Origin of the sequence: Pseudoalteromonas sp. SR41-4 (genome assembly GCF_014163985.1) — a bacterium.
In the GTDB taxonomy this organism is placed as follows: domain Bacteria; phylum Pseudomonadota; class Gammaproteobacteria; order Enterobacterales; family Alteromonadaceae; genus Pseudoalteromonas; species Pseudoalteromonas rhizosphaerae.
Window position 1 is genome coordinate 1 of record NZ_JACJEI010000022.1, and the last position, 81631, is coordinate 81631.

Below are 81631 nucleotides of genomic sequence, written 5' to 3' on the forward strand. Positions count from 1 at the left end.
GTACTAATTACCCGTGAGGCTTAACCATACAACGCCAAACGCGTTTTATGTGATAGTTGATAGCGCAAGAAGTTAATAGACTAAAGTAGATTTACTGAAAACTTTATTATCAGAATTCCAAATTTATAAGGTGACTCTTAGCGCGTAGCGTTAAAGTTGAGGCACCTTGCGCAAAGGAAATGTAAGCACTACGTGCTTTGTCATTACTCCTTCGCCCCCTATTTGCTTGGTAACAATAGCGTTTTGGACCCACCTGACCCCATGCCGAACTCAGTAGTGAAACGAAACAGCGCCGATGATAGTGTAGCATTTGCTATGTGAAAGTAGGACATTGCCAGGCTCCAAATTGAGAAAGCCGCTTCAGAAATGAAGCGGCTTTTTTACGTCTGTAGGAAAGTGAAATAGTAAGCGAGTTAGCGAGAGTAAAGCTAGCGAGCCGCACTGTGTCAACCTATACACCGTAGCGTGGGTTGAGTATCTGACACCCACGGATAAAAGAACGCGACGATTAAGCCAGAGCTTTTTCTTTCACATATTTAAATAAGCTTTAAAATAGTACAATGAGAACTTTTCGTACTCATCGCTAAATTCTAGCGCTAATTATTTTGGTTTATGTACTAAATCACAGTAAGGAATTAAATGTCTGATTGTAGTTTGAAACCTAAGATTATTGTCGATGACTTTATTGCATCGGTTTGTCATGAGCATGTGGAAATTTTATATAAAGACGATGATATTTTATTGATCAATAAACCCAGTGGCTTACTGAGTTTATCTGGTAAAAATCCGGCCAATTGGGATTCTGTGCATTATCGTTTAGTGAATGGGCAGCCAGGTCTGACTGCCGCATTTCCGACAGCTAAATTGCCGCATCGATTAGACTATGGTACTTCAGGTATTATGATTGTAGGCCTTAACCCTGAATCAACTAAGCTCCTTAATAAGCAGTTTCAATCAGGGACAATAAAAAAACACTATATAGCCATGTTGGATGGCTGGTTATTAAATGACGTAGGTCAAATAAACGCTGCAATAGTCAAAGATAAGTTACTCTTTCCATTAGTTAAAATTTGTAATGTGACGGGTAAGTCTGCCGTCAGTGACTATTTAGTATTACAGCGCTTAACATCACCGCCGCGTACTTTAGTGCAATTTACCCCTGTGACGGGGCGTACACATCAATTACGTATACACAGTCACAGCATTGGGCACCCAATTATTGGCTGTGATCTGTATAAAAACCAACATAGCCAACAACTGGCTGAGCGCTTACAATTACATGCCAGCGATCTGTTTTTTGTACACCCTCGAAGCTCCAAGCAAACGCCCCTACATTGCCCACAGCCATTTTGATTGTAAGAAAAAACAACTTAACTTCCGTGTTTATCTTGCTATGGCTTACTTTTTTGCTCTTTTGACTTGAAGTTAACAAACCGCGCCCCATATTAAGTGCATAACGCAGACACTTTGCAAATTGGAGATATATAAATGACTGCAGCACAAAAAGAAACATTAGGCTTTCAAACAGAAGTTAAACAACTATTAAACTTAATGATTCACTCACTTTATTCTAATAAAGAAATTTTCTTACGTGAGCTTGTGTCAAATGCCTCAGACGCAGCTGATAAATTACGCTTTTTAGCACTTTCAAATGGTGAACTATACCAAGGTGACGCAGACTTACGTGTACGTATCAGTGCCGATAAAGAAAAAAATACCGTAACTATTTCTGATAACGGTATTGGTATGACTCGTGATGAAGTGATCAGCTCGTTAGGGACTATTGCTAAATCAGGCACTGCTGAGTTTTTCAAAAACTTAACTGGCGACCAAAGCAAAGATTCGCAACTAATTGGTCAGTTCGGTGTTGGTTTTTACTCTGCATTTATAGTTGCAGACTTAGTGACTGTTCGTACTCGCAAAGCCGGTGAAGAAAAAGGCGTTGAATGGCAATCACAAGGTGAGGGCGAATACACGCTAGAAGAAATTGAAAAAGCAGGCCGTGGTACTGAAATTACTTTACATCTTCGTGAAGATGAAAAAGAGTTTGCTGATGAATGGCGCCTACGTAGTATTGTAACTAAGTACTCGGATCATATTTCAACACCAGTACAAATGTACAAAGCCGAAGTGCCTGAGTCAGAAGGTGAAGATGGCGAGAAAATTCCAGCCGTACCTGGTGAGTGGGAAAGCATTAACCGCGCCACAGCAATGTGGACGCGTGATAAATCAGAGCTATCTGATGAAGAATATAAAGAATTTTATAAGCATGTAAGCCATGATTGGGAAGATCCACTGAGCTGGGCTCACAACAAAGTTGAAGGTAAAACTGAATACACAAGCTTACTGTATATTCCTAAAAAAGCACCATTTGATTTATGGAATCGTGACCGTCAAAGTGGCTTAAAGCTATATGTACAACGTGTATTTGTAATGGATGATGCTGAGCAATTTATGCCTAGCTACTTACGCTTTGTAAAAGGTTTACTTGATTCAAACGATTTACCGTTAAACGTATCACGTGAAATTTTACAAGATAACAAAGTAACGCAAGCAATCCGCAAAGGTTGTACGTCACGTACCTTAAAACTGCTTGAGCGTATGGCGAAAAATAAAGCCGACGATTACCAAGTATTTTGGAATGAATTTGGTCAAGTGATCAAAGAAGGTCCAGCAGAAGATGCAGCGAATAAAGAAGCGATTGCTAAGTTACTGCGTTTCTCATCAACACATACTGATGAAGAAGCACAAAACGTTTCATTAGAGCAATACGTTGAGCGTATGAATGAAGGCCAAGACGCGATTTACTACGTTGTTGCGGATTCATTCACTGCGGCGAAAAGCTCTCCACATCTAGAGATCTTCCGTAAGAAAGGTATCGAAGTACTGTTGATGAGTGACCGTGTTGATGAGTGGATGATGAGCCACTTAACCGAGTTTGCTGAAAAACCATTTAAGTCAATTACCCGTGGTGACCTAGACTTAGGTAGCTTAGATGATGAAGAGACCAAAAAAGCGCAAGAAGAGTCTGAAAAAGAAGTTGCAGGCTTAGTTGAGCGCATCAAAACAGCACTTGGCGATAATGTTAAAGATGTACGCTTTACGCATCGTTTAACTGACTCACCAGCCTGTGTGGTCGCTGATGACAACGACATGAGCTCACAAATGCAAAAGCTAATGGAATCAGTAGGTCAAGCTGCTCCAGAAGCAAAACCAATTTTTGAGCTTAACCCTGAGCATCAACTTGTTAAGCATTTAAATGTTGAACAAGACGAAGACAAATTTGCACAGTGGTCACATGTACTGCTTGATCAAGCCTTGCTTGCAGAGCGCGGTACATTAAAAGATCCAGCAGGTTTTGTGACTCGCTTAAATAAATTAATGTTAGATTTGAGTAAGTAATTGCTCAAAAACTAACATTTTAATAAAAAGGGAACTTCGGTTCCCTTTTTTTATGATCTCAACGTAGTCAATTGGTATAAGTTGCTTGAGTATCTGCGGCGCTTATGGAAGAATTCAAGCTTTATAATAAATCATACTGATATGCTTTTTGTAAAATCAGTATCAAACGAGGACAATGATATGCGCATTATTCTTTTGGGCGCGCCGGGTGCAGGTAAAGGCACTCAAGCTCAGTTTTTGATGGATAAGTACGGTATTCCACAAATTTCAACTGGTGATATGTTACGTGCTGCAATTAAAGAAGGCACACCACTGGGTCTTGAAGCGAAAAAAGTAATGGATGCAGGTCAGTTAATTTCTGATGACATCATCATAGGTCTTGTTAAAGAGCGTATTACTAAAGCTGATTGTGAAAAAGGTTTTTTACTAGACGGTTTCCCACGTACCATCCCACAAGCTGATGCAATGAAAGAAAATGGCGTAGTTGTTGATCACGTTATTGAGTTTGATGTGGCTGATGAAATTATTGTTGACCGAATGGGTGGACGTCGCGTTCATCCTGGTTCCGGCCGTGTTTATCACGTAGTTTACAATCCGCCAAAAGTGGAAGGTAAAGACGACGTTACAGGTGAAGATCTGATCATCCGTGCTGATGACACAGAAGAAACAGTACGTAAACGTTTAGGTATTTACCATGAGCAAACAATGCCATTGGTTGATTATTACCAAGCGGAAGCGCAAGCGGGCAATACGCAATATCATAAACTAGATGGTACTCAAGCTGTTGAAGCTGTTAATCAGCAACTTGCTGAATTATTGGGTTGATAATTCAATCAATAAAAAACCGCCGATTGGCGGTTTTTTTATCATTGTAATGTACTCTAGCGCAATAAATTACAATGCGTTTAAAGCACTTATAACTGGGTCATACTTTGGCTCTGTTGATAAATCAGCTACTAACTGCTTGTAAACAACTTTATGACTTGCATCTAATACAAATACGGCTCGTGTAAGCAGACCCATATCTTTAATGATCAGACCATAGTTTTGACCAAAGTCACGCCATACTGAATCAGATAAAGCAGTAATTTTATCTATGTTCTCGGCTTTGCAAAAACGTTTTTGTGCAAACGGTAAATCAGCACTAATGGTGAGCATGGCTATATTTGGAAATTGCGATGCAACCTTTTCGTTAAAATGCTTGGTTTGAATGCTACAAACACCAGTATCCAGACTTGGAACAACGCTTATTAAAACGGCTTTACCTTGGTAATCGGCTAAAGTAATTGGCGTGAATGAGCCATCAACCACTTTAAAGTCTGGTGCTTTATCGCCTAGTTTTACACCTTGTCCTAATAAAGTTATTGGCTTAGATTGTGCTGATACTTTTCCCGCATCAAGCGTGTTTTCGGTCATATCGGCGGCAAAAGCCATTGAACAAAAGGCACTTAAAGCAAAAGTGAGTGATCGGAGCATAAGGTATTTCCTTTAGAGTTAACGCAATTAGGCTGAGTGTATTATAATCATCCATGGACACCAAGAGTTTAATGCAATTTAAAATTGTAATGTATGGTTACATTGATTAACATAAAGCAGTAATAAATGTTTACATTTTTACTAATAAAAATAAAAGCAATCAGAGAGAGACTATGTCAACATCGGTACTAATTTGTGATGATTCTAAGCTTGCGCGCCGTCAGTTAGCTCGTTCGTTGCCCGATGATTGGGATATTAAAGTTGAGTTTGCTGAAGATGGCGTGCATTGTATTAAGCAAATTAAAGCGTTAAACCCGGAAATCTTATTTCTCGATTTAAATATGCCGCAAATGGATGGCTACGAAGTACTGCAAGCGATTCAAGAGCAAAACTTGGATATATTAACCGTTGTTGTCTCTGGCGATATTCAGCCCAATGCGCATCAACGGGTAATCGAACTTGGCGCGATAGACTTTATCCAAAAACCATGTGATGCCCAAAAGCTTGCCGATATTATCGAACACCATGGAATTAAAGATAAAGCAATGCGTGAGCGGCTCTCACACCGCTTAGGTGAGCAAGTTGACCCAGATGTCAGAGACATATACCAAGAGCTGACTAACGTGGCAATGGGGCAGGCTGGAGACTTATTAGCACGGCTATTAAATGTATTTGTTGAATTGCCTATTCCTAATGTCAATATTCTCGAAGTTAATGAACTTGATATGGCACTGCGATCAATTGATGCCAATGCAACAACGTCAGGCGTGTGCCAAGGTTTTATTGGTGGTGGTGTATCCGGTGAGGCATTGTTACTTCTAAATGATTCTAGCTTTAAAGAAATTGCGTCCTTGATGAATTATGAAGGGGAGCTCACTAACAAAATTGAGCTGGAGTTATTAATGGATATTAGTAATATCCTGATTGGTGCAATCTTAACGGGATTATCTCGCCAATTAGATATGACTTTTAGCCAAGGACATCCGGTGGTGTTAGGCCAACATTGTGATGTATCTGATTTAGTTAAAGCAAACAAATCACGCTGGCAACGTACTCTGGCAATAGAAATTAGCTATGGTATTGAGAACCACAATATTAACTGTGACTTGATGCTATTATTTACCGAAGACTCACTAAAAACTTTGAAATACAAAGTTGCTTACCTATTAGAAGACTAACATTATGCCTGCTGCTGATTTTAATATGAATGAAATCCATTGGTTAATGGATATGTTTAATACCGTAGATGTTGGTTTAGTGGTGTTAGATAGGGACTATAAAGTGTGTATTTGGAATGGTTTTATGGAAAACCATTCAGGTATGTTACCCAGCGCTGTAAAAGATAAAGACTTGTTTGATTTATTTCCATCAATTGATGAAAAGTGGTTTCGTAGTAAGTCAGAATCAGTGTTTATTTTGAAAAACCGTTCATTCACTATTTGGGAACAGCAGCCATATATTTTCCGCTTTAAAAATTACCGTCCAATCACGGGTAAAGCAGACCATATGTTTCAAAACGCTACGTTTATTCCTCTATCAAATACGATGGGAGAAGTTGGCCATATTTGTATCATTCTTTATGATGTAACTGATATGGCAGTGAATAAAAAAGAACTTGAAGAAGTAAATCGTGAACTTGAACAAGTGAGTCAAACGGACGCACTAACAAAATTGACTAATCGAGGTCATTGGGAAGATACCCTACGAAAAGAATTTCTTAGGATCAAACGCAGTGGTGGCACAAGTACTTTATTGATGTTTGATATCGATCACTTTAAAAAAGTAAATGATGAACATGGGCACCGTTGTGGCGATGAAGCACTGCGTAACATTGCTGATTTACTGCGTAAAACATTACGTGAAACAGACATCGCAGGTCGTTATGGCGGCGAAGAATTTGCAGTAACGTTATTAGACACGGATCACAAAGGTGCTGAGATATTTGCTGAGCGTTTGCGTAGTTTAATTGAAAACTCATCCATTTACTTTGACGAAAAGCAAATTAAAGTGACTGTTAGTGTTGGTTTTGCCTGTTTTCAAGATGAATTCGAACGTTATGAAAAATGGATTGAAGCGGCTGATAAGGCACTTTACTTTTCAAAAGAAAATGGCAGAAATTGTATTACTGCATATAAAGATTTGAGTTAACCTTGATGAGTATAAATACCCTCGCGACACAATAGCAAAAGTTTAAATTAAGTTGCTTTGAATAGGCATAAAAAATGACGCAAAATGCGTCATTTTTTATGCTATCGCCAGCAGGTATCTAGCATTCAGGTGGCAAAATAAGCAAGTCTGTTTTTAGTAACCGCATAACTTTTTCAGCGGTATTGCCAATTAACTTACCTTTTATACCTATGTTGCCTACTGAGCCCATGATCACGAGACCGGCACTAAGCTTAGCTGCAATACTTGGGATCACTTGCTCGGCTAGGCCCGCTTTTATATGAAGGTTATTTTTTATATCGTGCTCAATAATTAAATTACGTTGAATGACAGGTAGTTTGTCAAAAGCATTCAGTACTTGTTCGTCTGAAAATACAATGCCTAAGTCTCTTAAAATTGGGGATACATGAACGGTATAACAAGTATAAAACTGACAGTCATAATGCTTAGAATAAGCTAAACCAGTTTCAATTATATCTTTGTTTAGTTTGTATTTAGTGGCTTTTTCGCTACCTAAATCAAGCGCAGCTAACACATTGGTGTTATTGCGCCAGGTATTATCCGCAGCTAAATAAAGTGGTAGTGGGGTAAAGCGGATCAACTGCCAGTCAAGTTCACTAAATTGACAATGCTCGTCAATATGCCGCGTTTTTATCACCATCTCATAATTTTCAAAGTCACTCTCATTGGCTAACCATTGCTCAGGTGCCTCATGCCAAATAATATTTAATGAATAATCTGATTCTGACAATTCGCTTTCAAGTAGTGGTACTAATTCTTTTTTGAGAGTAGCCAACCTTGTTTCTTGAATTACTTGCAATTGTTCAGCTGGCGGCGAGAACAAAATATTACCAGCACTTTCATAGGCAAAGGCGACGATATCAATATGTTTTTGCTTACCAATTGCTTTGTGTTTCGCGTGCAAAATAGAAGTACGTGCAAATTCTACTGAATCAATTAGTACGAGAAGCTTTTTATCCATTCTATTCACTCTGTTGTATGGCGTGAATCATCTGATGGACATTGCCCGAGTATATTCAATTCGCCAGAGGTTGACTCTTGTTCCAGTTTTACCTTAAAGCCCCATAGTCTGTAAAGGTGTTTTAATACCTCATGGTGAGACTTTGCCAGTGGAATATCCTGATGTGGCACGTAGCGCAAGGTTAAAGAGCGATCACCTCTAATATCAACATCATAGATCTGAATGTTGGGTTCGTGATTACTGAGGTTATATTGTGCTGAGAGCGCAGTCCGTACTGCGTGATAGCCGCTTTCATCGTGGATCGCACCAACTTGTAGATTCGGATCTTTTTCATGATCGATAATAGTGAATAATTTAAAGTCACGAATAAGTTTGGGTGATAAAAATTGGCTAATAAAACTTTCGTCTTTAAAGTTTTCCATTGCAAAGTGCAGCGTATCTAACCAGTTGCTCCCGGCATATTCTGGAAACCACTGTTTATCTTCTTCGGTAGGGTTTTCACAAATACGGCGGATATCCACCATCATATTAAAACCCAGCGCATAAGGGTTAATACCCGAATAATAATTACTATTGTAAGGGGGCTGATACACAACATTAGTATGACTTTGTAAAAACTCTAACATGAATGAGTCAGTGAGTTTCCCTTCATCATATAAGTGATTCAAAATAGTATAATGCCAAAACGTTGCCCAGCCTTCATTCATTACTTGGGTTTGCTTTTGAGGATAAAAATATTGTGAGATTTTACGCACAATACGAATTATTTCTCGTTGCCAAGATTCCAGTAATGGCGCATTTTTTTCTATAAAATACAAAATATTTTCTTGTGGCTCTGAAGGAAAATGACGCTCGTGTTTTTTAGTTTCCTGTTGATGTGAAGGTATTGTGCGCCAAAGTTCGTTCACTTGTGATTGTAAGTAATCTTCGCGCTCTTGTTGGCGTTTTTGTTCTTCAAATAAAGATATTTGCTGTGGGCGTTTATAACGATCAACACCGTAATTCATAAGTGCATGGCATGAATCGATTAGGTTTTCGACTTCATCAATGCCATGTTTTTCTTCGCAACGAGCAATATAATTTTTTGCAAATAATAGGTAGTCAATAATAGAGCTGGCATCAGTCCATGTTTTAAATAAATAATTACCTTTAAAAAACGAGTTGTGCCCGTAGCAAGCGTGCGCCATCACTAAAGCCTGCATTGGAAGGGTATTTTCTTCCATTAAATAAGCAATACAAGGATTCGAGTTTATGACAATTTCATAAGCCAATCCCATTTGTCCGCGTTTGTAGTTTTGCTCAGTTTGAATAAATTTTTTACCATAAGACCAGTGACTATAGCCAATAGGCATACCAACACTGGAATAGGCATCCATCATTTGTTCTGCGGTGATCACTTCAATCTGATTAGGATAAGTATCGAGGCGATAATGTTCAGCAACCCGCGCAATTTCGTCTTGGTATTGTTGTAGTAATTCAAATGTCCAATCTGGCCCATCACTCATTCGTTTATTGGTCATATAAATACCTCGCTGTACAGCCTAGGCTGCCCCTTGGTGTTGACGACTCTTCTTGAATAACTCACGGAAAATAGGGTAAATATCTTCAACATTGCGTATATGTTGAATAGCAAAGTTATTATGAGTTTGACAAATATTTTGATACTCACGCCATAGGCTCTGATGGGCGCGGGTAGTGATCTCAATATAAGCGTAATAGCGAATGGTACTGAGCAACTTGTTGCGTAAGATCTCTGAGCATTGGGGAGAGTCATCTGCCCAATTGTCGCCATCAGAGGCTTGTGCTGCATACACATTCCACTCGCCAGCGTTATAACGCTCGGTAATTATCTCATTCATTAACTTCAGTGCGCTGGAGACAATTGTGCCGCCAGTTTCTTGGGAATAGAAAAACTCCTGTTCGTCGACCTCTTTGGCTTGGGTATGATGGCGAATATACACCACTTCAATGTCTTTATAACTGCGGGTCAAAAATTGATAAAGCAAAATATAAAAACGTTTTGCCATATCTTTGGTTGCTTGATCCATCGAGCCCGACACATCCATAATACAAAACATCACCGCTTTACTAGTTGGATGAGGCTGTTTTTCATAGTTACGAAAGCGCAAATCGTAATTATCAATAAAGGGCACTGCACTGATGCGTTTTTGTAATGCGGCGATTTCTTGCTCCATTAATGCAATAGCAGCTATATCAGGTTCAGGCTCAGCCATTAATAGGCAAAGCTGTGCTTCAAGCTCTGCTAATTGACGCTTTTTACCCGCGCTCATCGCAACACGCCTTGCAAGTGAGCCCTGAAGTGAACGCACAATATCAATATTACTCGGCATACCATCACTACAAAAACCAGCACGATGAGTTTTCATTTGCACGAGTTTGTCTAACTGGTTTTGCTGTAAATTTGGCAGTTCTAAGTCTTCAAACAGTAAGTCTAGATACTCATCTTTAGAAATCGAGAAGACAAAGTCATCTTCTCCTTCACCAGAGTCACTCGCTTCACCTTCGCCGGCTCCACCACCTTGCCCACCTTGCGGGCGTTTAATTTTATCACCGGTTGAGAACTGATCGTTACCAGGATGAATTTGTTCTCTATCGCCCCCTTTACCTTGATGGAAAGTAGGTTCACTTATATCCCGTTGCGGGATCGAAATACTCTCACCGCTACTGGAGTCAGTGACACTGCGTTTATTTATTGCATCTGACACCGCTTCTTTGATCTGTTTTTTATAGCGCCTGATAAAGCGTTGACGATTTAACGTGCTCTTATTCTTACCGTTCAGGCGACGGTCTATAAAATGCGCCATAAAGACCCCCTAAAAATACACAGCTGCGTGTTATTGCGATTTACGCACGCGTAAATACCACTCTGATAACAAACGAACTTGCTTTTGGGTATATCCTTTTTCCACCATACGATTGACAAAATCTTCATGTTTTTTCTGATCTTCTGCGGATGTTTTCGCATTGAAGGAAATAACGGGTAATAGTTCTTCAGTATTGGAGAACATTTTTTTCTCAATCACAGTGCGCAGTTTTTCATAGCTGGTCCACAATGGATTTTTACCATTGTTGTGCGCCCGTGCACGCAATACAAAATTAACGATTTCGTTACGGAAATCTTTTGGATTTGAAATGCCTGCTGGTTTTTCAATTTTTTCAAGTTCGGCATTTAATGCTTCGCGGTTGAATAGCTGGCCGGTATCAGGGTCGCGATACTCTTGGTCTTGGATCCAAAAATCAGCATAAGTGACATAGCGGTCAAAAATGTTTTGCCCGTACTCAGAGTAAGACTCTAAATAAGCTGTTTGCAGTTCTTTACCAATAAACTCAACATACTTCGGGATTAAATAGCCTTTCAAGTGGCTTAAGTAGCGTTCTTCAACGTCGGCAGAGAATTGCTCTCGTTCAATTTGTTGCTCTAATACATAAAATAAATGCACTGGGTTTGCCGCTACCTCAAGTGTGTCAAAGTTAAACACGCGCGATAAAATTTTAAATGCAAACCGAGTTGATAGTCCGGTCATGCCTTCATCTACACCGGCATAATCTCGATACTCTTGATACGATTTAGCTTTAGGATCGGTGTCTTTCAAGCTTTCGCCGTCATATACCCGCATTTTTGAGTAGATACTAGAGTTTTCTGGATCTTTTAACCGTGATAGCGTGGTAAATTTTGCCAATGTTTCCAGTGTGCCTGGCGCGCAAGGAGCATTATATAATTCACTATGTTCCAATAGCTTGTCGTAGATTTTTACCTCTTCAGATGCACGTAAACAATACGGCACTTTGACGATGTAAACACGGTCTAAAAAGGCTTCATTGTTCTTGTTGTTTTTAAAGGTCTGCCATTCTGATTCGTTTGAATGAGCCAAAATCATGCCATTAAAGGGCAGTGCACTAATACCTTCGGTGCCATTATAATTTCCCTCTTGCGTGGCTGTTAAAAGCGGATGCAATACTTTGATTGGCGCTTTAAACATCTCAACAAATTCCATTAAACCTTGATTTGCAAGACATAATGAACCGGAATAAGCATAAGCATCAGCATCGTTTTGAGCAAAATGTTCTAGTTTGCGAATATCAACTTTACCGACTAAAGCGGAAATATCTTGGTTGTTTTCATCCCCAGGTTCAGTTTTTGCAATAGCAATTTGATTTAAAATAGAGGGGTAGCGTTTTACCACTTTAAACTGGCTAATATCACCATTAAATTCAGATAAGCGCTTAGTGGCCCATGGTGACATAATAGTTTTTAAGTAACGGGGCTTAATCCCGTATTCTTTTGCCATCAGCTCAGCATCTTCATTAGGATCAAAAAGCGCCAACGGGTGGTCATTGACCGGTGAGCCTTTAATTGAGTAAATAGGCACTTGTTGCATTAAATATTTTAGCTTTTCGGCAATCGATGATTTACCACCGCCAACAGGTCCAAGTAGATAAAGCACTTGTTTACATTCTTCAAGGCCTTGCGCGGCATGTTTTAGGTAAGAAACGATTTGTTCAATCGCATCCTCCATACCGTAAAAATCATTAAAGGCAGGGTAACGTGCTACTACTCTGTTTGAAAATAATCGACTTAACCGTGCATCCTTTGAAGTATCGATCATTTTTGGCTCACCAATGGCCGCTAATAATCGCTCTGGTGCGCTGGCATAAGCCGATTTATCAGTTTTACAAATCTCTAAGAACTCAGCGATACTATACTCTTCTTCTTGTGCCGCTTCGTATCGTGCTTGGTAATGCTCAAAAATACTCATGGAAACCTCCGAAAAACCTGCTTAAACTAGGTGCTTACAAATTAAAAAAGAAGCAAAGGTTATTTAAAGCTTAGTCACGAATTTGATTTTTTGTGCAATAAAATTAAAAATTTATGTTAGAAAACAAAAAAGACGCCGGAGCGTCTTTTAAATTGGGCTTGCTCAGAACGAGCAATCAATTATGCGAAGTTAGCGTTCGCGAATTCCCAGTTAACAAGCGACCAGAATGCTTTTAAGTAGTCTGGACGAACGTTACGGAAATCAATGTAGTAAGCATGTTCCCACAGGTCCACAGTCAGGATCGGTGTTACACCGTCTTGAGTTAGTGGCGTTGCTGCGTTAGAAGTATTAACGATGTCTAAAGAACCATCAGCTAATTTAACTAACCATGTCCAGCTTGAACCAAAGTTGTTCACTGCTTTATCATCAAAAGCTGCTTGGAATGCTTCAAAAGAACCCCATTTAGCATTGATAGCATCTGCAACAGCGCCTGTTGCTTCGCCACCGCCATTTGGAGATAGGCTGTTCCAGTAAAAAGTATGGTTCCAGATCTGTGCTGCATTGTTAAATACGCCACCTTCAGAAGAACATACGATTTCTTCAAGTGATTTACCTTCAAATTCAGTACCTGGGATTAAACCGTTAAGTTTAGTCACATAAGTGTTGTGGTGCTTGCCGTGGTGAAACTCTAATGTTTCTTGTGAAATATGTGGCTCAAGTGCATTAATTGCATATGGTAGTGACGGTAGTTCAAATGCCATTTTTTATCTCCATCTTCTTTTGGTTGATAGTTCAAATAGTAATAGTTAATGCCTGTTCAAACAGGGTAGTTACCTATACCAAATGAGATTATAGTGTTACTATAATTGTTGAGTATTTTACTCAAGTTTTAGCAAACAGCAATGCCAAACAGCAGTGCAAATGCAAGACTATTTCGATTGCGGCTTTATTTGCCCACTTTAAGATACATATATGAGGCTTAATGAAAATTTTTCAAGCCTTAATATGTTCAGCTATCGTCACTTTTGAGGTTGTAGATGGAAACCATTGATAAAATTAAACAGCAGATTTCTGAAAATCCAATTATCCTTTATATGAAAGGATCGCCTAAATTACCAAATTGTGGTTTTTCTTCACAAGCATCTCAAGCATTAATGTCATGCGGTGAACCGTTTGCCTATGTTGATATTTTACTAAATCCTGATATCCGAGCTGAATTACCAGCATATGCCAATTGGCCAACATTTCCACAACTGTGGGTTGATGGCGAATTAATTGGTGGTTGTGACATTATCATTGAAATGTTTCAACGTGGTGAATTACAACCACTGATCACCGAAACAGCAGCTAAATATAAAGAAGCTGACGCTGAGTAACGTTTATCAGCAAATCAACAAAAAGCCGCTTAATTGCGGCTTTTTTGTGATTGTTTGTTAGGACCGTGGGGCAGAATGACATGAACACTAAGCCCACCGTGCTTACGATTGTGTAAGCTAATTTGACCATGATGCGCTTCGACTATTTCACGGCACAATGCTAACCCCAAACCACTACCAGCGACTTTAGTTGAATAAAATGGGATTAATGCATTGGCCATCACTTGCTCACTCATACCTTTACCTTGGTCGTTTACACTGATATGTGTGCCTTTAATATTCTGTGTAACAGTGACACTTATATGTTCGCTTGCAGAGCCTGATTCGTGAGCATTTTTTATTAAGTTGATCAGTAGCTGCTCGACTTGAGTCGGATCAGCCAGTGTATGCACGTCATTACTTATATCGAGCATAAAACACCATTGATTTTGCAGTTGTGTGAGCAACACTTGCCAATTAATTGCGCTTGGCTGAGGAGTGGGCAGTTTGGCAAATTTGCCATAGCCTTGTACAAAGTCGTTTAAATGTTTGATGCGTTCAGAAATGGTAGCAAACACGCGGCTAAGTCTGGGTTCGTCTACTTTTTCACTGAGTAACTGGCCGCTGTGCAGCATTGACGACATGGGACCCAGAGAGTTATTAAGTTCGTGACTGATGATCCGAATGACCTTTTTCCACACCTCGACTTCTTGACGGCTAAGTTCGCGGGTGAGTTGTTTAAAGACATATAAGTAATGGTATTGATTGTTAAGTAATAACTTACCGGTTGATAAATGCCACGCTTGAGATTCTTGGTCTTCAGTATCTAGCGTAAATAAACCATCGCTACCGCGCGTTAAAGCATTGTTTAACTGTGGATGAGCATTTTCAAGCAGGTGTGCAAACTGACTTCCTTCAAGCGCTGTTTTGGCATTAAAAAGGTCTCGGGCACTGTAGTTACTATAAACAATAAAGCCTTTATCATTTTTTAAAATAACGGCTTGGGGAGAGCTTTGTAGCACTTTATCAAGCATCAGCTCGCGCTGATAGATCCATTGTTTCTCTTGGCGTAATTGCTTTGCAGTTTGATTATACAATTGACACAAGCGGCCTAATTCATCGTTGCCGTTATAAGCTAGTAAGGTTGCTAATTCACCGTCTTTAAAATTAAGCAAACCAGTTTCAAGTGAGTGTATGCCTTGCACCAGAGTGCGGCTGAGCCGAAAAGATAAATAACTTGCCAGCAGCGATGTGAGCAGCGTTGTTATTAATAGTGAAGGCCAGCTTAAATGGGTTAACCAGCAGATGAGCCAAACAGGAATAAGTGCAGAGATGTTACATATCAGCACTATTTTACGAGTGAGAGACAGTGCAGGTTTATTTTTTTCCATTAGTAATCAATCTCAAATTTCTGCAAACGGCGGTACAGTGCTTGACGACTTAAACCAAACTGTCTGGCAACTTTTGCGATCACTCCTTGGTGCTGACGCATAGCTTGTTCTAGTTCTACTCTACTGGGTTCTTGTTTAGCAAAGTTAGTGTGCAGCGGTTGCGATTGTAGAGCAAAATCATCGAGGGTAATGTCGCCATTAGGTTTGAGTACGGCTGCGCGTTTACAGGCATTTTCTAGCTCACGAACGTTGCCGGGCCAATTGTGCGCGAGTAATCCTTGCTCTGTTGTAAGCGATAATTCGCGCTCGCCTAAGAAGTGTTTAGCAAGCGCTAAAATGTCATCTGGTCTTTGCGCTAAACTGGGTAAATTTAGCTCAATCACGTTGAGGCGATAATATAAGTCTTCTCTAAATCGACCTGCATGAATGGCCGCTTTTAAATCTTCATTGGTAGCTGAAATAACCCGAACATTTACTTTTTGTGTTTTTGTTGAACCGAGTCGTTCAAACTCACCAGTTTGTAACACGCGCAGTAGTTTCATTTGCCCTGATAATGGCAGGTTACCAATTTCATCTAAAAACAGCGTACCACCATCAGCGGCCTCAAAGCGACCAATTCGCTGTTTGGTGATGCCAGTATAAGCACCCGCTTCAGCGCCAAATAATTCGGCTTCAATTAAATCATGGGGCAGGGCTCCGGCATTGATGGTCAAAAACGGGGCATGGTTTAAGTGAGAATTGGCTTGAATAATTTGTGCAATGCGTTCTTTACCACTGCCATTTGCACCTGTTATTAGCACAGAGACATCTGACTTAGCGACTTGTATTGCCATATTGAGAATTTTTTCCATGGCGGTACTTTGATACACTAAACCAACTAGGTTGGCATCGGCTAAACTTGATGTTCGCTCTTGCTGGTGGCGCGCATACATTACATTTTGTTGTTTTGCTTGGCCAAGTTCGATTAAGTTATTAACACAGGTGAGGAGCTTGCTATCGTCCCATGGTTTAGGTAAGTAATCAGCGGCGCCGGCTTTGACTAGCTCTATGGCGCTGGCCAGTTCAGTCCACGCGGTGATCAAAATAATCGGTAAGTGCGGGTTGAGAGCTCTTAGTTGATAAAACAACGCTTTACCTTCTTCGCCAGAGGTGGTGTCATTACTAAAATTCATATCTTGAATAACCAGCGCGATACGTTGGTATTGCACTATTTGTAAGGCTTCAAGCTGCGTTTTTGCAGTCACAACCTGATAGTCATGAATTTCTAACAGTAATGACAAGGCTTCTAATATGGCAGGGTTGTCATCGACAATAAGTATTTTTTCCATGTGAATTTAATCGCTGTTTTTGTTATCTTTATTTCAAAATGCTACACGGTATTAAACCAGTGTAGCATAGGTTGGGAGCTGCTTTATATTGTTCGCGTGGCGATACTCGGTGATATGTTGGCGGCACGTTTTGCAGGGCCAAACACGGCAAGTAAGCTCATAACAAACACCATAATGGCAGTGCCTGCGATATAGCTCGGTGGCAGTGCGGCAATTGAAAAGTGCTGCATTAATAATTGACCAAGTAACAGCGCCGCAATAATGCCAAGGAGCAACCCCACGCAGCAGATCATCGCATTTTCAACTAAAAAGTAGTTAATAATGGCTGATTTTCTGGCTCCTAATGCACGGCGAGTGCCTATTTGCTTGGTGCGTTTGCTGATATTAAATAAGGTTAAGCCAAAAATCCCCAATGCAGTTACCAGTACTAATATCGTGATGAGCACAATCAGCATACGCATCATCAATTTGTCTGCTGCAACATATTCGTCTTTAAGTTGATCTAAGCCATTGATATTGTTGATCACCCGTTTATTGTAATTATTCAGCATCGCGGTTTCGATTTGCTTCATCACAGCTGCACGTTGACCATGCTTGGTTCTGACTGCAAATTGTGCGTAAGTTTTGCCTTGAATATAAGGGATCAGCGCAACATTATTTGGGTGACTATCTTTAAGCCAAGGGCTCTTCATATGATCTGCCACACCGATAATCGTCAAAGGCAAATCGCCAAAATAAATTGTTTTGCCGAGGCCATCACCTTCAGGAAAAAGTTCATCGAGTAAAGCTTGCGTGACAACAGTAACATTGGTAGTTCTCTCAGTAGGTGAATTAGTGATTGTTACTTCATCCTCTGTAAAGTTGCGCCCTGCAATTAGTTTTACACCATAAGTGTCTAAACCATGCTCATCAATGAAAATATAAGAACTACGGATACTTTTACTTTCTTGAGGAGCCGGTTTCAAATTAAAGCTTGATGCACTGCCACTACCGGATAGGGGAATACTGCTGCTTTGTGCTGCATTTACAACCCCAGGTAGTGCTCTTAACATCGCTTCGTCTAATTCAAACTGTTGACTTAAATCGATATCTTTACCAAACGTCATCACATTAAACATAAACAAGTCTTGCTCTGGATAACCGGTTTCTTGATTTAAAAAAGCGACTCTATCTTGGATAATAAATGCCGCATTACTAACGATTGCGGTGGTTATGGCAATTTGAATTAAGAGTAATATTGCCCCGACTTTTGAGCGGCAAAGAGCATGAAATATAGGTTTGATCTCTAACATTAGTGTGCTCCTTATTGGCTTTTAAGATAAATAGCAGGGTTAGTACGGCAAACTAGCCATGCAGGATAAAGCCCGGCTACTATGCAGGTTGTAATAGCGATAACAGGTGCACTGAGTAACATAGTGATATCCATTGTGGCGATTGATGAATAGTAATCATAGCTTTGACGAACAGCCCACAAACCTAATTGCGCAAGTACGATACCGACTAGGCCGCCAAAACATCCAAGCATAGCCACTTCAACAAGGTGTTGTAAAAACACTTGTCGTTTACTGGCGCCTAGTGCTCGGCGCACACCTACCTCCGGTGCCCGACGCAAAAACTTAGCTAACAATAAACCAAGAATATTGGCTAAACACACTGCTAAAAACATAAAACTTAAGCCGACCAATATTTTATTGTCTTCACTAACGACATTGTTGTATTGCATCCATTGGTTAACATCACGTAGCTTATATTCGGGTTTTTCTCGGGCAAAGCGGCCACGCTTTTTTTGCTCTTGAATGTAAGAATTAAGATAATTTTCGTAGTTTGCTTTTTGCTCCGCGTTATCTAGTTGCGCCCAAAATTGGATCCAAACTATTTCCGATTGCATTCTATCGGCGTAGCTATTGATATTCTCATGTTTCCAACCGTTGCTGTTGCCCCAACTAGTTAGCTCTTTGGTTTTGACTAAGCTAAATGGTAAAAATAATTCTTCAGGTTCATTAAATGCACCATTATTTAAATCATAATACTTAAGGTTAAGTGACCAGTCAGCGATCACACCAACAACTTCGTAGCTGTAATCATCTAAGTAGATCAATTGGCCAATTGAGTTGTTTCCTGCAAACAGTTTATCGTTGAGTTCTTTTGAAATCACCACCACAGGGGCGGCAGATTGCTCTTGTTGTTCACTCCATTCACCGCCGTAAATAAACGATACATTAAACATATTAAAAAAATTAGGCGTAGTCATCCGTGCATTACTGGTAAACGGCTTTACTTTGTCTGAATCTAGATACACTGAGAATCCAGTACGCATCATCGCGACCTTTTTTTCAGGAACCGGCGCATTCTGTAAATTGACTGCATCTTGATAAGTCAGTTGCATAGGAAGGTTATCCTCGGTCCACCACGTATGGCCTTCATCCATGGTTTGTAATTGCACAGCATAAAGTTGACTACTTTTTTCGGGAATAGGATCCGCCGACATCATATGATAAACGCTTAAACTGGTCATGGTTACACCAATCCCAATAGCAATGGCTAGCACCATTAACATGCTTACCAGTGGTGTGCGCTTAAAACTACGCCAACTTAAATCGAGGTAATGTAATAGCATAAGTTACGCTCCAGCCACATTTTTTAGGTTTTGCGCGCCTTGATACAAGGTAAAGTCGGCAAGTTGACCATCAACCACTTGAATATTACGAGGTGCTCTGCGGGCAAGTTCTGGGTCATGAGTCACCATAATGATGGTCGCGCCGTCACGGTTAATTTGCTCCAGCAATTCCATCACTTGACGTGCCATTAAGCTGTCTAGGTTACCTGTTGGTTCATCGGCTAATAAAAAGCGCGGCTCACCGGCGAGGGCGCGGGCAATCGCTACCCGTTGCTGTTGACCACCTGATAACTGCTGCGGCAAATGTTTAGCGCGTGAAGCTAGACCTACTTGTTCTAAGCACTGTTCAATACGACGTTTACGCTCGCTTGCTTTAATACCTCGGTAGCGCAGTGGCACTTCAATGTTTTCATACAAATTTAAATCAGGGATCAGGTTGAAGCCTTGGAAAATAAAACCAATTTTTTGATTGCGACAATCCGCCCGTTGATTGTCGTTCAGTTTGCCAACATCAATACCATCGAGCAGATATTCACCACTGCTAAAAGGTTCTAACATGCCTGCGATATTTAAAAAGGTGGTTTTCCCGGAGCCACTAGGGCCAGTTACTGCAATAAACTCACCTTCATCTACGTGCAAATTAAAGTCGCGTAGTGCATGGGTTTGCACCATTTCTGTTTGATACAGTTTACTAATATTGTTCATTTTAAGCATGAGTTGATCCTTGTAATATGGTTGTTCTTATCTCAGTAATAATGTTGGCGCTTGTTTAAAGTTATCGTAACTGGAGATGATCAGCTGATCGCCTGAGCTAACACCTTGTAGCAATTCTATTGCGTTGATGCTGCTTGCCCCGGTTGTGATATTTACCAGTTGTGCGGTGTCGCCGATAACTTTGTAAACCTGCGTACCACCTTGCTGCATAAACGCACCGCGTTTGATTTGTAAAACGTCATCACGATTTTCTAATAAAATGCGCGCTGTTAATCGCTGGTTTTGGCGAATGCCTTTTAGCTCTTCGTCAAAGCGTACTCGAGTAGTTACTTCACGATTGTTAACTTCCGGCGAAATTGCCGACAACACACCAGTCACTTTTTTTGCCCCGAGTGTGAGCTCAACTTCCATTCCTAAACCGAGTTCGTTGGCGTAACTTTCAGGTACTTGCAGTTGTGCTTCAAAATTACTTAAATCAACCAGCGTCATTAACGGCTGACTTTGGGTAACGGCTTCTTTTTGTTGTACAAGCAGGTTACCAACAATACCGGTGACGCTGGCTTTAATAGTTAAGTTTCTGACTTGACGATTTAAATCATCAACGATCAGTTGTTGGCGAGCTAGATCGCGCTCTGCAGCTTTGAGTTCAAATGCGAGTGTATCTTTAGCAAGTTCAACTTCTTGTTGAGCGTGTTTGTAAGAAAGCTTGGCACGGGCAAGATCATCAACTGCTTTTTCTAAATCAATTTGGCTGATCAAGTTTTTTTCGATAGAAAGCTTAGCACGGCGATTTTCCCTGTCTGCTGCATTGAGCTCTACTTGGGCGAGATCAAGCGTTTTGGTTAAGCTTAACTTTTGTCGGCGTGCTTCTAAGTGCTTACGTTGTAATTCACCATCAAGGCGGGCTAACACCGATTGTTGCTGTTTTAGTTCATTATTGAGTTCTGGGCTATCGACTAAAGCAATAATGTCATCTTTATTTACTTTATCACCGGCTTTAACTTGTAAATCCACATATCCACGTTCTGGGCTATAAACCTTGGGAGCATTTGCAGCAACAATTTTACCGCTGGCGGCTACATCACGTACTAAACGACTAATATTAACGGTAGCAATCTGTAAAGAAGCCCGCTCAACAGAAATACTGCCTTGATTGTTACCCATAAATGCTTGTGCACATAAAGCAAGTACAGCAAGTGATAGCGCCAGTACTATTAATGGTTTTTTGTAACTACGTCTTTGCGTAATACTTACATCTTGTCCGCTGGTATCTTTTATCATGAGTGATCCTTAGCTATGTCTATTCTCGCAGTAAGTGATCATCAAGCTCACTACTAAGACAGTGATTGGTGAAACTAAAAATAAACTGAGAATAAACATAAGTTGTGTCCTGTAATTATCTTCTAATGTTTATTCGAAAATCATGCCACTATTTAATGTCATGGTTTTAATGAAATAATTATTTATTTTTAAATTATTTGGTGTCCGCGGACATAAATTGTGTCCGCTGCGGACACTTTACTATGGCGGCTAAGAAGCTGCCGCAGGCGTCAACAGGGTGAGCAAGCTAAAAACTTACTAACTAGCGTAAATTATGCAAAATGTGACTGTTGTGATGATAATTATGCATTAATTAGTGGCTTTAAATTTACCCATAAAAAGACACTGGAAAGAGTATTTACTCTAATGTGCACTGTGGTATCGACCTTGAACGACAGCAAAGAGATTCAATAAAAAAGAAAGCATTTATTTTCGCTACATAACTCAGTGAATATTTATTCATTTTTACTCTGGTTTACGTTAACGTAAACTGCAGGTTTGTAGAGCGGTTATTTTACAACTTGTTAAATATGACACCAGTGTCATAAAAAAATAACGGGTAAAATATCGCTAAATGTTAAAAATAGGCATGAAATAAAAAGATTGTGTTGTGGTGAGAAATATTCAAGAATGTGAATATGTATTCAAAGCGCTATTGACTCAATGTACAATTGGCGATAGTTTTGACTGTCTGCTAGCAAACCGTCGAGAAGGTCATTCATAGCTAGCTGTTGTAGCAAGGGGAGGGGTCTATGTTATACGACTCAAAATTAGAAAAAGATAATTGTGGCTTTGGCTTAATAGCCCAAGTTAATGGTCAGGCAAGTCATCGTTTAATTCGAACAGCGATCACTGGCTTAGACCGTATGGAACACCGTGGTGGTATTTCTGCCGATGGTAAAACAGGCGATGGCTGTGGCTTATTATTACAAAAGCCAGATAGCTTTTTTCGTGCTATTGCCGCTGAAAAAAATTGGCACTTGGGTAAAAATTATGCCGTTGGCATGATTTTCCTAAACTCAGATCCAGTACTTGCGCAAGCTGCAAAAGATATATTGAGTGAAGAACTCGAAAAAGAAACCCTCAATATTCAAGGTTGGCGAATTGTGCCAACAGATGAATCATGTTTAGGGCCAATTGCAATAAAGCAGTTACCTAAATTTGAACAGATTTTTGTTAATGCACCAGAAGGCTGGCGCCCAAAAGATTTAGAGCGTCGTTTATACGTTGCGCGCCGTCGTGCTGAAAAGCGTTTAAGCGAAGATGAAGGCTTTTACATTGCCAGCTTGTCAGGGTTAGTAACTATCTACAAAGGCTTAATGATGCCGGTGGATTTGCCTAACTTCTATTTAGATTTAGCCGATATCCGCATGACCAGCGCAATTTGTGTATTTCACCAACGTTTTTCAACTAATACACAACCGCGTTGGCCTTTGGCTCAGCCGTTCCGCTATTTAGCGCATAACGGTGAAATCAACACCATACAAGGTAACCGCCAGTGGGCTCGTGCTCGTTCATATAAGTTTGCATCGCCGCTTATTCCAGATTTGCAATCAGCAGCACCATTTGTCAATGAAACCGGCTCAGATTCATCAAGCCTAGATAATATGCTTGAGTTGTTTTTAGCTGGTGGCATGGATTTATTTCGTGCTATGCGAATGCTAGTACCACCTGCATGGCAGAAAAACCGTGCGATGGATGATGACTTACGTGCATTTTACGACTTTAACTCTATGCACATGGAACCATGGGATGGCCCAGCTGGTATTGTGATGTCTGATGGGCGTTTTGCTGCGTGTAACTTGGACCGTAATGGTCTGCGTCCTGCACGTTATGTGATCACTCAGGATGGCTTTATTACCCTAGCTTCTGAAGTGGGTATTTGGGATTACACTGCGGATGAAGTGGTTGAGAAAGGCCGCGTTGGCCCTGGTGAGCTGTTAGTTATTGATACTCAGTTAGGTAAAATTTGGCACTCAGACGAAATTGATCGCGACCTTAAATCTCGCCACCCATATAAAGCATGGCTTGAGGCCAATGTTAAGCGCTTAACGCCGTTTGAGCAGCTATCAGAGCAAGATGCGGGCAACCGTTCATTTGATGATGAAACATTACTGAAATATCAAAAAATGTTTGGTTACACCAATGAAGAACTTGATAGCGTTATTCGCGTAATGGGTGAAATTGGTCAAGAAGCAACCGGTTCTATGGGGGATGACACGCCATTTGCAGTGCTTTCTGAAGGTAACCGTTCATTGTTTGATTACTTCCGTCAAAAGTTTGCGCAAGTAACTAACCCGCCAATCGATCCACTGCGTGAAAACCATGTAATGTCGCTGGCGACCTGTATCGGTAGTGAGCAAAACGTGTTTAACGAGACCACCGGCCACGCTAAGCGTCTACAGTTTGATACTCCAATTCTAATGTATGCAGACATGCAACAATTATTGAGCGCTGATCAGGCTCATTACAGCTATTGCAAAATCGATATCACCTACAGCAAAGAAGAAGGCCTTGGTGATGCAGTAATCCGTATTTGTGACGAAGCGCAAGAAAAAGCAGCTGGTGGCTGTGTCATGTTGTTTTTGAGTGACCGTAATTTTGATGAGAATAAGTTACCAATTCCTGCCGCTATGGCTGTTGGAGCGGTACAAAAGCGTTTAGTTGATAACAATTTACGTTGTGAATCAAATATCATCATTGAAACAGGTAGTGTCCGTGACGCGCATCAATTTGCGGTATTAATTGGTTTTGGTGCAACGGCAATTTACCCGTACTTAGCATATGAATCACTGGTTGCGATGAGCGACTCTAAAGTGATCAACAAGAGCTATTGCCAAGTTACGCTTGCTTATCGTAATGCAATCAACAAAGGCTTGTACAAGATCATGTCAAAAATGGGCATTAGTACCGTGGCATCGTATCGTTGTTCAATGTTGTTTGAAGCAGTTGGTTTGTCGGATGCAATTGTTGATACCTGTTTTAATGGTGTGGCAAGTCGCATTAAAGGCGCGTGTTTTACTGATTTTGATGATGACCAACGCAAGTTACATACTTTGGCATTAAGTAAACGTAAATTACTCAGCCATGGCGGCTTATTAAAGTATGTGCATGACGGCGAGTATCACGCGTACAACCCAGATGTTATTCAAACGCTACAAAAAGCGGTGCGCTCAGGTGAATATTCTGATTACAGCGTATACGCAGATCTTGTTAATAAGCGCCCAATTGCCACATTACGTGACATGCTTGCACTGAAACTGCCAGCAGAAGGGATCAGTATTGATGAAGTAGAGCCTGCAACTGAGCTATATAAGCGTTTTGACTCGGCGGCAATGAGTATCGGTGCATTATCGCCAGAGGCGCATGAAGCGCTTGCAATTGCGATGAACCGCTTAGGTGGCTGTTCAAATTCAGGTGAAGGCGGCGAAGACAAACTACGCTATGGTACCGAGAAAAATTCACGTATCAAGCAAGTTGCGTCAGGTCGTTTTGGGGTAACACCACATTATTTACGCAGTGCTGACGTTATTCAAATTAAAGTAGCGCAAGGTGCAAAACCAGGTGAAGGCGGGCAATTGCCGGGCGAAAAAGTAACCCCGTATATTGCTAAGCTTCGTTACTCGGTACCGGGGGTGACCTTAATTTCGCCACCACCGCATCACGATATTTATTCGATTGAAGATTTAGCTCAGCTTATTTTCGATTTAAAACAAGTAAACCCTAAAGCGTTGATCTCAGTAAAACTAGTATCAGAGCCAGGTGTGGGCACAATCGCCACTGGTGTTGCTAAAGCATATGCTGATTTAATTACTATTTCAGGCTATGACGGCGGTACTGGCGCAAGCCCGCTAACGTCGGTTAAATATGCGGGTAGCCCGTGGGAGCTTGGTCTTGCTGAAACACAACAAGCGCTGGTTGAAAACGGTTTACGTCATCGTATTCGTTTGCAAACTGATGGTGGTTTAAAAACCGGCCTTGATATCATCAAAGCAGCTATTTTAGGTGCAGAGAGCTTTGGTTTTGGTACGGGTCCTATGGTTGCGCTTGGTTGTAAGTACCTGCGTATTTGCCACCTAAATAACTGTGCAACCGGTGTAGCAACGCAAGACGAAACATTGCGTCAAAAACATTTCCATGGCCTACCAGAAATGGCGATGAACTACTTTAAGTTTATTGCTCAAGAAGCCCGTGAAATTATGGCAAGCCTAGGGGTTGCCAAACTAACAGACTTAATCGGTCGTCTTGATTTACTCGAAGCGATTGAAGGTAAAACGGCAAAGCAGCAAAAAATTGACTTATCGTCAGTGATTGCACAGCCGAATAACCCAACTGGTGAAACCTTATACTGCAGCGCACCTAATACGTCACATTATTTAGGTAAGTTGAATGAAACCTTACTTGCTAAAGCTCAACAAGCAATTGATGAGAGCAGCGGTATTTCACTGGTCAGCCGTATTTGTAACACTGACCGTTCAGTGGGCGCGATGTTATCGGGTTATATAGCCGATAAGCATGGCAATCAAGGCATGGCAGCTGATCCTGTCTCGATTGAGTTACACGGAACCGCTGGTCAATCATTTGGTGTATGGAATGCTGGTGGCCTAGAAATGACCCTAGTCGGCGATGCTAACGATTACGTAGGCAAAGGCATGGCGGGCGGTAAGCTGGTTATTCGCCCACCACTGGGTTCGTCATTTGAAAGTCACAAAGCGACCATCGCAGGTAATACCTGTTTATATGGTGCAACGGGTGGCAAGCTGTTTGCTGCAGGTTGTGCTGGAGAGCGTTTTGCGGTTCGTAACTCAGGCGTACAAGCGGTTGTTGAAGGCGTAGGTGATAATGGCTGTGAGTACATGACCGGTGGCGTAGTTTGCGTGTTGGGCAATGTAGGCGTGAACTTTGGTGCAGGTATGACCGGTGGCTTTGCCTATATTTTGGATGAGCGTAATGACTTTGAAAAACGCATCAATCCAGAGCTAGTCGAAGTGGTGCTGTTAGATGAGCTAGCGTCACACCAAGAGCATTTGCGTGGTCTAATTGCTGAGCATTTAGAACTAACAGGCTCAAGCCGTGCAGAAACTATTTTAGCCAGTTTTGAAACGTATTTACCAAAATTCAAACTAGTTAAGCCAAAATCAAGTGATGTGAAAAGTTTACTCGGGCATCGCGCTCGTAGTAGTGCAGAACTTCGTGTTCAAGCACAGTAAGGGGGTAGTATGAGCGAGAATGTATATCAATTTATAGACGTGCAGCGGGTTGATCCCCGCAAAAAGCCAATTTCGTCACGTAAAAAATCATTTGTTGAAATTTACGAACCCTTTTCAGAGAAGCAAGTAAACTCACAAGCGGACCGCTGCCTAGATTGTGGTAACCCGTATTGTGAATGGAAATGCCCAGTGCATAACTATATCCCACAGTGGTTAAAGTTAATTCGTACTGGCCGTATTCTTGAAGCTGCGGAGCTATCACACCGCACAAATAGTTTACCAGAAGTGTGTGGCCGGGTGTGCCCGCAAGATCGTTTGTGTGAAGGTTCATGTACATTAGACGAAGAGTTTGGTGCAGTAACAATAGGTAATATTGAAAAATATATTACTGATACTGCATTTAAAATGGGCTGGAAGCCTGATATGTCGTACGTGGTATGGACCGATAAAAAAGTAGCTATCATAGGTGCCGGCCCTGCAGGCCTAGGTTGCGCTGATATTCTAGTGCGTAATGGTGTAAAACCAGTGGTATTTGACCGTCATCCAGAAATTGGTGGCTTGCTTACTTTTGGTATTCCATCGTTCAAACTTGAAAAACAAGTCATGCAAAAACGTCGTGAAATTTTCACCGAAATGGGGGTTGAGTTTAAACTTAATACTGAAGTCGGTGTTGATATCACAATGGATGAAATATTGGCCGAATACGACGCAGTATTTTTGGGAGTGGGGACTTATCAAAGCATGCGTGCTGGCCTTGAAAACGAAGATGCACCAGGTGTACATGATGCATTACCGTTCTTAATCGGTAATACCAACCGCGTAATGGGCTATGATGAGTCTAATCAAGCTTATCTTGATATGGCTAACCAAAAGGTTGTGGTACTTGGTGGTGGTGATACCGCGATGGACTGTGTACGTACTTCAATTCGTCAAGGTGCGGAAAAAGTAATCTGTGCTTATCGTCGTGATGAAGAAAACATGCCAGGTTCAAGACGTGAAGTGAAAAACGCCAAAGAAGAGGGCGTTGAATTTACTTTTAACGTGCAACCAACCGGTATCGTACTAAACGACAACGGCCATGTTGCAGGCGTACAAATGGTAAAAACCCAAATGGGTGAACCAGATGAAAAAGGCCGCAGCCGCGCAGAAGTAGTACCTGACTCAGAACATGTGATTGAAGCCGACCAAGTAATAATGGCATTTGGTTTCAAACCACACAAAATGGACTGGTTAGAAAAGTATGATGTAGAAATTAACCACTGGGGCGGTATCAACGCACCAGAAAAAGGTGAATTTACCCATCAAACAACCAACCCTAAAATCTTTGCCGGCGGCGATATAGTGCGCGGCTCAGATTTAGTAGTCACCGCAATCTTCGAAGGGCGTAACGCCGCCGAAGGGATCATGGACTACTTGAAAGTGTAAGACTTTTACGGGTCAAAGAGTAAAGAGCAAGCCGATTGGCTTGCTTTTTTTATGGCTTGGATAGTAGAGTTTTAAGCGCTAAGTCGTAAAATTTAAGCCATAAGCTTTAAGTTTGCGCGGTGTTAAATTAAGCAACGTAGGTAGGGGATAACTAAACCCAACGAAAAAATAGCCTATCAGTCTGCATCAAGGCTTTGCATTATCGGTTTTGTTAAATGTGCTATGAGCAGCCGTTGATAACCTTAGCCTATTTTTCATAATTCTAATTTAACAAGTGCTTCTTGCTCACCTTGATATAAATACACTGGGACGATTTCATGTTTCCCATTGTTTTCTCTAAGCTGAAAGTAATTTTCAGTACACTCATAAGAGTACGAGTTGTTTTCCCGGGGTATGATTTTTATTTTATTCTCACCTTCATATTGAGAGTAAAGTGTACCTTTTTCAAACGAGATTTTTAAAATTTTCGAATCGGAAGAACGATAACTTCCAACTAAAGATGCAGCTATAGCCTTTGCTTTTTGACTATTTACTGGCTTAGGGGATAAATTTAATTGTAGTGCTATCATGTCTAATAAAGCGGGACCAGGGTGTTTTGTGTCGATGTTGGTTAACGCTGTAGCGGTTAAATCTTCATTTGGGAAATAGACATGCCAAGCAAAAAATCCGGGAACCTGACCTTGGTGGCTAAAGCTATCTAATCCACTTATTTTGTATATATCTAAGCCATATCCATAATTCACATGCGCATTATTATTTAATAATGCCTTGGAGGTCATTAGTTTATAGCTTTCTTTTGAAATTATATGCCCTGACTTTAATGCATTCTGCCAAAGGTGCATATCAGCAAGTGTAGAAGCAATAGCGCCCGCAGAATAGATCCAACTACGATCAACATTCCATCGCCTTTCAGTTGAATCTTCCGGATTAATATACTTTTTAGGCTCATTACGACTAGTAGTGTAGCCGTTTATTTCCCCAGCAGATGTACCTTTAGTAGTAACAAAAGTATTATCCATTTTCAGAGGTTTAAAAAATGTGTTTGACATGAACTGGTCATATGGAGTACCAGAAGCAATTTCAATGACTTTTCCCAGAAAGACGTAACCCAAGTTTGAATAACTATATTTTTTACCAGGCTCTGAGTTAAGAGGTTGTTTACTTATACTTTGTATAACTTGATCAATAGAAGCATATTTATCATAAATTTTACTTACTGAAGGGTCCCCTAAGTAATCTGGTAGACCAGAAGTATGGCTTAAAATTCTATCAATCGTTAAATACCTAAATTCAGGGTTAATATCAGGAATAAATTTCGCTAATGTATCTTGTAACGATAGTTTTTTTTCTTCCGATAGTTTCAAGATTGCTGCAGCAGTAAATGTTTTCGTTACAGAACCTATTTGAAATATATCATCTACATTGAGAGGTCTCTCAGTGTCAATATTTGCCAAACCAACCGCACCACTATAAATATGTTTACCTGACTGTTCTAATCTAACAACCATGCCAGGGGCTTTTGAAGAGTTATGGCACTGCATTAATTCAGCAAAGTTGTGTTGTTGTGCAACAGCTTTTATTCCATACATTCCTACACAAAGACAAAAAAATATATTTTTTCCCATAAACTATGTTCCCTTAATCATATAACAAACCTGTAAATAAAAAATACACACCGATTACAGATGTAATCAATACTGTCGCATAGATAACAGTTGTTTGCAATTTAATAAAGCAAACTAATATTATTCAATAACTTATTTCATATTTTAATGAAGTAATATTTGTTCATAATGGCCAAGTGAATGTAATAGCTTTATCAGAGGTCATTTTTTATCTTAAAGTGGTAGCGTTCTTATTTTAGTATTTTCTATTAATAGTAAAATGGTAAGTTATTGCTAATTATAAGTATTATTAGAAGGGGAGTTTGTTTTTATATAAAAACTAGAAAAGTTTCTTATATATATTACTTAGATGATACGAGTTAAATAAACTAGCCACTCAATGTCTACTTTATTGGGGCCATATCAGCTCGCTGTTGACTATCAGCTGAGTGCTATAAGGAGTCACTCATACAAAAGAGACAGACCCGATCCTATTATCCTTAATATTAAATCTGCAACGAACTAAATTATTAAAAAATTTAGCTAATCCCTAGAATTTCTATATCTAATGTTTTTCTATTATTATTTGCTTACGACTTTTCGTATCTATTTTCACAAATCCACCAATAGGAAAGCAAATATGGGGTGTTGTATGTCCAAAGTTTAAATTGTAAAGCACTGGAATTGATGCTAACTCTTGTTTGGATTGTATAATTTTTTTAAGCAAGGTCTCTGATACTTCTGACTTTAATTGAAATTTTCCAATGACAATGCCTTTAACGCTATCGAAATTTTTTTGATGAATTAACGATTGCAGATCTCTGTCAAAATTTGAAGGAGATGTTAACTCGTCATCTTCAAGAAACAATACAGCATTCGTTAAGTCAGGCATAAACTCAGTTCCTTGAAGCAAATTTAAAGTACAAAGGTTGCCTCCAACTATTTTCCCCTCAGCTTCACCATGATTTAAGACTTCTATGCCATTATCTTTATAAAAGTTTCTTTTTTCCTGATCTAAATACCATGCATCATCACTCCATTGTTCGGAGTTTATAACTTCATAAGGATCACTTGAGAATAAACACTTTTTAATATAATTTATTGAGAAATCAATCCCCTTAAGCATCCCCAAAGTTGAATATGCAGGCCCAGAGTATGTTACTAGCCCTGTTTTGTGGAATAATGCATTTGATAAAGCTGTAGTATCAGAGTATCCACATATAATTTTTGGATTTCTTTTAACAATATTATAGTCAATATATTTTAGTAATTGATTTACATTATCGCCCCCAATGACAGTAAAGATAGCTTTTACTTTTTTATCTAAAAATGCTTCATGTAAGTCTTCAATTCTTTCTTCTATAGATGAAGACGAAAAATCATCTATAGACTCACAATTCTTTGAAAATGACAATTTGAGGCCAAGCTCTTCAAACCTAGTGTTTGCTATTTCTCGCGTCTTTTTATCAATAATTGACAAACTTCTAGAAGGCGCAATTATCCTAACCTCATCATTCACTTTTAGCTTATTGGGGATTATCAATTTGTTCTCCTACCGGATACTTGAAACAGCATGTACATCAAAATAGATCGAACTTCGCAAAAGTGCCAATAGTGGACCTTCAAGGCGTGAATCTGAAACTCTGTTGTGTGGCGAAGCTACGCTATCCGACAATATAATAAATTTACTAGAATCAATCCAACTTACCGCGTTAAACTAAATCCAAACCAAAAATACCAAGCGTGGGGAATCACTCTTAAATAGCTTGTTCTGCTTGTTCTGCTTGTTCTGCTTGTTCTAGCGCACTCACTATATCTAAAAACTCGTCTAGGTCATATGGTATTACCTCAGGATATTTTTCCCTAAGCTCTTTCTTGTTTGCACCTTTCAGACCTTGAAGTTGAACCAGTTTCGGCCCTAGTGTTGCTATACGGAATATAGCCATACTCAAGTTTCTCTCTGACTGTTTTTCAGTAATTGTGTCAGATGGCAACGTAAAAGCTCCATCTTGCCAGTCCGTATATAAACAAGAGTTTTTCCGGTCATTTTTAAAATCAATACCAGCAAAAAGTACTTCGAGTGGTAAACCTTGCCTTTTCCACTCCTGACCGAACAACGTTGTTGATATTGCAGAATCATTAACCAATTTTTGTTTATGATCTCTAAACCTACGATTGAGTTTTTTCCAATCAACCTTTACTCCGGCAGATACATCGACCAATACACGAAATAACATAACGCTCTTTCCAAACTCTTCTCGAGCGAAGTGGCTCAAAGCGAAGGATCGAGCATATCTGCTATGGTCATGTAAAATTTCTGCCTCATCACACAACTCTTGAGCGTTACGCAGACATTTAATTGCACCATCAAAAATAGTGTCAAATTTTAAATTATTTATCTTTGGTTGATTCAATTTTCTACCCAAAAAATAACGCCCACAGAAGCCTTTGATAACCTTGAGGGTGACTTATGATTGCTCTTATCTTGATCATTAGAACTCCTTCTCTGAATATGATTAGTGCACTTAGGTTGATAGGTGTCCAACAACGACCCCGACTCCTGTAGCCCATATACTTTCAATTACCGAGCTAGAAAAAATACGAGTACGAGCTTTTAATGTTTTAACCATAGGCACCTCCTTAATATTGTCTCGATCCGATGGAACCAATCTAATACTTACGTAACGCAACAAAAACAACAGTAGAGCTACAGAAGCAACAATCGCCACAGGGATTGTAAGTCCCCCACCTATTACCCCTATCGGCCTAAATGCACTAATCTAGATTTTACACATGACACCGTTGGAAACAGCTAAAAATAGCTGGCTAAAATTTTGTGAGGCACGAACAAAGCCAATTGTTTTTGTCCGCGTTTACAATTTTGTTATGGCACCTTGCACAATACATATAACTGTACCTCGCCGAAATACAAAGCTTCTATATCAAAGAATTTGATAAAAGGATCTTCACAACCAAAACTTCGATATAAGTAAACCATTTTACAAATTAGGCTAGCGGCTAGCTTTATAATCCTATCATTATGAGAGCAGCTAGCATTTTGCTCATAAGAATATCGGCTTTGCGTGAAGAGATTTTTATTTGCTGATAGTGTTTTAAGGTCTAATGAATTGAAGAGATAATGCTTAATTTTTTCAGGTAAAGCTTCACACAAAACCATTAAATCATGTGCATTTGCACCTTTAGGCAAAGCCTTTCTCTTTTCAAACTCATAAGTTTCATTTAGTTCACCTTCATTGCTTTTTACCGACGCATGAAAACTTTTAAGAATAATTTCAATACTTAAAGCACACATAACTGCTTGAATGCCCATTCTTTGATGAGTGGAAGAAGTACAAATTTTATAGTAATCATAAGCGTTTTCTAGCATATACGGTCTGAAATCTATTTGTTCAATTCCGTTAATATCAGGCGAAAACTTTAAATCATTCACTGCACTTCTCTTTTTGACATAACAACTTTACCAGAGGAAACTTTCTCCATTTTAGTGCGAAACGTCCTTATTTTGTGAACTTACATTAATAGCAAACAGTTTAAGTTATTGCCAGCTATAAATATTATGCTTTCTGTTATTTATATAAACATGTAAAAAAGAGGAAAGTTTTCTCTTATTTTTACTAAATTAATGACGACTCACCAAATGACTGTTATTCGCTCTAAGCCGTCATTCAGTTTTAATCATTCATCGTTTGGTTTCGTTGCTCTCAACCACAACCTAAGGTGATAAATTTAACGCCGAACTGTTTTGGCTTTTCCTAGCGCCTAGAACCTCCAGCCTAGTACCTTTCCTTTAATGCTTAATGACTCGCTTGTAAGCAATTAAGCCACTCATCGGGTTCAGCTAAAATAAACTCTAGATGATAATTTTCTTTGGTGGTTATTTTGATTCCAGCGGTGGTAATCGGGATTAAACCGCCGGCTTTAGCTGCGCATTTTTCGACATGGGAAATGTTATTAAGTTTGATGGCATAACAACCCAAGTTAAGTTGTTTATTGAGGGCTTCAAAATGCAGCAGGTTATCAGTAAGAGTAAGGCGGCCATCAGCTTTAGCAACACCCAGTTGTAATGTTGCATAACAACGTTTTAGCTGGGTGATTTTAGATTGTGTAGCGCTCATTATTCATTCCATCGATTTTTTTATTTTATTGAGTGTATGTTGCTAAATTAAATGTGTCAATTATGTAAAATAAATGTTTTTAATTGTTATTTTAAACAATGCTTTACAGAAAGTTTTTAGCGCGGTGGTGCATTTTTTGTTGTTTATTAACAAGTACAAAAGCAGCTACGACTAATACCATTTGAGTGGCTAGCGCGCACAACGTTAACATCAAATCCATACGGTTATCAGCGCGTTGCACTAAGCTTAATTCGATAAACCATGCTATGGCGAGCATTAAAACAAGTGAGCCATGTAAATAACGTTGCAGAGTTATTTTAAACTGAAGGTGCTTCCATTGACTAAATATAAGCAGCGCTAAGCTAATTAACGGGATCAAAAATAGGCTAATAAATGCAATGACTAAAAGTGGTTGCCATGTGCTATTCGTCAGTTGCGTGGTATTTATAAAGTAATCATTACAACCCGTTAAAAGTGTAAAACAAAAAAGTAGGCTAATTAATTTTATTGGCAATGTTGTTATCGTCATGATTTATATGTGTTCTATTGTTAGTTATTAAGCCTTGCTTTATATAAGTAAGGCTTAATGGATGGTTGTATTTAAAAATAGTTTAAACGTAGGTGTTGTTTTAGCTTAATTAAGCATGCGCCATAATTAACTCTTTTGCGTTAGCTTTGGCTGTTTTACTGATGTTATCACCACCAAGTAAACGGGCAATTTCATCAATACGGCCATGTTTACTGAGTGGCAACATTTGTGTAAAGGTTTCGCCATTGGCAATTTCTTTGGCCACAAAAAACTGCTGATGCCCCGAGCTGGCAACTTGCGGTAAATGGGTTACGCAGATAACTTGAGTTGATTTGCCTAATTGACGTAAAAGCTTGCCTACAGCTGCTGCAGTTGGTCCAGAAATACCTACATCCACTTCATCAAAAATAAGCGTTGGCGTAGTGACTTTTTGCGCAATAATAACTTGTATCGCTAAACTTATACGCGACAGCTCACCGCCAGAGGCGACTTTAGACAGTGGTTGTAATGGCTGCCCGGGGTTGGTTGATACTAAAAACGCTACATTATCAAAACCTAGGCTGTTTGGTGCTTTTTCAGGTTGTGGTGTAAGGGCGATTTCAAACACACCATTTTCCATTGATAAATGCGCCATGCTTGCACTGATCAATGTATTTAATGTCTGCGCGGCCTCATGACGGCTTTCGCTTAGGGTTTGCGCAGCTTGCTGATAAGCTGCTAATGCTTGGTTAATTTCACCTTCAAGTTGCGTTAAACGGGTAGAGTTATTACTAATCGACTCAAGCTCTTGTGTGATACTTTGGTGAAACTCAACTAAGTCCTCTGGTTTAATATGGTGTTTACGTGATAAATCCATCGCACCACTTAATCGTGTTTCAACGTCGATTAGTCGGCTCGGATCAAGTTCAGCTTGCTCGGCATAATTACGAATTTCACGACTCGCTTCCTCAACTTGCACAGCCGCTTCTTCGAGTAAAGCAGCCACACTAGCTAGGCTTTCATCAAACCCCGCAAGCTCAGCAAACTGCTGCGCGCTATGTTGTAATAGGGAACAGGCATTTTGCTCGTCATTTTCGTATAAGCTTTGTAACTCTCGTTGGCATGCTTCAATAATAGTTTGGCTGTGGCTGAGCTTATAATGCTCGGCTTCAATTTGCGAAAATTCATCTGGTTGTAAAGCAAACTCATCAAGCTCAGCTACTTGGTACTCTAATAACTGCTTTTGCGCTGCTTGTTGCAACTGGGCTTGTTCGAGCGCGGTAAATTCTTTTTGTAAGTTTTGGCAATTACGATAATGCTGGCGCACTGCTTCAACCAGAGGTTGATGACCTGCATAAGCGTCTAATAGCTGGAGTTGATGTTCGCTTTTAAGCAAATATTGGTGAGCATGTTGACCATGAATAGAGATCAAGTACTGACCGATTTCTTTTAGTTGGGCTGCAGTGACTGGGGTGCCATTAATATAACTTTTGCTGCGGCCATTTTTACACACCACGCGACGAAGTAAGCACTCTTGCTCATCATTCGATAGCAAATGCTGTTCTAAAAACTGCTTAGCCAAGGGGAGGTTGGTTAAATCGAAGGTAGCGCATATTTCAGCGCGCTCAGTGCCTGGGCGAACAGCTGAGGCTTCGGCACGTTCACCCAAACATAAAGATAAGGCATCAATAGCAATAGATTTACCGGCACCTGTTTCACCCGTAATGGCTGTCATACCGCTTTGCCACTCGGTGCTTAAATTGCTTACAATTGCAAAATTTTTAATCTCTAACCCAGTTAACATACTGTTCATCCATCCAGTCAATTAACTGTTAATTTATACAGTGTTTTGGGTTTTTGCAAATTAATTTTTAATGTCGCTATCTAGTTTATTACTTACTCACTGGTTGATTTCTCAAAATTAGTTTCAGGATCAACAGGTTTGACATAATCTTCAGGATTCGCAGATAAATCATCAGTGCGTAAAACTTTAATCATGGATGGTAAAAGTTCATGGTAAAACGTTTTATTGTAAGCAACGCCGGCTATGGGTAACTCAGCCACAAAAAAATCTAAGCGTTCAGCTAGTGCATCTCGTTCACCTGTTACATAAGTTTTTGCCAACTCACTACTAATCGTGCTGATCAATGACTCGTTTATGCGTTCAAGATACAATAAGTTTTCGTCAGTATGAGGTTGTACGACAAAGAAATTACTGGCAATAACTTGTATTCTTGGGATGTATTTAGGACGAATTATTTTTGCGTCGCAGTACTCATTTAATTTTATTTTTAACTGTTGAGTTACTTCTTTAACGCGATTATTGAATAGCTTTTTTTGCGCTTCAAGCGCTTTTCGGCGATTATTTTCAATCACCAAATAGCTGCCAAGCAGCGTTATCAATAATAATAAAGCAAAGAAAACAACATACGTCATTTCGGTTTGATTTCCCTTGAAAAGGTAATAAATGAATTTAGCTTATTTTGCTCTAAAGTCTGAATGAGCGCAATAAAATTAATATAAACGACTACCCCAGTTGAGCTTAGTGCGAAGTACATGATAGTAAGAGTAGTCTTTGGGGTGGATCAGGCGTAGTTTCTTATCTGCTTTTTTAATTATCACTTCATCGCCAGGCAATACAGCAAGCACCACATGACTATCGCAGCTGACTTGTAAGCTGTCGGTATTCTCTAAGCTGAGCTTTAAGCGTACTTCGTTATCGGCATCAACCACTAATGGTCGGCTTGATAATGTATGCGGAAACATCGGCACTAATGATATTGCATTTAGTTCTGGGGTCAAAATGGGCCCGCCACCCGACAGCGAATAGGCTGTTGAGCCCGTAGGGGTTGAGACAATTAAACCATCAGAGCGCTGAGAAAAAACAAAATCGTTATTAATGAAGGCTTCAAATTCAATCATGTGAGCGACTTTATCGGCATGTAAAACGGCTTCATTCACTGCTGAGTTAGCACTTTTTAATTCGCCATGGCGATAAACTGCAACTTCTAATAAAAAGCGTTTTTCTTCAAGATATTGACCACTTAATACTTGTTCTAAACTAGCTTCAAAGCCTTCTGGGTTTAAATCTGTTAGAAAACCTAAATTGCCTCTGTTTACGCCTATAACAGCAACATCAAATCGGGCTAATACCCTTGCTGCGCCAAGCATATTACCATCGCCTCCGACCACAATAGCGAGATCGGCACGTTCGCCAAGCTCAACCAGTTTGACTAACTTTTCCTTGGGGACATTGGTTAATTGATGACCGGTTCTCTGCTCTAATAACACGTCAAATCCTAACGCATTTAAAAAAGTGTATAAGCGCTGTAAAGTTGCAGCTGCACCACTGTGATTTGGTTTGCCAATTAAACCTATGGTTTTAAACGGTGATTCCATGATAAACGCATCAATAGTATTAATATCAGTAGAGTAACTCAAAAGTGACAAGTTTGAAAATAACCTTGAAATAAACTCACTACGCCCCGATATCCCCAGTATGCAGCAAGATGTAGATACTATGAATTTAAACCCTCGAGATCAGCAAATATTTTCCGCCGTGATGAGCCTGTACTGTAATGGTGAAGGTCAACCTGTCGCGTCAAGCCGTATTGCCAAGCAAAAAGGTATGGCTGTGTGTTCTGCAACAGTTAGAAATGCGATGTCGCGCCTAGAAAAAATAGGCCTGCTGTATTCACCGCATACTTCTGCTGGACGGGTACCTACTAATGCCGGATTTGATTATTGGCTAAGTGAATTTTTCCCTCTGTCGCAGATTGCGCAATATTGGCAGCCTGCACAAGCGCAATTAGTCGAGATGGCGCATGGTATAAGCCAGCGTTATCAGGTATGTTGCTGCGTTGGTCTGCCACAAGTAAGTTCTCAACATGTTTTTAGAGTTGAAGTATTAGATTTTGACAGCAATGATTGGCTTATTTTACTGTTAGATAGAGCAGGGCAAAGCCATAACATTTGTATTCATAAGCCGGATGATGCGTCTGACACCGTACGTTATCAATTCGCTACTTGGCTTAATACTGTATTCAGTCAGCAAACTTTAATGGAAGGCTTGTACCGTATGCAAGCAATGGCAAATACAGCACCACGAAATTGTCATGATTCGTTAAATCAATGGACCCGTGAGCTGAGCCATAAATTAGGCTCAGATAACAGTATCGTGGTCGGCGAAAATTATTTATATCGGCAAATTGATTGTGAACAAAGCTTAAATATTGGTGTCTCATTTTTGAACTTTGTAGAAGATAAGTTAGCTTTTAAAAATGGTGTGTCGGTTTTAAATACGTCACAATTGCCATTTACTGATTGTGACGAACTGATGGTGATCAGCGTGCCGTATTTTCAAAATCAAGAATATCAAAGTCGTTTTTGTGTAATTTGTCCTAAATCGGCGCAAATTGAAGCAATCATTCAAGAATTTAAATTAATCGAGTCATCTGGCTCTTGAATCTTTTGATTCAATCCCCATAATTACCGCAATTGAAAAGTATTGGAGCACTTAAATTATGTCTGAGCAGACAAAATCACCAGAGCAAGAAGTTGAATTAAACGAAGAATTAGAGCAAATGCAAGCAGACGTTGAAGCGGCTGTAGAAGCTGCTGACGCGCACGAAGGCGAAGAAGTTAGCCCTGAAGCTGAAATTGCTATGCTTTATGCTGAGCTTGAAGATGCGAAACAAACTATCGCAAACCAAAAAGATAGCGTAGTACGTGCCGCTGCAGACGTTGATAATATTCGTCGCCGTGCTGCACAAGATGTAGAAAAAGCGCATAAATTTGCACTTGAAAAGTTCGCTAACGAATTATTACCTGTTATTGATAATCTAGAACGTGCTATTGAGTTCTCAGACAAAGAAAACGAAACCTTAAAGCCATTGCTTGAAGGGATTGATATGACAGTTAAGAGCTTCAACGATGCGGTTGCAAAATTTGGTGTTGAAATTGTCAACCCACAAGGTGAGCAGTTTAATCCTGAATTCCACCAAGCAATGTCGATTCAACCAAGCAATGATGTAACACCTAACACTGTATTAGCAGTGATGCAAAAAGGGTATACATTAAATGGTCGTTTATTACGCCCTGCAATGGTGATGGTATCTAAAGCAGCTGAATAAATAAGTCGCTTAGTAAAAAAATGCCCGTTAACTACGGGCATTTTTTTTGTTTCTAGCTCGGTGCCAAAGCTGGGCTATTAGTGTTAATACTAATGCGCTGAACATTAAGCTTGAAAATGGTACCGCACTTTGTGCATGCATTAAGGCTAAAATTGGACCGACTAATGCACCGCTGCCAAAGCGCAATGTACCAATAACCGCCGTAGCGGTGCCAGAACGCTCTTCAAACTGCATTAAGATCAATGCATCAGCATTACTAGCGGTAACCCCTAAACTCATCATCAGAGGAGCAATAGCTGCAACAATAAAATACAGCGATAGGTGTAATATGCTAAATGTGAGTAGGGCACTGCCAGCTACAAAGCCGACCGCTAATCCATAATACAGCATTTTTCGTGAACCAATACGTGGTACTAGGCGGGTATTTAAAAAGTTACCAAACATTAGCGCCATGACATTGAAAGCAAATAAAACACCAAATAATTGTTCTGATACTTTAAAGTAATCAAGGTATACAAAGGGCACTGCGGTTAAAAAGCAAAAAAAGCCGAATGAGACAAACATTGAGCTGGCTATATCTGCTCGGGTATCTTTATTTTTAAATACGGTTTTATAGCTATCGAAAAATAGTGCAAAGCCTTTCATCGGGCTTTTGAAAATAGGGATATCGATTAAGTATATTTGTACCAAGGCTAAAATAACAAAGCTGTAACTAGCCAGTACTAAAAAGATTGTTTGCCAGTGAGATAAGCCCATGATCATTGATCCAACCGTTGGTGCGACTAAGGGCGCTACCATCATGATCATCGATACATACGACATTCCTTTAGCAGTATCTTGTTTATAAATATGACGAATTATCCCTGGCACCACAACGGTTGCTGCAGCACCTGTGAATGCTTGCACTCCCCGCAAAGCCCAAAATAGATGAATGTCATTACAAAAGGCCAATGCGACAGAGCTTAAGCCAAACAATGCTAAGCCGACCTTCGTTAACACGCGACGACCAATTTGATCTGCGATTGGGCCAAAAAATAGCATTCCCAGCGCATAGCCAGCTAAATATATGCTTAACGATATTTGTACATTAGGCATTGTGGTATTAAGGTCGTTAGCAATGACTAACATGGCCGGAAGATACATATCGATTGCCAGTGGCGTAATTGCAACAATACTGGCGAGTAAAGGTAATAGAATGCGTTTATTTAAAGAAACCGAGTCCTGCATGACTAACCCATTAAACAAAAAGAGGCTGCTATTGTAACAGCGACAATTAGTCTTGGGTACTTAGTTTGCATGCTAACTATCGCCTTTAACAGAAATATAACGCAACAGATGTTTTTACTGGCAGTCGATATATTCAATTGCAGGCTGGTTTGCTATTCTAAGAACAATTAAATTGTTAGTTAAGAGAATACAATGAAAAAATTAGTTTTGGCTGTGCTTGCCACCGCTGTATTAGCGGGTTGTAAAACATCACCAACAGGGCGCACGCAAATTGCGCTTTATTCTGATCAACAAATGAGTCAGATGGGTCAGCAAAGCTTTGCTGATATGAAAAAGAATCAAAAAATTAATAATAATCCTCAAGTAAATGCGTATGTAAAGTGTATTGCTGACGATGTGATTGCAGTATTACCGCAACAGTATGCAACTCAGGCGTGGGAAGTGGTGGTATTTGAAGACGATTCAGCTAACGCGTTTGCATTACCCGGTGGCTATATTGGTGTGCATACAGGGTTGTTAAAAGTGGCTGAAAATCAAGATCAGCTAGCAACCGTTATCGGGCACGAAGTAGGGCATGTAATTGCTGAGCACTCTAATGAACGCGTATCACAAAGTTCCTTGCTACAAACAGGTATGCAAGCGGGCAGTGCCGCACTTGAAATGGGCAATGTACAATATCGTAACGAAATTATGCAAGGTCTTGGTTTAGGTGCGCAGTACGGCGTTATTTTACCATTTAGTCGCTCTCATGAATCTGAGGCCGACCAAGTGGGTTTAGATTTAATGGCAAAAGCCGGATTTAATCCAAAAGAATCCGTAACACTTTGGCAGAATATGAGTAAAGCAGGCAGTGGTAATACACCTGAATTTATGTCTACTCACCCCGCACCCGCTAACCGCATTAAAGAGCTACAAGCAAAATTGCCACAAGCATTAAATGAGCAAAAAGCAGCAAAAGCGGCAGGTAAAAACCCGCAATGTAAGCTGTAATAAACTTTTTTGGTGATATAAAAAAAGCCTGTGAACTGATGTTCACAGGCTTTTATCATTCTAAACGCTAGTTATGCGTTTTCAACAGCAGTACGTGGATCTACGTATGGCATGTTGAAGGCTTCAGCAACTTCTTTGTAAGTTACTTGGCCTTTGATCACGTTAAGACCTTTAAGGAAGTTAGCGTCATCTAGTAATGCTTTCTTATAACCTTTGTTTGCAAGGTTAATAATGAAAGGCAATGTTGCATTGTTAAGTGCAAAAGTAGATGTACGTGGTACAGCACCTGGCATGTTAGCAACACAGTAGTGAACAACGTCATCAACGATGAAGGTCGGATCAGCGTGAGTTGTTGCTTTAGACGTTGCGATACAACCACCTTGGTCAATTGCAACATCAACAATTGCAGAGCCAGGCTTCATTGCTTTAATGTGTTCAGCAGTAACTAGTTTAGGTGCAGCAGCACCAGGGATAAGTACGCCACCAATTACTAGGTCAGCTTCAAGTACATGCTTTTCAAGTGCATCAGCTGTTGAGTAAATCGCTTTAACTTTATTACCAAACTGAGCGTCAAGTGCGCGTAGTACGTCAATGTTACGATCAAGTACGACAACTTCAGCACCAAGGCCAACAGCCATTTGTGCTGCGCTACGACCAACCATGCCGCCGCCAATAACAACAACTTTAGCTGGCTCAACACCCGGTACGCCGCCAAGTAGCATGCCACGACCATGGTTTGATTTTTCAAGCGCTTGTGCACCAGCTTGAATGGACATACGACCAGCAACTTCACTCATAGGCGCAAGTAGTGGCAAACCACCGCGTGAATCAGTTACTGTTTCGTATGCGATACAAATTGCTTTGCTTTTGATTAGGTCTTCAGTTTGTGGAAGATCTGGTGCAAGGTGTAAGTAAGTGAAAAGAATTTGGTCTTCACGTAGCATTGCACGTTCAACGGCTTGTGGCTCTTTTACTTTTATAATCATCTCTGCTGTTGCGAAAACCTCAGCAGCAGTTGCTAGAATTTCTGCACCTGCCAGTGTGTAATCTTCGTTAGTGAAGCCAATGCCCATACCTGCATCAGATTCAACAAAAACTTGGTGGCCGTGGTTTACTAACTCACGAACACTAGCAGGGACCATACCTACACGGTATTCATGGTTTTTTATTTCTTTAGGTACACCGATAATCATAATATTGCCTTAATAGAACGGGATAAAATTTTTCACTATTATATTCATGTACTGGCAGTGTGTCTCACCTTTTTTAATCGGTATTCTAGTGATATAATCTGAAAACACCGTTTAAACAGTACAAAAAACTAGTCGTTATTATGCATGAGTTATTAGACCGTATTGACCGTAAGATTTTAATAGAGCTACAGCACGATGGCCGAGTGTCTAATGTTGAATTAGCTCGACGTGTGGGGCTCAGTGCAACGCCCTGTTTAGAGCGTGTAAAAAAGCTCGAACGCGAAGGTTACATCGTCGGTTATAAAGCCGTGGTTGACCCTGCTAAACTTGGGCAAGGTTTGTCGGTGTACGTCGAAGTGACAATCACTAAAACATCACCTGATGTGTTTGATGAATTTAGTGCTGCAGTTAAAAAGCATGATGAAATTATCGAATGCCATTTAGTCTCGGGTAACTTTGACTTTTTACTAAAAACCCGCGTAAATGATATGTCTGAATATCGTGGTGTATTAGGGGATATTCTGCTCAAGCTACCGAACGTTAGTGAAAGCCGTACCTATGTTGTTATGGAAGAAGTAAAAGGCGAGCAAGGGGTGATTATTCGCCCATATATCGGCTGAACTATGCGCTATTTTTTAGTAACTACTTAAGTTGTATTATTGATACATGCGCGATTAATAAAAACCTGTTCATAATCAGGCCAGCATGGTTAAGATAAAGTGCAACAAAAAGTATTTCCTGCTAAGGTATTCCATTGCTAAGAATGAGTACAAAGAAGTACAAAGAAAAATGAGGAATAGCGAGTTATGCGCCTAAATGGTGTACAAAGACTATTAGAAACCGGTTTAATAATTAGCACCTTTGCCGCAATATTTATATTGTGTGCGCTGGTAAGCTTTGATCCTGCTGATCCGAGTTGGTCGCAAACAGGTTATGACAATGTAAGAAACATAACTGGAGCTGCAGGTGCGTGGATCGCCGATATTTTATTGCTGACATTTGGCTGGTTAGCTTATTTTGTGCCAGCTGCACTACAAATATTCGGCTACTTATTATTTAAGCAACCTCATAGAATATTTCAACTCGACTATACAACGTTATCGCTTAGAGTGATTGGTTTTGCATTATTTATCACTTCAGCAACGGCTATCAGTAGTATTAATTTTGATGATATTTATAATTTTTCATCCGGTGGGGTAGTCGGTGATGTGATAGCTTCAGCGATGATGCCTGCATTTAACTTTACCGGTACCTCGATTTTATTATTATGTTTCTTTTTTGCTGGATTAACATTATTAACAGGCGTGTCGTGGGTGCAATGTGTCGATTTTATTGGCGATTTGATCATGCGAGGTTATCGTTTTATTGCCCATCACTTAAAAGCATGGTTACAACGCGAACGCACTGCAAATACTGAAGTTGTAATTGAACAAGACCCTGTTAATGAGCAACAGACACGTAAAGAAACACCCGCCATTCGCTTTTCAGAACCAAAAGTGGATAGTGATAGTGCGGTGTCAAATCAAGACTCTCATCCTGCATTTGATGACTTGGATGATATTCTGGATCAAGAAATTAATTTTAGCGCCATTGATGATGAACCAATGGACACTGCGGCTGCCTTAAATGCGCTTGATCAAAGCCATGTTACTGAGCCTGAAAAACCAGTTACTACTGTGGTTTCGCCAGCAAGACCAATGCCAAAACCAAAGAGTACCTATCAGCCTCCACCTACCGCAAAAGAAAAGTTTGAGCAGCTACTCGAAGAAAAGCCGCCAAGTACGCCATTACCTACGCTTGATTTGTTAGATAGACCTGATAAAGCCAAAAACCCAATTTCACCAGAAGAGCTTGAAGCTGTATCGAGGTTAGTTGAAACTAAACTCCTTGATTTTAACGTTCAAGCTACGGTTGTTGCCGTATACCCTGGACCTGTTGTAACCCGTTTTGAGCTTGATTTAGCGCCGGGTATTAAAGTTTCTAAAATTACTGGTCTTGCTAAAGATTTAGCCCGCTCGCTATCAGCGGTTAGTGTCCGAGTGGTTGAAGTTATTCCGGGTAAAACCTATGTAGGGATTGAATTACCGAATAAACACCGTGAAATAGTGCGGTTATCAGAAGTAATCGACGCACCAAAATTTGAGCAAAATCCATCGCCACTGACTATGGTCTTAGGTAAAGATATAGCCGGTGAACCAATCTGTGCTGATTTGGGTAAAATGCCGCATTTACTGGTGGCAGGTACCACAGGTTCAGGTAAGTCAGTGGGCGTTAATGTAATGATATTAAGCTTACTGTACAAATCAGGCCCTGATGATGTGCGTATGATCATGATTGACCCGAAAATGTTGGAACTTTCTGTTTACGAAGGTATCCCACATTTACTGTGTGAAGTGGTCACCGATATGAAAGAAGCTGCCAATGCGCTGCGTTGGTGTGTAGGTGAGATGGAACGTCGTTATAAGTTAATGTCGGCGTTAGGTGTTCGTAACTTAAAAGGTTACAACCAAAAGGTATTGGATGCGAAAGAGGCGGGTTACCCGATTCTCGATCCATTATTTAAAGATACTGATGGTATGAAAGAAGGACCAGACGAGTTAGGTAAGTTACCGAGTATCGTGGTGGTGATTGACGAATTTGCTGACATGATGATGATTGTTGGTAAAAAAGTTGAAGAGCTAATTGCCCGTATTGCGCAAAAAGCCCGAGCGGCAGGTATTCATTTAATACTAGCAACACAGCGCCCATCGGTTGATGTAATTACTGGTTTAATTAAAGCGAATATCCCAACGCGAATGGCGTTTCAGGTATCAAGTAAAATTGACTCGCGTACCATCTTAGATCAACAAGGCGCAGAAAACCTGCTAGGTATGGGTGATATGCTCTATTTACCGCCGGGCACCAGCGTACCGATACGTGTACATGGCGCGTTTGTTGATGACCATGAAGTACATGCGGTGGTGAATGACTGGAAAGCACGTGCAAAACCAAATTATATAGACGAAATTTTAAATGGTGACGCCACTGAGGATATTTTATTGCCGGGCGAAGCCAGTGAAAACGCGGATGAAGAATCAGATCCGCTTTATGATGAAGCCGTGTCATTTGTTGTTGAAACAGGCAAAGTGTCAGTTTCAAGTGTGCAGCGAAAATTACGTGTTGGTTACAACCGTGCCGCACGTTTAGTTGAACAAATGGAAACATCGGGTATTGTAAGCGCACCAGGTCATAACGGTGCCCGAGATGTATTAGTGCCCAATGGTGGAGCAAATTAAATGAAACAAATTAAATATTTAGCCTTAGCAATTAGCTGTTTTTTATCAGCATCAGTATTTGCAAGTGACAGTGCAACGGATGACAGCCAAGCATTACAAGATAAACTGGCCGGTTTAAAGAGTTTTCAAGCGCAATTTGCGCAGCAAGTTAATGACGACCAAGGTCAATCAATTATGCAAGGTGAAGGTACTATCGCCTTACAACAGCCAATGATGATCCGTTGGCAACAAGCGAGCCCTGATGACACGTTATTTGTATCAAATGGCGATAAAACCTATTACTTCGACAGCTTTGCTGAGCAAGTAACGATTATGAATACTCACAGTTTGATTGATTCAACACCGTTTGTATTACTCACCTCCAAAGATCCGGCGCAATGGCAAAAGTACCAAGTACACGCCACGGATACTGGGTTCAGTGTTACACCTAATAAAGGCGTTGAAAGCCAAGTTGAACAGCTGGATATTGTGTTTGCAGCAGATAAAGTAGGCTTAGCGTCATTATTGGTTAAAGACAGCTCAGGGCAATCATCTACATTTACTTTTAGCGACACTAAAGTAAATCAAAGCCTTGCTACTTCAACCTTTGAGTTTAGTATTCCTGAAGGCGTTGAAATAGACGATCAAAGTCAAGGTGAGTAATTTAGGCTTTAATTTTGGCCCGGATGTGCGCCCACTTGCGGCGCGCATGCGACCAACCAGTTTAGATCAGTATATTGGCCAGCAACATCTATTAAGCCAAGATAAGCCTCTCTATCAAGCTATTTTAGCAGGGCGTTGCCACAGTCTTATTTTGTGGGGGCCGCCGGGCGTTGGTAAAACTACCTTAGCGCAAATTATTGCCAACCATGCCGATGCGGCGCTGATTCAAATGTCGGCGGTAACGGCAGGCATTAAAGATATTCGTGATGCGGTGAGTGAAGCGCGTACTAACCTTGAAGGTCGTGGCCAACGTACCTTACTGTTTGTTGACGAAGTACATCGTTTTAATAAATCTCAGCAAGATGCGTTTTTACCACATATAGAGGATGGTACCTTTATTTTTGTTGGTGCCACCACCGAGAATCCCTCGTTTGCACTAAACAATGCGATTTTATCGCGAGCACGAGTATATGTCCTTAAATCGCTGCAAGACACTGATTTGCATCTTGTTATTGAGCGAGCGCTTGCAAGCGATGATGAACTGAAAAATAAAACGGTGGTACTTGCACAAAATGCTAAACAAGCGTTGTGCCAAGCCAGTGATGGCGATGCTCGTAAAGTGCTTAATTTACTTGAGCAGGCGATTGATTTAACCGTAGAGCAAAACGGCCAATACCTAGTTGATGAGCACGTACTCAGTCAAGTATTGCCAACGCATTTAGCCAAGTATGACAAAGGGGGGGATGAATTTTACGATTTGATCTCAGCCTTTCATAAGTCAGTTCGAGGTAGCTCCCCAGATGGTGCTTTGTATTGGTATTGTCGTATTTTAGCCGGTGGCGGCGATCCGCTGTATGTTGCAAGGCGGTTACTCGCCATCGCCACTGAAGATATTGGTAATGCTGATCCGCGTGCCATGGAAGTGGCCCTCAATGCATGGGATATATTTCAGCGAGTTGGACCAAGTGAAGGCGAGCGTGCAATTGCACAAGCTACGATTTACCTAGCTAGCGCACCGAAGAGTAATGCGGTGTACGCGGCGTTTAATCAAGCCAAAGCGGATGCGCAGAACGAGCCAAGTTACCCGGTGCCAGAGCATTTACGTAATGCACCAACCAACTTAATGAAAGACTTAGGCTATGGTGCTGAATATCGCTATGCGCATAATGAAGAAGGCGCCTATGCTGCAGGAGAAAAGTACTTTCCAGAGCAGATAGCCGATAAGCAATATTACTTTCCAACTGATCGTGGCTTAGAACAAAAAATAAAGCAAAAGCTCGACTATTTAAAAGAGCGCGATCATCACAGTGACATAAAACGCTATGACAAGCCTTAAGATATATCTCATGATTGCCGCAGGAGGAGCCTCAGGCGCCTGTTTACGGTTTTTTATTAGTGAAACCATGCTAAAACTACTTGGTAGGGGATTCCCTTTTGGCACGTTGACGGTTAATATTCTTGGTTCATTGTTGATGGGCGTATTATACGGTTTGATAGAGCGCGAAATTATCACCGTTAGCCCCGCTAAAACCCTTATAGGGATTGGCTTTCTAGGTGCTTTGACCACCTTCTCGACATTTTCAATGGATTCGTTGTTGTTATTACAACAAGGTCACTTTTTTAAAATGGCCCTCAATATCACCTTAAATGTGGTGGTGTGTATTTTTATGGCTTGGCTGGGCCTTCAGCTGGTAATGCAAAAAGGTTAAAAACTAACATGTTAGATTCTAAATTATTACGTCAAGATCTCGAGCAAACAGCTGCGCGTCTAGCAGCACGTGGTTACGAGCTAGATACTGCGACTGTCAGCGCACTTGAAGAAAAACGCAAAACATTACAAGTAAAAACACAAGAATTACAAAGTGAGCGTAACAGCAGCTCCAAAGCGATTGGCCAAGCTAAAGCTAAAGGCGAAGATGCACAACCATTGTTAGATGCAGTAAGCAATTTAGGCGCGCAACTTGATAGTGTTAAAGCTGAGCAAGACGCTATTTTAGAAGAGCTTAAGCAAATTTCTTTAGCTATCCCAAATTTACCTGATGAATCAGTACCAGCGGGCGCTGATGAATCTGACAACGTTGAGATTTCAACCTGGGGCGAGCCTAAAAAGTATGATTTTGCAGTAAAAGATCATGTAGACTTAGGACAAGATTTAAACGGCCTTGATTTTGAAATGGGCGTTAAAATTACCGGTTCACGCTTTACTGTAATGCGCGGCGCAATGGCCCGCATGCACCGTGCACTAGTGCAATTTATGCTAGACACGCATACAGATAAAAACGGTTATACAGAAATGTACGTACCGTATTTAGTAAACCGCGACAGTTTATACGGTACAGGTCAATTACCTAAGTTTGCAGAAGACTTATTCCACACTAAAGGTCTTGTAAATGATGACGGTGAAGAGCAAGAAGGTTTTAGCTTAATTCCTACTGCAGAAGTACCACTGACAAACAGCGCGCGTGACGAAATTTACGACGAAAAAGATTTACCAATTCGTTTAACTGCCCACACTCCGTGTTTTAGAAGTGAAGCTGGCAGTTATGGCCGTGATACTCGTGGCCTTATTCGTCAGCACCAGTTCGATAAAGTTGAGCTAGTACAGCTGGTAAAACCGGAAGATTCAATGCAAGCATTGGAAGAGCTAACAGGTCACGCAGAGCAAATATTACAAGCACTAGAGCTACCATACCGTAAAGTAATTTTATGTATGGGTGACATGGGCTTTGGCTCAGCAAAAACCTACGATTTAGAAGTATGGTTACCAGCGCAAGATACCTACCGTGAAATCTCATCATGTTCAAACATGGTTGATTTCCAAGCGCGCCGTATGCAAGCACGTTTTCGTCGCAATGGTGAGAAAAAGCCAGAGTTATTGCATACACTAAACGGTTCGGGTTTAGCGGTTGGCCGTACTCTAGTAGCAATACTTGAAAACTACCAACAAGCGGATGGTTCAGTAGTCGTGCCTGAAGTACTTCGTTCATATATGAACGGCCTTGAAGTAATTAAATAAGCTTTAGAGCTGTAAGTTTTAAGCCGTAAGCTTTAAGAAGAGAAGCCGCTGTTTGTAATGAACAGCGGCTTTTTTGTTAATCAGGGTTCAGTTAGCAAGTTAGCGAGAGTAAAGTTAGCGAGCTGTGAGATTAACTCGGTGTGAAACTCACCGCGTAGGAATCGGCTTTAGCCATCATAGTTTAAACCCCATAAATTAGCTTTTCGAATAACATTATTAAATGCTGTTTTGGGGTTTTATAAACCGCTTACTTGGCACATGGTAAGTTGTTAAGTACATAAGGAAGTTTCATGAAATCACTAATAGGTTTAGTGATTTTTGTATTATCGATGTTTGTAGTTGGAAAGGAGCGAGATTAGATAGTTCGAGCTGAAATCGAGACGATGAGAGCTACGGAACGAGTATGGGTAAATAGTAAAGGTGATATTTACTGGGCTTCTTCGTTTTATATGAACGCTATGCCTTGTAATACAAAGCTTGAACAACAAGAGGTAAAAATATTATCAGAATTGGTTCAAAAATTACCTCGTCAACCATATGAACGAGGAGTAAATAGCAACTGCAAAGATAGGCTTAACTTTTTTATTATTGTAGCCACTGAGGTTGCAGATGACTCTTTTTGATGAAATAAGTAAAAAGTTTGCTTATTCAACAAGTTGTAGGAAGTTTGAAATAGATATAGCATGGGGGTAACTTATCACAAGTTACACCAGCAAACCTTAGATAAATTTATACAATGTAGGTTGGCTATGTGGAAATAGGCACACAACAAATCAATCAAGTGGATTAACAATGCCATTTATTTGATTGCGTTAGTGTTCATCATTCAGCACGGAAAACTTTAACTAGTGCGCAGAGTTAAATAAGGGTGTTATAGTTTACTTTTGATTAATCGAGTTTTTAACAAGGATTGTTTTATAATGTATAAGCACCTATTTATATTCACTTTTATTTTTTTAGTTTCAGCGTGCCAATCGGTTCAAAGGGGAGGTGCTGTTCCTTTAGGTTCAAATGAAAAAATTAAACTAGATGTATTAAATATCGATTGGAATGATTGGAGTTTAGCTATAGGGGATCGAAGAATTGAAGGTTCAGGTTTTGTTATTACTAATTGGGTTAATACGTCGGATGATGTAGGGCTGCGTTATGGGGTTCTTGGCGTTATAGCATCTGATTTGTCTAATGAAAAGCACATGAAAGGCAGTTTAGAGTTCGACTTAAAAGAGAACTTTGATTTAGCGAGCACTTTGTTGAATTCGCTAAATAGCATTCAAATTTTAAAAGAATCAGTAAAGTCTATTCACTTAAATGAAAATCTTCATAAACAAGTTATAACACTTGAGCCATGGTGCGTCATTTTTACCGACGAAAAAAGCACAAGGTTTTTACCTCAGCTCAAAGCCGTCCTTAAGTCTAAAACAGGTAAAGTAATTTGGGAAGGCAACTATGGGCCAATGAATCCAAGTAAGCCTTTTATTTTAGGCAACTCGATGACTCACGACGATATTAAAACATTACAGACTCAATTAGATGTTGCCTATAAGGAGATTGCAAACCAGTTACTTGCAAATATTCAAGGCAAAGGAAGTTATGTCAGTAAAGAAGAAAGTGAAAAGTTCACTAACGATTTATTAAATAGCATAACCATTGAAATAGACGAAAGCCAATTTAACTAACTCACCTTGATTGTATTTAATCAGAAATATGCATCGCAAAAACCAATAAAGTCAGGTCTTTCTTTTTGACTTTCGCTCAAACAGCAAAAAATAAGACCTGATAATCATATAAAAAGCTCGTCGAGTATTTAGATACAGTTGTGTTGAACGATCTAGTCAAGCTAATCACTTTGGCGTTATCAGCAGCAACTTTGCATCTTTTCCATCGGTTAACACCGCGATATTACCCTCGGTTGTAACAAATACATCCCGCAAACGCCCAGTTACCTCTGGTAAAACATGAGTCTGGGTAAGTTCACCATTCGCTAAATTAACGCTGTAGAGCTTTTTATCGACCAGCGTAGTGATTAGCACATGCTGTTGTAGTGAGGGAAAAGCTAAATGCTTTGAGCCATAATAAGCCATGCCAGAAGGGGCGATTGAGGGCGTCCAATCAACCGTTGGTTTAGCCATTCCAGGGTATTCTCTAAACGGTGAAATACGTGCTTGTGAGTAATCATCTCCGTTGGTGATCACCGGCCAGCCGTAATTGGTGCTTGGGGTTAAATAGTTTAGTTCGTCGCCGCCTGCGGGGCCGTGTTCGTGGCTAACAATTTGCTGTGTATCGTAATCATAAACCAAGCCTTGCAAGTTACGGTGCCCGAGTGAGTACACAGCATGAGCTGCAGGATTTTTGTGATTAATAAATGGGTTATCGTTTGGTATCGTGCCGTTTAAGTTTATGCGTAATGTTTTGCCAAGTTGACTGGTCATAACCTGTGCTTGCTCACGGTAGTCAAAGCCATCGCCACTTGAAAATAATAAGGTATTATCGGGTAGGACAAGGGCGCGGCCTGAGTAATGTTGTGGTGTGTCTTTATCAGTGGCAACTTTATAAATAATTTTTGGCGTTGAAAATTGCGCACCATCAAACGTAGCTTTGGCAATAACGAGCCTGTTTGCATCAAGCTCACCTTGAGCGTAAGTGAATATAATTTCTTTTGATTCACTGTAATTTGGCGAAAGCACTATATCGAGTAGGCCGCCTTGGCCTGCAACGTATAAGCCCTCGAAATCTAGTTTAACTCGGGTTTGTTGGTTGTTTTTAATGATAACAATATGACCATCACGTTCCGTGACTAACCAGGTATTGTTTGGGAGTTTAACCATGCTCCACGGTGAATTGAGTCCCGTTGCTAAGGTATCAGCAGTGTATTGCTGTTTTGGTAGCTCGGCACTGGCGTTACAAGAAAACGCTAAAAGCGAGAGTAGAGTAATACAACGTAGAGATTGTTTACCCTGCAAGCCTTTGCTACTGTAAGAAAAAAGTTTCATTTTAAGTTGAGATAACCATGTCGTTTTTAACACGTATACTCCCTTCATTTTTAGTTTCTTGGTTACTTACATTTACACTCGCTAGCTTGTTTCATAGTCAATACGTTGTCAATCAATTAGTTAATGTGGGTGTTGTGGTGGGCTTTAATGACCGTGTTAACTTAACCCTTGAAGATTGGCTCGGCATGCTACCGACCTATGGCGCTATTATTGCTATTGCACTTGCCATCGCGTTTTTGGTTACCTGGCTTATTGCTAAAAAAGTTAAAAAACAATGTGCGCAATTATTTGTAATTGCGGGTATTGTGGCGTTTGCTTCGGCTTTAATTGCTATCGAGTCAATTATGAATATCACTATTATAGCGGGCGCAAGAGGCTGGGGTTTTTATATGCAGCTGCTTGCAGGGGCTGTAGGGGGTTATGTTTTTGCTAAGTTGAGCAATGGTTGTCATAGTAAAAATGAATTCATCTAGTTTTACACAGAGATAATCATTAAGGTTTTTAATTATTCCTTAAGATTTAATGCACAGCGGATGCAAAGCTATAGAAATAACCAGAGGCCTCACCTTTGTAGCTTTTCAATTAATTGAGGCTTGAACTTGTTGGTTGGTATTGTCCTTGTTGCATAAAGTCTTCTAAAAACCATGCAGCAAACTCATGTCGGCCTTCTACATCGGCTTTGCTGTAAATATCGGACGCTTGTTGACGAACGGTTTTTTCTTTTGTGCTTCTTAGTGCGCTTATTTCTTTAAAGCTTAAGCCTTTAAGTAACAACATCGCGACTTCTTGCTCACTGCGGGTCAATGTCCACTGTGAAAATTGGGTTTGAATAACGCCGCTGTATTCATGGCGAGCATCCATCATTGCTTGTGATATATTCTTAAGTTCTTTTTTTGAATGCACTAATTCTTGTTTCAGCGCATTAATATTTGCTGTACGCGCACGAATGTCTCTAATTAAGTAAATAGCACAGGCTGCAGAGATAACTACGATCAAGCCTTCGGAAAAAATATGCCACTGCGGCACCCCTAAACGTATATCTGTTAGAACATCAAAAAAATTCAACACCATTATTACCAATAATGTAGCCGCTATTAGCTTATCTCTCATTAAAACCTCTACTATCAATGCATTATAATTACAATGGACAAATGTACCATGCTGTAAATTAAGCTGTTTTTAGGAACGTTACGGCGTATGCCTGATGATTTAACAGCATAAAAAAGTCATGGTTGATTCTATAAAATTAATCAAATGTGAACAAACGAAATGCTGTTAAATTTTACAAAAAAAATGCGTCATTTTTTGCGTATTCAATATACGTTATTTTTCTTCTTTACGGTGACTTTATTAACATTTAATCCTGTGTTTGCTTCGCAAAATTTAGCACCTGTAAGGCTTTCGTCACTCAGTGGTTTTGATGTTGAATTTGCGCCGATTCAAAAAACAGAGTTTATTAACGGGCAAAGTTTAATTGGTGAAGTCAATTTCAAACCTGGGGTCAATTATACGGTGCTGTTTGCGTTTGATGTACAGCAGGTTCGTTACTTATACCCTAACGGCAGCATGGTTGAAAAGGGCGCCACTATTGCAAGTGTTGAGGGCAGTGATGTACACCATTTTTTAGATGCTTATCAATCAGCAAAAGACATGCTCGCTATTGCTAAAAGCCATTACGACATAAACCAACAACACTTAAAAAACAAAATAATAAGAAGTTCTGAATGGGTTGAAATCACAAAAAGCTATTTTGAAGCCAAGCTAAATTTTGAACATATGCAACATCAAATGGCATTTTTAAACATTGATGATAATGAAAACGTGACCTTAGTGAGTCCAAAAACGGGCATTTTAAAACTCACTAATGAGTCGGGAAACCGTGTGATGGGTGACACCGCGTTTGATATTATCGATGCAAGTAGTATTCGCGTTAAGATTAAAGTCCCTCTTAGTTTTACCAACACGTTAGCGCATTTCAAGCTGTCACAAAGTTGCAGCTTAAATATTGAGAGCTATGACAGTATTGCAGATAAATACCATCAAATAGTGTGGGCGTCGCCAAGCTCAAATGAGTGCCAGCTTACACTGGGGCAAACTATCAAAGTCACACCGGTAAATAAATTAACGGGCTTTAAAATAGCAAAGTCAGCGGTGTTTGAATTTGAAGATGTTAATTACATTGCTTTAAAGTCTGGCGATAACCTTGAGTTACTGTCGATTGAGCTCAAGGGTACACAAGGAAAAGACTATGTATTTACTGCCAATAAAAACCTAGATGATCAGCAGGTACTAATTAGCTCGGTAAGTGCGCTACAAGGTATGTTGCTTCACTTAGGGAGAGAGTAAATGTTAAACCAGCTTATTAAGTTTTCACTTACTCAGCGTTTGTTTGTTAGTATTTTTGTTATTGTTGCTATGGCCATTGGTGCTAAATCTTGGTTAAGTATTCCGGTGGATGCTTTTCCAGAAATATCACCCACCCAAGTTAAAATAGTTTACAAATTACCCGGCATGAACGCCCTTGAAATAGAATCGCAAGTAACACGGGTGATTGAAACCGAATTACTGGGTATTCCGTCACAGCAAATGCTGCGCTCTACCACTAAGTATTCTATTACCGATATTACCATTGACTTTGAAGAGGGCACCGACATTTATTGGGCCCGTCAGCAAGTGAATGAGCGTTTATTAAATATTTTGCCCACCTTGCCCAGTAATATTAGTGGCGGCATGGCGCCAATGAGCACGCCTTTGAGCGAGGTGTTCATGTTTACTATAGAAAGTACTCACTTATCGTTGATTGAAAAAAGAGAGCTTTTAGATTGGCAAATTCGTCCATTACTGCGCACTGTAACCGGCGTTGCTGATGTAAATAGCCTTGGCGGCTTTTCAAAAACCTATGAAATACTTCCCAATACTTTATTGATGCAACAGCATCAAGTCAGCTTTGATGAAATGAAATTGGCAATCACGCAAACGAATCAAAACGGTGGCATAGGGCGCTTAGAAAAAGGCAACGATACCTTAATTTTGCGCACTGAGGGCAAATACACCGATATAACCGCCATTGAAAATACCGTGATTAAGTCCACTCAAAATAAGGTTATTCGGTTAAGTGATATTGCCACGGTACATGTTGGCAGTTTAACCCGTTATGGCGCAGTCACTAAAAACAGTGAAGAGGCGGTACAAGGGCTTATAATTGCGCTTAAAAATAGTAATACAGCGCAAGTTGTTGAAGATGTAAAAGATAAACTTCGCACCATTGAAGCGTCATTACCGCAAGGCACAAAAATTAATGTGTTTTACGACCGTTCTAACTTAATAAATACCGCAATTAGCACCATTACTAGCGCACTAGGCCAAGCGATTATTTTAGTGATAGTGCTACTTGCCTTGTTTTTAGGTGATATTCGCTCTTCATTGGTGGTGTCTTTGTCTTTACCTATGTCGGCATTGCTGACATTTATAATGATGAAGCAGTTTGATTTATCGGCTAATTTAATGAGTTTAGGTGGCTTAGTGATTGCCATTGGTATGCTGGTGGACTCATCGGTAGTTATTGTTGAAAACATAGTGAATCGGTTGGCTAATAATCAGCACCTCCCTCGGCTGCATGTTATTTATCGCGCCTGTAAAGAAGTCGCGGCGCCAGTGTTCTCAGGCACAATCATTATAATTATCGTGTTTTCACCGCTATTAATGCTAACAGGGTTAGAGGGCAAGTTATTTACCCCAGTGGCGCTCACTATCGTGTTTGCCATGTTAAGTGCGCTGTTGTTGTCGTTAACGGTTATTCCAATTTTAGCCTCATTGTTATTAAAGAATGAACCCGTAACCCAACCTAAAATGGTCACGCTATTACAAGGTTTTTATACTAAGACACTTGCCCAAGCAATTAAAAAGCCGGTGGCAATAAGTGTTGTATCGGTCGCTGTTTTAGTGCTCAGTGGGGTGTTATTTCAGGGGCTTGGCAAAAGCTTTATGCCCGTTTTAGATGAAGGCGACATTATTGTGCAACTGGAAAAATCGCCGAGTATTTCCTTGCAAGCCTCGCTGGATATCGATAAACAAATTGAAGCCACACTGTTAAAAAACACCCCAGAAATCGTACAAATTGTTGCCCGTACCGGCTCCGATGAACTCGGGCTTGATCCTATGGGGTTAAACGAAACCGATGTGTTTATGGAATTAGCGCCAAAAGATACGTGGCGTTTTGACTCCAAAGCGCTGCTAATCGAGGATATTCGACAAACTCTTGCGCAATTTCCAGGGGTAAATATTGGCTTTACTCAGCCAATACAAATGCGGGTATCAGAAATGCTCACCGGTGGCACCGGTGATATTTCGATTAAAGTATTCGGTAATGACATTGCGACACTTGCCTCATTAGCTGAAAAAATCACTGCACTTGCCACTAACATTGACGGCGCAAGTGATGTGCAAATGGCGCTTATTGAAGGGGGTAAATACGTAAATATTAAACTTATTCCTGAGGTTGCTAGTCAGTTTGGTTTAACCACCGAAGGATTAAGCGATTATTTAAAGTCGCAATTAGAAGGCTTACAGGTATCGGCACTGCAAGAAGGAAACCGCGTGATCCCAATTGTGTTTAATGCACAAAAAGGCGAAAGCGCAGCTCACTTTGAGTTATCGTCAATGAGCGCATTAAAGCAAAAGCTAATTTTAATGCCCGACAACAGCCTACTACCACTTGAAGAGGTGGCTAATATTAGCTTTAAAACGGGGCCATTGTTAATAGAGCGAGAAAAAGCAAAGCGCTTTGCTTCTGTAAGCGTAAATGTGGATAACCGCGATGTGGTTAGTTATGTAAATGAACTGGAAGCTAAAATTAATAGCAGCATAAAATTACCCAGTGGTTTTACCTTGTCGTTTGGTGGCGAATTTGAAAGCCAGCAACGTGCAACACAAAACTTGCTGGTGCTTATTCCGGTGGCATTAATACTGATTTTCATTATTTTATTTACCACGTTTAAATCGTTATCTAAATCAACGCTGATAATTGCTAATATTCCGTTTGCGTTAATGGGGGGAGTGATTGCCCTGTTTATTAGTAATGAATACCTCTCGGTGCCTGCATCGGTTGGTTTTGTTGCTTTACTTGGCGTAGCGGTACTCAATGGTATTGTGATGATCAGCTACTTTGAGCAAATGAAAATGTTTTCTGCCAATGTAACGCAGCGCATTTTAGATGGTGCAAGCAGACGCCTTCGCCCAGTGTTAATGACAGCCACAACCGCAATGTTTGGTTTACTGCCACTGGTATTTGCCACCGGCCCCGGCGCTGAGATTCAAAAGCCATTGGCGATTGTGGTTATTGGCGGGTTAATTACCTCAACAATTACAACACTTTATTTATTACCTATCTTTTATGGTTGGTTGGAGAAAAAACATGGCTGAACAGTTACTTTTTACCCTAAATGTACCCACAAACATAAAAGATGAAGTGGTTGATATATTAATTGGCATAGACTGCATTACCGGCTTTAACTTAAAAAACATTGAAGGCTACAGCAAGGAGCACAGTGAATTTGATATTGCCGAGCAAGTAGAAGGGCATCGCAGCTTTTATCAGTTTGAGGTGCATATATTATTAGCGCAGCTGCAAACAATTAAAACGGCGTTAAGCCCTGTGTGCCAATACACCCCATTAAAATATTGGGTTACGCCTATTGTTGAAAGCGGGCACCTTAGATAGTGTAGTTAGAATTATAGGCTGCTGCTTCGAGCAGCCTCTTTTTATAACTAAATACAAAATAGTTAAAAAGAGGTCACAATATTGCTATAAGTTAATAAAGTCGAAGCCTGCTGCGATGCCCGTACCTACTTCACGTGAGAGCGTCACTTGCTGCATTGACCCTGTAGTTGCGTAATAGCGTGTAACTATATGATTTTTTAATTTGGATTAGTTAAAGAGTAAATCGAAATACAAGGTTATTGAGTTGCTCTGCTATCGCTATATACACATCAAGTACTGACTCTATATTTTTTATATTTGCGGCTAAGGTCGTAATACCAGCTGCTTAGTGTTGGATCTCTGAAACCAATGAACCTATTGTTTTGATGATTTTGTTTATTTTAGTCTGCCCTAATGGTGCTTTTATCCGCAACCTCAGTATTATCACTTGTAGAGTTTGCACTATGCGCAACTTCTTCAATGGCTGCTGTAGGTTCATTAACCGCTGTAGCTATCTACTCAAGCTGATCTCTTTATTTGGGTGCAACTTGACTTCTTTAACAGAATCACTGCTAAAGTAAGTTGCCTATCTATGATATTGTTATTGAAGAGAATGTTAGGGAAGTTCCCTCAATATAAAACGGTTGCATAGTGTGGTGTCTGATGTGCATGTTTATTAGTGAAAATTGAACCTATAAGCTTGATTTATATGTGCAAGGTTTGCGGGGAGCGCATACTTTGTTTAGTAAAGTATTTATAAGATAGTTACCCAACAATCTATAAATATTAATTTTTATGGTTTCTATATGACAATTAAAAACGAGGATGTTATAAGATGAAATTAGTTACGACTATATGTTTTACTTTGACGATGTTATCAGGCTGTATCGTTGTACCAACTAAGGACATGTCAGCAGTCAATAAATGTGAAATATCTTCTGACCGTAAGACATTGAAAATAATTAATGGCTTTGAGGATACCAATACCTACTATTCAATTAGTGGGATATTATTAGTCCCTATTACAGGCGTTGTATCTGGCGCCTATGTAGCAATAAATAATATATATCATCTTGGCGAAGAAAAAATTGTTTGTGGAGCTGCTAAAGAGAGCACATAGCAGAGGCTATAATGCAAAAAAGCTTGTTTAAGTGAGCCTGTAACAGGCTCTTCTTAACCGGTAATGTAAAACTTAAACCACTTGAATAATTTGATCTTGACTCAAACGTGATTTTGGAAGCTTAGCATTATAGTCGGTTTGTGTTTCGTGATAACCAATGACAAGTGCGACTTCACAAATATAACCATCTAACTCATCCGCAAAAAGTTCACTAATTAGCGCGCTATCTACGCCTTCCATTGGTGTTGAATCAATACCTAAGCGCGCAACAGCATGCATAGTATTACCAAGTGCAAGGTAAGTTTGTGTTTTGGTCCATGCGGCATTATTGCCAGATGCGTCAGTATTTAAGTCAACAAATGCGTATGCACCAAAGGCTTGCTCGCGATTTTCTGCTGGCGTACGACCATTGGCGATATCAGTGTCAATCACTTTTGCATAATCTTCTCTGGTGTATTTCGGGTTGTAAGCAAACAAAATAATGTGTGATGCAGTTTTAATATGCGGCTGATTAAATTGAAACTTGTTAGCGAAAGTATCATGCATACGTTGTTTTGCTTGCTCAGACTCAATAACAATGAATTTCCATGGCTGCGAATTAATTGATGACGGAGATAAACGCATGGCTTGATAGATCACAGCTAAATCTTCTGCCGATACACGTTTAGTTGCATCATATTTTTTTGCTGTGTAACGCGCTTCTAAGTCGGTAATAATCGGGTGTGTCATAATTGGTTCCTGTAGCGAATAGCTTTATTTAATCAAAGCCGTTGAATGAGGCAGATGATAGCGCTTGCATTACTTTTGATAAACAGCATAATTATTGAATCATTATCAAATATATTTAGATAATATGCAGATTGACGATTTAAAACTTATTTTAAAAGTTGCTGAATTTAAAAGTATTACCCTTGCAGCTGCAAAACTTGATATGCGTACAGCAACCGCCAGTGCTGCTATCAAACGGGTAGAATCAACATTAGGTGTAGACCTGTTTGTGCGTACAACACGTCACCTAAGGCTTTCTGCCGCAGGGGATCGCTATATCCCACAGTGTGAGCAAGCAATAGCGATACTTGAGCAAGCTCGGCAGAACCTAAAAGGCGAACATGATGAGATTGAAGGTGAGTTAAGGGTTGCATTATCTTCTGATCTTGGCCGTAATTTAGTGATCCCTTGGATTGATGAAATTATGGATAGTTACCCGAAGGTGAGCCTGCGCGCACATATTAGTGATAGTAACGTGGATTTCTACCGAGACTCGGTGGATATAGCATTGCGTTATGGCTCGCCAACTGATGCCAATGTTTACGGATTTAAAATTTGTAATATTCCACGTTTGTTATGCGCCACACCTGACTATATAAAACGCTATGGTGCGCCTATGCACCCAGATGATTTAGCACAGCATCAAGGGTTATTTTATCAACTGCAAGATATTATCAATAATGTTTGGGAATTCACCAATGGGCAAAAAAAATACAAAGTAAAAATGCGAGGCAAGCGCGCCTCTAATGATGGTGATTTAGTCAGGCGCTGGTGTGTTGCTGGCAAAGGGCTTGCCGTAAAATCGGCATTAGATATTGCTGATGATCTACTTAACGATAGGGTAGTTACAGTGATGAATAATTACCAGCATACCTGTGGTGAGCTGTGGTTAATTTGTCCAAGCCGCCAATCAATAACGCCTGCAGTGCGTTTATTACGTGATATATGCAGAGAAAAAACACGTACGATGATAAGCCAACTAATTGATAAAGGTATACTTGAACCTAGTGTTCTGGAAAATTAATTACCTAACACACTCTGCAATAAAATCAGTCAATTCAACATCAAAAGGGATTGACTATTTTTTTGCAGAGGCATTTTTATTTATATTTTCTACGATTTCGTTTAAAGATAATTCCTTCAACGTTTTTTGATTCAAATAAAAAAGCCCGAACTGTATACAGCTCGGGCTAGTTGGTTGGGATATCAAATTTTATAAAGGTGAGCGGTTTATTATAGTATTCACTTTGCTATGAATTGATTCACCATCTACCAGCGCTTCTTTTCCACGCCATTTACGAATTAATCGTTTAGCATCTTCTAGTGCGACATATTGACATGGGATCAGGATCAGCGTGATCACCGTGGCAAATAACACACCAAAGGCCAATGATACTGCCATTGGGATGACAATTTTAGCTTGTAAGCTGGTTTCCATAATGATTGGTAACACGCCAATAAAGGTAGTGATTGAGGTGAGCATAATCGCTCTAAAACGACGTGCACCAGCTTGCATTACTGCGTCTTTTATTGCTACGCCATCAGCACGTGCTTTATTAACAAAGTCCACCATTACTAATGAATCGTTCACAACAACACCGGCTACAGCAATGATCCCGAAAATTGATAAGCCACTCATTGTCATGCCTAAAATCATATGGCCAAACATGGCACCAATAACCCCAAATGGGATCACTGACATAATAATCAATGGTTGTGAGTATGAGCGTAGTGGGATTGCCAATAACGCGAAGATAATCATCATTGAAAGTGCAAAATCACGCACTTGCTCAGCAACGCTATCCATTTCTTCTTGAATACGTCCAGCAACACTACTTTGTACGCCTGGGTAGTTCTTCAGTAGTGCCGGTAAGTACTCATCACGTATTTCTTCAGCAATGGCAAAAGGTTCAACTTGGTCGGTATCAACCGCAGCCCATACGTTAACAGTACGCTTTGAGTTTTCGCGGCGAATACGGTTTACACCATCAACCAGTTTTACATCGGCAATTTCAGCCAAAGGTACTTCTGCGCCACTAGGTGTAATGATACGAGCACTGGCGATATCGCTGATCGAGTTACGAGCTTCTTCAGGGTAGCGGATCATTACTTTCACTTCCTCGCCGTCACGTAGAATACGCTGTGCTTCAAGGCCGTAGTAACTAAAGCTGACTTGTGAGGCAACATCGGCAAGGGTTAAACCCATGCTGTACGCCAGTGGTTTTAAGTCAAGCTGTACTTCATCTGTAGCGCTTTGCATTGAGTCATTTACATCACCCACACCTTCCATGGTGTTGAGTTTTTCTTTAAGTTTTGCTGCTACTTCTTTTAATTGTTTGGCATCCTTTCCTTCTAGGCGGAAGCTCACATCACCGTCGTCTCGACCACCATTCATAATACTGTCTTGAATGGTTAGTGTTTTCACGCCAGGTAAAGGAGGCATTTGTTCACGCCATAGTGCGCTCAATGCAAAGGTATCGATAGGGCGTAACTCAGGATCAATTAATACTGCCATAATACTGGCATCGGTACGTCCACGTAAGCTAACTGAAAGATCGCGTACCATGGCTGTGCCATATTGCTCTTTAAGTTGTTTATCAACATTGATAATAACTTGCTCTATTTTTTGAGCAGTTTCTAGGGTTGCTTGTTCTGACGATGCTAAGTTCATTTCGACTGAAATACGTGGAAAGTCATGAGGAATTTTAGGGTTCGCTACAAACTTCACTAAACCACCGGCAAACATCCCAGCACTGACAATTAATACACAAATAAAACCAATAATTACGGTATAACGATAATGAATACAATGACCAATAAATGGCGTGTAATAGTTATCAACAAACCGTTTTAAACCGCCATCCATCACTTTACGGAGGCGATGTAATGGGTTTTTCGGATTTGGTTCTCGGTGTTTCATTGCTGCTATGTGGGCTGGTAAAATAAGTTTTGATTCAATCAGAGAGAAAATCAAACACAGAATAATAACCCCGCCAATGGCTTTTGAAAACGCAGCACCAGGGCCACTTGCTAAAGTTTGCGGTAAAAAAGCGGCGATGGTAGTTAAGACACCGAAGGTGGCAGGCATTGCGACGCGTTTAACACCACGTACTACGTTATCAAGAGAGTGGCCATGTTTTTCAATTTCAGCACTGGCTGATTCACCTACGACGATGGCGTCATCAACCACAATACCTAGCACTAATATAAAGGCAAATAGTGATGCTAAGTTGATGGTGACATCTAAAAAGCCCATCGGCATCATTAAAAACGCGCCTAGGAATGACACAGGTAAACCCATCATTACCCAAAATGCTAAGCGTAGGGGTAAAAATAGCGCAAGTACCACCATAACCAATAGACCACCCCACACCATGTTGTCGATCATCATGTCTAATCGACCCTCTAGGTAGTAGGTTAAATCGACAATCGGCGTGAGTTTAACACCCGCTGGAAGTTGACCTGCTTTATCATTAAGGTACTGCTTAAGAACTTTTGCAACTTTGGTAATATCTTGATCTTTTGAGGCATTTACTTCAAACGACAAGGAATTTTTACCATTGTATTTAGAGTATTGTAAGCCTTCTGCAAAGCCATCGTTAATGGTTGCTACATCGCCTAAATACACTTGTGCACCATCAGGTAGTAATATTAATGGCAGTTTGGCAAATTCATCCCCTCGATAAGCTTGTTTTTCAACCCGCATCGAAATATAGCCGTTTTCAGAGCGAATCTGACCTGCAGACATATTGGCTGAAAAAGCACGCACTGCATTCGCAATGTCTCTAAAAGTTAAACCATACTCACGAAGTTTATCAGGGCTAACTTCAATACCAATTTCATAATCAAGGCCACCATTAAATTCAACTAAGTTAATTTGTGGCAGTGCTTGCAGTTCGTCTTTGATATTGTTGCCAAGTTCTTTGAGCTGATAATTGCTCATGTCACCGTATAAGGCGAGGATCATTACTTCTTGCTCAAACTTATCATGGCGCACAATAGGACGCTCCATGTCTGCAGGGAAGGTGTTGATTGCATCAACCTGCATTTTTACTTCATCGAGCACTTCTTTAGTATCATATTTTTCTTCAATTTCGATCCACGCTTGAGAATAACCGCGGTTTGAATAAGTAATCTTCCGTTTAATACCCTCTAGGCCTTCGAGAGCTTCTTCTACCTTGATGGTAATGCCTTCTTCTACTTCTTGTGGGGCAGCACCTGGGTAGACAGCTTGGACGCTGATCCAGTTATTTTCAAATTGTGGGAACATTTGTTTGCGAATAGAAAACGCGGTTAAAATACCACCCACTAAAATAAAAATCATTAATAGGTTTGCTGCAACAGGGTTGCGAGCAAACCAGGCAATTAAGCCTTTTTCGCTATGGATGGTCATGCTCTATTCCTCTTTCAGTGCAAGTTGAGTTGCAGCTGCAGGCTTATCAGAGTCATTTAGCTTTACTTGCATGCCTTCGGTTGGGAAATCTAAAGCCGAGGTGATCAATTGCTCACCATCATTTAAGCCTTGTGAAGCGATGACCATGCCATTTTGCTCTCTAATAATATTAAGAGGTTTGAACGAAAGGGTTAAATCATCATTCATTACCACTATTTTACCGTTTTTCACTAAGTGATGAGGAACGATAATCGCATTATCAAGCTCGCGGCCAGAAATGGTCGCATTGATATAAGAGCCAAAGCGCAGCGGTTGCTCACTGGCATAAGGTGTATTTACTTGCGCCACTAAATAGCTCATACGACTTTTTTGATCAATAACACCTTCGCTGCGGACAATTTTTGCCTGCCAAGTAGTTGGCTTACCAGCATAGTCTGCACTGAGTGTTACATTCGCGCCGATACCGCTATCGATTAGGTATTGTAATTCTTTATCTGCCACAGGAAGGCGAATTTCAGCCACTAAGGTTGAACTGAGAGCGCCAAATTGGCTTCCAGGATTAACTACGCTGCCTAAACTAATTGCACGTTCAGAAATAATCGCATCATAAGGCGCTTTTATGTATGTGCGCTCTAAATTACGTTTTGCGCGTTTTTCAGATGCCTGTGCTGCACGGTAACGCGCTAGTTTTTCGGCTAATTGTGGTTTGCGTAAATATAATTGAGATGGGATCATTTGATTTGAATCGTCTTTTATTCGATCCCACTCTGCCTGTGCTACATGAGCTTGCGCTCGCTCAATTTCTAGATCAGAGCTGGCTTGCGCCATGCCTGCTTGGGCTTCAATTAACGCAGCTTCATAATCATTTGGATCTATTCGTGCTAGAATATCGCCTTGTTTGACAAATCCACCTTGCACAAATTGCTCAGAGACAAATACCACTTGACCGCTTACTTGCGCAACCAGTGGGGTGTGATCTTTTGCTTTTACTACACCATACGATTTTACGTCTAGCGTAATTGCATCAAGGTGAACTGCGCTAACTGATACCAGAGGGCGTGTATCTTGTGCTGGCTTTTCTTCTGGCGGTTGTTTCATTGCTGAAAACGCAACCGCAAGACCTACACCGGCGACTAATACGGCAATAGGTAGAATTATTTGTTTTTTAGTAGCCACAGGGCTTTCCTCATAATTAGGTGACACAGCAATTATAATGAATAAAGTGTTTACAAGGCGTATTAAGATGTAACAAGTCATTACACAATTAACAAATTAGCGAAATAGATTACAAAAGGGGCAAAGATGAATACATCACCAATGGCGTGTCGACTCGGGTGTGGGGCTTGTTGTATCGCACCAAGTATTAGCTCACCGATTCCGGGGATGCCTAATGGCAAAAAAGCAGGAGAGCGCTGCATTCAGTTAGATAACAACAATTTATGTAAGTTATTTGGTGATGAAAGGCGGCCAAAAGTATGCAGTGATTTTAGTGCGACGATTGATGTGTGTGGAACAACGAATGCGCAAGCGCTGCAATTAATTACCGAGCTTGAACAAATGACATAAAAAAACCGCATCTTAAAAATGCGGTTTTTATACATATTTTTTATTTACCAGCTATAAGTTGCAGTTAGTGTGTATTGCTCACCGCGCCCAGGTGTGCCTGGAATTTCCTCAAACGATTCATCCCAAAGGTTATCTGCTGCTAAAGTAATAAAGAAGTTTTGCAGTATCGGTGGCGTTACTTTTAACGTCAGCTGAGTAAACAAGGCTTCATCATCAGAGCGTCGCAGCGCATTTTTATGCTGTTTACGCCATTCATTATCAATCCGAAACTCTAATATATCCGTCGGGCTCCATACAGCACCAAGAGTTAAACGGTGATCAGGGAAGTTTAAGGCATAAAAGCTTGCATCGACGTCTGGCGAGCCATAGGTTTCTGATTTATGGAGGTAGGTGTAACTGGCTATAATTTCAGTATTTTCAAATTGCTTAGTGGCTAAAAATTCAAGGCCAGCGGTATCAATATCAACCGGTTCTGCAAAACGCGCTGAGGTTGAATCAAAGCTAAATGTCCAGTCAGTTAAGTTATTATCTTGGCGGTAAAAAATAGCCGAATTAAGCTGCCAACTTTGTTGTTCTAGTAATAAACCCAGTTCTAAGTTTTTGGTGGTTTCACGCTCAAGGCTATAATTACTTCTAAACAATCCACCAGAGTCATTGCCACCAATAGCAGTATAACCTGCAACTTGACTGGCCTCAGCGTAGGATAAATAAAATGTCCGCTCAGTGGCGTTACTATTAATTGTATTGAATGTGATATCACCTATCAGCGACAATTGTGAGTCATCGCGGTTGGTATCATCGAAGGCTGCGCCTAAACGCACTGTTAGCTGCTGATTGTTCTCAAGAGCCATAGTGTATTCTGGCAATACACTGATTTTATAATAGTTACGCGAAGTAAAGTTATTCTCAAGCGTGGTTGATTCAATGGAATCTTCAATAAATTGTGCTGAGTAGTTTAGTGAGAACACATCGTTTTGAGCATGTCGCCCAGAGATGGCGAATGATTTAACTTCTGTTTCGTGAAAAGCTTGAAACGCGCTTGGGTTTTCACGAGAGTAAATATAATGGTCGTTATTTTTTCGATAATAAGCTGATACTTCAAACTCACTGTTTGTTGCATAACTTTGTTTATGGTTAAGCATTAACAGTTGCGTTTCTAAGTCTTCTGTTTCATTCACGCCAAATGGGGTATAGAGGTTCGGCCAGCCAAAAAATTTCTCTTGTGAGCCAAAAAATAAATCAGTTTGTGAATCTGCACTCGTTAATTGCACACGAGCTGTAGCGCGATTAAAATCATGATCGCCAAAATCAATTGAGCCATCGCTTTGTGAATGAGAATATTCCCCTTCAAAACCTAGGCGCCAATCGGCGATTGTATCTAAAGGGATACTTTTACCAGCATGAATACTCTGTAAATTAAAGTCGTTAGTGCCGACACCTACAGATACACTGCCACCAGTGGTAATTGGCTTCCAACCAAACGACACAGTACCTACTGAGCTATTTACACCGTAAAGTGCATTATCAGCACCGGTCAATACACTTGCGCCAGTGAGCATTTGTGGTGCAATAGGAATTTCTGCAAAATAATGGCCTGATTGCGGATCGAGTAAAGTAGCACTGCCGACTCTAAAACCGGTGTTTTCAAAGATACCGCCACGAATAGTAACATCAGCTTGTGCTTCTGCCATGTTACGTGATTGCAAATCAACACGAGGGTCATACTCTAAATTTGATATAGGTGAGTCAAAGGTACCCACAGGTAACGTATTTGCTGTAGGTGATACCTCGATTGTTATTTGCTCAATGGTTGTCGATTCTTCAGAGTCATCTGCCGCATAAGCAACATTTGATATGCTGGCAAGTACTAAGGGTATGATAAGGTGCGAGGTACGGTTCATGTTGTTTTTCTCATATTCTTTATGTGCGATTGCGCTATAAATTAAAGTCGTAACACTTTTTTATAGCGTGATAAAATAGCAAAATTAAACAGTCACGATTTTTGGCGCTATTGTACATTAATTCGAAAAAACTGCATTTGATAATCATTCTTAAAATGAAAGCATTACACTGTCTTTGCTTGTTAAATATATTAGGTCCCTCTATGAATGAAAAACAACCAGCTGACTTTTATGCTCGCCAGCAAACTATTTATTTTGCGGGAGGGTGTTTGTGGGGCGTGCAAGAGTTTATGAAGCACTTACCCGGAGTAGTTATTACAGAAGCAGGGCGGGCTAATGGTACAAGTGATAATACACAAAGTGAGTACGATGGTTATGCAGAGTGTGTCAAAGTCATTTTTGATACTGATGCTGTCACGGTTAATAAACTAATTGATTATTTCTTTGAAATTATTGACCCATACAGTATTAATAAGCAAGGTGATGATATGGGTGAAAAATACCGCACAGCTATTTATAGTGAAGAGCAAAGTCACTTAACGTTAGCAAGCGATTATATCAGCCAACGAGATGATGCCGACAAAATAGCTGTACAGGTTAAACCGCTAACAAATTATGTCCCCAGTGATGCTGAGCACCAAGACCGACTAACTAATCATCCAGATGATTACTGCCATATACCGCTAGATTTACTGCATAAATATAAAAAAGACTAGGGCGTGTAGACCTTTCGTGGTTGATTTTGCTGCAGTATGTTTGGTATTTAGGCAAGGCAAAGGCTATGTAGTGTGGTTGTTCCAATGAATAGGCGATTACGCAGCATAAAGGCCAAATACGCTCTGCATGAAAGATTTTGACAAGGGGGAATTGACTCTTTGTCACTTATATTGATGTAAGTAAAGGGCGTGAGCAAGACGCCGTAACCTTGCTCGATTTTTACTTATTCTTACATGGATGTAAGCTAGTTGAATAACCTAGGAGCAGTTATCGATCCCGCTCGATTACAAATCTCGCGCCGCGATTAAATTGCCCCTAGATTGAACAAATTTTAATTCTGAAAGTTCTATACGCCCTTAATAATTTAGCTCTATTTTAGTTTTTCTGGTGGAAAACCACTTAAAATTGTTGCAACGGCTTCTTGCACTGCTTTGTTACGCTCTTCAGGTGTTTGTTTCTTCTGAAGGCGACCTTCACGAGCACCACGCCAAACAAGCTGGTTAGAGGCACGGTCAACAACATCAATCACTAAAGTGCCCACATCATATTCATGGGTTGTTGTTTGCGTGTTATAACCCATGCCCCAGTAGTTCCAACGTGCACCGTAACCTACATTAAATGTATCAACGTCAACTTTAGTATCAACAGAGGCATGATAGTTAATTAATACATCTGCTGATGCTTCATCGGCAGGTGTCATACCGTTTGCTTGTAATTGTGCATTTACCGCTTCACGCACACGTTTTTCCATCAATGGACTGATTTGATAGTTACCAGCGTCAGCCAAGGTCGCTTGTGGAAACCAAGCAAATGTTTTGTAGTTACCAAAGTCCACAGATTTGTCGTAGTCAATATCAGGCGTTTTTGCACACGCTGCTAGTAGTAATACAGCAGCTGCAATTAGTATATTTTTCATGGAGTTTGCTCCTTGGCAAATTTAATTACTATTCGTTTGATAACATAACATAGAATTAATTCAAGGAAATGTTATTTTTTACTTGTAATTTGTGTACAAAGTAGATGTTGATCAGTCTAGTCGTCCTTGACTGAATGATGCATTAATTTACACAAACGTGGCTATTGTCTTATTCATGCTCTACTTCTATCCAATCCTTTTCATCTACCCAGTTCTGGGCGCCGTCTTTAACGGAGCGAATTGGCACAATATAATCACAGCTAATTTGTGGTTTCACCGAGGCAAATATTGGCACAAAGCCAAAGCTGAGTGCGGTTTCTATAATTGCTTTTTGATTTTGCGGATCGATATCGGCCGCTTCATCAATATAAATCGGGATGCGGTATAAGTTTTGCTCTTGGTCGCTTAATAAGTAGCGGATAAACAACATGCCGCATAATAATTTTATGGTGATACGCGTACCGTTTGAGCCAGCCGAATCAATTTTTTCAAAATGCTCGGTTTCGCCTGCACGGTTTACTACTTCAAAGCGAATATCAAATAAGTCAGTAAGGGTTAAACCGGCTTTATCAGAGGCAAGTTTAATTAAGTGATCTTTTGCTTCGTTGACAGCACTTTCACTGTAGGGTTCTTGGCTGAGTAAATCCAGCGTATCACCTTGTTCAAACTGATTTGAGGTACTGATGATGGTATCAATACTATCAACCAACATTTTGCGTGGTATCACGTTAATTTTAAATGCTTGTAAGTTTGAAATACGATGCTGACTAATGCCTTTATTGAAGCTGTTCATTTCACGGCGCAGTCTGTCTAAATCTTCACGCAGTCCCTTAATCGTCGCGGCTACTTCTGTGAGTGCAACTCGGGCTTGGCGTTCAACCGCATCACGTTCGTTATCAATATTATGGAACGCGGCAATCAATTTCTGGTATTTACTAAACTCGTCGTTTTCGTTATCAAATTTGGTAATACCGGCATTGTAAATATGCAAATAGGTATTACGAACGTTGATATCAAAATTACGCAGCTCTTGGCAATCTTTATTAAAGTGATGAACTAAGTCACTGAGATTATCAAAGTCAATTTGCACATCAATCATATACGGGGTGACTTTACCGCTATATAAATCCAGCGTGTGGTCAATTCGTTCAGATTTCACTTGGCGTAGGCGCTCGGCTTGGCGTGAAATTAAATCTTTTTTCGATTTAATAATCGAGCGTCGATCACTAATTGAACCGCTGTTATTTTGAATATCTTGTAAGTAGCTATCAACTTGCTCGCGTTCAGCCAATAATTGCTCTTTTAAGAGTGTTTGTGCATCAATAGATTGCAGCATAACCTGGAATTGTTCAAAGCGTTTAAGTGCGCTTTCTGCCGCCATGAGTTCATCGTATAAGGCATCTTTTTCTTTTTGTTTGTCGGCCACATTTGCGGCCACATCACGCTGTTGCTTAAATTCATTGAGTGACTGTTCAAGGGCGTTGAGTTGCGCAGTAAGTTGCTCTTTATTTTCACCGCTTTGCATCTGCACCGGTGAGAGTTTTTTCAGCTTGATGGTCGCGCCTGGCAGGGTGAGCACGCCGCCTTTCACGTTATCTGATAATTGCTCTAAAAATGCACCAAAGGCATCTTCGTCAGTGATATCTATATCACCATTACTGGTGGTGGCAAATGACAGAATGTCAGGGTTTAGAATACGCGAGATCTCTTCAACTTCTTTAAGTGATAAATCCTCGCGCATACGGGTAAATAAATTAAACTCAAGATTTTTAAGCTGTAGCTTTAAGCTTTTGATCTGCTTTTGTGTTTCACTAATACGGTAATCAAGAGTATGCAGGCTTTGCCCTTGTGCACTGTTGATAGAATGCGATAGTGACTCGTAATCTTGCTTTAATTGACCAAGGCTTACTTTTAAGGTTGCCATGTTAACCAATTCAAATTCAGATTTTAGAGCACCAAAGTCTAAAAACCATTGCTCTATTTGTGTTTGCCTGCGTTCAATATCGCGCGATTGTTGTACATAAAGTTGTTGTTTTTGTTCAAACTCGTGCTTTTCGTGTTCAATGTCTTCAAGGGCAACATTAAGCTCGCTCAATTGCGCCTCTTGGTAGCTATCAAAATCGATTAATGCTTGGTCAATTTTGGGGGCGTATGCGGCTAATTTACCTTTGAGTACGGTTTGGTTTTCAAGCATAGATTCAAGGGCGCTGATAGGCTCTTGCATCGACTCGAGTGCTTTTAGCTCACGTTTTGCGCGGTTTACTTTATCAAAGGAGCGACGCCATACTTCATAAAAATCGACCTTTGAGTTTGACATGTGGCGTTCAAATACGCGTAACATAAAGCGCTTTACGTCGGCAGCGCCTAATTTATGCAGGTTCAAAATACGGCGGAAAATTTCTTTATAAATTGCCGAATCTTGCACGTTGTTAAGCGGGATCATCTTTAAGTTAATGTCGCCATCAAATGGCGTGGCACCACCCGTTAATAGTGCGTTGAGCTCTTGCGCTTTAAGCTCGATAGGGTTAAAGCCTTGCTCTTTTAAATGATTAAACAGTTTAGTGAACTTAATGATGGTTTTACCTTGAGTATACTGCTCAAGATCAAGCTTGCCTTGGTAACAAAAAAACTGATGCGCGTAACCGGCAATTTTACCAAGCCCAGCTACACCAATCACCACCGGGCCATGGGGTAGGTCGGCTTCGAGTAAAATATAGGATTGATCTGACGAAAAATAAAATTTACGGGTTTCGTCTAAATCATGACCGTCCCATTCTGTTAGGCGTAAATCATTAATAAGCGGAAATTGCAGAGCATTGATCACCGAGCTTTTACCGGTGTTATTTGGTGCACAAATTGAGCTGCTTTTATCAAGCGGGATCACACATTTGGCATAACCGGCGGTGTTTAATAATGCCAGCTTACTGAGGCCGTATAGGTTTTTCATTATTCGTCCTCTCCAATATAGGTTTCTTCGTTTACTTCCATTAAGGCATCAATATAACGGTAGATAGGTGCTTGCAGCATAAAGCCGCCTTCTACTTCACGGGCAAGGCCAAGTCGAATCATGCGTAAGTACACGTCTTTACGTAGGTCTGATCCTGAAAAAATTTCGAGTTGATCAAATAAGTGCTTGTTCATTTGCACTAAAGTTTGCATCAGTTCTAAATCATTCACTTCATCAAATAAGGCACGCATTGGGTCTTTACCTGAGTTTGCATAGTGCTCAATTAAGATATAAATGGTTAAGGCAATCGCGCGGGAAATTTTCCCCATATTGGGTGTACTTTCATCACTGGCAAAGTAATAAAAACCACGGCTGTCATGTTGTAAATCGTGGCCAAGGGCGCTGAATAATGCGCGGTAATGATCAATTTGTTGATCAAGCTCTTGCCACATTACGGTGTCTTGTTCGCTAATGTGATAGCCGGTGACTAATTTTTTATTAATTGCTTGTAGATGACTAAGTTCATCTAAATTTATCTGTGTCATAACGGTTACTCATCCACTGTTGGTGTTCGCTGAGAGTCAACAGGCTTAGAATTAAAAGGGAAAAGAGAAAAATGTTGCCCGGCAATTTTCACGCGCATTTTTTCATCGCTTTGATTGATTTCAATATCGGTGTCACTTACCAGCTTTTGATATAAAAACAGCATTTCATCGGCTTCAAGGTCGGGGTAGCTTTGCTCTAAAAAGGTCAATAATGGTTGTGGCTTTTTACGTTTAGCATTGAAGCGTTTTTTAAAGTTTGCTTTAACATTATTGTAATCTGGAATATTGGGCGTAACAAAAGCAGGCACATCTTGTTGATCAGGAAGTTCGTATTCACTGTGTTCAAACTCAACAAGTGCAGCCATATAAGCGACCATATGGCGCTGTTGCCCCAATGAGAACCGCTGCGTGTCAGAGACAAAATGTGGTTGTACGGCGCTGAGCATATTATCAACGCCATTTTTACGTACTAAACCAAGTACTTTAGCTGCTTGACGAGTGATCATATTATTACGGCGCAACTCTTCACGCAGTGGCATTAGCATATCGGCACTTTTACGCAGGCTTTCGCGACCAACTAAATGCATTTCTAAAATTCGGGTACGTAATCGTTCAAGCATGCGTTTATCTTGATAAGCTTTACCGCTGCGTTCAATATATTCGATTTGCGTACTGATTTGTGTTTCGATGGTATTAAAACAAGCATGAAAATCGCCACGAATATCAACCATTTCAAGCATTGGTTCAATGTATTCATCAAACGCTTCAATCACCGCTTGATAACGCTTTTGTAATGATTGCACCGCATTATTAGCTTTTGCTTGTTCTACAATATTTAAAATGGCATTTTCGTTGTGGGCAAATAATTTCATTATTTTACGCACCCGATCATCCATAATGCGGCTAAAACGGCGCATCTCGTCGTAGTCTTCAATACTACCGGCATTGTCTAAACGGTTACCCAAACGGGCTAAATCTTCAACCAGCACGCTAATTTCTTGCGCCAAGCCTAAATGTTCTTCCTGCAATAAAAAAGTGGCAAAATCTGCAATTGCACGGTTAATTTCAAGTTGTGACGATTTAGCCAAGGGAATAATAATATCTTGGTTTAAAAGGCGGTTGGTTTCTTTGTAAATGCGCTCATTTGACCACGTAGGTTGTTTTTGTTTGATCGCATTTTGCACGTCTTTTAGGCTGAAATCAGCCATTTTAAAACGTTTAAATAGCAGCTCTAACATTCCCCAGTGCTCTGTTAGGGTATTTAGCAACTTTTTAGCTGGGATCATAAAACTCCAAAAATCCTAATTTATCTTGTAAAGACGGCTTGTTAGGCCTCAGCGATTAGTCGTAGAAAAGCAAATTGACAATAGTTTTACACATTCTTTGGTGCTAGACTGCGCGCCGTGTCGTCCTGCGGCTCATAACATACAATTTTTACATTTTTATAAAGGTTGTTCAAACACCATGGTAACTGCAATTATCCTAACCCTGATAACGCTAGCATTCGTGCTCATCGTTATAGAGGATATTATCCATGTAAACAAGGCCAAAACCACGCTTTTCTTTGGTACTTTATGCTGGATTATCTTATTTATCTCGCCGCTTCACGGGCAAAGCCCCGAAAACGTACAACATCAACTTGACCACAATATTTTAGAGATTGCCACACTCTGGTTGTTTTTAATGGCTGCAATGACCTTTGTAGCCTATTTGAACTCCAAAGGTTTTATCCAAAATATTGTGCATAAGATAATGCCCAGTGCTATTAGCGAACGCAAACTGATGTTTTTGATTGGCGGGTTCTCCTTCTTATTTTCGTCGATTTCAGACAATATCACAGCCACATTAATTTCCCTTGCGGTGGTGATGTCGTTAAAACTCGATCCGAAAAAGCTAATTAAATACGCTACGCTTATCATCTTTAGTGTGAACTCGGGCGGAGTGTCGTTAATTACCGGTGATGTTACTACCTTGATGATTTTCCTTGATGACAAAGTTACCATTGGTCACTTGCTATTGTTGGTTGTGCCTGCGTTATTTAGCGTGGCGCTATTGGCCATTATGCTGTCATTTGGACTCAACGGCCAAGTTGAGTTTACCAAACAAGAGGACCGTCGCATTGAGAAAACAGATATCACTATTGCAGTGATTTTCTTATCAACGATTGTCGGGACATTAACGTTAAGCGTGCTTTATCATGTGCCGCCTTTGTTAACTTTCTTATTTGGTTTGTCGTTGATGTTTTTAGTAGCGCAATTTTTAATGCGCAAAAAAGATGTGAATAAAAAAATCATCGATTATATTCGCGAAATAGAATACGACACCTTACTGTTCTTCGTTGGCGTATTATTACTTGTAGGCGCCCTGAAAGAAGTCGGTATGCTCAGTAAGTTCACTCACCTTTACGAGTTAATGCCAGCACAATACGCTAATTATTTAATGGGTATATTATCCGCTGCGGTTGACAACGTACCGCTAACGGCTGCGTTACTTAAAGCTGAAATAGTGATGAGTCCACAACAATGGTTGTCGTTTACGTATGCAACTGGAGTGGGTGGGTCCATGCTTATTATTGGCTCGGCTGCCGGTATTATCGCTATGAGTAAAGTAAAAGCGCTTACCTTTATGAGTTATTTACGTATGTCGGTGTATTTATTAATCGCTTATACAATTGGTTATATGGGATCGTATTTAGCAGGTAGTTTTATTTAATTGCTTTTATTATTTAAAACAACTTGACAGCTAGACGTCTAAACGATAACTTTCAAAGCCCGCTTAATAGCGGGTTTTGTTATTTAATTGCTAATAATTTACGTAATTAATCTAACATTCAGAAGAGGTGCGGTACTTAGGTACTTAATGTTAGGCGACGTATGCCTGTAATCATTAAGGAGGGAAGTACTCGCCGAGGAAAGCAACTGGACGTCACAGTGGTTTTTCGGTTTATGGGGCTGAATCCTCAAAACTGTCACCAATTAGGTGGAGAGCTTCTGGCAGTGGACTTTTCTTATCGAGCACCCCCTTGCCAAGTTCTTCTTGTTTTATCGTGGTATGAATGCCACAAAAGGAGACGACATGAATACCCAATTAGCTGCAACTAACTTGCAACAGTCAGCACAAAATCAAAAATCAGACTACGTAGTCGCAAAGTTCGGTGGCACCAGTGTGGCTAACTTTGAAGCGATGAGCCGTTGCAGTGAAATTATTGTAGCCGATAACAACGTACGAGTAGTGGCCGTTAGTGCCAGCGCAGGAGTGACTAATCACCTTGTGACCTTATGTAAAAAAGATTTATCAGCAGAAGAGCGCAATGAGAACATTGCTGGCGTTATTGCTATTCAAGAAGCTATTTTAAATGAGCTGTCATTGGATGCTGATTTAGCTCATGGCTTTGATGAAACCATTAAAGCTTTTAAGTCACTTGCCAGTGAGCCACTAAAATCAAAGCAACAACATGATGAGTTATTGAGCTTTGGTGAGCGTTTATCATCCTATTTATTTACTCAGGTACTGCGTTTAAATGGCTTAAATGCGGTGCGTTTTGATGTGCGACAGGTATTAAAAACCGACAGCCAGTTTTCTAAAGCAACCCCAGATGTAGCTGCAACAGCAATGGCCGCAAAAGAGCATTTAATTCCGTTATTAGCTGAACAGGTTATTGTAACTCAAGGCTTTATAGGCAGTGACGCGCATGGTCAAACTACCACACTTGGTCGTGGTGGTTCAGATTACAGTGCGGCATTACTGGCCGAAGCTATAAACGCTAAAAGCGTGCACATTTGGACTGATGTCGTGGGCATTTTTAGCACCGATCCGCGCTTATGTGCTAAGGCTACGCCGATTGCGCGTTTAAGTTTTGATGAAGCAGCCGAAATGGCTACCTTTGGGGCGAAAGTATTACATCCGGCAACTATCTTACCTGCGAGCCGCAGCCATATTAGTGTGTTTGTTGGTTCTAGCCGTGAGCCTGGACGTGGTGGTACCTGGATCGAACGTGAGAAATCACAAATCCCCGGAATTCGTGCTGTCACGCAGCGTAAAAATCAAATATTGTTAACCTTAAAAAGCCCTGAAATGCTTTTGGCTAGTGGCTTTTTAGCTCACGTGTTTACAATTTTAAGTGAGTTTAATATCTCGGTTGATTTGGTAACTACCTCTGAGATAAGTGTTGCAATTACTTTAGATAATGCGCCAAATGCCTCGCGTCCTGAGCTTGATCAAGAATGCCTTGATAAGTTAGCGGAGTTTTGCCACGTGTCGGTTGAGAACAATTTAACCTTAGTGGCATTAATTGGTTCACAAATTCAATTACGTCAGCAAGAAATTAACTTAATGAATGTATTAAGCGATTTTAATATTCGCTTAATTTGTCATGGCGCAAGTAAACATAACCTGTGCTTTTTAGTGGAGCAGAGCGAGTCAGACTTTGTTGTGCAAGCGATCCACAGCCGTTTATTAGAAGTTCAAAACGCCGCGTAATTGGGCGGTAGAATTTACCACAGAGCACTGCCAGTCAGTGCTCTTGTCACTTACCACACTAATATCAAACTCATGATATTGACAACTCAGCGCTGTTAAATTTGCTCGCTCAAGTTCAGTAAATACATTAGGGCTGAGTAATTTTGCAATTGGTTGGCTGGTGGCTTTGGCAAGTGCTTCTTTTAAGGTCCATATTCTAAAAAATCGTTCTGCGCTTTGCTGATCTTGCGTTATTAAATTTACCTCATCAAGATGATAAAAATGCTTAGCGAGCTTTGCAAATGGGCGCTTCAGGTTTATTTTTTCAATATCAAAACCAAATTCAATTCGTTCTAAATTTAATGCAGCACCCACAAAACCATTAGAGTGGGATAAACAACTACGCAATACAGTGTCACTGTCAGTTATATGTAGCAGTAATTTACTGCTTTGCTGGTCAAATTCAGAGCTAATATGGTTATTTGCTAGCTCACGAAATTGTGGCATCGTTTGCTTTACCAAATACTTAAGCAGTAGCCGAGTGGCTAAATATTCTTGCTTGGCTTTGTAACTTTTTCTACGGGTGATAACCGTCAGTTCAAACGGGCTTAATAGTGCGTTTAAATCAAATTCATCAACATTTAACTGCTGGGCGTCAAATAATAAAATAGTATTCGCATTGAACGGCTGCACGCTGTGTTTGGTGATAACGAGTTGCTGTTGAAAAAATAACGCAGGCATAAAATCCACAATTAAAGTGATAAAAGAACAAACATGTTTATATTTTGTGCGGTTGTGCGCTGGTTAATTAAGCCAAGGCAAATTTATTACTCTGTGAGAGTTAAATATGGTTTAATTCACAATAATGAAAAATAATAACAGATTTGTAGATGTATGGCACAATTGCGTGATGGTTTTCAAAGCCGCCTTGGCTTTGTTTTAGCAGCTTCTGGCGCTGCAGTTGGATTAGGTAATATTTGGGGATTTCCCACGCAAGCGGCAAATCATGGCGGCGGCGCGTTTTTACTAGTCTATTTTATAGTTATCTTTTTTTTAGCCTTGCCAGCTTTATACACTGAGTTGTACTTAGGTCATAAAGCGCAAGCTAATCCGGTTAAAGCACTTAGACAAGCATGGCAAGAGCAAGCACCGCAAGTAGGCGCTGCTGCTGGTTATTTAGGTTTAGCCGGTGCGATTGTGATGCTGAGCTTTTACTCAATTGTTGCAGGTTGGATGCTTGCTTATGCCCTTGAACCCATTGCTAGCTTTTTTGGATTTACCACCGTCAGTACGTTTTTACACACGGATTCGATGGCGCGTAATTTTGTATTTACACCACTGATGCTGATCCTCACTGCGAGTATTATTCTCAAAGGTGTTAAATCTGGCATAGAAACATGGTCGCGACGGTTAATGCCGATGCTATTAGTGTTACTCGTTGTGCTAATTGCTTATATAGCCACGCTTGATGGCGCAAGTGAAGGCTTTGCTGCGTATTTAGTGCCAGACTTTAGCCAAATACTCGACCCAGGTTTAATTATTGCGGCAATGGGGCAGGCGTTCTTTTCGCTGTCACTGGGTGTCGGTTGTATGATGATTTATGGCTCGTACTTGCAGCCTGATGCTAATTTGCCGCGGTTAACCGCGTCGGTAGCGTTACTTGATACAGGGGTTGCCTTTTTAGCTGGTTTATTAATTATTCCTGCAATTTACGTGGCGCAGCACAATGGCGTGCAAGTATTTAGTGATGGAAAATTAGTGGGAGAAGGGCAACTAATTTTCGCAATTCTACCGCAGTTATTTAATACTATGGGCGAAATTGGCTTATTGGTTGGTTTACTGTTTTTTGTACTTATGTCGATTGCATCACTCACATCGACTATTTCATCAACTGAAATTCCAGTGGCTTTTTTAGTTGAAAACCATCAAGTAGAGCGTAAAAAAGCGACGTTTTTAGTGAGCTTAACGGTTTTAGCCGCGTCATCGTTGATTATTTTCAATTTTGATTGGCTATTTGGTTTAGTGATCATGGTACTGACTCAGTATCAATTACCGCTTATGGGCTTATTTTACTTTATCACTGTAGGGTGGTTGTGGCGCCGTGGTAATCAATTAAATGAGGCTGCAAGTGGCATGCGTTATTGGTTTGCTCAGTACATACGTTATGTGTGTCCGATACTGATGACCGCCGTGTTCGCTAATGTCGCGTTTGGTTGATAATTTAGCTGTCAGTTTTTTAGTTTTAATTGTTAATACATAGTGTTATACCAATCGTTTTAAGTTACTGACCATTTAGCTCGCTAGAATGGTTAAATATTTAAGTCGATTGGTATTATATCCAAGGAGGAATTATGAACATAGATGTTAAAGTCCCTACGCTTCCAGACTCAATACACACAGCAGATATCGCTAAACTTTATGTTAGTGAAGGCCAACTCGTTTATGCCGGTGATGTGTTATTTGATGTTGAAACTGAAAAGGTTGTTTTAGAAATAATGGCCGACTGCAGTGGCATTATTGAGAATATAACGATTGCAAATGGCGACCATGTTAATCCTGAACAGGTTGTAATGACTTTGCAGCAGCTTGCAGACAGCGAACTGCCAGCAAGACCAACAGTAGACCAAACCCATGACAGTAAACTGTCAGTAAGCGGCTCAGCAGAAGAAGACGCTATTGCTTCTGCATTATTTAGTAAACTAAATACTATCTGCTGGGTAATTGGTTTTATTATCGGTGTGGCTGCAGGTGTTTTAGGAACCCTCATTGTGCTGGGTAAATAGCTAAAATGACCAATTATGTAAACCACCCAAGATATGGCAGCGAGCCAATCCTCTCTGGTAATAGTTATACAAAGCAAGAAATCGAGAATGCCTTTTGGTGGTATAAAAGTGTTCGCTACTTTCCTGAGACGGCAATCCCCGCAGTTATCGAAAAACAATGTGACAGTTTATATCCAAGGCAACTCTATGTTGATATAGAAGAGCAATGTGTCGATTGTCATAGAGCGTTTATATTTTTTGCTAAAGAGCAGCAATATTGGTTTGAAGAATTAAAGTTTTGGATTGATGCACATGCGATCAAGTGCTTTGAATGCAGAAAGAAAAGCCGTGCAATAAACCAGTTGCAAATTATCTATGCAAACTTAATCATTAAAGAGCATATAACGCTTGAGGAAACTCAATTGCTCAAGTCCAGCGCGCAGCAACTTTTTGAGTCAGGAGTGATCAAAAAGATTAATAAAGTGAATGCTATCCGTAAAATGTAAGTGCCAGTGTTTAAGATACTTATATGTATAAGCTTGTTTGTCAGATTCGATTAACAGGACTTGACTAAACCTGACAGTCAGAAGCCTGCCAATTGCAGGCGTTCAGGAGTTTTAATGTCTGAAGTCAAGATTTGACCCCTTCGGCTCAAATTACCTATGCAAACTTAATCATTAAAGAGCATATAACGTTTGAGGAAACTCAATTGCTCAAGTTCAGCACGCAGCAACTTTTTGAGTCCCGAGTTATTAAGAAGATTAATAAAATAAATGCTATCCGAAAAATGTAAGTAGACGTATTTAAGGGACCTATGTGGTTAACAGACCTAAGTGATTAAGTGTGATTACCAAGGGATTATGTCGGTCTAATTACCGAGCGACTTTGTCGTAAATAGCATATCAGCCAGTTGCTAAACTGGCTACCTTTTATGCCGATTCAGCCAGAGCATTAGATTTTTCG

General features: G+C 40.3%; 65 protein-coding genes, 1 rRNA gene and 1 riboswitch. Of the genes, 32 read left to right on the forward strand and 34 right to left on the reverse strand.

Annotated features, from left to right (window positions below; all coding sequences use genetic code 11):
* Window positions 1-225: 225 nt before the first annotated feature.
* The 4 genes from rrf (at window position 226) to adk (ending at window position 4227) form a co-directional block, all read left to right on the forward strand.
* Window positions 226-340 (forward strand): 5S ribosomal RNA (gene rrf, locus H5180_RS16150).
* A 299-nt stretch (window positions 341-639) separates the two neighbouring features.
* A complete protein-coding gene (locus tag H5180_RS16155; RefSeq protein ID WP_182758626.1) occupies window positions 640-1353 on the forward strand; it encodes an RluA family pseudouridine synthase in 714 nt (237 codons plus the stop codon).
* A 135-nt stretch (window positions 1354-1488) separates the two neighbouring features.
* The gene (htpG, locus tag H5180_RS16160) at window positions 1489-3402 is read left to right on the forward strand and encodes a molecular chaperone HtpG (RefSeq protein WP_182731943.1); all 1914 of its coding nucleotides are present in this window, start codon (window positions 1489-1491) and stop codon (window positions 3400-3402) included.
* Between the two features lie 180 nt (window positions 3403-3582).
* Window positions 3583-4227 carry an adenylate kinase gene (gene adk / locus H5180_RS16165; protein WP_064665952.1) on the forward strand — a complete coding sequence of 215 codons (645 nt, stop codon included), beginning with the start codon at window positions 3583-3585 and terminating at the stop codon, window positions 4225-4227.
* A 69-nt stretch (window positions 4228-4296) separates the two neighbouring features.
* Here the strand turns inward: adk and tpx are convergent, their stop codons facing one another.
* Window positions 4297-4878 carry a thiol peroxidase gene (gene tpx / locus H5180_RS16170; RefSeq protein WP_145242161.1) on the reverse strand — a complete coding sequence of 194 codons (582 nt, stop codon included), beginning with the start codon at window positions 4876-4878 and terminating at the stop codon, window positions 4297-4299.
* Between the two features lie 173 nt (window positions 4879-5051).
* Between tpx and H5180_RS16175 the strand changes: the two genes are divergently transcribed.
* Together H5180_RS16175 and H5180_RS16180 are read left to right on the forward strand one after the other, a co-directional pair.
* Window positions 5052-6056, forward strand: a complete 1005-nt coding sequence (locus tag H5180_RS16175) for a response regulator (protein WP_145242159.1) — start codon at window positions 5052-5054, stop codon at window positions 6054-6056.
* 4 nt (window positions 6057-6060) lie between these two features.
* Window positions 6061-7026 (forward strand): diguanylate cyclase, encoded by a 966-nt coding sequence (locus H5180_RS16180; protein ID WP_145242157.1) that lies wholly within the window; start codon window positions 6061-6063, stop codon window positions 7024-7026.
* A 118-nt stretch (window positions 7027-7144) separates the two neighbouring features.
* On the opposite strand, the gene H5180_RS16185 is transcribed toward H5180_RS16180, so the two are convergent.
* The 5 genes from H5180_RS16185 to H5180_RS16205 form a co-directional block, all read right to left on the reverse strand.
* Window positions 7145-8026 carry a universal stress protein gene (locus H5180_RS16185; RefSeq protein ID WP_182758627.1) on the reverse strand — a complete coding sequence of 294 codons (882 nt, stop codon included), beginning with the start codon at window positions 8024-8026 and terminating at the stop codon, window positions 7145-7147.
* A gap of 5 nt (window positions 8027-8031) precedes the next feature.
* Window positions 8032-9546, reverse strand: coding sequence for a SpoVR family protein (locus H5180_RS16190; protein ID WP_145242153.1), 1515 nt, complete (start codon window positions 9544-9546; stop codon window positions 8032-8034).
* A gap of 21 nt (window positions 9547-9567) precedes the next feature.
* A complete protein-coding gene (locus H5180_RS16195) occupies window positions 9568-10851 on the reverse strand; it encodes a YeaH/YhbH family protein (RefSeq protein ID WP_145242150.1) in 1284 nt (427 codons plus the stop codon).
* Between the two features lie 30 nt (window positions 10852-10881).
* Window positions 10882-12804 (reverse strand): PrkA family serine protein kinase, encoded by a 1923-nt coding sequence (locus tag H5180_RS16200; protein ID WP_182758628.1) that lies wholly within the window; start codon window positions 12802-12804, stop codon window positions 10882-10884.
* A gap of 179 nt (window positions 12805-12983) precedes the next feature.
* A complete protein-coding gene (locus tag H5180_RS16205; RefSeq protein ID WP_145242146.1) occupies window positions 12984-13565 on the reverse strand; it encodes a superoxide dismutase in 582 nt (193 codons plus the stop codon).
* 276 nt (window positions 13566-13841) lie between these two features.
* On the opposite strand from H5180_RS16205, the gene H5180_RS16210 reads away from it, so the two are divergent.
* A complete protein-coding gene (locus H5180_RS16210; RefSeq protein WP_064665960.1) occupies window positions 13842-14180 on the forward strand; it encodes a Grx4 family monothiol glutaredoxin in 339 nt (112 codons plus the stop codon).
* Window positions 14181-14209: 29 nt separating this feature from the next.
* Here H5180_RS16210 and H5180_RS16215 read toward each other — a convergent pair whose 3' ends face one another.
* The 6 genes from H5180_RS16215 to H5180_RS16240 all read right to left on the reverse strand — a co-directional run bounded on the left by H5180_RS16215 (window position 14210) and on the right by H5180_RS16240 (window position 21490).
* Window positions 14210-15550, reverse strand: coding sequence for a PAS domain-containing sensor histidine kinase (locus H5180_RS16215; RefSeq protein ID WP_149982776.1), 1341 nt, complete (start codon window positions 15548-15550; stop codon window positions 14210-14212).
* Window positions 15550-16878 (reverse strand): sigma-54 dependent transcriptional regulator, encoded by a 1329-nt coding sequence (locus H5180_RS16220; RefSeq protein ID WP_145242142.1) that lies wholly within the window; start codon window positions 16876-16878, stop codon window positions 15550-15552. Before H5180_RS16220 ends, H5180_RS16215 begins: the two co-directional genes overlap by 1 nt.
* Before the next feature lie 83 nt (window positions 16879-16961).
* Window positions 16962-18170 carry an ABC transporter permease gene (locus H5180_RS16225; protein ID WP_149982775.1) on the reverse strand — a complete coding sequence of 403 codons (1209 nt, stop codon included), beginning with the start codon at window positions 18168-18170 and terminating at the stop codon, window positions 16962-16964.
* A gap of 11 nt (window positions 18171-18181) precedes the next feature.
* Window positions 18182-19495, reverse strand: a complete 1314-nt coding sequence (locus H5180_RS16230) for an ABC transporter permease (protein WP_149982774.1) — start codon at window positions 19493-19495, stop codon at window positions 18182-18184.
* Window positions 19496-19498: 3 nt separating this feature from the next.
* Window positions 19499-20209: an ABC transporter ATP-binding protein gene (locus H5180_RS16235; protein ID WP_145242138.1), complete on the reverse strand. Its 711-nt coding sequence runs from the start codon at window positions 20207-20209 to the stop codon at window positions 19499-19501.
* A gap of 27 nt (window positions 20210-20236) precedes the next feature.
* Window positions 20237-21490, reverse strand: coding sequence for an efflux RND transporter periplasmic adaptor subunit (locus tag H5180_RS16240; protein WP_145242136.1), 1254 nt, complete (start codon window positions 21488-21490; stop codon window positions 20237-20239).
* 791 nt (window positions 21491-22281) lie between these two features.
* Here H5180_RS16240 and gltB point away from each other — a divergent pair.
* Together gltB and H5180_RS16250 are read left to right on the forward strand one after the other, a co-directional pair.
* Entirely contained in the window at window positions 22282-26739 is a 4458-nt protein-coding gene (gene gltB / locus H5180_RS16245; RefSeq protein ID WP_182758629.1) for a glutamate synthase large subunit, read from the forward strand.
* Between the two features lie 9 nt (window positions 26740-26748).
* A complete protein-coding gene (locus H5180_RS16250) occupies window positions 26749-28164 on the forward strand; it encodes an FAD-dependent oxidoreductase (RefSeq protein ID WP_145242132.1) in 1416 nt (471 codons plus the stop codon).
* Window positions 28165-28418: 254 nt separating this feature from the next.
* Here the strand turns inward: H5180_RS16250 and H5180_RS16255 are convergent, their stop codons facing one another.
* From H5180_RS16255 to nadK, 9 genes are all read right to left on the reverse strand, one after another.
* Complete coding sequence (locus H5180_RS16255; protein ID WP_182758630.1) at window positions 28419-29789, reverse strand: serine hydrolase; 1371 nt, start codon at window positions 29787-29789, stop codon at window positions 28419-28421.
* A 544-nt stretch (window positions 29790-30333) separates the two neighbouring features.
* Entirely contained in the window at window positions 30334-31311 is a 978-nt protein-coding gene (locus tag H5180_RS16260; RefSeq protein ID WP_220493129.1) for a S66 peptidase family protein, read from the reverse strand.
* 214 nt (window positions 31312-31525) lie between these two features.
* Window positions 31526-32182, reverse strand: coding sequence for an AbiV family abortive infection protein (locus H5180_RS16265; RefSeq protein WP_182758631.1), 657 nt, complete (start codon window positions 32180-32182; stop codon window positions 31526-31528).
* Between the two features lie 470 nt (window positions 32183-32652).
* Window positions 32653-33219, reverse strand: a complete 567-nt coding sequence (locus H5180_RS16270) for a hypothetical protein (protein WP_182758632.1) — start codon at window positions 33217-33219, stop codon at window positions 32653-32655.
* Between the two features lie 364 nt (window positions 33220-33583).
* Window positions 33584-33904, reverse strand: a complete 321-nt coding sequence (locus H5180_RS16275; RefSeq protein WP_145242196.1) for a hypothetical protein — start codon at window positions 33902-33904, stop codon at window positions 33584-33586.
* Between the two features lie 103 nt (window positions 33905-34007).
* The gene (locus tag H5180_RS16280) at window positions 34008-34433 is read right to left on the reverse strand and encodes a hypothetical protein (RefSeq protein ID WP_145242198.1); all 426 of its coding nucleotides are present in this window, start codon (window positions 34431-34433) and stop codon (window positions 34008-34010) included.
* A 109-nt stretch (window positions 34434-34542) separates the two neighbouring features.
* On the reverse strand, window positions 34543-36216 hold the full coding sequence (gene recN / locus H5180_RS16285; RefSeq protein WP_182731954.1) for a DNA repair protein RecN: 1674 nt from the start codon (window positions 36214-36216) through the stop codon (window positions 34543-34545).
* A 92-nt stretch (window positions 36217-36308) separates the two neighbouring features.
* The gene (locus tag H5180_RS16290; protein ID WP_145242202.1) at window positions 36309-36848 is read right to left on the reverse strand and encodes a hypothetical protein; all 540 of its coding nucleotides are present in this window, start codon (window positions 36846-36848) and stop codon (window positions 36309-36311) included.
* A gap of 78 nt (window positions 36849-36926) precedes the next feature.
* On the reverse strand, window positions 36927-37811 hold the full coding sequence (nadK, locus tag H5180_RS16295) for an NAD(+) kinase (RefSeq protein WP_145242288.1): 885 nt from the start codon (window positions 37809-37811) through the stop codon (window positions 36927-36929).
* A 100-nt stretch (window positions 37812-37911) separates the two neighbouring features.
* Here nadK and H5180_RS16300 point away from each other — a divergent pair, with 100 nt between their 5' ends.
* Together H5180_RS16300 and grpE are read left to right on the forward strand one after the other, a co-directional pair.
* Window positions 37912-38877 (forward strand): HrcA family transcriptional regulator, encoded by a 966-nt coding sequence (locus H5180_RS16300; RefSeq protein WP_145242204.1) that lies wholly within the window; start codon window positions 37912-37914, stop codon window positions 38875-38877.
* Between the two features lie 58 nt (window positions 38878-38935).
* Complete coding sequence (gene grpE / locus H5180_RS16305; protein WP_145242206.1) at window positions 38936-39544, forward strand: nucleotide exchange factor GrpE; 609 nt, start codon at window positions 38936-38938, stop codon at window positions 39542-39544.
* Window positions 39545-39571: 27 nt separating this feature from the next.
* On the opposite strand, the gene H5180_RS16310 is transcribed toward grpE, so the two are convergent.
* A complete protein-coding gene (locus H5180_RS16310; RefSeq protein ID WP_145242208.1) occupies window positions 39572-40771 on the reverse strand; it encodes a Bcr/CflA family efflux MFS transporter in 1200 nt (399 codons plus the stop codon).
* Between the two features lie 192 nt (window positions 40772-40963).
* Here H5180_RS16310 and H5180_RS16315 point away from each other — a divergent pair, with 192 nt between their 5' ends.
* The gene (locus H5180_RS16315; RefSeq protein WP_145242210.1) at window positions 40964-41761 is read left to right on the forward strand and encodes a M48 family metallopeptidase; all 798 of its coding nucleotides are present in this window, start codon (window positions 40964-40966) and stop codon (window positions 41759-41761) included.
* Window positions 41762-41832: 71 nt separating this feature from the next.
* Here H5180_RS16315 and ald read toward each other — a convergent pair whose 3' ends face one another.
* The gene (gene ald / locus H5180_RS16320) at window positions 41833-42954 is read right to left on the reverse strand and encodes an alanine dehydrogenase (RefSeq protein WP_149982720.1); all 1122 of its coding nucleotides are present in this window, start codon (window positions 42952-42954) and stop codon (window positions 41833-41835) included.
* Between the two features lie 140 nt (window positions 42955-43094).
* On the opposite strand from ald, the gene lrp reads away from it, so the two are divergent.
* From lrp to H5180_RS16355, 7 genes are all read left to right on the forward strand, one after another.
* Window positions 43095-43574, forward strand: a complete 480-nt coding sequence (gene lrp / locus H5180_RS16325) for a leucine-responsive transcriptional regulator Lrp (RefSeq protein ID WP_145242214.1) — start codon at window positions 43095-43097, stop codon at window positions 43572-43574.
* Window positions 43575-43760: 186 nt separating this feature from the next.
* On the forward strand, window positions 43761-46229 hold the full coding sequence (locus H5180_RS16330; protein ID WP_182731956.1) for a DNA translocase FtsK: 2469 nt from the start codon (window positions 43761-43763) through the stop codon (window positions 46227-46229).
* Complete coding sequence (gene lolA / locus H5180_RS16335; protein WP_149982719.1) at window positions 46230-46871, forward strand: outer membrane lipoprotein chaperone LolA; 642 nt, start codon at window positions 46230-46232, stop codon at window positions 46869-46871.
* The gene (locus tag H5180_RS16340) at window positions 46864-48207 is read left to right on the forward strand and encodes a replication-associated recombination protein A (protein ID WP_145242220.1); all 1344 of its coding nucleotides are present in this window, start codon (window positions 46864-46866) and stop codon (window positions 48205-48207) included. Before lolA ends, H5180_RS16340 begins: the two co-directional genes overlap by 8 nt.
* Before the next feature lie 10 nt (window positions 48208-48217).
* Window positions 48218-48580, forward strand: a complete 363-nt coding sequence (crcB, locus tag H5180_RS16345) for a fluoride efflux transporter CrcB (protein ID WP_392352509.1) — start codon at window positions 48218-48220, stop codon at window positions 48578-48580.
* A gap of 8 nt (window positions 48581-48588) precedes the next feature.
* On the forward strand, window positions 48589-49887 hold the full coding sequence (serS, locus tag H5180_RS16350) for a serine--tRNA ligase (RefSeq protein ID WP_149982716.1): 1299 nt from the start codon (window positions 48589-48591) through the stop codon (window positions 49885-49887).
* A gap of 920 nt (window positions 49888-50807) precedes the next feature.
* Complete coding sequence (locus H5180_RS16355; protein ID WP_182758633.1) at window positions 50808-51563, forward strand: hypothetical protein; 756 nt, start codon at window positions 50808-50810, stop codon at window positions 51561-51563.
* A gap of 165 nt (window positions 51564-51728) precedes the next feature.
* On the opposite strand, the gene H5180_RS16360 is transcribed toward H5180_RS16355, so the two are convergent.
* Window positions 51729-52910, reverse strand: a complete 1182-nt coding sequence (locus H5180_RS16360) for a PQQ-dependent sugar dehydrogenase (protein ID WP_182731958.1) — start codon at window positions 52908-52910, stop codon at window positions 51729-51731.
* Between H5180_RS16360 and H5180_RS16365 the strand changes: the two genes are divergently transcribed.
* Window positions 52895-53350, forward strand: coding sequence for a hypothetical protein (locus H5180_RS16365; protein ID WP_182758634.1), 456 nt, complete (start codon window positions 52895-52897; stop codon window positions 53348-53350). The two genes, H5180_RS16360 and H5180_RS16365, sit on opposite strands and share 16 nt — an antisense overlap.
* 109 nt (window positions 53351-53459) lie before the next feature.
* On the opposite strand, the gene H5180_RS16370 is transcribed toward H5180_RS16365, so the two are convergent.
* On the reverse strand, window positions 53460-53987 hold the full coding sequence (locus H5180_RS16370) for a LuxR C-terminal-related transcriptional regulator (RefSeq protein ID WP_145242241.1): 528 nt from the start codon (window positions 53985-53987) through the stop codon (window positions 53460-53462).
* A 183-nt stretch (window positions 53988-54170) separates the two neighbouring features.
* Here H5180_RS16370 and H5180_RS16375 point away from each other — a divergent pair, with 183 nt between their 5' ends.
* The 4 genes from H5180_RS16375 (at window position 54171) to H5180_RS16390 (ending at window position 59695) form a co-directional block, all read left to right on the forward strand.
* Complete coding sequence (locus tag H5180_RS16375) at window positions 54171-55223, forward strand: hypothetical protein (RefSeq protein ID WP_259399583.1); 1053 nt, start codon at window positions 54171-54173, stop codon at window positions 55221-55223.
* Window positions 55224-58298 (forward strand): efflux RND transporter permease subunit, encoded by a 3075-nt coding sequence (locus H5180_RS16380; RefSeq protein ID WP_182758636.1) that lies wholly within the window; start codon window positions 55224-55226, stop codon window positions 58296-58298.
* On the forward strand, window positions 58291-58596 hold the full coding sequence (locus H5180_RS16385) for a DUF3240 family protein (RefSeq protein WP_145242247.1): 306 nt from the start codon (window positions 58291-58293) through the stop codon (window positions 58594-58596). The genes H5180_RS16380 and H5180_RS16385 overlap by 8 nt, the downstream gene beginning before the upstream one ends.
* 814 nt (window positions 58597-59410) lie before the next feature.
* On the forward strand, window positions 59411-59695 hold the full coding sequence (locus tag H5180_RS16390; RefSeq protein WP_145242251.1) for a hypothetical protein: 285 nt from the start codon (window positions 59411-59413) through the stop codon (window positions 59693-59695).
* Window positions 59696-59767: 72 nt separating this feature from the next.
* On the opposite strand, the gene H5180_RS16395 is transcribed toward H5180_RS16390, so the two are convergent.
* Window positions 59768-60424: a nitroreductase family protein gene (locus H5180_RS16395; RefSeq protein ID WP_145242253.1), complete on the reverse strand. Its 657-nt coding sequence runs from the start codon at window positions 60422-60424 to the stop codon at window positions 59768-59770.
* Between the two features lie 124 nt (window positions 60425-60548).
* Here H5180_RS16395 and H5180_RS16400 point away from each other — a divergent pair, with 124 nt between their 5' ends.
* A complete protein-coding gene (locus H5180_RS16400) occupies window positions 60549-61487 on the forward strand; it encodes a LysR family transcriptional regulator (RefSeq protein ID WP_182758644.1) in 939 nt (312 codons plus the stop codon).
* Between the two features lie 189 nt (window positions 61488-61676).
* Here the strand turns inward: H5180_RS16400 and H5180_RS16405 are convergent, their stop codons facing one another.
* Complete coding sequence (locus tag H5180_RS16405) at window positions 61677-64856, reverse strand: efflux RND transporter permease subunit (RefSeq protein ID WP_149982707.1); 3180 nt, start codon at window positions 64854-64856, stop codon at window positions 61677-61679.
* A gap of 3 nt (window positions 64857-64859) precedes the next feature.
* The gene (locus H5180_RS16410; protein WP_145242259.1) at window positions 64860-66032 is read right to left on the reverse strand and encodes an efflux RND transporter periplasmic adaptor subunit; all 1173 of its coding nucleotides are present in this window, start codon (window positions 66030-66032) and stop codon (window positions 64860-64862) included.
* Between the two features lie 126 nt (window positions 66033-66158).
* On the opposite strand from H5180_RS16410, the gene H5180_RS16415 reads away from it, so the two are divergent.
* Window positions 66159-66422, forward strand: coding sequence for a YkgJ family cysteine cluster protein (locus H5180_RS16415; protein WP_145242261.1), 264 nt, complete (start codon window positions 66159-66161; stop codon window positions 66420-66422).
* A 44-nt stretch (window positions 66423-66466) separates the two neighbouring features.
* Here the strand turns inward: H5180_RS16415 and H5180_RS16420 are convergent, their stop codons facing one another.
* On the reverse strand, window positions 66467-68323 hold the full coding sequence (locus H5180_RS16420; RefSeq protein WP_182758637.1) for a TonB-dependent receptor domain-containing protein: 1857 nt from the start codon (window positions 68321-68323) through the stop codon (window positions 66467-66469).
* Window positions 68324-68526: 203 nt separating this feature from the next.
* Between H5180_RS16420 and H5180_RS16425 the strand changes: the two genes are divergently transcribed.
* Entirely contained in the window at window positions 68527-69039 is a 513-nt protein-coding gene (locus H5180_RS16425; protein WP_182758638.1) for a peptide-methionine (S)-S-oxide reductase, read from the forward strand.
* Between the two features lie 371 nt (window positions 69040-69410).
* Here the strand turns inward: H5180_RS16425 and H5180_RS16430 are convergent, their stop codons facing one another.
* The 4 genes from H5180_RS16430 to H5180_RS16445 form a co-directional block, all read right to left on the reverse strand.
* The gene (locus H5180_RS16430; RefSeq protein ID WP_145242267.1) at window positions 69411-69956 is read right to left on the reverse strand and encodes a DUF4136 domain-containing protein; all 546 of its coding nucleotides are present in this window, start codon (window positions 69954-69956) and stop codon (window positions 69411-69413) included.
* Window positions 69957-70125: 169 nt separating this feature from the next.
* Window positions 70126-72903: an ATPase gene (locus H5180_RS16435; protein WP_182758639.1), complete on the reverse strand. Its 2778-nt coding sequence runs from the start codon at window positions 72901-72903 to the stop codon at window positions 70126-70128.
* Window positions 72903-73448 carry a condensin complex protein MksE gene (locus H5180_RS16440; protein WP_149982697.1) on the reverse strand — a complete coding sequence of 182 codons (546 nt, stop codon included), beginning with the start codon at window positions 73446-73448 and terminating at the stop codon, window positions 72903-72905. The genes H5180_RS16435 and H5180_RS16440 overlap by 1 nt, the downstream gene beginning before the upstream one ends.
* A 5-nt stretch (window positions 73449-73453) precedes the next feature.
* A complete protein-coding gene (locus H5180_RS16445; RefSeq protein WP_182758640.1) occupies window positions 73454-74734 on the reverse strand; it encodes a hypothetical protein in 1281 nt (426 codons plus the stop codon).
* Between the two features lie 178 nt (window positions 74735-74912).
* Between H5180_RS16445 and nhaD the strand changes: the two genes are divergently transcribed.
* Window positions 74913-76160, forward strand: a complete 1248-nt coding sequence (nhaD, locus tag H5180_RS16450) for a sodium:proton antiporter NhaD (RefSeq protein WP_145242276.1) — start codon at window positions 74913-74915, stop codon at window positions 76158-76160.
* Between the two features lie 114 nt (window positions 76161-76274).
* Window positions 76275-76446, forward strand: a riboswitch (Lysine riboswitch).
* A gap of 77 nt (window positions 76447-76523) precedes the next feature.
* Window positions 76524-77927, forward strand: coding sequence for a lysine-sensitive aspartokinase 3 (lysC, locus tag H5180_RS16455; RefSeq protein WP_182758641.1), 1404 nt, complete (start codon window positions 76524-76526; stop codon window positions 77925-77927).
* On the opposite strand, the gene H5180_RS16460 is transcribed toward lysC, so the two are convergent.
* Complete coding sequence (locus tag H5180_RS16460; RefSeq protein WP_182758642.1) at window positions 77904-78647, reverse strand: 4'-phosphopantetheinyl transferase superfamily protein; 744 nt, start codon at window positions 78645-78647, stop codon at window positions 77904-77906. The genes lysC and H5180_RS16460 overlap by 24 nt on opposite strands.
* 153 nt (window positions 78648-78800) lie before the next feature.
* On the opposite strand from H5180_RS16460, the gene H5180_RS16465 reads away from it, so the two are divergent.
* The 3 genes from H5180_RS16465 to H5180_RS16475 all read left to right on the forward strand — a co-directional run bounded on the left by H5180_RS16465 (window position 78801) and on the right by H5180_RS16475 (window position 81174).
* Entirely contained in the window at window positions 78801-80123 is a 1323-nt protein-coding gene (locus H5180_RS16465; protein ID WP_182719136.1) for a sodium-dependent transporter, read from the forward strand.
* A gap of 134 nt (window positions 80124-80257) precedes the next feature.
* The gene (locus H5180_RS16470) at window positions 80258-80689 is read left to right on the forward strand and encodes a biotin/lipoyl-containing protein (RefSeq protein WP_182758643.1); all 432 of its coding nucleotides are present in this window, start codon (window positions 80258-80260) and stop codon (window positions 80687-80689) included.
* A gap of 5 nt (window positions 80690-80694) precedes the next feature.
* Window positions 80695-81174, forward strand: coding sequence for a zinc-ribbon domain containing protein (locus H5180_RS16475; RefSeq protein WP_182719138.1), 480 nt, complete (start codon window positions 80695-80697; stop codon window positions 81172-81174).
* The last annotated feature ends 457 nt before the right edge of the window (window positions 81175-81631 follow it).

Bases quoted from the DNA above. Each gene is read 5' to 3' on its own strand.
- H5180_RS16180 (WP_145242157.1), top strand. From the start codon at position 6,061: ATGCCTGCTGCTGATTTTAATATGAATGAAATCCATTGGTTAATGGAT.
- gltB (WP_182758629.1), top strand. From the start codon at position 22,282: ATGTTATACGACTCAAAATTAGAAAAAGATAATTGTGGCTTTGGCTTA.
- H5180_RS16225 (WP_149982775.1), bottom strand. From the start codon at position 18,170: ATGTTAGAGATCAAACCTATATTTCATGCTCTTTGCCGCTCAAAAGTC.
- H5180_RS16370 (WP_145242241.1), bottom strand. From the start codon at position 53,987: ATGAGAGATAAGCTAATAGCGGCTACATTATTGGTAATAATGGTGTTG.
- nhaD (WP_145242276.1), top strand. From the start codon at position 74,913: ATGGTAACTGCAATTATCCTAACCCTGATAACGCTAGCATTCGTGCTC.
- H5180_RS16220 (WP_145242142.1), bottom strand. From the start codon at position 16,878: ATGGAAAAAATACTTATTGTCGATGACAACCCTGCCATATTAGAAGCC.
- H5180_RS16415 (WP_145242261.1), top strand. From the start codon at position 66,159: ATGAATACATCACCAATGGCGTGTCGACTCGGGTGTGGGGCTTGTTGT.
- H5180_RS16355 (WP_182758633.1), top strand. From the start codon at position 50,808: ATGTATAAGCACCTATTTATATTCACTTTTATTTTTTTAGTTTCAGCG.
- lysC (WP_182758641.1), top strand. From the start codon at position 76,524: ATGAATACCCAATTAGCTGCAACTAACTTGCAACAGTCAGCACAAAAT.
- H5180_RS16300 (WP_145242204.1), top strand. From the start codon at position 37,912: ATGCAGCAAGATGTAGATACTATGAATTTAAACCCTCGAGATCAGCAA.
- H5180_RS16235 (WP_145242138.1), bottom strand. From the start codon at position 20,209: ATGCTTAAAATGAACAATATTAGTAAACTGTATCAAACAGAAATGGTG.
- H5180_RS16310 (WP_145242208.1), bottom strand. From the start codon at position 40,771: ATGCAGGACTCGGTTTCTTTAAATAAACGCATTCTATTACCTTTACTC.
- H5180_RS16215 (WP_149982776.1), bottom strand. From the start codon at position 15,550: ATGGAAAAAAATAAACCTGCACTGTCTCTCACTCGTAAAATAGTGCTG.
- H5180_RS16155 (WP_182758626.1), top strand. From the start codon at position 640: ATGTCTGATTGTAGTTTGAAACCTAAGATTATTGTCGATGACTTTATT.
- H5180_RS16195 (WP_145242150.1), bottom strand. From the start codon at position 10,851: ATGGCGCATTTTATAGACCGTCGCCTGAACGGTAAGAATAAGAGCACG.
- nadK (WP_145242288.1), bottom strand. From the start codon at position 37,811: ATGGAATCACCGTTTAAAACCATAGGTTTAATTGGCAAACCAAATCAC.
- H5180_RS16475 (WP_182719138.1), top strand. From the start codon at position 80,695: ATGACCAATTATGTAAACCACCCAAGATATGGCAGCGAGCCAATCCTC.
- grpE (WP_145242206.1), top strand. From the start codon at position 38,936: ATGTCTGAGCAGACAAAATCACCAGAGCAAGAAGTTGAATTAAACGAA.
- H5180_RS16445 (WP_182758640.1), bottom strand. From the start codon at position 74,734: ATGATCCCAGCTAAAAAGTTGCTAAATACCCTAACAGAGCACTGGGGA.
- recN (WP_182731954.1), bottom strand. From the start codon at position 36,216: ATGTTAACTGGGTTAGAGATTAAAAATTTTGCAATTGTAAGCAATTTA.
- H5180_RS16470 (WP_182758643.1), top strand. From the start codon at position 80,258: ATGAACATAGATGTTAAAGTCCCTACGCTTCCAGACTCAATACACACA.
- H5180_RS16380 (WP_182758636.1), top strand. From the start codon at position 55,224: ATGTTAAACCAGCTTATTAAGTTTTCACTTACTCAGCGTTTGTTTGTT.
- H5180_RS16375 (WP_259399583.1), top strand. From the start codon at position 54,171: ATGCGTCATTTTTTGCGTATTCAATATACGTTATTTTTCTTCTTTACG.
- H5180_RS16425 (WP_182758638.1), top strand. From the start codon at position 68,527: ATGAATGAAAAACAACCAGCTGACTTTTATGCTCGCCAGCAAACTATT.
- H5180_RS16435 (WP_182758639.1), bottom strand. From the start codon at position 72,903: ATGAAAAACCTATACGGCCTCAGTAAGCTGGCATTATTAAACACCGCC.
- htpG (WP_182731943.1), top strand. From the start codon at position 1,489: ATGACTGCAGCACAAAAAGAAACATTAGGCTTTCAAACAGAAGTTAAA.
- H5180_RS16210 (WP_064665960.1), top strand. From the start codon at position 13,842: ATGGAAACCATTGATAAAATTAAACAGCAGATTTCTGAAAATCCAATT.
- H5180_RS16390 (WP_145242251.1), top strand. From the start codon at position 59,411: ATGAAATTAGTTACGACTATATGTTTTACTTTGACGATGTTATCAGGC.
- H5180_RS16185 (WP_182758627.1), bottom strand. From the start codon at position 8,026: ATGGATAAAAAGCTTCTCGTACTAATTGATTCAGTAGAATTTGCACGT.
- H5180_RS16275 (WP_145242196.1), bottom strand. From the start codon at position 33,904: ATGAGCGCTACACAATCTAAAATCACCCAGCTAAAACGTTGTTATGCA.
- adk (WP_064665952.1), top strand. From the start codon at position 3,583: ATGCGCATTATTCTTTTGGGCGCGCCGGGTGCAGGTAAAGGCACTCAA.
- H5180_RS16420 (WP_182758637.1), bottom strand. From the start codon at position 68,323: ATGAACCGTACCTCGCACCTTATCATACCCTTAGTACTTGCCAGCATA.
- H5180_RS16405 (WP_149982707.1), bottom strand. From the start codon at position 64,856: ATGACCATCCATAGCGAAAAAGGCTTAATTGCCTGGTTTGCTCGCAAC.
- crcB (WP_392352509.1), top strand. From the start codon at position 48,218: ATGATTGCCGCAGGAGGAGCCTCAGGCGCCTGTTTACGGTTTTTTATT.
- H5180_RS16230 (WP_149982774.1), bottom strand. From the start codon at position 19,495: ATGCTATTACATTACCTCGATTTAAGTTGGCGTAGTTTTAAGCGCACA.
- H5180_RS16440 (WP_149982697.1), bottom strand. From the start codon at position 73,448: ATGACACAGATAAATTTAGATGAACTTAGTCATCTACAAGCAATTAAT.
- lrp (WP_145242214.1), top strand. From the start codon at position 43,095: ATGCATGAGTTATTAGACCGTATTGACCGTAAGATTTTAATAGAGCTA.
- H5180_RS16365 (WP_182758634.1), top strand. From the start codon at position 52,895: ATGTCGTTTTTAACACGTATACTCCCTTCATTTTTAGTTTCTTGGTTA.
- H5180_RS16190 (WP_145242153.1), bottom strand. From the start codon at position 9,546: ATGACCAATAAACGAATGAGTGATGGGCCAGATTGGACATTTGAATTA.
- H5180_RS16400 (WP_182758644.1), top strand. From the start codon at position 60,549: ATGCAGATTGACGATTTAAAACTTATTTTAAAAGTTGCTGAATTTAAA.
- H5180_RS16255 (WP_182758630.1), bottom strand. From the start codon at position 29,789: ATGGGAAAAAATATATTTTTTTGTCTTTGTGTAGGAATGTATGGAATA.
- H5180_RS16240 (WP_145242136.1), bottom strand. From the start codon at position 21,490: ATGATAAAAGATACCAGCGGACAAGATGTAAGTATTACGCAAAGACGT.
- ald (WP_149982720.1), bottom strand. From the start codon at position 42,954: ATGATTATCGGTGTACCTAAAGAAATAAAAAACCATGAATACCGTGTA.
- H5180_RS16330 (WP_182731956.1), top strand. From the start codon at position 43,761: ATGCGCCTAAATGGTGTACAAAGACTATTAGAAACCGGTTTAATAATT.
- H5180_RS16460 (WP_182758642.1), bottom strand. From the start codon at position 78,647: ATGCCTGCGTTATTTTTTCAACAGCAACTCGTTATCACCAAACACAGC.
- tpx (WP_145242161.1), bottom strand. From the start codon at position 4,878: ATGCTCCGATCACTCACTTTTGCTTTAAGTGCCTTTTGTTCAATGGCT.
- H5180_RS16395 (WP_145242253.1), bottom strand. From the start codon at position 60,424: ATGACACACCCGATTATTACCGACTTAGAAGCGCGTTACACAGCAAAA.
- H5180_RS16315 (WP_145242210.1), top strand. From the start codon at position 40,964: ATGAAAAAATTAGTTTTGGCTGTGCTTGCCACCGCTGTATTAGCGGGT.
- H5180_RS16430 (WP_145242267.1), bottom strand. From the start codon at position 69,956: ATGAAAAATATACTAATTGCAGCTGCTGTATTACTACTAGCAGCGTGT.
- lolA (WP_149982719.1), top strand. From the start codon at position 46,230: ATGAAACAAATTAAATATTTAGCCTTAGCAATTAGCTGTTTTTTATCA.
- H5180_RS16250 (WP_145242132.1), top strand. From the start codon at position 26,749: ATGAGCGAGAATGTATATCAATTTATAGACGTGCAGCGGGTTGATCCC.
- H5180_RS16175 (WP_145242159.1), top strand. From the start codon at position 5,052: ATGTCAACATCGGTACTAATTTGTGATGATTCTAAGCTTGCGCGCCGT.
- H5180_RS16465 (WP_182719136.1), top strand. From the start codon at position 78,801: ATGGCACAATTGCGTGATGGTTTTCAAAGCCGCCTTGGCTTTGTTTTA.
- H5180_RS16200 (WP_182758628.1), bottom strand. From the start codon at position 12,804: ATGAGTATTTTTGAGCATTACCAAGCACGATACGAAGCGGCACAAGAA.
- H5180_RS16280 (WP_145242198.1), bottom strand. From the start codon at position 34,433: ATGACGATAACAACATTGCCAATAAAATTAATTAGCCTACTTTTTTGT.
- H5180_RS16205 (WP_145242146.1), bottom strand. From the start codon at position 13,565: ATGGCATTTGAACTACCGTCACTACCATATGCAATTAATGCACTTGAG.
- serS (WP_149982716.1), top strand. From the start codon at position 48,589: ATGTTAGATTCTAAATTATTACGTCAAGATCTCGAGCAAACAGCTGCG.
- H5180_RS16385 (WP_145242247.1), top strand. From the start codon at position 58,291: ATGGCTGAACAGTTACTTTTTACCCTAAATGTACCCACAAACATAAAA.
- H5180_RS16290 (WP_145242202.1), bottom strand. From the start codon at position 36,848: ATGACGTATGTTGTTTTCTTTGCTTTATTATTATTGATAACGCTGCTT.